The 111,842-nt window shown below is 66.9% G+C and carries 108 protein-coding genes and 1 tRNA gene (2 of these 109 only partly in view); 44 read left to right on the top strand and 65 right to left on the bottom strand.

What is annotated here, in order from left to right; genetic code table 11:
- Positions 1-216 carry the 5' portion of an STAS domain-containing protein gene (locus K2W61_RS04665; protein WP_175134479.1) on the bottom strand. 120 nt of this gene lie to the left of the window's left edge, so 216 of the gene's 336 nt are visible here — the first part of the coding sequence; it begins with the start codon at positions 214-216; the stop codon falls past the left edge of the window.
- Positions 217-413: 197 nt separating this feature from the next.
- Between K2W61_RS04665 and K2W61_RS04670 the strand changes: the two genes are divergently transcribed.
- Entirely contained in the window at positions 414-845 is a 432-nt protein-coding gene (locus tag K2W61_RS04670) for an ATP-binding protein (RefSeq protein ID WP_175141627.1), read from the top strand.
- A 131-nt stretch (positions 846-976) separates the two neighbouring features.
- Positions 977-2,119 (top strand): alanine racemase, encoded by a 1,143-nt coding sequence (gene alr, locus K2W61_RS04675; protein ID WP_236755117.1) that lies wholly within the window; start codon positions 977-979, stop codon positions 2,117-2,119.
- Positions 2,120-2,185: 66 nt separating this feature from the next.
- Here the strand turns inward: alr and K2W61_RS04680 are convergent, their stop codons facing one another.
- Entirely contained in the window at positions 2,186-4,654 is a 2,469-nt protein-coding gene (locus K2W61_RS04680; RefSeq protein WP_236755118.1) for an MFS transporter, read from the bottom strand.
- Positions 4,655-4,763: 109 nt separating this feature from the next.
- Between K2W61_RS04680 and K2W61_RS04685 the strand changes: the two genes are divergently transcribed.
- The 4 genes from K2W61_RS04685 (at position 4,764) to K2W61_RS04700 (ending at position 9,484) form a co-directional block, all read left to right on the top strand.
- Positions 4,764-6,767: a SpoIIE family protein phosphatase gene (locus tag K2W61_RS04685; RefSeq protein WP_175141629.1), complete on the top strand. Its 2,004-nt coding sequence runs from the start codon at positions 4,764-4,766 to the stop codon at positions 6,765-6,767.
- The gene (locus K2W61_RS04690) at positions 6,764-7,939 is read left to right on the top strand and encodes an ABC transporter substrate-binding protein (RefSeq protein WP_236755119.1); all 1,176 of its coding nucleotides are present in this window, start codon (positions 6,764-6,766) and stop codon (positions 7,937-7,939) included. Before K2W61_RS04685 ends, K2W61_RS04690 begins: the two co-directional genes overlap by 4 nt.
- 159 nt (positions 7,940-8,098) lie before the next feature.
- Complete coding sequence (locus tag K2W61_RS04695; protein ID WP_236755120.1) at positions 8,099-8,671, top strand: BspR family type III secretion system anti-sigma factor; 573 nt, start codon at positions 8,099-8,101, stop codon at positions 8,669-8,671.
- A 288-nt stretch (positions 8,672-8,959) separates the two neighbouring features.
- The gene (locus K2W61_RS04700) at positions 8,960-9,484 is read left to right on the top strand and encodes an RNA polymerase sigma factor (protein ID WP_236755121.1); all 525 of its coding nucleotides are present in this window, start codon (positions 8,960-8,962) and stop codon (positions 9,482-9,484) included.
- A gap of 55 nt (positions 9,485-9,539) precedes the next feature.
- Here K2W61_RS04700 and sctC read toward each other — a convergent pair whose 3' ends face one another.
- The 23 genes from sctC to K2W61_RS04815 all read right to left on the bottom strand — a co-directional run bounded on the left by sctC (position 9,540) and on the right by K2W61_RS04815 (position 26,911).
- The gene (sctC, locus tag K2W61_RS04705; RefSeq protein ID WP_175134545.1) at positions 9,540-11,426 is read right to left on the bottom strand and encodes a type III secretion system outer membrane ring subunit SctC; all 1,887 of its coding nucleotides are present in this window, start codon (positions 11,424-11,426) and stop codon (positions 9,540-9,542) included.
- A gap of 47 nt (positions 11,427-11,473) precedes the next feature.
- On the bottom strand, positions 11,474-11,872 hold the full coding sequence (locus K2W61_RS04710; protein ID WP_175134472.1) for a CesT family type III secretion system chaperone: 399 nt from the start codon (positions 11,870-11,872) through the stop codon (positions 11,474-11,476).
- The gene (gene sctU / locus K2W61_RS04715; RefSeq protein WP_175134471.1) at positions 11,869-12,927 is read right to left on the bottom strand and encodes a type III secretion system export apparatus subunit SctU; all 1,059 of its coding nucleotides are present in this window, start codon (positions 12,925-12,927) and stop codon (positions 11,869-11,871) included. The genes K2W61_RS04710 and sctU overlap by 4 nt, the downstream gene beginning before the upstream one ends.
- Positions 12,924-13,724 carry a type III secretion system export apparatus subunit SctT gene (gene sctT / locus K2W61_RS04720; RefSeq protein WP_175134470.1) on the bottom strand — a complete coding sequence of 267 codons (801 nt, stop codon included), beginning with the start codon at positions 13,722-13,724 and terminating at the stop codon, positions 12,924-12,926. The genes sctU and sctT overlap by 4 nt, the downstream gene beginning before the upstream one ends.
- A gap of 15 nt (positions 13,725-13,739) precedes the next feature.
- On the bottom strand, positions 13,740-14,006 hold the full coding sequence (gene sctS / locus K2W61_RS04725) for a type III secretion system export apparatus subunit SctS (protein ID WP_175134469.1): 267 nt from the start codon (positions 14,004-14,006) through the stop codon (positions 13,740-13,742).
- Positions 14,007-14,013: 7 nt separating this feature from the next.
- Positions 14,014-14,682 carry a type III secretion system export apparatus subunit SctR gene (sctR, locus tag K2W61_RS04730; RefSeq protein ID WP_175134468.1) on the bottom strand — a complete coding sequence of 223 codons (669 nt, stop codon included), beginning with the start codon at positions 14,680-14,682 and terminating at the stop codon, positions 14,014-14,016.
- Positions 14,679-15,758, bottom strand: a complete 1,080-nt coding sequence (gene sctQ / locus K2W61_RS04735) for a type III secretion system cytoplasmic ring protein SctQ (protein WP_175134467.1) — start codon at positions 15,756-15,758, stop codon at positions 14,679-14,681. The genes sctR and sctQ overlap by 4 nt, the downstream gene beginning before the upstream one ends.
- Before the next feature lie 12 nt (positions 15,759-15,770).
- Positions 15,771-16,331: a hypothetical protein gene (locus tag K2W61_RS04740; RefSeq protein WP_236755122.1), complete on the bottom strand. Its 561-nt coding sequence runs from the start codon at positions 16,329-16,331 to the stop codon at positions 15,771-15,773.
- Positions 16,328-16,834 (bottom strand): type III secretion protein, encoded by a 507-nt coding sequence (locus K2W61_RS04745; RefSeq protein WP_175134465.1) that lies wholly within the window; start codon positions 16,832-16,834, stop codon positions 16,328-16,330. The genes K2W61_RS04740 and K2W61_RS04745 overlap by 4 nt, the downstream gene beginning before the upstream one ends.
- Positions 16,831-18,162: a type III secretion system ATPase SctN gene (sctN, locus tag K2W61_RS04750; protein ID WP_175134464.1), complete on the bottom strand. Its 1,332-nt coding sequence runs from the start codon at positions 18,160-18,162 to the stop codon at positions 16,831-16,833. The genes K2W61_RS04745 and sctN overlap by 4 nt, the downstream gene beginning before the upstream one ends.
- A gap of 2 nt (positions 18,163-18,164) precedes the next feature.
- Entirely contained in the window at positions 18,165-18,815 is a 651-nt protein-coding gene (locus tag K2W61_RS04755) for an HrpE/YscL family type III secretion apparatus protein (protein WP_175134463.1), read from the bottom strand.
- Positions 18,785-19,441: a SctK family type III secretion system sorting platform protein gene (locus K2W61_RS04760; protein ID WP_236755123.1), complete on the bottom strand. Its 657-nt coding sequence runs from the start codon at positions 19,439-19,441 to the stop codon at positions 18,785-18,787. Before K2W61_RS04760 ends, K2W61_RS04755 begins: the two co-directional genes overlap by 31 nt.
- Positions 19,442-19,443: 2 nt before the next feature.
- Entirely contained in the window at positions 19,444-20,247 is an 804-nt protein-coding gene (gene sctJ / locus K2W61_RS04765) for a type III secretion system inner membrane ring lipoprotein SctJ (RefSeq protein ID WP_419761631.1), read from the bottom strand.
- A 17-nt stretch (positions 20,248-20,264) separates the two neighbouring features.
- Positions 20,265-20,681 (bottom strand): type III secretion system inner rod subunit SctI, encoded by a 417-nt coding sequence (gene sctI / locus K2W61_RS04770; protein WP_175134460.1) that lies wholly within the window; start codon positions 20,679-20,681, stop codon positions 20,265-20,267.
- Between the two features lie 7 nt (positions 20,682-20,688).
- Positions 20,689-21,096, bottom strand: coding sequence for a tetratricopeptide repeat protein (locus K2W61_RS04775; RefSeq protein WP_236755124.1), 408 nt, complete (start codon positions 21,094-21,096; stop codon positions 20,689-20,691).
- Between the two features lie 69 nt (positions 21,097-21,165).
- Positions 21,166-21,645, bottom strand: a complete 480-nt coding sequence (locus tag K2W61_RS04780) for a SycD/LcrH family type III secretion system chaperone (protein WP_336885384.1) — start codon at positions 21,643-21,645, stop codon at positions 21,166-21,168.
- 26 nt (positions 21,646-21,671) lie between these two features.
- Positions 21,672-22,955 (bottom strand): type III secretion system translocon subunit SseC family protein, encoded by a 1,284-nt coding sequence (gene sctE / locus K2W61_RS04785; RefSeq protein WP_175134459.1) that lies wholly within the window; start codon positions 22,953-22,955, stop codon positions 21,672-21,674.
- Positions 22,956-22,977: 22 nt separating this feature from the next.
- A complete protein-coding gene (gene sctB, locus K2W61_RS04790; protein WP_175134458.1) occupies positions 22,978-23,799 on the bottom strand; it encodes a type III secretion system translocon subunit SctB in 822 nt (273 codons plus the stop codon).
- Between the two features lies 1 nt (position 23,800).
- Positions 23,801-24,304 carry a SycD/LcrH family type III secretion system chaperone gene (locus K2W61_RS04795; protein ID WP_175134457.1) on the bottom strand — a complete coding sequence of 168 codons (504 nt, stop codon included), beginning with the start codon at positions 24,302-24,304 and terminating at the stop codon, positions 23,801-23,803.
- Positions 24,305-24,326: 22 nt separating this feature from the next.
- The gene (locus K2W61_RS04800; protein ID WP_175134456.1) at positions 24,327-24,638 is read right to left on the bottom strand and encodes a hypothetical protein; all 312 of its coding nucleotides are present in this window, start codon (positions 24,636-24,638) and stop codon (positions 24,327-24,329) included.
- Positions 24,639-24,679: 41 nt separating this feature from the next.
- A complete protein-coding gene (locus K2W61_RS04805; RefSeq protein WP_236755125.1) occupies positions 24,680-25,276 on the bottom strand; it encodes a hypothetical protein in 597 nt (198 codons plus the stop codon).
- 84 nt (positions 25,277-25,360) lie between these two features.
- Positions 25,361-26,152, bottom strand: a complete 792-nt coding sequence (locus K2W61_RS04810; RefSeq protein WP_175141638.1) for a hypothetical protein — start codon at positions 26,150-26,152, stop codon at positions 25,361-25,363.
- Between the two features lie 33 nt (positions 26,153-26,185).
- Complete coding sequence (locus K2W61_RS04815; RefSeq protein ID WP_236755126.1) at positions 26,186-26,911, bottom strand: hypothetical protein; 726 nt, start codon at positions 26,909-26,911, stop codon at positions 26,186-26,188.
- 227 nt (positions 26,912-27,138) lie between these two features.
- On the opposite strand from K2W61_RS04815, the gene sctW reads away from it, so the two are divergent.
- Genes sctW through K2W61_RS04855 form a run of 8 tightly spaced genes read left to right on the top strand, consistent with a single transcriptional unit; the run spans position 27,139 to position 33,424 of the window.
- On the top strand, positions 27,139-28,239 hold the full coding sequence (gene sctW / locus K2W61_RS04820; RefSeq protein WP_175134454.1) for a type III secretion system gatekeeper subunit SctW: 1,101 nt from the start codon (positions 27,139-27,141) through the stop codon (positions 28,237-28,239).
- A complete protein-coding gene (locus tag K2W61_RS04825; protein WP_175134453.1) occupies positions 28,236-28,616 on the top strand; it encodes a hypothetical protein in 381 nt (126 codons plus the stop codon). Before sctW ends, K2W61_RS04825 begins: the two co-directional genes overlap by 4 nt.
- A gap of 25 nt (positions 28,617-28,641) precedes the next feature.
- Positions 28,642-29,049 (top strand): type III secretion apparatus assembly protein SctX, encoded by a 408-nt coding sequence (gene sctX / locus K2W61_RS04830; protein ID WP_175134452.1) that lies wholly within the window; start codon positions 28,642-28,644, stop codon positions 29,047-29,049.
- A gap of 8 nt (positions 29,050-29,057) precedes the next feature.
- Entirely contained in the window at positions 29,058-29,417 is a 360-nt protein-coding gene (gene sctY / locus K2W61_RS04835) for a type III secretion apparatus assembly chaperone SctY (protein WP_175134451.1), read from the top strand.
- Positions 29,418-29,425: 8 nt separating this feature from the next.
- Positions 29,426-31,519 carry a type III secretion system export apparatus subunit SctV gene (gene sctV / locus K2W61_RS04840; RefSeq protein ID WP_175134450.1) on the top strand — a complete coding sequence of 698 codons (2,094 nt, stop codon included), beginning with the start codon at positions 29,426-29,428 and terminating at the stop codon, positions 31,517-31,519.
- A 25-nt stretch (positions 31,520-31,544) separates the two neighbouring features.
- Positions 31,545-32,867 (top strand): type III secretion system inner membrane ring subunit SctD, encoded by a 1,323-nt coding sequence (sctD, locus tag K2W61_RS04845; protein ID WP_175141640.1) that lies wholly within the window; start codon positions 31,545-31,547, stop codon positions 32,865-32,867.
- A 22-nt stretch (positions 32,868-32,889) separates the two neighbouring features.
- Positions 32,890-33,147, top strand: coding sequence for an EscE/YscE/SsaE family type III secretion system needle protein co-chaperone (locus K2W61_RS04850; protein ID WP_175134755.1), 258 nt, complete (start codon positions 32,890-32,892; stop codon positions 33,145-33,147).
- Between the two features lie 10 nt (positions 33,148-33,157).
- Complete coding sequence (locus tag K2W61_RS04855; protein ID WP_025137564.1) at positions 33,158-33,424, top strand: EscF/YscF/HrpA family type III secretion system needle major subunit; 267 nt, start codon at positions 33,158-33,160, stop codon at positions 33,422-33,424.
- A 32-nt stretch (positions 33,425-33,456) separates the two neighbouring features.
- Here K2W61_RS04855 and K2W61_RS04860 read toward each other — a convergent pair whose 3' ends face one another.
- The gene (locus K2W61_RS04860; RefSeq protein WP_236755127.1) at positions 33,457-33,900 is read right to left on the bottom strand and encodes a CesT family type III secretion system chaperone; all 444 of its coding nucleotides are present in this window, start codon (positions 33,898-33,900) and stop codon (positions 33,457-33,459) included.
- Positions 33,901-34,064: 164 nt separating this feature from the next.
- On the opposite strand from K2W61_RS04860, the gene K2W61_RS04865 reads away from it, so the two are divergent.
- Both K2W61_RS04865 and K2W61_RS04870 read left to right on the top strand, forming a co-directional pair.
- Positions 34,065-34,982, top strand: coding sequence for a hypothetical protein (locus K2W61_RS04865; protein ID WP_236755128.1), 918 nt, complete (start codon positions 34,065-34,067; stop codon positions 34,980-34,982).
- Positions 34,979-36,769: a patatin-like phospholipase family protein gene (locus K2W61_RS04870; protein WP_236755129.1), complete on the top strand. Its 1,791-nt coding sequence runs from the start codon at positions 34,979-34,981 to the stop codon at positions 36,767-36,769. The genes K2W61_RS04865 and K2W61_RS04870 overlap by 4 nt, the downstream gene beginning before the upstream one ends.
- Before the next feature lie 17 nt (positions 36,770-36,786).
- Here K2W61_RS04870 and K2W61_RS04875 read toward each other — a convergent pair whose 3' ends face one another.
- The 4 genes from K2W61_RS04875 to K2W61_RS04890 form a co-directional block, all read right to left on the bottom strand.
- Positions 36,787-38,265 (bottom strand): glutamate-cysteine ligase family protein, encoded by a 1,479-nt coding sequence (locus K2W61_RS04875; RefSeq protein ID WP_175141644.1) that lies wholly within the window; start codon positions 38,263-38,265, stop codon positions 36,787-36,789.
- Between the two features lie 151 nt (positions 38,266-38,416).
- Positions 38,417-39,322, bottom strand: coding sequence for a LysR substrate-binding domain-containing protein (locus K2W61_RS04880; protein WP_236755130.1), 906 nt, complete (start codon positions 39,320-39,322; stop codon positions 38,417-38,419).
- Positions 39,323-39,399: 77 nt separating this feature from the next.
- Positions 39,400-40,050, bottom strand: a complete 651-nt coding sequence (locus K2W61_RS04885; RefSeq protein ID WP_175134750.1) for a DsbA family oxidoreductase — start codon at positions 40,048-40,050, stop codon at positions 39,400-39,402.
- Between the two features lie 122 nt (positions 40,051-40,172).
- The gene (locus tag K2W61_RS04890) at positions 40,173-41,066 is read right to left on the bottom strand and encodes a LysR family transcriptional regulator (RefSeq protein WP_175134749.1); all 894 of its coding nucleotides are present in this window, start codon (positions 41,064-41,066) and stop codon (positions 40,173-40,175) included.
- A 145-nt stretch (positions 41,067-41,211) separates the two neighbouring features.
- On the opposite strand from K2W61_RS04890, the gene K2W61_RS04895 reads away from it, so the two are divergent.
- The 6 genes from K2W61_RS04895 to K2W61_RS04920 all read left to right on the top strand — a co-directional run bounded on the left by K2W61_RS04895 (position 41,212) and on the right by K2W61_RS04920 (position 47,004).
- Complete coding sequence (locus tag K2W61_RS04895) at positions 41,212-42,147, top strand: 3-hydroxyacyl-CoA dehydrogenase family protein (RefSeq protein ID WP_175134748.1); 936 nt, start codon at positions 41,212-41,214, stop codon at positions 42,145-42,147.
- 109 nt (positions 42,148-42,256) lie between these two features.
- Positions 42,257-42,847, top strand: a complete 591-nt coding sequence (locus tag K2W61_RS04900) for a TRAP transporter small permease (protein WP_175134747.1) — start codon at positions 42,257-42,259, stop codon at positions 42,845-42,847.
- The gene (locus K2W61_RS04905; RefSeq protein ID WP_175134746.1) at positions 42,844-44,115 is read left to right on the top strand and encodes a TRAP transporter large permease; all 1,272 of its coding nucleotides are present in this window, start codon (positions 42,844-42,846) and stop codon (positions 44,113-44,115) included. Before K2W61_RS04900 ends, K2W61_RS04905 begins: the two co-directional genes overlap by 4 nt.
- A 71-nt stretch (positions 44,116-44,186) precedes the next feature.
- The gene (locus tag K2W61_RS04910) at positions 44,187-45,185 is read left to right on the top strand and encodes a TRAP transporter substrate-binding protein (protein ID WP_175134745.1); all 999 of its coding nucleotides are present in this window, start codon (positions 44,187-44,189) and stop codon (positions 45,183-45,185) included.
- A gap of 29 nt (positions 45,186-45,214) precedes the next feature.
- Positions 45,215-46,048 (top strand): NAD-dependent epimerase/dehydratase family protein, encoded by an 834-nt coding sequence (locus tag K2W61_RS04915; RefSeq protein ID WP_236755131.1) that lies wholly within the window; start codon positions 45,215-45,217, stop codon positions 46,046-46,048.
- A gap of 41 nt (positions 46,049-46,089) precedes the next feature.
- Positions 46,090-47,004 carry an SMP-30/gluconolactonase/LRE family protein gene (locus K2W61_RS04920; protein ID WP_236755132.1) on the top strand — a complete coding sequence of 305 codons (915 nt, stop codon included), beginning with the start codon at positions 46,090-46,092 and terminating at the stop codon, positions 47,002-47,004.
- Between the two features lie 10 nt (positions 47,005-47,014).
- On the opposite strand, the gene K2W61_RS04925 is transcribed toward K2W61_RS04920, so the two are convergent.
- Together K2W61_RS04925 and K2W61_RS04930 are read right to left on the bottom strand one after the other, a co-directional pair.
- On the bottom strand, positions 47,015-47,776 hold the full coding sequence (locus K2W61_RS04925) for a putative nucleotide-diphospho-sugar transferase (RefSeq protein ID WP_236755133.1): 762 nt from the start codon (positions 47,774-47,776) through the stop codon (positions 47,015-47,017).
- 347 nt (positions 47,777-48,123) lie between these two features.
- The gene (locus tag K2W61_RS04930) at positions 48,124-48,504 is read right to left on the bottom strand and encodes a tautomerase family protein (protein WP_236755134.1); all 381 of its coding nucleotides are present in this window, start codon (positions 48,502-48,504) and stop codon (positions 48,124-48,126) included.
- Between the two features lie 84 nt (positions 48,505-48,588).
- On the opposite strand from K2W61_RS04930, the gene K2W61_RS04935 reads away from it, so the two are divergent.
- Complete coding sequence (locus tag K2W61_RS04935; RefSeq protein ID WP_236755135.1) at positions 48,589-49,446, top strand: LysR family transcriptional regulator; 858 nt, start codon at positions 48,589-48,591, stop codon at positions 49,444-49,446.
- Between the two features lie 162 nt (positions 49,447-49,608).
- Here the strand turns inward: K2W61_RS04935 and K2W61_RS04940 are convergent.
- The 4 genes from K2W61_RS04940 to K2W61_RS04955 all read right to left on the bottom strand — a co-directional run bounded on the left by K2W61_RS04940 (position 49,609) and on the right by K2W61_RS04955 (position 54,618).
- A tRNA-Ser gene (locus K2W61_RS04940) sits at positions 49,609-49,699 on the bottom strand.
- A gap of 183 nt (positions 49,700-49,882) precedes the next feature.
- Complete coding sequence (locus K2W61_RS04945; RefSeq protein ID WP_175141649.1) at positions 49,883-51,433, bottom strand: SpoVR family protein; 1,551 nt, start codon at positions 51,431-51,433, stop codon at positions 49,883-49,885.
- Positions 51,430-52,689, bottom strand: coding sequence for a YeaH/YhbH family protein (locus K2W61_RS04950; protein ID WP_175134739.1), 1,260 nt, complete (start codon positions 52,687-52,689; stop codon positions 51,430-51,432). The genes K2W61_RS04945 and K2W61_RS04950 overlap by 4 nt, the downstream gene beginning before the upstream one ends.
- Positions 52,690-52,701: 12 nt before the next feature.
- A complete protein-coding gene (locus K2W61_RS04955) occupies positions 52,702-54,618 on the bottom strand; it encodes a PrkA family serine protein kinase (RefSeq protein ID WP_419761632.1) in 1,917 nt (638 codons plus the stop codon).
- 847 nt (positions 54,619-55,465) lie between these two features.
- On the opposite strand from K2W61_RS04955, the gene K2W61_RS04960 reads away from it, so the two are divergent.
- Together K2W61_RS04960 and K2W61_RS04965 are read left to right on the top strand one after the other, a co-directional pair.
- Entirely contained in the window at positions 55,466-56,704 is a 1,239-nt protein-coding gene (locus K2W61_RS04960; RefSeq protein WP_236755136.1) for a DUF3142 domain-containing protein, read from the top strand.
- Positions 56,691-59,147, top strand: coding sequence for a hypothetical protein (locus K2W61_RS04965; protein ID WP_236755137.1), 2,457 nt, complete (start codon positions 56,691-56,693; stop codon positions 59,145-59,147). The genes K2W61_RS04960 and K2W61_RS04965 overlap by 14 nt, the downstream gene beginning before the upstream one ends.
- Here the strand turns inward: K2W61_RS04965 and ribD are convergent.
- Entirely contained in the window at positions 59,144-60,265 is a 1,122-nt protein-coding gene (ribD, locus tag K2W61_RS04970) for a bifunctional diaminohydroxyphosphoribosylaminopyrimidine deaminase/5-amino-6-(5-phosphoribosylamino)uracil reductase RibD (protein WP_175134757.1), read from the bottom strand. The two genes, K2W61_RS04965 and ribD, sit on opposite strands and share 4 nt — an antisense overlap.
- A gap of 240 nt (positions 60,266-60,505) precedes the next feature.
- On the opposite strand from ribD, the gene K2W61_RS04975 reads away from it, so the two are divergent.
- Both K2W61_RS04975 and K2W61_RS04980 read left to right on the top strand, forming a co-directional pair.
- A complete protein-coding gene (locus K2W61_RS04975; RefSeq protein ID WP_175141652.1) occupies positions 60,506-61,075 on the top strand; it encodes a cysteine hydrolase family protein in 570 nt (189 codons plus the stop codon).
- Between the two features lie 12 nt (positions 61,076-61,087).
- Entirely contained in the window at positions 61,088-62,047 is a 960-nt protein-coding gene (locus tag K2W61_RS04980) for a GlxA family transcriptional regulator (protein ID WP_175134735.1), read from the top strand.
- Between the two features lie 66 nt (positions 62,048-62,113).
- Here K2W61_RS04980 and nrdR read toward each other — a convergent pair whose 3' ends face one another.
- Both nrdR and glyA read right to left on the bottom strand, forming a co-directional pair.
- The gene (gene nrdR, locus K2W61_RS04985) at positions 62,114-62,593 is read right to left on the bottom strand and encodes a transcriptional regulator NrdR (RefSeq protein ID WP_006392798.1); all 480 of its coding nucleotides are present in this window, start codon (positions 62,591-62,593) and stop codon (positions 62,114-62,116) included.
- Positions 62,594-62,805: 212 nt separating this feature from the next.
- Entirely contained in the window at positions 62,806-64,056 is a 1,251-nt protein-coding gene (gene glyA / locus K2W61_RS04990; protein WP_175134734.1) for a serine hydroxymethyltransferase, read from the bottom strand.
- A 205-nt stretch (positions 64,057-64,261) separates the two neighbouring features.
- Here glyA and K2W61_RS04995 point away from each other — a divergent pair, with 205 nt between their 5' ends.
- Entirely contained in the window at positions 64,262-64,897 is a 636-nt protein-coding gene (locus K2W61_RS04995; RefSeq protein ID WP_175134733.1) for a LysE family translocator, read from the top strand.
- 78 nt (positions 64,898-64,975) lie between these two features.
- Here K2W61_RS04995 and K2W61_RS05000 read toward each other — a convergent pair whose 3' ends face one another.
- Positions 64,976-65,632 carry a YbhB/YbcL family Raf kinase inhibitor-like protein gene (locus tag K2W61_RS05000; protein WP_175134732.1) on the bottom strand — a complete coding sequence of 219 codons (657 nt, stop codon included), beginning with the start codon at positions 65,630-65,632 and terminating at the stop codon, positions 64,976-64,978.
- A 72-nt stretch (positions 65,633-65,704) separates the two neighbouring features.
- Positions 65,705-66,934 carry a tyrosine--tRNA ligase gene (gene tyrS / locus K2W61_RS05005; RefSeq protein WP_175134731.1) on the bottom strand — a complete coding sequence of 410 codons (1,230 nt, stop codon included), beginning with the start codon at positions 66,932-66,934 and terminating at the stop codon, positions 65,705-65,707.
- A 257-nt stretch (positions 66,935-67,191) separates the two neighbouring features.
- On the opposite strand from tyrS, the gene K2W61_RS05010 reads away from it, so the two are divergent.
- On the top strand, positions 67,192-68,601 hold the full coding sequence (locus K2W61_RS05010; RefSeq protein WP_175134730.1) for a M23 family metallopeptidase: 1,410 nt from the start codon (positions 67,192-67,194) through the stop codon (positions 68,599-68,601).
- A gap of 77 nt (positions 68,602-68,678) precedes the next feature.
- Positions 68,679-69,788, top strand: coding sequence for an anhydro-N-acetylmuramic acid kinase (locus tag K2W61_RS05015; RefSeq protein ID WP_336885385.1), 1,110 nt, complete (start codon positions 68,679-68,681; stop codon positions 69,786-69,788).
- 84 nt (positions 69,789-69,872) lie between these two features.
- Here the strand turns inward: K2W61_RS05015 and erpA are convergent, their stop codons facing one another.
- The 12 genes from erpA to pmbA form a co-directional block, all read right to left on the bottom strand.
- Positions 69,873-70,244: an iron-sulfur cluster insertion protein ErpA gene (gene erpA / locus K2W61_RS05020; RefSeq protein ID WP_175134728.1), complete on the bottom strand. Its 372-nt coding sequence runs from the start codon at positions 70,242-70,244 to the stop codon at positions 69,873-69,875.
- A gap of 85 nt (positions 70,245-70,329) precedes the next feature.
- A complete protein-coding gene (locus K2W61_RS05025; RefSeq protein WP_236755138.1) occupies positions 70,330-71,076 on the bottom strand; it encodes a DUF6776 family protein in 747 nt (248 codons plus the stop codon).
- 40 nt (positions 71,077-71,116) lie between these two features.
- Positions 71,117-72,181 (bottom strand): N-acetyl-gamma-glutamyl-phosphate reductase, encoded by a 1,065-nt coding sequence (gene argC, locus K2W61_RS05030; protein ID WP_175141654.1) that lies wholly within the window; start codon positions 72,179-72,181, stop codon positions 71,117-71,119.
- Positions 72,182-72,370: 189 nt separating this feature from the next.
- Positions 72,371-72,763: a 30S ribosomal protein S9 gene (gene rpsI, locus K2W61_RS05035; RefSeq protein ID WP_006388641.1), complete on the bottom strand. Its 393-nt coding sequence runs from the start codon at positions 72,761-72,763 to the stop codon at positions 72,371-72,373.
- Between the two features lie 9 nt (positions 72,764-72,772).
- The gene (gene rplM, locus K2W61_RS05040; RefSeq protein WP_006217309.1) at positions 72,773-73,201 is read right to left on the bottom strand and encodes a 50S ribosomal protein L13; all 429 of its coding nucleotides are present in this window, start codon (positions 73,199-73,201) and stop codon (positions 72,773-72,775) included.
- 336 nt (positions 73,202-73,537) lie between these two features.
- Entirely contained in the window at positions 73,538-74,248 is a 711-nt protein-coding gene (locus K2W61_RS05045; protein ID WP_175134725.1) for an ABC transporter ATP-binding protein, read from the bottom strand.
- A complete protein-coding gene (locus K2W61_RS05050; RefSeq protein WP_175134724.1) occupies positions 74,245-75,033 on the bottom strand; it encodes an ABC transporter ATP-binding protein in 789 nt (262 codons plus the stop codon). Before K2W61_RS05050 ends, K2W61_RS05045 begins: the two co-directional genes overlap by 4 nt.
- Positions 75,026-75,892 (bottom strand): branched-chain amino acid ABC transporter permease, encoded by an 867-nt coding sequence (locus tag K2W61_RS05055; RefSeq protein WP_175134723.1) that lies wholly within the window; start codon positions 75,890-75,892, stop codon positions 75,026-75,028. Before K2W61_RS05055 ends, K2W61_RS05050 begins: the two co-directional genes overlap by 8 nt.
- Positions 75,893-75,894: 2 nt before the next feature.
- Positions 75,895-76,776, bottom strand: coding sequence for a branched-chain amino acid ABC transporter permease (locus tag K2W61_RS05060; protein ID WP_175134722.1), 882 nt, complete (start codon positions 76,774-76,776; stop codon positions 75,895-75,897).
- Between the two features lie 249 nt (positions 76,777-77,025).
- Positions 77,026-78,180, bottom strand: coding sequence for an ABC transporter substrate-binding protein (locus tag K2W61_RS05065; RefSeq protein ID WP_175134721.1), 1,155 nt, complete (start codon positions 78,178-78,180; stop codon positions 77,026-77,028).
- A gap of 255 nt (positions 78,181-78,435) precedes the next feature.
- Positions 78,436-79,587, bottom strand: coding sequence for a TRAP transporter substrate-binding protein (locus K2W61_RS05070; protein WP_236755139.1), 1,152 nt, complete (start codon positions 79,585-79,587; stop codon positions 78,436-78,438).
- Positions 79,588-79,820: 233 nt separating this feature from the next.
- Entirely contained in the window at positions 79,821-81,185 is a 1,365-nt protein-coding gene (gene pmbA / locus K2W61_RS05075) for a metalloprotease PmbA (protein ID WP_175134719.1), read from the bottom strand.
- Between the two features lie 58 nt (positions 81,186-81,243).
- Between pmbA and yjgA the strand changes: the two genes are divergently transcribed.
- The 6 genes from yjgA to K2W61_RS05105 all read left to right on the top strand — a co-directional run bounded on the left by yjgA (position 81,244) and on the right by K2W61_RS05105 (position 86,153).
- On the top strand, positions 81,244-81,792 hold the full coding sequence (gene yjgA, locus K2W61_RS05080) for a ribosome biogenesis factor YjgA (protein ID WP_236755140.1): 549 nt from the start codon (positions 81,244-81,246) through the stop codon (positions 81,790-81,792).
- 11 nt (positions 81,793-81,803) lie between these two features.
- Positions 81,804-82,481: an alpha/beta hydrolase gene (locus K2W61_RS05085; protein ID WP_175134717.1), complete on the top strand. Its 678-nt coding sequence runs from the start codon at positions 81,804-81,806 to the stop codon at positions 82,479-82,481.
- 301 nt (positions 82,482-82,782) lie between these two features.
- Positions 82,783-83,802, top strand: a complete 1,020-nt coding sequence (locus K2W61_RS05090) for an ABC transporter substrate-binding protein (RefSeq protein WP_175134716.1) — start codon at positions 82,783-82,785, stop codon at positions 83,800-83,802.
- A complete protein-coding gene (locus K2W61_RS05095; protein WP_175134715.1) occupies positions 83,799-84,611 on the top strand; it encodes an ABC transporter ATP-binding protein in 813 nt (270 codons plus the stop codon). The genes K2W61_RS05090 and K2W61_RS05095 overlap by 4 nt, the downstream gene beginning before the upstream one ends.
- A 3-nt stretch (positions 84,612-84,614) precedes the next feature.
- On the top strand, positions 84,615-85,451 hold the full coding sequence (locus tag K2W61_RS05100; protein WP_175134714.1) for an ABC transporter permease: 837 nt from the start codon (positions 84,615-84,617) through the stop codon (positions 85,449-85,451).
- A gap of 9 nt (positions 85,452-85,460) precedes the next feature.
- On the top strand, positions 85,461-86,153 hold the full coding sequence (locus K2W61_RS05105) for a cysteine hydrolase family protein (RefSeq protein ID WP_175134713.1): 693 nt from the start codon (positions 85,461-85,463) through the stop codon (positions 86,151-86,153).
- A gap of 21 nt (positions 86,154-86,174) precedes the next feature.
- Here K2W61_RS05105 and K2W61_RS05110 read toward each other — a convergent pair whose 3' ends face one another.
- Entirely contained in the window at positions 86,175-88,616 is a 2,442-nt protein-coding gene (locus K2W61_RS05110; protein ID WP_236755141.1) for a bifunctional acetate--CoA ligase family protein/GNAT family N-acetyltransferase, read from the bottom strand.
- Positions 88,617-88,736: 120 nt separating this feature from the next.
- Here K2W61_RS05110 and gltX point away from each other — a divergent pair, with 120 nt between their 5' ends.
- Entirely contained in the window at positions 88,737-90,143 is a 1,407-nt protein-coding gene (gene gltX / locus K2W61_RS05115; protein ID WP_175134711.1) for a glutamate--tRNA ligase, read from the top strand.
- A gap of 101 nt (positions 90,144-90,244) precedes the next feature.
- On the opposite strand, the gene K2W61_RS05120 is transcribed toward gltX, so the two are convergent.
- From K2W61_RS05120 to K2W61_RS05130, 3 genes are all read right to left on the bottom strand, one after another.
- Positions 90,245-91,438, bottom strand: a complete 1,194-nt coding sequence (locus K2W61_RS05120) for an MFS transporter (RefSeq protein ID WP_175134710.1) — start codon at positions 91,436-91,438, stop codon at positions 90,245-90,247.
- 130 nt (positions 91,439-91,568) lie between these two features.
- A complete protein-coding gene (locus K2W61_RS05125) occupies positions 91,569-92,075 on the bottom strand; it encodes a hypothetical protein (RefSeq protein ID WP_175134709.1) in 507 nt (168 codons plus the stop codon).
- A 189-nt stretch (positions 92,076-92,264) separates the two neighbouring features.
- The gene (locus K2W61_RS05130) at positions 92,265-93,164 is read right to left on the bottom strand and encodes a LysR family transcriptional regulator (protein ID WP_236755142.1); all 900 of its coding nucleotides are present in this window, start codon (positions 93,162-93,164) and stop codon (positions 92,265-92,267) included.
- Positions 93,165-93,238: 74 nt separating this feature from the next.
- Here K2W61_RS05130 and K2W61_RS05135 point away from each other — a divergent pair, with 74 nt between their 5' ends.
- Positions 93,239-94,090, top strand: coding sequence for an alpha/beta hydrolase (locus K2W61_RS05135; RefSeq protein ID WP_175141660.1), 852 nt, complete (start codon positions 93,239-93,241; stop codon positions 94,088-94,090).
- A gap of 65 nt (positions 94,091-94,155) precedes the next feature.
- On the top strand, positions 94,156-95,136 hold the full coding sequence (locus K2W61_RS05140) for a Bug family tripartite tricarboxylate transporter substrate binding protein (protein WP_175134706.1): 981 nt from the start codon (positions 94,156-94,158) through the stop codon (positions 95,134-95,136).
- Between the two features lie 359 nt (positions 95,137-95,495).
- Here the strand turns inward: K2W61_RS05140 and K2W61_RS05145 are convergent, their stop codons facing one another.
- Positions 95,496-95,945, bottom strand: a complete 450-nt coding sequence (locus K2W61_RS05145) for an Lrp/AsnC family transcriptional regulator (protein WP_049071146.1) — start codon at positions 95,943-95,945, stop codon at positions 95,496-95,498.
- Positions 95,946-96,083: 138 nt separating this feature from the next.
- Here K2W61_RS05145 and K2W61_RS05150 point away from each other — a divergent pair, with 138 nt between their 5' ends.
- From K2W61_RS05150 to K2W61_RS05170, 5 genes are all read left to right on the top strand, one after another.
- Positions 96,084-99,590: an indolepyruvate ferredoxin oxidoreductase family protein gene (locus tag K2W61_RS05150; RefSeq protein WP_236755143.1), complete on the top strand. Its 3,507-nt coding sequence runs from the start codon at positions 96,084-96,086 to the stop codon at positions 99,588-99,590.
- A gap of 304 nt (positions 99,591-99,894) precedes the next feature.
- Positions 99,895-102,825, top strand: a complete 2,931-nt coding sequence (locus K2W61_RS05155) for a ribonucleoside-diphosphate reductase subunit alpha (protein ID WP_175141662.1) — start codon at positions 99,895-99,897, stop codon at positions 102,823-102,825.
- A 20-nt stretch (positions 102,826-102,845) separates the two neighbouring features.
- Positions 102,846-104,045, top strand: a complete 1,200-nt coding sequence (locus K2W61_RS05160) for a ribonucleotide-diphosphate reductase subunit beta (RefSeq protein WP_175134703.1) — start codon at positions 102,846-102,848, stop codon at positions 104,043-104,045.
- A 345-nt stretch (positions 104,046-104,390) separates the two neighbouring features.
- Positions 104,391-105,068: a histone H1-like DNA-binding protein gene (locus K2W61_RS05165; protein WP_236755144.1), complete on the top strand. Its 678-nt coding sequence runs from the start codon at positions 104,391-104,393 to the stop codon at positions 105,066-105,068.
- A gap of 168 nt (positions 105,069-105,236) precedes the next feature.
- On the top strand, positions 105,237-105,797 hold the full coding sequence (locus tag K2W61_RS05170) for a YggT family protein (protein ID WP_175134701.1): 561 nt from the start codon (positions 105,237-105,239) through the stop codon (positions 105,795-105,797).
- 70 nt (positions 105,798-105,867) lie between these two features.
- On the opposite strand, the gene K2W61_RS05175 is transcribed toward K2W61_RS05170, so the two are convergent.
- The 7 genes from K2W61_RS05175 to K2W61_RS05205 all read right to left on the bottom strand — a co-directional run.
- Positions 105,868-107,313, bottom strand: a complete 1,446-nt coding sequence (locus tag K2W61_RS05175; protein ID WP_236755145.1) for a D-alanine--poly(phosphoribitol) ligase — start codon at positions 107,311-107,313, stop codon at positions 105,868-105,870.
- A gap of 16 nt (positions 107,314-107,329) precedes the next feature.
- Positions 107,330-108,457: an MBOAT family O-acyltransferase gene (locus K2W61_RS05180; RefSeq protein ID WP_175134699.1), complete on the bottom strand. Its 1,128-nt coding sequence runs from the start codon at positions 108,455-108,457 to the stop codon at positions 107,330-107,332.
- Positions 108,458-108,464: 7 nt separating this feature from the next.
- Positions 108,465-108,674 carry a hypothetical protein gene (locus tag K2W61_RS05185; protein ID WP_175134694.1) on the bottom strand — a complete coding sequence of 70 codons (210 nt, stop codon included), beginning with the start codon at positions 108,672-108,674 and terminating at the stop codon, positions 108,465-108,467.
- A complete protein-coding gene (locus tag K2W61_RS05190) occupies positions 108,671-109,849 on the bottom strand; it encodes a D-alanyl-lipoteichoic acid biosynthesis protein DltD (protein WP_175134698.1) in 1,179 nt (392 codons plus the stop codon). Before K2W61_RS05190 ends, K2W61_RS05185 begins: the two co-directional genes overlap by 4 nt.
- Positions 109,827-110,066, bottom strand: coding sequence for an acyl carrier protein (locus K2W61_RS05195; protein WP_175134697.1), 240 nt, complete (start codon positions 110,064-110,066; stop codon positions 109,827-109,829). Before K2W61_RS05195 ends, K2W61_RS05190 begins: the two co-directional genes overlap by 23 nt.
- A gap of 419 nt (positions 110,067-110,485) precedes the next feature.
- Positions 110,486-110,989, bottom strand: coding sequence for an outer membrane lipoprotein (locus K2W61_RS05200; protein WP_175134696.1), 504 nt, complete (start codon positions 110,987-110,989; stop codon positions 110,486-110,488).
- Between the two features lie 207 nt (positions 110,990-111,196).
- Positions 111,197-111,842, bottom strand: partial view of a carbohydrate kinase family protein gene (locus tag K2W61_RS05205; RefSeq protein ID WP_175134695.1) — the 3' portion only. The gene runs 296 nt beyond the window's last position; the window shows 646 of its 942 coding nt (coding positions 297-942); its start codon lies beyond the right edge, outside the window; its stop codon occupies positions 111,197-111,199.

Here is a 111,842-nt window from a genome sequence, read left to right on the forward strand (position 1 = left end):
CGAGGCCTGCTTGAGCCGCTTGGCCAATACCAGCACCACGCGCAGGCCGGCGCTGGAAATGTAGTTCAGGTTCGACATGTCGAGGACAAAGCGGCGCTCGCCCTTTTCCACGTGCGACAGCAAGTCCGCCTCGATGCCCGCGGCGTTGCCGCTGTTGATCTGACCTTCGGGCGCGACAACCAGCACTTCCCCGACTTTCTCGACTGCGAGATTCATAGTGGTTCCCGGAAATTGACCAGCGCCCCGATCCCTGCAATTCGGCCGCGGCGCAATGCCGAGATGATACGCGAGGCGCCCGCGCGGCCAAGCGCGAAATTGTGCCAGGACAAGCACGATGCGCGCCCCCCATACGCCAGCCGGCCGCAATCGGGCATACTTCCACCTGCACGTGTACCCCTGAACGCAAGGCGACCATGCCCCCTCAGTCCGATACGCTTGACCTCGTCCCCGACTCCCGCGCCGTCGCTTGCGCCATTGAATGGCTTGAAGCCATCGCCGAGCGCGAGGCCTGGTCGCCCAAGCTGAGTTTCGGTCTGTCCTTGAGCCTGGACGAAGCGCTGACGAACATCGTTTCATACGCCTTCGACGATCCCCTGCAGGCCCCCGAACCGGCCCGCGTCCACCTGGCCTGCCGCCAGGACGCCGAGTGGATCTCGCTGGAGATCATCGACAATGGCCGGCCGTACGATCCCACCCTGACCCCGCCTCCCCCATTGGCCGCCTCGCTCGATGATGCCGAAATCGGCGGCCACGGCGTGCGGCTGATGCAGCACTATCTGCATGACCTGCGCTACGCGCGCGCCGGCAACGAGAACCACCTGACGCTGGTGATGCGCGCCGCATGACTTCACCGGCGCGCCATATCAAGACGCGCTATCGAGTTTGAGCAACACATAGACAGAAAGTACCGAACCAGAGCCGGTCATCTGTCACTCATGCATAGACTGCGCGCCGGTTGCGCGCAGCCCACGTCCAGATGCCGCCCGTGAACGCTCCCTATCGTCCAGAAGGATTGCTTGCCCGCCCCCTGTATGCCCGCGTCGACGCGGGCGCCGTGGCCCATAACCTGGCGCGCTTGCGTGCCGCCCTGCCCGCCGCGGGCGCGCCGCGGCTGTGGGCCACTGTCAAGGCCGATGCCTACGGCCATGGCCTGGCGCGCGTGCTGCCCGCGCTGCGTGAGGCTGACGGCCTGGCGGTGCTGCACCTGGATGAAGCGCGCGCCTGCCGCCGGCTGGGCTGGGACGGCCCGGTACTGGTCTATGGCGGGCTGTATTCGCAAGCCGACACGCTATTGCTGGACTCGCCGCACCTGCACCTGGTGATCACGCACGCCGCGCAATTGCAGTGGCTGGCGCAGGCGCCCGCCGCCGAGCGGCCGGCGGTCTGGCTGCGCTTTGCCGGCGACATCCACCACACCGGTTTCTGCGCCGATGACTACCGCGCCGCATTCGCGCTGGCGCGCGAGCTGTCCGGACGCGGACTGATCGGCGAAGTCGGCCACCTGAACCACTATGCGCGCGCCGATGAAGCCGACGGCGTGGCGCAGGCCGACGCGCGCTTTCGCGACGTGATCGCGGGCCTGCCCGGCCCGGTCTCCACCAGCAATTCCGCGGCGATGCTGGGCCATGCCGCGCGGGCCGCCGCCACCCAATGGGTCCGCCCGGGCCTGGCGCTGTACGGCGCCAGCCCCTTCGCCGAATGCAGCGCGGCCGCGCTCGGCCTGCTGCCGGCCATGTCCCTGCACTCGCAGGTCGTGGGCATCCAGCGCGTGCGGGCGGGTGCCGGGGTCGGCTACAGCGCCGCCTTCATCGCGCCCACGGCAATGGACGTGGGCATCGTCACCTGCGGTTATGCCGATGGCTATCCGCGCCATGCGCCCACCGGCACGCCGGTGGTGGTGGCCGGCGCGCGCACGCGCCTGCTGGGGCGCGTGTCGATGGACATGATGGCGGTGGATCTCGGTCCCGTGCCCCAGGCCGCGATCGGCGCGCCCGTGACGTTATGGGGCGCCGATGGCCTGCCGGTCGAGGAAGTGGCGCTGGCGGCGGGCACCATTGCCGCGCAATTGCTCACGGGACTGAGTGCGCGCGTGCCGGTGGCACTGGCCGGCGCGCGTTGAATGGCAGCGCCCCGGCACCGCAGCGACCGTCGAACCGCCGCGGCGGCGCGCGCCGGGGCCGCAGGTTCAGGCCGTGTCCTGGCGCGGCCGGGCCGGCGCGAACAACAGGAACAGCACGGTGGCGGCCAGATAGATCACACCGGTCGCGGCCAGCCCCGCGCCCATGCCGGCGGCGCCGAACATCGCGCCGACCACCAGCGGCCCGGCCATCTGGCCAAGCTTGTCGGCGGCGCGCATGACGCTGGTGGCGCCGGCCGCGCCGTAGCGCTGCACCTGGGGCAAGGCCAGCATGTAGGGCGATTGCGAAGCGCCGGCAAAGCAACTGGCCAGCGCCAGCAACAGCACCGCGGCGGCGGCGGCCAGCAGGCCGCTGTTGAAGTACAGGCCCAGCATGCCGAGGCTGCCCACCAGGCCGCCCAACACGATCCAGCTTTTCTTGATGCTGCTGCGGTCCACCACGCGGCCCATCAATGGTCCGACGTAGATGACACACAGGCCGTAGATCATCAGCACGCGGCCAATGCTGGAAGCCGCCACGCCTTCGGCCTCCAGGTACAGCGGCAGGGCAAACGACAGCAGCCCGACCTGCGCGATCGAGAATGGAATCACGCTGCCCAGCAGCAACAGGCCGAAATCGCGCGTGAACAACAGCTTGAGCGTCTGCGAGAGATGCGCGTGGGCGCGGACCGCGGCCTGCGTGGCCGACTTGCGGCCGCGCTCCATGTAGGGGCGCATCAGGATGAGCACGCCGGCCAGCGGCATGACCAGCATCACGGCGCCGACCGCGAACACCGCGCGAAAGCCCACCTGCTCCATCAACATGGCGCCCACCGCCGCGCCCGACAGGTGCCCGGCGAACAGGCCGGCGATCACGCCGGTCATGTTGCGGCCGCGGTACAGCGGCGGACTGCGCGTCACGATAAAGCCTTGCAGGCCCATCCAGGTCAGGCCGTAGCCCAACCCCACCAGGCCGCGCGCGGCGCTGAACATCCACAGATTGGCGGCCGCCGCGCACGCCAGCATGCCAGCAGCGGACACGCCCAGGCCGGCCAGCACCGGCACCTGCCAGCCCTTGCGGTCGGTGAGGCGGCCGGCCAGCAGCGAGGTCAGCAGCCCGCAGCCCATCTCCACCGAGATCGGCAGGGCCAGCAACAGATTGGCCGGCAGGTCCAGCCCGCCCGCGGGCAGGCTGCGCGCATAGAGCGGCAGGAAGCCCAGCGGCAGCGCCCAGGCGAACAGGAAGCCGAACATCACCGGCCGCGCGATACGGCCCACCTCGGACTCATCGTCCGGGCCGACGCGGCTGCCGTCCGGCAACGTGGCGCGCGCGGCAAAGGCGCGGTTCATCAACAACGCCAGCAGCAGCAACATTTCGATCGCGGCCACCAACGCCACCGCCACAACCGTCACGGCGTCCAGCGCGCGGCTGCGCACGCCGGCGGCGATGACGTCGCCGGACAGGCGCAGCACCAGATCGCCATGCGCCTTCGGATCGGCCAGCGCCGAGCCCACCGGCAGCACCAGCGTCAGGTCGTCGGCCTGCGGGCGGACCGGCGGCAGACCCGCCACGTCGATCGCGCCGCGCGCGTCGGCGCCATACAGGACGCGGCCGTCGCGATCGGTCAGTTCGATCTGCGCCACCGCCGGAAACGTCGCGGCCAGGCGCGTGAACGGCGCCTCGACGCCGCGCAGCCGGTCCACTTCCAGACCGTAGCCAAGCACCCGGTTCAGGTCGCGCTGCAGGCCTTCGGCCAGCAGGCCGACGTTGTTGCGCGTGACCTCGAGCCAGCCGCTGCGGAAAGTGGAGATGGTGTAGGCGGCGTACACGCCCTGCGCCAGCATCAGAGCCAGCAGCGGCACGACGAAACGCGCTCGGCCGCCAGCGGCCAGCGAGGTCAGCGGCACGATGTATTTGAAGACGGCGGCCAGACCCAGCCCCACCAGCGCGGTAACGGCCAGCAGCACCTGCAGGTTGTCGAGGAGCAAGCGGCGGCTGGCCTCGCCGTCCTGGCTGGCCGACAGCACCACGGCCCCCAGCGCCTTGCCGCCCGCGGCGCTCAGCGGCACGGCGACGGTCACGCGATCGCCGGCCACCGCGACCAGGGCGCCGGAACCGCGCCGCGCCACGCCGGCGGCGGTCGCGCGCCCCGCGTCCAGGGTGCGCGCCAGGTGTGCCGCGTCCTCGGGCAACTCGCCCTGCGTCGCCAGCGCCTGGCCATCGGCCAGCAGCACCGCGGCGCCTTGCACCCCGCGCGAACCGGCCAGGCCATCGCGCAAGGTGTCGCGCAGGCCGAAATACTGTTCCAGCGGCTTGCCCAGGCGCAGGCCATTCTCGATATTGCCGGCCACGCGCCGCGCCACCACTTCGACGCGATCGGCGGTGGTGTCGACCACCAGGCGGTTCAGGGCCGACAGGCTGAGCGCGCCGATCAGCGCCTGCGCCAGCAGCAGCACGGCCAGACAGGCCAGCGTGACTTCCAGGACCGGGCGGCGGCGCAACCCATCGAGCACTATTTGTATTGGTTCGCTACGCATGAGGCCACGCCGTCGCAAAGTATTTACACACGGGCACCAATGGTATTTACAATTAATGCAAATTGCATCTTATTTCACGCCTTCACCTCATCCGCCTCCCCTTGCCCCCATGTCGTTGCGCTCGCTCCGTAGCAAGATTTTTCTACTGGTCGTAGCGCTGCTTCTGGCGGTGGCGGCATTCGTGATGCTGACCTCGCAGCGCAACGTCACGCGCACGGTGATGAACAGCGAACGCCATGCCGTCAGCAACGTGATGGAACTGGTGCTGCGCGATGCCGAGGCCCGCTGGGGCGCGCTGCTGGCGGACAAGATCTCCACCGTGCGCAGCGGCCGGCGCCAGCTGATGCAAAGCGGCACGGTGGTCGCGGCGGCGCTCGGCACCTACGCCGACCTGGCCGACCGCGGCCTGGTGACGCCGGGCGCGGCCAAGGGCATGGCGCGCGCCTGGATCAACCGCCTCAAGCTCAACGACCGCCGCTACGCCTTTGTCTACGATGCCGATTTCCGGGTGCTGGCCAGCGGCGACCCCGACATGATCGACCGCGATCTGTCGACGCTGTCCGACTTCAAGAACCGGCCGCTGGCACAAGCGTTGCTCGAGGAAAGCCGTACCTCGGGCTATGGCTTCGCCATCTATCGCTGGCCGCCGTCGGCCCAGCGCGGCGACGGCGAAACGCGCTATGCCTATTTCGGCTATTTCCGTCCCTGGAACTGGGTATTCGCCATTTCCGACAGCGCCCAGGATGTCATCGAGCAGGTCGACAACCGCCGCGCCCAGTTGGAAAACTCGGTGCGCGACACGCTGACGAAGCTGACCCTGGCACAGTCCGGCTTCATCTTCATTGTGGCCGACGACGGCCGCATGATCGTGCCCCCGCCCGAGGCCCGCGCCGGTCTGATGGAGGTCCGCGACCAGGGCGGCACGCCCCTGCGCACGCTGCTGGCGCGCCAGGACGCCAATGGCAAGCTGCAAAGCCTGCGGTTCGATGGCGGCAACGGCACCTGGCGGATCGACAGCGCGCGCTTCGCGCCGTTGGGCTGGACCGTGGTGGCGGCCGTGCCCGAAAGCGACCTGACGGCGCCGGCGCGCGAACTGCTGAACCGGCAGGCGCTGATCTTCGTGGGCATGATGCTGGTGGCGCTGGTGTGTGCCTGGCTGGTGGCGGCGCGCATTGTCAGGCCGCTGGAAACGCTGACCCACTATGCCCGCCAGTTGCCCGAGCAGGACCTGACCGCGGCCGCCAGCGTGCCGGCCCATATCGCCGCGCTGCCGGACAAGCACAAGGACGAGGTCGGACGCCTGGCGTCGTCGTTCCTGTTCATGGACCGCAAGCTGCGCGAGAACGTGGCCCGCTTGATGCGCGAGACCACCGCGCGCGAACGCTTCGAGAGCGAACTGAACATCGCCCGCGCGATCCAGCTCGGCCTGCTGCCGGTGCCGCTGTCGCCGCTCACGCGCGAACAGGTCGACCTGAACGCGGTGATGCTGCCGGCCAAGGAAGTCGGCGGCGATCTGTACGACTACTTCACCCTGCCCGACGGCCGGTTGTGCCTGGCCATTGGCGACGTGTCGGACAAGGGCGTGCCGGCGGCGCTGTTCATGGCCGTCACCCGCACGCTGATCCGCGCCACCGCCGAGGACGAGACCGATCCGGCGCTGATCATGCAGAAGATCAACAACCGCCTGTCCGAGAACAACCCCAACATGATGTTCGTCACGCTGCTGGTCGGCGTGCTCGACCTGACCACGGGCGAACTCAAATGGGCCAATGCCGGCCATCTGCCGCCGGCGATCGTGGGCGCCGATGGCGTGGTGCGGCTGCTGGAAGGCCGCAGCGGCCCGGCCTGTGGCGTGCAGGAAGACCTGCAATACCGCTGCCTGTCGACGGTGCTGGCGCCGGGCGAGATGCTGGTGGGCTACACCGACGGCATCACCGAGGCCGTCAATCCGCACAATGCGCAGTATGGCGATCCGCGCCTGCTGGCCGTGCTGTCCAACCCTCCCGTGCCGGCGGCCAGCCTGGCCAAGCGTCTGCTGGAAGACGTGCAGGCGTTCGCCGACGGCGCGGAACAATCCGATGACATCACCCTGATCGTGATCCGCCGCCCATGAAGACTTCGCTGTCCACCCTCTTGTTGAGCCTGGCCCTGCTGGCGCCCGCCGCGAGCCACGCCCAGGCCGGGGCGGCGCCGTCCCCGGCCGCCACTGCCCCCTCCCAGGTGTTCCCGACCCACCCCGTGACGCGACCGGACGGCAAGAAATGGCGCATCGGCTATTTCGAGAGCGGCGACTACAGCGAGTATCCCCGCACCCTGCGCGTCACGGTCGAGGGCCTGCAGAAGCTGGGCTGGATCACCGTGCCGGCCATTCCCGATGGCCTGAACGGCAGGCAGATGTGGAACTACCTGGCCGACAACGCCCACAGCGACACGCTGGAATTCGTGCGCGACGCCTGGTGGCAGCCCGGCAACTTCGACGCCGCCCAGCGGCCCGCGGTGCGCGAGGCCATCAAGCAGCGGCTGGAGAGCAGGAAGGATATCGACCTGATCATCGCCATGGGCACCTGGGCCGGCCAGGACATGGCCGCGATGGGCGCGCCGGTGCCCACCATCGTCGCTTCGACCAGCGACGCGATCGGCGCCCGCATCACCCGTTCGGCGCAGGACAGCGGCCTGGACAACCTGCATGCCCGCGTGCAGCCCGAGCGCTATCAGCGCCAGGTGCGCCTGTTCCACGAAATCGTGCCGTTCAAGCGTCTCGGCCTGGTGTACGAAGACAGCCCCGAAGGCCGTACCTACAGCGCGGTCGACGCGGTCGAGCAGGTGGCGCGCGAGCAGGGCTTCAAGGTGGTGACCTGCAATGCGCCATCCAATGGCATCCCGCAGGAAGCCGCGACCCGCAATGCGCTCGAATGCTATGCCAAGCTGGCGCCGCAGATCGATGCCGCCTACGTCACGGTGCACCGGGGCGTGACCCCGGCTTCGATCGACACGGTGGCCGAGATCCTGCGCCAGGCGCGCGTGCCGAGCTTCTCGATGCTGGGCTCCGAAGAGGTCAAGCACGGGCTGCTGCTGAGCCTGGCCCAGGCCGACTATTCCTATGTCGGCCTGTTCTACGCCGAGACCATGGCGCGGATCTTCAACGGCGCCAAGGCGCGCGAATTGAGCCAGGTCTGGATCGATCCGGCCAAGATCGCCCTGAACCTGCAGACCGCGCGTGTCATCGGCTTCGATCCGCCGGTGGATATTCTGCTGGCGGCCGACGAAGTCTACGAGGCGCGGTAACGCTCCGTTGCCAGACCTCGGCGGGAAAACCGCGCGATAGCATAAAATCCGCGTACGTGTCGCGGCGATGGAACCAAAGCGCCAGCCGGGTTACTCAACCACAGGGGCTGTTGAATCTCCTACGGGCCCGACCTTGGACACGCCGGATTTATTGGCTGCATGACAATTTCATCGGTTACCCCTTCCTCGCCGTTCGTCTCTCTCGAAGCCTTCGCCAAGGCGGCGCAGAGCGGCCAGGACGTTTATGTCGACATCGCCGGCGAAAAGCTGCAGGTCCTGGGCATGGGGACCACGCCCGGCGGCCGCAGCGTGGCGTGGGTGGCGCCGAATGTCGACACCACCAGCCTGTTCGCGCAGGCGCTGGCCCACAGCTATGGCCAGGGCATCGCCAGCGCGGTGTCGCGCGAGCTCGGGCTGGAACCCAACCCCGGCAAGCCGCTGGCGGCCCGCACCGTCGCGCAGGCGCTGGACATGGCGCAGACCTCGCGCGATGCCCTCTCGGGCGTCGACTTCCTGACCCGCCTGGCGGTCTCGGCCAGCGCCGATACCCCCGCCTTCCAGCAAGCCTGTCGCGACACAGGCGTGGCTGCCGCCAGCCTGGACGCCAGCCGCCGCGATGCGCTCGACCAAGCCATGCAGGCACGCTTCGAGCAGGCGGCCCTGTCGGGGCAGAGCCCGGTTTCGCTGGCCACCGCCGCCGCCTGGTTGCGCGACCAACTCAAATCCGGCTGACACCGGTCCCCTCGCCGATCGAGATTCCGCTCTCCGGAATATCGCCACCATCGATTACTTGTTTTTACATATCTGACGCAAAAAATCTTACTTTTGCCTCAATATTTCGATTTTCGAAATATTGTGACACCGGTAAGCTGCGATAATTCGCCGCAGACCGGTAGTAACTTGTAGCTGAATACACGTTTCTTTTCCCAATCCATGACCCATCCCAGCGACTGCACAGCCGCTTCCGCCGAGACGGATTTGCCGCCCGTTCGCGCTGACGGCGAGGGGCGGGGTTGGGACATGGATGAACAATATCTGCTGCGCGACCTGGTGCGGGAGCACTCCACCCGGCTCCAGCGCTTCATCATCAAGCACATCGGCAACACCACCGAGGCCGAAGACCTGGCCCAACAGGCTTTTGTCGAAGCGGCCCGCTCATACCGCAGCTTCCGCGGCGAATCGCAACTCTCCTCCTGGCTCTACGGCATCGCGCTGAACCTGGTGCGCAACTATCTGTCGCGCGCCCCCGAGCGCCGCCATGATTTCGTCAGCGACAGCCTGCTGGCCGAGCATGCCACCAGCGACCTGTCCCCCGATCGCGTGCTGGAACAGAACCAGACCCTGGCCTTGCTGCAGGAATCGCTGGACGAACTGCCGGAAAACATGCGCGACATCCTTCTCATGGTCGGCATCGACGAGATTTCGTACGAAGACGCCGCCGCGCTGCTGACAGTGCCGGTCGGCACCGTGCGCAGCCGCCTGTCGCGCGCCCGTGCGGCCCTGCGCGAGAAGCTGGCCCAGAAAGGGCTGCGGCTCGACGACTGAGCCGCCCCCTCCGCGGCCATCCGAAGGCATCCCCCCGCATGGCCATGCGCCCCGGCTAGGGCGCCCTGCCCGTCCCCGGCGCCGCCACCGGCTCGACCTGGATCACCGGACCTTGCTGCGCGCTGGACTTGCCTTCCAGCAGCGGCGCCGCCGAGGGCGTGCCATCCAGCCATTCGGAGGCGCGCACCGGCCCGTTGCTGCGGCGCAATTGCACGTTCGGCCCGAACACGATGCGGGTACGCTGGCTTTGCGCCAGGTCGAGATACTGCCCCGCCGTCATGCGGCCTTCGCCGCCCCAGGTGGCGTTGAGCATGGGGCCGGTGCCGGACACGCCGGGCGTGGCCACCACTTCGCCATTGATCGCCACCACCTTGGGCCGGATCAGGAACAGGCGCTCGCGCCGCTGCACGGTCTTCGACTTGTTCGAGAACAGCAGTCCCAGGCCCGGGATGTCGCCCAGAATCGGCACCTTGTCGACCTGCTCGGAATTCTGGCTGCTGTTGTAGCCGCCGATCAGCAGGGTCTGGTCGTTGCCAACGATGGCCAGGGTGCTGATATTGCTCTTGCGCACGGTCGGCAGGTTGTCGATCTGGCGTTCTTCCTGGATGCGGCCGTCCTCGATATCGACCGTCAATTCGACGCGCGCGCCGTCCTTCGACTCGATGTAGCGGGGCGTCACGCGCAGCGACGTGCCCACGGTCACCGGCGTCACCGTCGCCACGCGTTCGCCGCGGGTCTGGATGTAGAAGGTGTCGGACAGGTCGATCATGGCACCGAGGTTGTCCGCGGTCAGGATCGACGGTTGCGACAGGATGTTGGCCTGGCCCTTGGTCTGCAGGGCGCGCAAGCGCGCCGCCAGCGTGTTGCCGACGCTCACGCCGATGGTGCCGGGCGACAGCGCCGCGCCGCTTTCCAGCGGCAGCCCGCCGCTGGTGCCCAGGCCCAGGTTGCCATAGCCGAACGTGGTCGAACCGGCGCGCGCGCCCCAGGTCACGCCCAGTTCGCTGACCAGGTCCGAATTCACATCCACGATCATGGCTTCGATCTCGACCAGCGTGCTGGGCAGGTCGAGCTGCTCGATCAGGCTGCGGTAGATGGGGATTCGGTCGGGAATGTCCTGCACGATGATGGCGTTCAGGCGCGCATCGGCCTGTACCGTGGGTTCGCGCAGGCGCAGCCCGGATTTGCCGGTGGCCGCGGGCGCGGCCGGCTGGGCCCCGGCCTGGCCGGCGGCCCCATCGCTGCCATTGACCTGCGGAAAGGCCGGCGGATTGTCGCGCAAGGGCGCCGCGATGGCGGCCAGGGTTTCATTGTTGGCGCCACCGCCGCCGCCCGTGATCAGGTTGCGCAGCACGGTCGACAGGCCCGGCGTCACCACCTTCTGGTCGCGGTAGCTGATGGTGCGGTCATTGACCGAGGCGTGCTTGAGCCGGAACACCGCCACCTGCTGGCCGCCCGCCCCCATCGGCAAGGCGGCCACGGTGCGTTCGACCAGGTCGACGTAACCGGGCGGGCCGGACACCAGCGCGATGCCTTGATCGGGCAGCTCGCCCCAGCCGAAGCGCGGGTCCAGCACGCCGAGCTGCTGCAGCGCCTGGCGCAACGCGCTGATGGAGCTGCCCATGGCGCTGACCGAGCGCGTCTTCATGTCGTTGGTACGGCTGACGAACAACGTGCCGGCGTAGACGAACCAGTTGAAGCCGTACACCCCGCCCAGCCGGTCCATGAACTCGGTCGGCGAATTGGCGTTGAACTTGCCGTTGACCGTGCCATTGACGTTGGGCCCGAGTTGCAGCGACAGGCTGAAGCCGCCGGCGAATTCGCGCAGCAGCGTCTGCAGGTTCTCGTCGCGGGCATAGTAGCTGTAGGGCACGTTCGGCCAGTTGGGCGCGGACTGCGCGCCGGCCGCCAGGCCCAGCGACAGCGCGGTCGCCAGAATCATCCGCTTCAACACTCTTTCTCCTCGGGCCGCATGCCCGTAACGCGTATTCATGCCAGCCGCCGCACGGCGCCGGCCCAAAAAGACAGTGCATTGGCAAAAGCCCCCACGGCCTCGTCCAGCGCCAGATCGCCGCTGGCCGGCTGCAGCGTCTGTTGCAGCCACAGGGCCCGGTCCTGCGGGTCGACCACGCAGCAGGCCGCATGGCGCGACAGCATGCCGGCGGCCAGCTTGCCAAGCTCGATCACCAGGGCATCGCGCTCGGCCTGCCCGGCCGGCAGCGGGCACAGGCGCGCGCTCAGGGCCAGCCACCCATCGCGCGCCGGCTGCAGATGCACGCGATAGGCCTGGTCGATCACCACGGTGAGGCGGCCATCGGCGCGGGTCGAAGGCGGCAGGCCGTGGCGCGCCGCATAGGCCGAAATCAGGGGGTGCTGGGATGCATTCATGTCGGGTCTTCCGGATTGCCGGCCAGCTTCCTGACCAGCCGCAGGACTTCGGCGACCGGCTCGATCAGCTCGCTGGGAATGTATTGATCGGGTTGCGCGGACGCCATCAGCGCCCGCGCCAGGGGAATGTTCTGCATCACCGGCACGCCAGCCTCGCGCGCCGCTTGCATCATCTGCTCGGCCAGCGCGCCCTCACCCTTGGCCAGCACCACCGGCAGCGGCGTTTCGTCGGGTTCGTAGTAGATCGCCACCGCCAGGTGGGTGGGATTGGTCACCAGCACCGACGCCTTGCGCGTGCTGGCGACGGCGCCATGCATCACCATTTCCTGGTGCAGGTGCTTGCGCTTGTGCTTGATGTGGGGGTCGCCCTCCATCTCCTTGAATTCCTGCTTGATGTCTTCCTTGCTCATCATCAGCCCCTTGCGGTACTGCATGCGCTGCCAGACGAAATCGGCCAGGGAAATCACCACATATGCCACCGCGATGTTCACGATCAGCGTGCGCATCATGCCGCCCACGCCCGCCTCCAGCCCGGCCAGGCCGCTGTGCGGCACCGCCATCAGCTCGGGCAACGCATCACGCACCACCAGCGTCACCAGCACCGACAGGAACGCGATCTTGATGATGGATTTCAGCAACTCCACCAGGTTTTTCTTGGAGAAGATGTTCTTCAGGTTGCTCATCACATTGAGCTTCTTGGCTGAAGGCTTGAGCTTCTCGAACGCCAGCACCACCCCCACCTGCAGGAACTCGGCGAACATGCCGATCACCAGCACGATCAGCACGAACGGCAGCACCAGGTAGACGGCCTCGCGCAGGGCCGCCTCCAGCGCCACCGGCAGCGCCTGCTCGAACGGCTGCCCCACCAGCGTCGACGGAATCAGGACCAGCCGGCCCAGGGCCTCGATGATGCCGTGGGCATTGCCCAGCATGTAGCCGAACAACGCCAACACCAGCAGCGTCTGGGTGAAGTCCTTGCTGTGCGCGACGTCGCCTTTCTGGCGCGCTTCGCGCAGCTTCTTCTGGGTTGGCTGTTCGGTTTTTTCGCCGCTCATGGCGCCCGCCATTGGTTGTCCAGGAACGGCAAGGCCACGCCGATCTGGCCGGTGGCCTCGGCGGCATACTCGAACAGCGTGCTCATGTACAGCACCATCACCAGCAATGCCAGCGCGCTCTTGATCGGCATGGCCAGGAAGAACACCTGCAATTGCGGCGCGAAGCGGCTGACCAGCGCCAGCCCGACCTCGGCCAGGAACATCGAGATGATGGCGGGCGCGGCGAACAGCAGCGTCAGCCGCAGGAAACGGCCCAACTGGTCCAGCATCAGCGGCACGCTTTCGCGCCGCAGGGTCGGCGCCCAGTCCCACAGGTCCCAAAGACGGAAGCTGTCGTACAGCATGGTCAGCATCAGCATGAAGCCGCCGCCCACCAGGAAGAACACCATGAACGCCTGGTTGAACAGGATGCCCAGGGGCGACGAGTCGTTGCCGGTGGCCGGGTTGATGGTGGCGCCCAGACTGGCGCCGCGCTGGTTGTCGACCACGAAGCCCACCGCCTCGAAGATCCAGAACGGAATCGCCACCAGGAAGCCCATCACCAGGCCGATGAAGACTTCCTTGGCCACCAGCAGCACCAGATCGACCGCGCTCAGCTCGATCACGGCGTAGCGCGGCGCCAGCGCCGGCACCAGCACCAGGCCGATGGCGGCGCACAGGGCGTAGCGCAGCATGCCGGGCAGCAGCTGGCGGTTGAACAGCGGCAGCATCGCGCACAGCGCCAGAATGCGCGGCTGCGTCAGCGCCAGCGTCCCCAGGAAGACTTTGGCTTCGGCGTAAGTGATGCCCGAGATCATGATGGCCGGCCGCTCCTAATGGATCTTGTAGAAGAGGTCGAACACGGAAATCGTGAAGTTGTACAGCTCGGCGCTGAGCCAGCGCGCCGTCAGCATGATGGTGGCGAACACCGCGATCAGCTTGATGGCGAACGACAGCGTCTGTTCCTGGATCTGCGTCAGGGCCTGGAACAGCGAAAACAGGGTACCCACGATCGCCGCCACGGCGATCGGCGGCAGCGACAGCCACAGCACCAGGTAAAGCGCCTGGGTCATGTACGAGACAAGATCGACGGTTCCCATGGCGGCCTCAGGTGTAGGACAGCACCAGGCCCTGGATCAGCCGCGTCCAGCCGTCGACCATGACGAACAGGAACAGCTTCAGGGGCATGGAGATCGTGACCGGCGACACCATCATCATGCCCATCGCCAGCAGGATGTTGGACACGATCAAGTCGATGATGACGAACGGCAGGTACAGCAGGAAGCCGATCTGGAAAGCCGCGGTCAGCTCCGACAACAGGAACGACGGAATCAGCACCAGCAGGTCGTCTTCCTTCAGGTTGCGGGCCTGCTGCTCGCCCCACAGGCCGCGGGCAGTGCGCAGGAAGAAATCGCGCTGCTCGGCGCGGCTATTCTTCAGCATGAATGCGCGCATCGGTTCGGCGCCGCGCGTCACCGCGTCGAGGATGCCTTCGAGCCGGTCCGGCTCGGGCGCGCCCGGCGCCACCGCCGCCGGCGGCGCGCGCAGTTCGTCGCCGATCTGCATCACCACCGGCCCCATGACGTAGGCCGACAGGATCAGCGCCAGCCCGTACAAGGCCATGTTGGGCGGCACCTGCTGTACCCCCAGGGCATTGCGCACCAGCGTCAGCACCACCGCGATCTTCAGGAACGACGTGGTCATGACCGCGGCCAGCGGCACCAGCGCCAGCAGCGCCAGGACCACCGCCAGACTGATCGGATCCGCGCCGTTCATGCGCCTGCCTTGCCGAGGCGGTGCAGCGTCACGCCGATGCGGCCATCGATCTCGACCAACTCGCCGCTGCCCACCAGCGCGCCGTTGGCGCGCACCAGCACCGGCCCGTCCGCCAGCGGCCGCGCCAGGTCGAAGGTCTCGCCAGGCTGCAACTGGCGCAGCTCGCCCAGGGTGATCTGGCGTTCGCCCAGTTCGAAAGTCAGTCGGACGGGGATGGCGTCGATATCGAGCGGCGTCTGATCGCCCGCGTCGGCGTCCAGCGGCGGTTGCGGCGTCTCGGTCATGAGGGAGGTCCAGCCTTGGGTAACGAGGTATGAGGAATCCTGGCGGCGCACGCGCAGCCCTTGGCCGCCAGCGCCAAGCCACAGCTCGCCGTCGGGCGAGATCAGGCAATGGTCGAGGAACACGGTGTCGCGCGGCGCCAGGCTGCGCAACTCGGCCGCGCCCAGGTGGGTCCATCCCAGGCAGGCGGCAAGGCGCACCGGCACGGCGTCGGCGTCGATATCGTTGGCCGCGGGCGCGGCACGGCCGATCAGGCCGGCCAACAGCATCAGGCCCAGGCCATCGGCCGCCAGCGTGGCGTAGACCGTATCGCCGCTGGCGGGATGGCGCGCGGCGAGCGTCCAGTCATGCGGCAGCGCCGGCGCCGGGGTGTCGCGGCCGACCACCCGCAGCGGGCCGCCGGGCGATGCCTGGCCCAGACCCGCGACCACTTCGGCCAGCAAGGTCTCGATGGCAGCCAGCGCCAGGGCCGGCGGCAGCTCGCCGGCATCCAGGTCCGGCAGACGCGCCGCCAGCCAGGCCTCGGCTGCGCCTGCCGGCAGGCCCAGGCGCAGCCGCGCGCCGGCCCATTCCAGATCGGCCGACAGCGTGGCCGACTGCCGCACGGCGTCGGGCACGCCAGGCGTGAAGCCCAGGCGCCAGCGCGCGGGTTCGGCATCGCTGCCGGCCAGCGGCGCCAGCATGACCGTCAGGTCGGCGCCATGGCGGGCGATCAGCGAGCGCGCGCGGGCCTCGTTGCCGGACAGGCGCGGCAACGGCAGCGGAGAAGGGGAAAATGAAGTACTTGCGGTCATGGGTTCCAGGGATCAACGGAGCGGCGCGTCGGCGTCGGTCTCCGCCAGGCAGGGGTCTTCCGGGTCATCGGTGCCGACGCGCACGCGCGTCGGCCGGCCCAGGCTCTCGGCCAGTTGCTCGGCCAGCGGCCGCGCCAGACTGGCCAGGCGTTCACGCGAGGTCTCGCTGGCGCAGCTGAAATCGGCGACGACGCGGCCCTCGGCCTCGTAGACCGACACGCTGACGCCGGGCAGCACCTCATCCTTCAATTCCACTCGCACCTGGCGCCGGCCCTGGCTGCCATCGGCCACCAGCAGTTGCTCGGCGCTGCCGAGCAGCGCCTGCGTCAATGCCTGCGGCGGCGCGGCGGCAGGCTGGGCGGTCTCGGCGCGGCCGGCGCCGAACAGCGAAAACGGCGAAGGTGTGGCCGGCGCATCGGCCGGCGCGGCCTCGCCGCCCTGCGCCATGGCCTGCTCGAACGCGCGCCGGTCGGCATCGCTGGCCTGGCGGCCAGGCGCCTGGCCGTCCGATTGGGTCAACCCCGACCCCTGGGCGATGGCGGTGTCCAGTCCGATGCGTCGGTCTATGCTCATGCCGGTTCGAACTCCTCGTGCTGTTCCCAGTCCTCGCGATCGCGCGACAGCGAGGCGGCCTCTTCCATTTCCTGGTCTTCCTTGTGCTCCAGCGCCTTGAGATGCTCGGCCAGGTGAATGCTGGCCAGTTCCACGAACTTGCCGGTCAGGCGCACCGCCTGCTGGTGCTGTTCGCGGCGCTCGGCCAGCGCCCGGGCTTCGTCGCGCAGGCGCTGCGCCGCCTGCTCCAATGCCTGTTCGCAGCGGCGCTCGCCGTCGCGCAGGCCGGCCACGCCCTGCAGCACATTCTCGATCTCGCGCACCCGCACCACGCGGCTGCACAGGTCGCGGTACATAGCGCGCTCGCGCCGCGCGGATTCGTCGCGGAAATCCGCCAGCGCCTGCTCGGACGCCTGGCGCGCGGCCTCGGCCTCGGCGTGGCGCTGACGCTGGCGCGACACCGCGATTTCGGCCTGGCCTTCGCGAAAGCGCTTGATAGCGAGCAGCTCGTCGAACACGCTCATGCCGTCCCCACGATGCCGCTCATCTGCGCCAGCGCCTCGGCCAGCGTGGCGCGTTCATCGGTGCGCTGGCGCAGGAACTGGTTGATGGCGCCGATTTTGTCGATGGCCTCGTCGGTCACCGCATCGCCGCCGCGCTTGTATTCGCCGATCTTCACCAGCAGCTCGACTTCCTGGTACTTGGCCATCAGTTCGCGCAGGCGGCCGGCGGCGCGCTTGTGCTCGGGCGTGATGACCGCATTCATGACGCGGCTGGCCGACGCCAGCACATCGATGGCGGGGTAATGATTGGCCGCGCCCAGCTTGCGCGACAGCACGATGTGGCCGTCCAGAATGGAACGGGTCTCGTCGGCGATGGGCTCGGTCATGTCGTCGCCCTCCACCAGCACCGTGTACAGGGCGGTGATGGAGCCGTGCTCGTTCATGCCGGCGCGCTCCATCAACTTGGGCAGCGTGGCGAACACCGAAGGCGGATAGCCGCGGCGGGTGGGCGGCTCGCCCGCCGCCAGGCCGATCTCGCGCTGGGCGCGGGCAAAGCGCGTCACCGAATCCATCAGGAACAGCACCCGCTTGCCCTGGTCGCGGAAGTACTCGGCGATGGCGGTGGCCACATAGGCGGCCTTGGCCCGTTCCATCGACGACTTGTCGCTGGTGGCGCAGACGATCACGCTTTTGCGCCGGCCTTCGCGACCCAGCTCATGTTCCAGGAATTCGCGCACTTCGCGGCCGCGTTCGCCGATCAGCGCGACCACCGTCACGTCGACCGCCGCGCCCTTGACCAACATGCCCATCAGCGTCGATTTGCCGCCGCCGGCGGCCGCGAAGATCCCCATGCGCTGGCCCTCGCCGCAGGTCAGCACGCTGTCCAGCGCGCGCACGCCGAGTTCCAGCGGCTGCGAGATGATGCGGCGCTTGAGCGGGTCGGGCGCCTCGGCGAACACGGGGTAGAACTTGCTGGCCTCCAGCGGCCCCAGCTCGGCCTCGTCCAGCGGCCGGCCCAACCCGTCCAGCACCCGGCCCAGCAGGCCGGGCCCGACCGGCACCATGTGGGCGCGGCCGGTGGGGATGACCTCGGTGGCGGTGGAGATGCCATACATGTCGCCAATCGGCGTCAGCAATGCGGCATCGCGGGCAAAACCCACGACCTCGCCCTTCATCTCGAAGTTCTCGCCGGGGTTGCGCAGGATGCAGACCTCGCCCACCTTCACCGACGGCACCACCGCCTTGATGATGGTGCCGATCACCTGCGTGACGCGGCCCTTGATGCGCAGCGTCGGCGTGTCCTGCAGCGCCAGCGCCATCATCTCGGAGATGTAGTCGAACTGGCGCATCGCTAGACCCGGCTGCCCAGGGTGCGCTGGAATGCCTGGCGCAAGGCCTGGATCTGCCCTTCCAGGCTGGCTTCGACCATGCCGATCTCGCTTTCCAGGATGCAGGCGCCGCGCGCCAGCCGGCCGTCGGCCAGGATGTCCAGGTAGCCGACGCCGGGATAGGCCGCCAGCAGGTCATTGATCTGCTCGCGCACGGTATCGACTTCCGCCGGATTCAGGCGCAGCGTCATCTGCTTCTGGTTGCGCACCACCGCCAGGGCGTTGCGCACCACCACCATGACCTTCTCGCGGTCATCAAAGCCATCGACCACCTTGCGCACGGCCGACATCACCAGCTCGACCATTTCGTTCTCGACGCCGGCGAAATACTCCACCGTGCGGCCGACCGTCTCGATCATCTTCTCGGCCTGGTCGAGCAGCGCTGCTTCGTGGCCTTCGTCATAGCCGCGCTGGCGCTCGGCCTCGAACGCCGCCTGAGCGCCGGCGACGATGGCGTCGGCCTGCGCCTGCGCCCGCGCCAGCAATTGGCCGGCATCGGCCCAGGCCGCCCTTTCGGCGGCCCGCAATATGCGCGCGGCGGGGTCGATGCGCCCGGCGCCGCCGGTGTCCGCGGCGCGCGGCGTCAGCGGATCGCGGGGAATGAGGAAAGCCATGTGGGATCCGTTTGCTTGAGCAGGGACAAGCCTAGCGACAGCGCCTGCGCTGCCGGTAGCGGCGCGGGCGCCGCGGGCAGGTCGGGCAGTTTCAGTTCGGCCCGCTGCGCCAGCTCGGGACCGCCGTCGCTCAGGGCCGCGCGCAGCGCGCCCAGGCCCAGCGTGTCGACCGCGGCCGCAGTGTCGTCCAATGACCAGGCGGCCGTCTCGGCCAGGCCTGCATGCAGGCCGCCGGCGGTGCGGCGGGTGAAATCCAGCAGGTCGGCGCCGAAGCGGCCGATCAGCGTGCGCACGTCGTCGCCGGCGATGACGCGGCGCAGCCGTGGGCCGCACAGCACCGCGCCCAGCTGGCGCGCGCAGCGTGCCAGCGCATCCGGCGCCAGCAGCGCCAACGCCAGTTCGGGGCGGGTGGCATCGATGACCGGGCGCTGCCACAGGCCCAGCGTCTCCAGGATGTCGCGCGACCAGTGCCGATGCCAGGCCGGCGCCAGCGCAGGCGCCGCGGCGATCACGGCGAACGCGGCCGGCGGCGCATGGCGTTCATGGCGGCTCGGGTGCAGGGTGTGGCTGGGCAGCTGGTTGAATGCAACCAGCCTGCGATCCAGCACGGCCGACGCGTAAGCCATCGTCAACGGGCCTCGGCCGCGGGCTCGCGGCGCGCGGGCTGGGCGCGGCCAGGCATGCCATAGCGCCACAGCAGGTAGCCCAGGGCGGCGGCCAGGATCAGCACCAGCAGAATCAGCCCCACCAGCCAGACCAGCAACGTCGCCGACGAATCCGCGCCGACCTCGATGCCCAGCACCTGCCGCGTGGCCATGCCGGCGGCCGGCGCCGAGGCCGCCGGTTGCGCCGACACCAGGGCGATCGAGACCCGGTCTTCCGTCAATCCTGGAATCGCGTGCGTCACCAGCTTGCGGATCTGCGGTTGCAGCGCGTCCAGGTTGTAGCCCGTCTGGTGCTTGATGAAGACCGCGGCGGTCGAGGGCGTGGTGTTTTCACCCACGCCGCCGCGCTCGGGCAACACCACGTGGACTCTCGCGGCCAGCACGCCGTCCATCTGCGACAGCGTGTTGGTCAGCTCCTGCGACAGCGCGTAGATATAGCGGGCGCGCTCTTCCAGCGGCGAGGACACCAGCCCTTCCTTGCGGAAGATCTGCCCCATGCCGTCGAAGCGTTCGCGCGGCAGGCCGCGCGCCCGCAGGATGTCGAGTGCGCGCGCCACCTGCGCGCCGTCCACCGACACCGCCACGCCGGCCTTGGTGGCGGCCTTCTGCGCGGCGATGCCGGCATCGAGCAGCACCGACAGCACCTCGTTGGCCTCGCTTTCGTTGGCGGCCGAGAACAGCTCCACGCGCGAGCCGCAAGCGGCCAGCAACAGCGCCAGGCCCAGCAGCAGCCAGCGCAGGCGCGACAGCGCCGCGGGAAAAGACAGGGTTGAAACAGCGTGCATTAGGACATCCTGACAAGCGAATCGACGTTCTGCGTGGTGCGCGAGACCGCCTTGCCGACCAGTTCGTACTGCACCGACACCTGCACCAGGTCGGCCTGCAGCCGCAGCATGTCGGCAATGGCCGGCGCGGACGACATGGCATCGAGACGGCCGGCGATGTTTTGCCACTTCTCCGAATACTCGGTGGTGGTACTACGCAGACTGGCCAGAATCTGGTTGCCGAGCGTGGCAGGCGCGGCGTCGATCGCGGGCGTGAAGGCCGATTGCAAAGCAGCCTGCAGGCCGGTGAGCGCGGGCGCGCCCGCTTCGGGCGCGGCCATCAATTGGGCGAAGCGTTCCGTGACCAGCTCGGACGGCGCGGTCTTGACCGTGTCCAGCACGGGCGCCATTGCGGCGGAAAGCGCGGTGATCTCCATATTTATCCTAGGACTTGTTCACACGGGAAGGGTCGTCGTTCATTTCGGCCGGCAAGCCCAGCAGCGAACGGGCCAGTGCGATGCCCTCCGCGCCCTCGCCGCCTTGCGCGCAGGCTTGCAGCAGGCGCGTGCTTTCGGCAGTGCGGCCAGCCAGTTGCAGCGCCAGCCCGCGCCAGGCCGCCAGCAGCCCGCGTTCAGCCGCCGCGCTGGCCTCGCCCTGCTCCAGCAGCCGCACCGCCTCGTCCGCCCGGCCCGCGTTCAGGCGCGCCACCGCCAGTCCCAGCCAGGGATAGGCGCGGCCCGGCCGCAAGGCGCGCAGCGCCTGGAAGATGACATCGGCGCGCGCCACGTCGCCACGGCCGGCGGCCAGGAATCCCACTTCGGTCAAGACGCGCGCGTCATCGGCATCAAGCACAAAAGCCGTCTCATCCGAGACGGCTGCTGCCGAGCCTGCTTCGACCCTATCGTTCATATCGTTTCTGGTTCACGGCAGGGCGCCTTTGTCGAGCAGCGCCAACAGGCTGGCCGCGCGCGCCCCCAATGACGCATGGCTACTGTCAGCCTGGGCGGCCTGCGCCACCAGTTGCAACGATTCGCGCGCCGCCCCGGTCTGCGCCAACGCCAGCTGGCATTCGGCCACGCGCAGCGTGGCCTCCGGCGCCAGCGGGTACAACACGCCGATCAGCGAATAAATCCGGATCGCCTCGTCAAAGCGGGCCTGCATCTGCAGGCACAGCGCCAGCCCGGTCAGGTAATGCTTGCGGGTCGGACCGTACTGCGACAGGAAGGCAAACAGCGGCAGCGCCTGGGCGTACTGGGCCTGCGCCACGTGGGCGTAGGCCATGGCGTAGATCACCTCGAGCTGGTCGGCGGTGAGCCGCTGGCTGCCGGGCAAGGCGGCCAGGCCGTCATACAGTTGCTGCCCGAAGGCGCTGCGCGAGGTCGCGGGTGAGGATAGGGACACTTGGTTCGCTCCGATATTGATGCCATTCAGACCATGGCGCGCTTGCCGATATTGGCGGTGACCTGGCTCATGCTGTCGGCCGCCGCATTGATCATCTTGCTGACCATCTGCATCGACTCGTCCATGGCCTGCATCACGCTCTTGATCCGGTCACGGTCTTCTTCCATCGAGGCCTGCAGCTTGACCAGCAAGGCCTCCAGCGCCTTCTTGTCGGCCAGCACCTTGTCGGCCGCCTCCTGCGCCTGCGCCGACTTGATGGTCTCGGCGCCGGTGATGACCTGCCCCGTCCCCTTGGCCACGGCGGCCGCGCCCGATGCCACCTGGCCAGCGGTCTTGACGGTATCGGCCACGCTGCGCGCGGTCTGCGAGCCGACGTTGGCGGCCGCGTTGGCCCCGGCCGACACGGCGCCGGCGCCGAACGAGGCAACCGCCATCACCACCCCGACCGTGATCGTCGCGGCCAGGCCGACCGCCATGGCGATATAGCCCGCGGTCTGCGGGTCGGCCCCGGCCACCACCGCGATGGCGCCGGCCATCTTGCCCAGCGCGCCGGGCTCGATCAGGACCGCGCCCGTCATCAGCATGGACGCGCCGGCCACAATGTTGCCGATCTTCTCGGCCAGCTCGGGCTCGACGCCGAAGGCCTGCAGCAGCTTGCTCACGGCCTGGGTGATCAGATTGCTGATGCTGATCTCGGGGCCGCCGCATTCGGCCGATATCTGGTTCGCCAACAGGCTGACCGCGCCCGCCACCGCGATCGCCGCCAGCGTCACCATGACCGGACCGGCGGCGCCGCCCGTGACGGCCGTGGCCGCCACCGCCGCCACCACCATCAGCGCCGCCGCGATCGCGGCCACGATGGCGCCGATCCAGCCGAATATCTTGCCCAGGATGCCGCCTTTCTCGGCTTCCTTGCTCTTCTGGATCCATTCATCGACCTTGCGGGCCTGCTCTTCGTTGTTCTTGGCCTGCTCGATGCGGTTGTTCTCGATGTTCTCCTTGGCCGAGCGCAATTGCGCATCCTGCGTCTTGCCCTGCAGGGCGCGCAGCAGGTCCACCATTTCGGCGGCCGAAAACTCGCGGCTCGGCGGAGCGATGGCGGGCTTGCCATTGGCGTTGGTGACGCCGTCGCCGCCGCCGCTGCGCGCCTGCGCCACGCTCGATGCCCACTGCGAGGCCAGGGCGGCCAGGTCCAGGCCGCTGGCGGCGCGCAGGGCGGCTTCGGCCGCCGCGCCCGTGGCGGCGCCCGCGCCGGACGGGTCCAGTGCCGGCGTCAGCCCGGCATTGCCGGTGGAAGGGCGGATATCCATGATCTTGGCTCCCCTGGCAGGCTCAGAGATTGCGGGCGATGCCGCGATTGGTTTCGCTGCGGCTCTGTTCGATCGCGCCGAGCTTGTCGCGGATATCGCGGATGACGTCCATCATCTGCTGCATCACGTCGTTGGCGTGTTGCGCCCCCGATTCGGCGACCTTGGCATCGGCTTCCAGCCGCGATCGCTCCGCGTCGGCCAGGCCCGCCTTCTGGTCATAGGCCGCCTGGACAATGCCGCCCACGCCGCCGGTCATGCCACTCAAGCCCTGGCCGATGCCGGCGGAATTGGTGGCAAAGCCATCCAGCCTGGCCTGCGTCACGGTCTGCTGCGCGGTCAACGGGCTGGACGTGGTGGTCATGCGGGCCGAGGCCCCCGTGGCCGCCACGCCCGCGGCGCCGATGCCGGCCTGCATGGCCCCGCCTACGATCTGGCTGATGCCCTGTGCCAGCGCCCCCTTGAAGCGTTCTTCGGCCGCTTCCTTGATCTTGTCGGCCGCGGCCAGCAGCGACTGCGTCTGCGCATCCAGCGAGGCGGCGCGGTCGGCCCGGGCCGCGTTGCGCTGTTCCTGCGAGATCTTCTGCAGCAGGGCCATCACCGCGTACATGTCGGTATCGGCATTGGCCATCAGCTTGTTCAGCGCATCGGCCGCGCCCGCGATGTCCCCCTGACCAGGCGGCGGCAGGCCCAGGGACGCCAGTTTGTCGGCGGCGCCGCCCTTGCCGACGAACTGGGTGGCATCCAGCGAGGTATAGCCGGGGGTTGCCGCCTGCGCGGCTTCCGCGCCGGCCAGCGGATCGAGCAGCGCCGGATTGATGGCGCCCGGGTTGTTGACGTTGATCATCTCAATTCTCCTTGGCCCCACGCGCCGCCAGCAGATCGCGCAGGCCGCGCGCGCGCTCGGCCAGCGCGGCATGGCGATCCGGTTTGCACATGGCCAGCGCCAGGTCGCACGACTGCAGGGCGGCGGCGGGTTGTCCCATTTCGAGCAGGCATTGGGCCGCATGGAACACGGGCGCCGGCTCCAGCGGGTCAAGCAGCGTGGCGGCCATGTACTGCTGCAGCGCATCGGCGTGCTTGCCCATGGCCTGGGCCGTGGCGCCCAGCGCCACCAGGTAGCGATGCTCGGTGTGGTCCAGCGTCACCAGGTAGGCCAGCACCTTGAGCGCATCGGCATAGCGCCCCTTTTCATACAGGCCATAGCCCAGGGCGTAGAGCGCCTCGCACTCGTCGGCGGTCATGCCCTTGAGCTGGCCCAGGCTGCCGCCCCGGGCCATCTGGTCAACGATCTGGTCATGCAGCGCTGCGTATTCCGCGCCGGTCATCGGCGCCTGGGCGGCGGTATTCATGGCGGGCTCCCGGGCGGCTGGGTCAGACCATCGTGCGCGGACGCTTGACCGGGGCGCCCGGCGCCCGCGGCGTGCTGCGCTGGCGCGCATAAGCGGCTTCCTGCTCGACCTCGCGGTCGACCGCCTCCATGTCCTGGCGGAACAGCGCCTCGGCTTCCTCGCGCTGGCGCTCGTCCATCGGCTGCGCCTGGAGCGTGGCGCGGACCTTGTCCGGATCCAGCCCCAGTTTGCGCAGGTTGTCGTCGGATGCCTCGATGGACCGCTGGGCTTCGCGCACGGCGGCGTCGGCGCGTTCGATAAGGTCCTGGATGTTCTGGTCTTGGGTGTCGGCCATTGCCGTTCTCCGGATTGCGGGCAGGTGGAAAGGAAGGAGGATCAGCGCATGTTGCCGATGATCGACGAACGGCTGTCCTGCATCTTCTTGATGAAATTGGTCATGGTGTCGAAGGCCTCGTTGCGCTTGTTCGACAGGCTTTGCAGGCGCAGCATGTCCATCTGCTGGCTGTTGCTGGCGGAATCGAGCTTGCTCTTGAGGTCGGGAATGGCCTTTTCCAGCCCTTCACGGGTCGGCATGCCGGTCACGGTGGCGCCGACGACATTGCCGGCGGCATCCTTGATCGGCGTCGCCGTCACCGGCGCCGGATCCATGCCCAGCTTGAACGCCTGGGTCGCGTATTCGGTGGCCAGCGTCTTGTTGGTGGGCGTGCCGGCGCCTTCGCTGACTCTGTCGCCCGGTTTGGCGTCCTTGGAGTCCAGCGTGCCCTTCATGCCGTTGAGCTTGGCCTGCATGTCGTTGAGCGCGCCGGTCAGTTCGTTGCGCTTCTGCACTTCCTCGATCTGGCTCTTGAGCTGGCTGTCCAGCAGTTTGGTGCGCTCGGTCTGCACCATCATCAGGGCGGTCTCGATGTCCATGCCCGAAAGATCGGTCATGTTGATGGCGCCGACGCCGGCGGGGTTCATGTTCACGCTCATGGAAGAAGCTCCTGGTCCGGCCCTATCGTCCGGGTTCGATGTTGCGGTTGACCGACTATGCAGCGTAAGTAACGGAACCCGGCTTCAGGTTCCACGAATCTTCTCGGAAATCGCCATCCGGCTGTCCTGCATCTTCCTGACGTAATTGCTCAGCATGTCGGCCGACTCGTTGCGGCGGTTCATCAGTGCCTGCAGCCGCAGCATCTGGTCCTGCTGCAGGCTCGAAGCCTCGTCGATGGCGCCCTGGACCCGGGTCACGGCCTGGCGCAGCTCGCCATATTCCGAGTCGTAGCGGATGCCGCCCGGGCAGCGATTAAGGGTTTGCCCGGGGTAGTCGGGGGTCATGAAGCCATCGTGGCCCGCCATCTGGTCGACCAGCTCCGCGGCCAGCAGATAGCCGCCCAGGTCGCCCTCGTCGCGCCAATGCGCCAACTGATCGGCCTGATCGGCAGGCAGGTAGGCGCGGGCAAAGTCCTTCATGTCGCCCATGTGGCCGAACAGGCGCCAGGAGTTGCTGTCGGCGGCGAACCCCAGGTTGAGGCCAGCCTCGGCCGCCGCCCGATTGATGCGATCGGCCAGCGCGAAGCTCCAGCCACCGCTGGCGTCGTCCCATTCCTTGTCGTACTTGGCGCCCGCGTTGAACTGTGCCTGCACCGCCTTCAGGCCGGCCTGCACCGTGTTGAGCAGCTCAAGGCGGCGGTTGAGCGCGCGCAATTCCTGGATCTGCGTCTCGACCTGCTTGTCGAGCAGGCGCCCACGCTCGCCCTGCACACTGAGCATGGCGGTCTCCTGGTCGGCGCCCACCAGGTCGGCGCCACGCACACCGCTGGAACTCTCCAGCCCCACGCCCCCCAGGTTGGGTTGGCTGCCGCTCACAGGTCCGGTCATCATCCGCCCCCGTTCACGCCATCAACGCATGTTGCCAATGATGGACGACCGGCTTTCCTGCATCTTCTTGATGAAGTTGGTCATCACATCGAAGGCTTCATTGCGCTTGCCGGTCAGCCCCTGCAGCCGCAGCATCTCCATCTGCTGGGTGTTGCTCAGGTTGTCGAGCGAACTCTTGATTTCGGTGACCGCCTGCTTGTTGGCCTCGATGGTCTTGCCATTGCTGGCGATCTGGGCCTCGAGCGCCGAAATCTTGGCGCCCAGCTGGTCGACGAAGCCCTGCACCACCCGCCCCTTCGCGTCCATGGTGCCGTTGCGATCGACATCGCGGGGCGCGTCGTCGCCGGTCGGGATCGTCAGCCCCGCCGCCTTGATCTGGTCAAGCGTGGCGTGCGAAAGCGCCTTGTCGTCGCCCTGCCCCCAGGACAAACCGTACCAGCCCTCGGGGTTCGGACACTTGCTCGCCGACAGGCGCCCCTGCAGATCCTTGAGCTGGTCGATCTGCCCCTGCAGCGCCACGCTGGACGACTCCAGCTTCAGGTTCTCGGCGTTCTTCGCATTCATCGACTCGTTCAGGCCCGCCATCTGCGCATTGCGGCCGTTGACCGAATCCAGCTGCTGGCGCAGGGCGTCCTCCAGCAACTGCGAACGCTGGGTCTGCACCGCCATCAGCGCGGTCTCCAGATCCATGCTCGACAGGTCCATGCCCGCGACACTCCCGACTCCCACTCCGGAAACCGTAGCCATTCCTTTCTCCTTGATTCGGCCGCTGGCGCCGCTGCACGGCGCCTGGACGGCACGGGTTAACCCTGAAATTCGGTGCGGCGCGTCCGGGTTCCGGGGAATCCGCGGCCTGCCGGTGTACGTAACCGGCGGCCGGCCTTGGTTCCATGCAAACAGGATGGAACTTTCCTCGCCCAGCCGTTACTACCCCAGACCATGCGCGGCTGTCAGCCGCCCTTTCCCGCGCCCTCATGAACCGTATCGACGCCGGCCTGCCCGCCTCCGCCTTCTCGTCCACGACCTCGCATGCCGACTCCCAGCACGGCCAGCAGCAGGTCGGCACGATGCTGGGTCAGGCCGCCATGGCGGTCGAAGGCGAAGTCTCGCTGGCCGATGCCGCCGAGGAACTCAGCCTGCACATGGCCGAGAAAACCGAGGACAAACACCACGCCGAGCGCAAGATCGGCCGCGAAGCGCCGCTGCAACTGCTCAGCACCGAAGCCATCGTGGCCTATCTGGCCGAATCGCACGACGCCGATGCCCAGGAAAAGCTGATCGAGCTGGCGCGCCATCTGCTGGCCGGCCGCGCCGATCCGCGCCAGGCCGCGGCCCAGGCATTCGGCGATCCGGCCCGGCAATACCTCGGCCTGCAATACGCGCTGCGCCAGGGCGAGCGCGAGGGCGCGCCCGAAGCGGTGCTCGACGGGCTGCGCGAGGCGCTGGCCGACCTGGAACTGGAAAGCGGTCCGCAGATCCGCGCCAGCCTGAACACCGTCGGCGCGGCCGCCGGCTACGCCGACGACGCCCAAGGGGTAGCAGATTTCCAGCGCACCTACCAGGACGTGGTGCTGGGCGAAAACTCGCTGGCCAAGACCCTCTCGCTGGCGCTGGAACGTTTCGGCGGACAGGACGTGACGCGCGGCCTGCAACAACTGATCCAGGCGCTGGGCCTGGACCTGGCCGCGGCGCGCCCCTCCACCAGCCCCGACCGGTTGCAGGCCCTGATGCAGGACCTGTATCAACTGGGCGTGGCCGTCACCGTGCTGGACGGCTGCGGCGAACTCGGCGAAAAGATGGCGCGCGAACACGGCAAGCCGTTGGCGGCCGAGCGGCTGATGCAGGACCTGGTCAACATCAGCAACGAAAAGTGGCTGTCGGAATCGCGCTTCACCGCCCTGGCGGCCTCGCATGGCGCCGATTCGGTCGCCGCGCGCATCGCTTTCCTGGGCGGCGTGCGGGCGGTGCTCAAGGACCTGCCGCTGCCGATGTTCCCCGACATGGATGCCCGCCAGTCGGCCTTGGGCGCGGCGCAACTGGCCCTGGACGCGGCCATCGACGAGGAATACGAATGAACAGCCTGGATCGCGCCCTCGGCGCCTTCGGCGAAAGCATCGGCCTGGAACGGCTGGCCCTGGGTCCGCGCGGCAACCTGGCGCTGCAACTGGACTCGGGCCGCCGGGTCGCCATCGAGGCGGCCGCGACCGAGGTGCTGGTCTATGTGTCGGACCCGGTGCCCTACGACGCCGCACCGCGCCTGCTGCGGGCCTGGCGGCGCGCGCACCATGCGCACCTGGACGGCGCCCCGGTGCAGGCCGCCCTGCGCGAACAGGACGGCATTCCCCGCCTGCTGGCCCTGACCCGCCTGCCCATCGACCACAGCGACGCGCCCGCGCTGCGGCAGGCGGTGGAGCGGCTGGCGCGCTGGCTCGACGACACCCGCACCGACTGACCCTGGCGACGGAGACCCCCACACCATGTCCGATATGCGCATCAGTGGTTTCGCCTTCGACCGCGGGCTGGACGGCATTTCCTATGCCGGCCGCGAAGCCGCCGGCCAACACCTGCCGGAACGCCAGGAGCTGGCGCCGCCCACCGACGGCGTCAAGGCGCAACTGGCTCAGTTGCTCGACACGCCCAATACCGGCCGCTACCTCGACCAGCAATTGCGCCCCGCCATCGCCAACCGCGACCTGCTGCTGCCCGGCAAGTTCGCGCAGACCCTGCAAGCGACGCTGGACAGCCTGGCCGCCGCGGCCGAGCAGCGCCAGGACGCCAGTCCGGACGAGGCGCGCGCGCTGAACCGCGCGGTGCGGCTGCTCAAGGACGAAGCCGGACTGCGCGATCTGGTCACCATGTATCGCAGCGCGCTGTACCAGGGATGAACGCGTCCATGCTCCTGCCGCCCGATGCCCGCGAGCTGCTCAGCCTGCTGGCCTACGTCTATCTCGAAAACAACCGGCCCGAAAAGACCGCGGTGTTGCTGAATGCCCTGCGCACGCTGGGGTTGGCCGACGGCCGCCAGCTGGCCACGCTGGCACTGGCGCAGTTGCGCGCCGGCAAGCCGGACGCGGCCCTGTCGACCCTGGACCAGCTGGCCATGCAGGGCGGCGTCGACGCGCCCTTCCACCTGATCCGCTCGCAGGCGCTGCTGGCCCTGGAACGCCGCGACGAGGCCGCCGCGGCCATGCGTGCCTATGTTGCCCTGCGGCCCGTCCCGGCGGCCGCCTCTACCGAAGCAGAAACGACTTGAGCCGTCCCATGCAAGCCCTGAACCGCGCCGTCGCCGTCGCCACCAGCCGCAACGATATCGTCCTGGCGGTGCTGATCGTCTCGATCATCTTCATGATGATCCTGCCGCTGCCGACGGCCCTGGTCGATGTGCTGATCGGCACCAACATGACGCTGTCGGCGATTCTACTGATGGTGGCGATGTACCTGCCGTCGCCGCTGGCCTTTTCCTCCTTTCCCTCGGTGCTGCTGGTCACCACCCTGTTCCGCCTGGGCATTTCGATTGCCACCACCCGCCTGATCCTGCTGCAGGGCGATGCCGGCCACATCATCGAGACCTTCGGCAACTTCGTGGTGGGGGGCAACCTGATCGTCGGCCTGGTGGTGTTCCTGATCCTCACCATCGTGCAGTTCGTGGTCATCACCAAGGGCGCCGAACGCGTGGCCGAGGTGGCGGCGCGCTTCTCGCTGGACGCCATGCCCGGCAAGCAGATGTCGATCGACGCCGACCTGCGCGCCGGCACCATCGACATGGACGAGGCGCGCAAGCGCCGCTCGCTGGTGGAAAAGGAAAGCCAGCTCTATGGCGCCATGGACGGCGCCATGAAATTCGTCAAGGGCGACGCCATTGCCGGGCTCATCATCGTCTCGGTCAACCTGCTCGGGGGCATTCTCATCGGCACCATGCAGCGCGGCCTGTCCGCCGGCGAAGCGGTGCAGGTGTATTCGATCCTGACCATCGGCGACGGCCTGATCGCGCAGATCCCGGCCCTGTTCATCGCCATCTGCGCCGGCATCATCGTGACCCGGGTGCAGACCGGCGACGGCCCTTCCAACGTCGGCAAGGACATCGGCGCCCAGGTGCTGGCCCAGCCGCGCGCGCTGCTGATCGCGGCCGCCATCGCCATCGGCATGGGCCTGATCCCCGGCATGCCCACCCTGACCTTCCTGGCGCTGGCCGCGGTGGTCGGCACCGTCGGCTTCGTACTGCTGCGCGGCACCCGCAAGGTGGTGGACGAGAAGACCGGCGAAATCACCGAGATTCCGGCGCTGGCCGCCGACGGCCAGAAACCGCAGGCCAAGCCGCGCACCGATGGCAGCGCCGAATTCGCGCCCACCTTGCCGTTGATGATCGACGTGGCCGCCGCGCTGCAGCGCAGCTTCGATGCCGATGAGCTCAACGACGAACTGCTCAAGATCCGCCGCGCCCTGTATTTCGACCTGGGCGTGCCATTCCCCGGCATCCAACTGCGCTTCAACGACGCCCTGCCGCCGGACAGCTACAACATTCTGCTGTCCGAGGTGCCGGTATCCCAGGGCAAGCTGCGCCCGGGGTCGGTGCTGGTGCGCGATACCGAGCAGAACCTGCAGGCGCTGCAGGTGCCGTATGAAACCGACAAGCGCTTCCTGCCGAACATCCCCACGCTGTGGGTCGAGGCCGGCCTGGCCCCGACCCTGTCGGCCGCCGGCATTCCCTTCCTGGACCCGCACCAGGTGCTGACCTGGCACCTGGCCTTCGTACTGAAAAAATACTCGTCGGATTTCATCGGCATCCAGGAAACCCGCTTCCTGCTGACCGCCATGGAAGACCGCTTCCCCGACCTGGTCAAGGAAGCGCTGCGCGTGATGCCGGTGCAGAAAATCGCCGAAATCCTGCAGCGGCTGGTGTCCGAGGACATCTCGGTGCGCAACCTGCGCGCGGTGCTGGAAGCCCTGATCGAATGGGGCCAGAAGGAAAAGGATTCGGTGCTGCTGACCGAATACGTGCGCGTCTCGCTCAAGCGCCATATCAGCTACAAATACTCCAGCGGCCAGAATATCCTGCCGGCCTACCTGCTCGCGCCCAATGTCGAGGAAACCGTGCGCGGCGCCATCCGCCAGACCTCCGCCGGCAGCTACCTGGCGCTCGACCCCAATGCCTCCAAGAAGCTGGTGGACAACATCAAGCGCGTCACCGGCGACCTGGCGGCGGCAGCGCAAAAGCCGGTGCTGCTGACCTCGATGGACATTCGCCGCTACCTGCGCAAGATGATCGAACAGGACCTGTACGAACTGCCGGTTCTGTCCTACCAGGAGCTGACCCAGGAAATCAACGTGCAGCCGCTGGCCAGGGTGGACCTGTGAATCCGCCCGCAACCGGAGCCCTGTCATGAGCGAAGCGCTGGAACTCCGCGTGCTGTCCGGCCTGCACCGCGACGCCCGCTGCCTGGTGGCCGATGGCTCGGTGCTGGGCGCCGATCCGGCCTGCGACATCGTGCTGGCCGACGACGGCATGGGGCCGCGCGCCGCGCGCGTGCGCATCGGCGAGGGCGGCTGGGACCTGGCGCTGGACGACGCCGCGCCGGCCCAAACGCCCGCCACCCCGTTCAACCGCCCGGTGCCGCTGGGCCCGGTCTGGATCACGGTGGCCCGCCGCGGCGACCCCTGGACCAACGCGCCCGACGCCGCCAACGATGCCGTCGCCCCGGCCGTGACCGCGCCCGAGGCGGCGCCGCCGCCCGAGACTGCCGCGCCGGCCGCCGGCGCGGCGCGCCCGCAGGAACGCCGTCCGCCTCCCCCGGCCCCGGTGCGCCGCAAGCGCGACTCGTGGCCGATGCTGCTGGGCCTGGGCGCGGTGGCACTGACCATCATCGTGGCCATCTTCCTGGCCCTGATGCCGCCATCGACCGCCAGCCGCGCGCCGCAGGTCGACCCGCGCCTGGCCGCCGCCGAGAAGTCCGTGGGGCAGATTTCCGCCATCTTCGAACGCATGGGCCTGGCCTCGCGGCTGCACGTTTCGATGTCGCGCAATGGCACAGTGACGGTGTCGGGCTGGGTCCGCAATGCGGCCGAGCAGGATGCCGTGGCGGCAGCGCTGTCGCAGGTCTGGCCGATGCCGGCGATGCGCATCAGCAATGAAGACGAAGTCGTGCGCACGGCCCGCGGCGCGCTGCGCGCCTTCAATGTGCGCTACGAACCGCGCTACGAAGGCGACGGCCGGCTGGTGGTGGCCGGCATCGCCAGCAGCGCGCGCGAACGCGCCTCGGCGCTGGACGCGCTGCGGGCGCAGTTGCCCGGCATGACGGTGCTGGGCAACGACATTGCCTTGACGCAGCAGCTCAGCGATACGCTGTCGAGCCAGTTGGTGGACGCCGGCCTGTCCGGCATCACCCTGGCCTGGAAGCCGGACCATCTGGAAATCGCGGCCGGCGCGCTCGATGACGACCAGCAGGCGCGCCTGCGCGAGGTGCTGGACGACTTCAACCAGCGCCACCTGGGCGTGGCGCGGCTGGCCGCCGCCAGCGCCGCGCCGACCGCCGACAGCGTGCCCTTCGTGATCCGCAGCGTCGTCGGCGGACCGCAACCCTTTGTCGTTTTGGAAGACGGCAGTAAGCTGCTGGTCGGCGGCGTCTACCGCAAGTACCGCCTGGTCGCCGTGGAAAACACCCGCATCATCTTCGAAGGCCCGCGCACCGCCATCGTGACGCGCTGACTCCCTAACCGCTCCCGCCCGCATGAACGCTGCCACCGCCCTCACCGAACTGGAACAACGCCTCGCCGGCCCCGACGGCGCGGCGCTGCGCGCCACGCTGGCGCAACGGCTCGCCGCCCTGGAACAACGCGCCTGCCGGCAACTGGACTCGGGCCTGGTGCCCGTCGCGTTCCAGCAATGCCAGGCGGTGGCGCAGGCCGCCGCCGCCGCGCGCGACGTGCTGGCCGAACTTGCGCCGGCCGCCGAGCCCGGCGCCTCCCCTTTTCCCCTGACCCGCTAGGAGACACAACATGGCCCTGAACGGACTGACCGGCTCGTCCGGCCTGAATTTCAACAGTGTCAACAACACCATCTACGACAGCATCCGCTCGCAAGAAAGCAATCTGCAGACGACCTTGTCGAACATGCGCACCAACGCCGACGGCAGCGTATCGCAGGCCGACATGCTGAAGATGCAGCAGCAGGTGCAGCAGTGGACCATGCTGATCGAGATCCAGAGCACCATCACCAAGCAGATCGCGGATTCGCTCAAGGGCGTCATCCAGAAGGCCAGTTGAACCGGCAGCGGCGCGGCGCGCGCGCCGGCGCCCTAGACCGACTGCATCATGAAGGCGGGATTGCGCCGCGGCGCGTCGTCCTGGGGCGCCGCGCGCGCGATGCGTTTTTCCCAGGCCTCGACCTGATCGAGCAGCGCCTCGATGGCGGCCAGCAGCGCTTGCGCCCCGCATTGTTCGCGCGCGATGCCCAGTTGCAGATGCATGCGGCCGTCGGGCGCGGCGCAGGCCACCACGCCGCCTGCGGCCTGCAGGAAATTGCCCTGCGCCGCCAGCAAGGCCTGGGCGCCGTCCATCCTGCCCCCGCCCACCGCACACGACAGCAGGATCTGGCCGCGCGCGCCATGCTCCATCAGCTGCACCAGATGACGGCCATCGAACGCCAGTTGGCACAGCCCGCCCTCGGCGGGCGCCAGGGCGGGGATGCCGAGCGCCTGGCCAAGCTCGGATAGCACCTGGGCGAAGTGGGAATCTGACACGGTAGCGGTATGGCGCCGCTGGCCGCTATCAGGCGCGACATCCGGGCGCGAAATTGAAGAGTCGACATTATCGCATCCGTAATGCGCGAATCCCAAGCGTCGGCAGGGAACCCGCGGGCGGCCTGCTGTTACTCAAGGCGTGATTCCCACTTCGCGAGTTCATCATGGCGCTCAACTCCCTCTTCGACATCGCGCAGGCCGCCGCGCAGTACACGGACGCGCATTTCCACGCGGGCGACACGCAATCGCCGGCGCAATGGGCGGTGCCGCTGGACGAACACCACCAGATCGGCATGACGCGCAATGCGCAGGACGGCAGCGTCGTGCTCAGCGCCTGGCGCCATGCCTTCGGCGATGCCCCCGGCTTCGACGACCCGCAGGGCGAGGCGCTGTTGCGCCGCAGCTTCGATACGCGCCTGGCCGCCGGCCTGATCGGCGGCATCTCTCCGGAATTGGGACCCAGCCTCAGCCTGCCGCTGTTTACGCCCTGCGATGCGCAGGCGCTGCACGACATCGCCGAGCACCTGCTGCGAACGCTGGACAGCCTGCACCACGATGCGCCGCAGACCGCGCCGTCCATCCCGCCTTTGCCGCGCGGCCCGCAGGGCGACGCCCGCCAGGCCGAGCGCGACCTGGCCCGCCTGGCCCGGGCCTGCGGGCTGGAAACGCTGCCGGCCGGCGCGCGCCAGTTCGACCTGCTGTTTGACGACCTGCCCGGCCGCGTCACGCTGCATCCCTCCAACCGGCTGCTGGTGACGGACTTCTTCCTGCACGATGCCGCCGCCCTGCAAGGCTCGCTGCGCCGCGCCGTCATCAAAAGCGCCTTGCTGATCAACCAGAACGCGTTACGCGGCCATGCCTACGCGGTCGGCCTGGACAGCCGCCAGTTCATCACCGCCACCGGTCGCATCGGGCTCGAACGGCTCGATGAGGAAACCTGGCCACGCTGGTTGCAGTACCAGGTCACGCAAGCGCTCGACACCCGCGCGCTGGTGCGTGGCCTGGCGCTCGAAGGCGCGCAGATCTCGTATGGCGCCCCCGCCGCCGCCAGCGGCGCCCCGCTTCCGGGAGCCCTGGCATGAACAATATCTCCAGCGCCATCCAGAACAGTGCCGCCGCCACCGTCTGGCAGCCGCCCGCGCAGCCCCCCACTTCATTGCTGGGCCAGCTCAAGGGGCTGTTCGTCACGCCCGACCGCGACGGCGCGCACCTGGACGCGGCCCGGCAATCGTTCCAGCAGTATTTCGAGCAGGAGACCAGCGCCCTCGCCAACATGATGGGCCCCAAGGGCATCGAGCATTTCGCCAGTGACGTGCAGACCCGGTTCGACGCCATCGTCCAGCGCACCTTCGACGCCTTGCCGCGCAAGGAAGACGGCTCGGTCGACGGCAAGGACTTCGCCAGCGCCATGAAGTCCGCCGGCAAGCAGGCGGCGATGGCGCTGGATCGCCTCAAGGTCGACGCGGCCCGCTCCGAACTGCTGTCCAACCTGGCTCCGGTGGACACGCGGCCGCAGATCATTCCGCGCGGCAACAAGTTCGTCGTCATCCGCCCCGCGCCGCAGCTTGAGAACATGGTGCTGCGCGGCGGCGGCGCCAAGGGCATCGGTTACAGCGCGGGACTGGACCAGATGGAAAAGGCCGGCATGCTGGCCGGCGTCAAGCACCTGGCCGGCTCGTCGGCGGGCGCGCTTACCGCAACCTGCCTGGCCGCCGGCCTGAGCGCGGCCCAATTCGAAAAAGGCCCGGCCGAAACGCTGTTCCGGCCGGGCGTGCTGGATGCGCTGCGCGGCGGCGGCGACCTGGCGCGCGTCTACCCGGATCTGCAGCTGGAGGGCGGCCTGGCGCCGGCCGTCAACTCGCTCAAAGCGGTGGACCAGGCCACCATGCATAGCGTGCAAAGCTATCTGTCGGCGCACTGGAATACCGAGGCCTTCCAGGACAAGCTGGTGGCGCTGGCCGACCGCGGGCAGCTGGACGGGCGGCAGCTCGAGCGCCTGACCACCCTGCAGCAGTTGCCCGACCTGGACCAGGCCCACAAAGACAACATGATCACGTTCGGCGACCTCAAGCTGCTGAACCAGCTGGCGCCGGAGAAATTCAAGCAGCTCACCCTTACCGGCTGGAACAAGACCGACCAACGCGAAGAGTACTTCAGCGCCGAGACCACGCCAGACATGCCGGTGGCATATGCCGCGCGCATTTCCATGGCCTTTCCAGTCGCCTTCAAGGCGGTGGCGATGGAAAGTCCCGATCAAGGCAGGAAGGTCTACGCCGACGGCGGCATCGGCAGCAACATGCCCTCCGAAGTCTTCACCCACCCGGCCAATGCCCAGGGCGTGCCGACCGCGCTGACCGGCGAGGCGCTGGCGCAGACGCAGGCCCGCACCCTGCTGCTGACCTTCGACCAGAACGGCAAGGCCTACCAGATCATGCACGGCGGTCCGCCGCAGCGGCCCGAGCCCGGCGTGCTGGGCAAGATCAAGTCATTCTTCGTCAATCTGATCACCAGCCATCCCGATCAGGCCGCCACCGGCGTGGCGGACCGGGTCAAGATCCGCGACGCCGGGCCCAATGCGCTGCCCGTGTTCCATGGCAGCATCGGCACGCTGACCTCGAGCATCAGCGACGAGACCCAGCACCAGGCCCATATGCTGTCGGCCTGGAAGTCGCTGGAACAGATCGATGCCCGGACCCAGCAGGCCTACGCCATGGAATGCGACAACCTGGAGGAGCTGGCCGGTCTGCTGACCGACGACGAAAAGCAGGCGCTGCGCAGCGGCCCGGCGCTGGATGGTCCGCAACAGCAACTGCTGGCCCTGCTGGATGCGGATCAGGCGCCCGGACCGAATCCGATGCTGCGCGTCTGAGCGCGCCCGCCTGACGCTCAGAGCGGCAGCACGGCCCTGGCGCGGCACACCCGCGCCAGCCGGTCGGAAGCGCCCGCGTGTTCGCGCCACAAGCGCAGCAGGCGGTCCGCGCCGGTGCTGCGCGCCTCCACGGCATAGTTCGCATAGGCCAGCCAATGGCGCTCATGCGGCGCCAGCCCGGCCTCGGCCACCGCCAGCACCTCGGTGGCCAGGTCGAGCACGGCGGCATCGTGCAGCGCATCGCGGATCGCATCGGCGCGCATGGCGCGCAACCGCAGCCACCCCCATGACCGCAGCAGATCCTCGGCCTGCGACAGGTTGCGCATCAGCCCCAACTGCACGGCGGACGGCGCCATCACCCGCGTGGCCGCCACCTGCGCGCCGGCCTCGTCCAACAGCTGCGCGTCGGCGAACCCCGCCCCCGGCGCGCGGCCCTCGATATAGCCGCTGGCGCCCAGGCGTTCATATAGGTCCTCGATGCCGCCCGGCTGACGCCAGGCCTCGCGCAGCGCCTCCAGCGGCAGCGGCGCCGCCAGCCGGTAGCGCCAGCGCGCATCGAGAAAATGCGCGAACTGCGAATACTCGAAATGCCCGCCCTGCGGCGCGACCGTCACCCATTCGCCGGTATCCGAACGCCGCCCGCGCCAGCCATCGGAGGCCAGGAATGCCGCCAGCGACGGCGCCCCGCTCAGGTATACGCCGGTGGCGGACTTGTAGCCTTCGTCCGCCGCCAGCGGCAGGCAGCGGCTGGCCGTGCCCGGCGCGAACATCCAGCGGAAATAGTCGCCCAGGTCCACGAACGGACGTTCAGGCAAGCGCTGCAGATAGTGATCGCCGGCATAGCGCGAATGGCGGAACATGCGGTCCCATACCGTCAGTCGGTTTTCCTTCAACCCGGTGACGCGGCCGTTCTCCAGCGGGCTGTTGGCAAACAGCGCAATGCTGGCGGGGGCCAGTGCCAGCACCACGTTCAACGCCCGCGCGGCCTGCCCGACCGCCACCGATGTGCAGGGACTGTTCTGGGCCTTGGCGTCGATGCCGACGCGATGCAGCCATTCCCGGTGGCCAACCAGCTCGCGGTAGATCGGACGCGGCACGTGCGCCGCCGCATACCAGCGCGGATCCAGGGTGCAATCCGGGTGTTCCGAGGCGTTCAGCAATAGCGCGTCCTCGCCGGCCAGCGCATCGCAGGCATCGCGCAATTCGCGGCTGGCGCGCCGCGCCAGTTCCGCCAGGCCGCCCTGCGTCTCGGACACCGGCGCGAACGCGGTTTCCAGCAGGTTGAAACCATTGTCCAGCCCGCTCTCGCCGGCCGCGACCGACACACTGACGGCGCGCTCGCCAATGCGCGCCACTTGGGGGGCTTCCCCGCGCGCGGCCTTGATGGCGGCGAGCGACTCGAAATAGCCTCCCACCAGGTGGCTGGCGCCGCTGTCGCGCCGCGCCACCGCCATTTCCATCTCCAGTCCCAGCGTCTGCCCGGCGCGCGGCGTCATCGCGCCGCTCCCGCGGGGTGCGCGGCGGCATGGCGCTTACGGACTCGGACAAAGACGGCGGACATGGCGGGTAGAACTCCTGGAGCAATCTGCACAATGAGGGATTAGTAACACGGCACGGGTCCGCGTTCCGCGCGGGCGCGGCGCCGGCTCAGACAAGGTTCGCCATGCCCTGGAAACGCCGCGTCAGGATTTCCACAAAGGTCTCGGTCACAACCGACGGCGCCGTCTGCGCCGGATAGGCCATGCAGACCCGCACCGGCAGCCTGGGAGAGAACGGCCGGATCGCCAGTTGCTGCGCGAAGACCTCGGCAATGTAAGGATTGACGATCCCCAGGCCCGTGCCCGCCGCGGCCAGCGCGCAGATCGTCGAGGAATAGGTGGTCTCGATCTCGGACGCCGGCTGCACATGATGCGCCAGCATCTCGCCGCGCAACTGCAGATAGACATCGTCGTCGGCGTTCAACACCAGCAGGCGGCGCTCGTTCAGGTCGGAAATACCGATGGCCGGCAGGGTGGCAAGCGGATGATCCGGCCGCATCACGCAGACCGCCGCGCTCTCGTGCAGGCTCTGCAGCGCCAGGTGCGCGCCGTCCAGCGGCACCGTCGTCACCACGACGTCATAGGTGCCGTGCAGCAGGCCCTCGCGCAGATATTGGCTGCCCACCGTCTGCATGTTGATGTGCACGTCGGGATAACGTTGCGCGAATTCCTCGACCGCGCCCGGCAGCATGCCCAGGCCCAGCGCCGGCGTGCAGGCCAGCCGCAATACGCCGCTGCCGCTGCGGCGCATGGCGGCGACGCGATCCTCGATGCGTTCCAGGCCGACGAAGTGCCGCTTGACCGTGTCGAACAGGTCCTTGGCTTCGCGGGTCGGCCGCAGGCGGCCGCGCTCCATATCGAACAGTTTCAGGCCGCTGGCCTGCTGCGCCTGCGCCAGCAGGCGGCTGATCGACGGTTGCGTGGTGCGCAGCATCTGCGCCGCGCCGGTAGTGGTGCCGGCCAGCATTACCGCATGGAAGGCTTCGATCTGACGGAAATTCAGCGGTCGGCTCATGGTTGCGCAGTGTATGGCAAATCTGCATAGCCTATACCGAAAAATATGTCTTCCGGCCGCCACGCGGCGCGGGCGTCTCAGCCCTCGCGCGCCACCTGGCGCAGCGCCTGCTCGAACACGTCGGGCGGTTGACCGCCCGAGACCAGGTACTTGCCGTTAAGGATCACCGACGGCACCGAAGTGATGCCCCGGTCGCGCCACACGGCCTCTTCCTTGCGCACCGCTTCGGCATAGCGGCCCGACGCCAGCACCGCGCGCGCCTCGGCCGCGTCCAGGCCGGCATCGGCCGCCGCCTGCACCAGCACCTCGACATCGCTGGTGTCCTGGTTGTCGTAATGATAGGTCTCCAGCAGGCGCTTTTTCAGCGCCGTCTGGCTGCCCTGGCCTTCCAGGCCGGCCCAATGCAGCAGGCGATGCGCGTCAAAGGTATTGAACGACCGGTTGTCGTCCGCCATGCGCATGCGCATGCCGACGGCCGCCGCCCGCTCGCTGATCACTTTGCGGTTGGCCTGCACCTGCTCGCGACTGTAACCATACTTCGCCATCAACCGCTCGATGGTGTTCTGTCCGCCGCCGGGCATATCGGGGTTCAGTTCGAACGGCTGGAAATGCAGCTCGACCTCGGCCTCATCGCGCACGCGGTCGATGGCGGCCAGCAGGCCGCCCAGGCCAACCGCGCACCAGGGACAGGCAACGTCGGAAACGAAATCGATGGTGATCTTGGACATGACAATCTCCGGGGACAGAGGGTTAGCGTAGAACATGGCGGCACGCGGCCATGCAAAAGCCCTGGGCCCGCCAGGGATTCAGGAAGCCGGCAGCGAACGCCCCCCACGCCGGCCACAGCGGCTCAATCCCCGCCGGCAACCGTCCGCAAGGCATCAATCAGTAACTCCGCCGGCCGCGACAACGAACGGCCCGCCCGCCGCAGGATACCGATGAACCGGTACAGCGGCGGGTCCTCGATCGAAATGCGGCGCAGGCGGTTGGCATCGCCGCTGCGCACCACCAGTTCGGAAAGCACGGCTACCCCCAGCCCCTGGGCCGCCATCGCCATGATGGTCGAGTTGTAGACGGCCTCGTAGGCCGCCGGCAGCGAGATCCGGTGCTTGTCGGCCGCGGCTTCGATATGCATGCGGATGCTGCTTTCCCTGACCGGCAGAATCAGCGGCGGCCCGGCCAGTTCCCTGAGCGTCACGCTGTCGCGCGTGGTCCACGGATAGTCGGGCGCGACGAAGGCGCAGAAGCGGTCGGTCATCAACTTTTCCCACACCAGTTCCTGGTCGCGCTTGACCGGGCTGCCCACGCCGAAATCCACCTCGCCATTGCGGATCAGGTAGGTCAGGCGGGCCGCGACGGTGTCGCGTATGCGCACGGTGATACGCGGGTATTCACGGTTCAGCCGGTGAATCGCGCGAGGCAACAGGCCAGCGGCTACCGACGGCAAGGCCGCGACGGTCACCGTGCCGCGATCCGGATCGTTCGCATCCCGGGCGTAAGTGACCAGGTCTTCGATTTCCACGACCAGGCGTTCGATGCGGGAGAAAAGCTCCTGGCCCTGAGGCGTGAGATTGACGCTTCTGCGGTTGCGATCAAACAACTGCGTCCGCAAGTGTGTCTCGAGCTGCTGGATCTGGATCGTCAGCGCCGACTGGGAAATGTTCAGTTCGTATGCGGCGCGCGTGAAATTGCCAAGGCGCGCAATGGCAAGAAATGCACGCAACTGCTTGAGATCGCCGAGCATTAACGAAATCTCCCCATTGAATTCAGTGGCCGGCGAGTTATTTGTTTTTTTGAAAACTCTATTCGTTTATTTGAATTTTACCAATCACAAGCACCTCGGTAAATTGTGCCCCAGCACTTGACCAAGCCTTAATACGGGGAAAGAGATGTCCAACATCAGCAAGGTGGTTGTGGTGGGCGGTGGCACCATGGGATGCGCGATCGCCGCCATGTTCGACGTGGCGGGGTGGCGTGTCCATGTGGCCGAATCGGCAACGGCGGCCCGCCGTGCCGTACCCGCGAAAGTGCGGGCGGCCCGACAGGCGCTAGGCGCCGAAGGCGACGCAGAGTCGCTTGTCGTGCACGGCACGCTGGCCGATATCGACTGGAACGGCGTCGACATCGTCATTGAATGCGTGTTCGAGGATCTGGCGCTCAAGCAGGCCGTCTTCGCCGAACTCGAAGCCCTGTGTCCGGCCCCGACGCCGCTGACCAGCAACTCCTCCAGTTTCCCCATCAGCCGGATCGGCGCGGACCTCTCCACGCAGCGCCGGATGCTGGGGCTGCACTTCTTCATGCCCGCGCATCTGGTGCCGGCGGTCGAAGTGGTAAGCAGCGCCGTTTCCGACCCCGGAATCGCCCGGCAGGTCAGCGACATCATGCGCGGCGTCGGCAAGAAGCCCATCCGCGTCAAGCGCGATATTCCCGGCTTTCTCGCCAACCGGATCCAGCATGCCTTGATGCGCGAAGCCATCGCCCTGGTCGAAGAAGATTTCGCCTCGGCCGAGGACGTCGACGCCGCGGTTCGCTACGGCTTTGGATTCCGCTACATCGCCGCCGGCCCGTTGCTGCAAAAGGACCTGGCAGGCATCGACATCCATTGCGCCGCCGCCACCACGATGTACCCGTACCTGCGCACCGACCAGGCGCCCAGCGCCTACATGCGCAAGCTGGTGGACGACGGTGACATCGGCGTCAAATCGGCCAGCCTGCGCGGGTTCTACCAATGGACGCCCGAGCAGGTCGCCATCGAGCAGCAGCGCTACGAAACCGCGCTGCGCAAGGCCGCCCGCATCCTTGCCGATGAGGAGAACCATCGCTGACGCCGCGCGCAAGACCGATGCGCCAACCTAAAAAAAACAACCGTTGGCAATACCGACCACCACCAAGGGGAGACTTGATGACACCACACCACCAGACCGGGGAGGCCTTATGAGCGAACGCTGCGCCTCCCACGAGAAATTCCTGGCACTGCAACGCACCATGCTCGCCATCAACAACCTGGCGGAAAAGTGCGCCGGCCTGTTCCTTCTGGGCATGCTCATTGCCATTTCGGTATCCGTTTTCGCGCGGCTGCTCTACACCTACACCGGCATCCCGCTGACGACACCATGGGCCGAAGAGCTTGCGCGCTATCTGATGGTCGGCAGCGTCTTCATCGGCGGCGCGGCCGCCGCCTACCACCTGCGGCTCATCGGCGTCGACATCTTCGTCAGCCTGGTTCCCAGGCGGCTGGCCCGCTGGCTGCGGCTGGTGTCCCACCTGCTGACCCTGGCGCTGGCCATGCTGCTGGTCTGGAAATCCGTTCGGCTGATCGAACTCGGGCTGAAGCAATGGTCTCCCGCAATGGAAATGCCCATGGCGTATGTCTATGCGTTGATGGCGATCGGCTGCCTGCTCATGTGCGCCAACACGCTTACGAATGCCGCGAGGGAACTGCTGGACGCGCCGTCGCCGCTGCGCGAGTCGGCGGAAATGGAAGAGGCGATGGAAATCAAGAGCAGTGTCGAGGGGGCATTATGATCCTGGTACTAGGCGTCTCCTTTTTCGCGATCATGCTGATCGGTGCGCCCATCATGACGGCCTTGGGGCTGTCGGCGGCCATGGCCTTGCAGTCGGGCGACAAGTCGCTGTTGATCGTGGCGCAGATGGCGTTCCAGTCGCTGGATTCGTTCAGCCTGATGGCGGTGCCGTTCTTCATCCTCGCGGGCCATCTGATGCAGTCCGGCGGCGTCGCGCGCCGGCTGGTGCAGCTGGCCAACGCCTTCGTCGGCTGGATCCGGGGCGGCCTGGGCGCCGTTGCGGTGCTGACGTCCCTGTTGTTCGCCACGGTATCCGGGTCGTCGTCGGCCACCACCGCCGCGATCGGCTCCGTGCTGATCCCGGAAATGGAAAAAAAGGGCTATCCCCGCTCGTTCGCGGCCTCCATCGCCGCGTCGTCGGGCGAACTTGGCGCCATCATTCCGCCCTCGATTCCGATGGTGGTCTATGCACTGACGGCCAATGTCTCGGTCGGCGCGCTGTTCATCGCGGGGATCCTTCCCGGCTTGCTGATTGCGTTGTCACTGATCCTGACGGTCTGCGTCATTGCCAGCATCAAGGGCTGCGACGAGGTGCGCACGGTCAGCCTGAAAAACTGGACCCGGGGCGTTGTGGCGGCCCTGCGGGACGCAACCCTGGCGCTGATGATGCCCGTCATCATCCTGGGCGGCATCTACGGCGGGCTGTTCACGCCGACCGAAGCTTCTTGCGTGGCGGTGCTGTACGGCCTGGTGCTGGGAATGTTCGTCTACAAGGAAATCACGCCCAGGAACCTGCTGGGCATCTTCGGCCGGGCCGCCGTGATGTCCGCGATCATCCTGCTGATCGTCGCCTTTGCCGCGGTTTTCGCCTATCTGCTGACGATCAACCAGGTGCCGCAACGCGTGGCCGCCATGCTCGGATCGGTCACCACCAGCCCCATCGCCTTCCTGCTGCTGGTGAACGGCATGCTGTTCATCGTCGGCATGTTCATCGAGGCACTGGCCGCGATCCTGATCATCGTTCCGATCCTTGCCCCCATCAGCGTGAGCTTTGGCATCGACCCCTTCCACTTCGGCATGATCGTCATCACCAACCTCGCCGTGGGCATGGTGACGCCCCCGGTGGGCGTGAACCTGTTCGTGGTGTGCGAAGTCGCTCAACTGAAGATGCATGAACTGGCCCGCTACCTGCTCTTGTTCCTCGCGGTCCTGATCATCGACATCCTCATCATCTCTTACATTCCCGCCATCAGTACGGCGTTTCTGTAGGTCGCAACGCCGGGCGCCCGCGCCCGGCCTGAATCGAAATAACAAAACCAGAATCATCCAGGAGACAAAACATGCGCCTGATCAAGACCATTCTCGGCATTGGTGCCGCGAGCCTGCTGCTGCTGTCCACCGCGTCGCACGCCCTGAACATGGACGTGGGCCACACGCTCACCACGGACAGCCCGTTCCACGTCGGCACGCAGAAATTCGCCGACATCCTGAAAGAGAAGTCCAACGGCAAGATCACCGTCACGGTGTTCCCGCATTCGCAGCTGGGCGGCGAAATCACCATGATCCAGGGCGCGGTGGCCGGCGCCACCGACCTGTTCGTGACCGGCCAGCCGGCGCTGAACAACGTGGTGAAGGAATTCCTGGTCTTCGACGTGCCCTTCCTGTTCGACAACGTCCAGCAAGCCAACGAAATCCTGGCAGGACCGGTCGGTGACAAGTTCATGGACATCCTGCCCAAGTATGGCCTGGTCGGCCTGGGCTGGTTCTCGGCCATCGAGCGCAACGTCTTCGGCGACCGCGCCATCAACACCGCGGCCGATCTGAAGGGCATGAAGATCCGCGTCATCCAGTCGCCCGGCTATGTCGAGAGCTACAAGACGCTGGGCGCGCAAGCCACCCCGATGGCCTACTCCGAGCTGTACCTGGCCCTGCAGCAGAAGGTCATCGATGGCGGTGAAACGACACCCGACCAGTTCGTGTCCGACAAGTTCATCGAGGTGTCCAAGTACTTCAACATGACGCATATCAACATCCATCCTGCCCTGCTGGTCATGTCCAAGACGCGCTGGGACGCGCTTTCCGCTGACGAACAGAAAATGGTCAAGGCCGCCGCCGACGAAGCCATGGCCTACGCCCGCGACTACTACAAGAAGGTCTATGACGAAGGCATGAAGACCATGGCGGAAAAAGGCGTGACCGTGGTCTACCCGAGCGATCTCGATTCGCTGGTGCTGGCGACCCGCCCGGTGGTACAAAAACTCGTCGGGCAGGCCCCGAACGGCCAGGCGCTCTATGACGCCGTGATGGCTGCCAAGGCCAAAGCCAAGGCCAACCCGTGAACCTTCCCGGAACCGACACAGGAATGAAGATGACCAGCTTCGCCGAACCAGAGAACCTGCGGGTACTAATCACCGGCGCGGCCGGCAACATCGGCAAATGCCTGCGCACCCAGCTGCGCGGTCGCTATGCCTTGCTGCGCCTGGCCGACATTGCCGAACAGGAGCCCGCCCAGGCGGGCGAGGAAATCTGCACGCTCGACGTGCGCGACATGGCATCCGTCGAGCGCTGCATGGAAGGCATCGACTGCGTCATCCACCTCGCCGGCATCCCGGGCGTGGACACCTGGGACAAGATCCTGCCGATGAACATCGACGGGTGCTACAACGTGTTCGAAGCCGCCCGCCGGCAGCATGTGCCCCGCGTCATCTTCGCCAGCTCGAACCATGCCGTCGGCTACCATCGACGCGAACGCTTTCTCGACAATACCGTGGAGCCCCGGCCCGACTCCCTCTATGGCGTGTCGAAGGTCTTCGGCGAGGCGCTGGGCAGAATGTATGCCGACAAGTACGGCATGTCGGTCGCCTGCCTGCGCATCGGCACGTTCCGCACGCCCGACCACCCGAGCGAGGCCCGGCAACTGCTGACCTGGCTGAGCCACCGCGACATGGCCCAACTGGCGCAACGCTGCATCGAACACGCGTCGTACCACTTCGTGGTGATCTATGGCGTGTCGAACAACCTGCGCAACCGCTGGGACAACAGCCATGTGAAATTCCTGGGCTACCAGCCGCAGGACGACTCCGAGGTATTCGCCGCGGAGATCCTGGCCAGGGACATCCCCGAGGACCCGATCGCCGCCCAGTTCCATGGCGGCTTCTACTGCCCGCTGGAGTTCGTCGGCACCACCGAACGGATCTCCTGAAACCTCGCCCAGCCCCCTTCATCCGTTGCCACAGGGAAGCCATGTACGCCGCACCGCCAGCCATTGAAGCCGAAGTCTTTGCCCGCCTGCCCGACGTCTTCCGCAAACCGGAAGGCACCTCGGAATGGCATCGCTATCAACCCGGCAACCAACCGCCGCACTCGTTGCTGGAGGGCCCCTCCTTCGATGCCCAGGGCCGCCTATATTGCGTGGACGTGCCCTGGGGCCGCGTGTTCCGGGTCGACCCGCAAGGCCGGTTCGAGCTGATCGCCGAATACGATGGCGAGCCCAACGGCCTGAAGATCCATCAGGACGGCCGCATCTTCATCGCGGACTATGCCCGGGGCATCATGTTGCTCGATCCGCAGACCGGCTCGGTCAAGCCGGTGCTCGAGCGGATCCACCTCGAACGCCTCAAGGCGGTCAACGACCTGGTATTCGCCTCCAATGGCGACCTGTACTTCACCGATCAGGGCCTGACCGGGTGGCATGACCAGACAGGCCGGGTCTTCCGGCGTCGCGCCGACGGGCAGATCGACTGCCTGCTGGACAATATCCCCAGCCCCAATGGCCTGGTGCTGGATCCCGGCGAATCGACCCTGTATGTCGCGGTCACGCGCGCCAATGCCATCTGGCGCGTGCCGCTGACCCGGGAGGGCAAGGTGACCAAGGTCGGCACCTTCATCCAGATGTCCGGCGGAGGCGGCCCCGACGGCCTGGCCATCGACGAGGCAGGCAACCTGGCGGTGGCGCACGTGGGGTTGGGCGCGGTCTGGTTGTTCAGCCACCGTGGCGAACCCATGCTGCGCATCAATTCGCCCTTGGGCGCATTGACGACCAACGTCGCCTTCGGCGGCCCGGACCGCAAGACGCTATACATCACTGAATCCGAATCGGGCTCGATCCTGCGGGCGCCGATGCCGATTGCGGGACGTGTCATGTATTCCGGCGTCTGACCGCGCCCTTTCATTCAAACAGGATCCGCTCGATCGCGCGCACCCGGTCGCGGCGCCGCCGCACCGCGCGCACCGGCCGGCCGAAAATGCGCTTGCGCTGCTTGGCTTCCCGGCTGGCCTGCAGGTGCTCGATGAAAACCTCATCGCACGGCGCGTTGTCGGTCTTGTCGAAGATCCAGCAATAGGCAACCGGCAACCGCGCCTGCCGATAGCGTGGCGCGGCGGACGCGGCATCGCTGGCAAGCAGGCGCTCCAGCACCACCTGATCCCATTCGTCGGGATTGTCCGCGCAGGCCTGCGCCCACGCCTGCAGCAGCTCGGCGGCGGCCGGCGTATGGTTGATGAACAGCGTGCCGCTCAGCAAGTGCCCCTCGGGTTCATGATAGGCGGCGATATCGCAATCCAGCGCGGCCAGCGCCGGCCACGGATCGCGATGGAATACCGCGTCCACGTCGACATACAGTAGCGGCCCGATGTGCTTCCTGCGCATGGCGACCAGCACCGACGGCTTCATGGACGCGTTGCGCACCCAGGACCCGGTGGATTCGATCGGCTCGGCGTCGACCGCAAGCCCCAGCCTCTGCGCCGAGCGCAGCAGGCGGTTCTTTTCCGTCTCGTAAATGCTGTCGCGGGTGAAAAACGCCACCACCATGCCGGTGGCGCTGCCTCGCCGTCCGCCCGGCTCCACCTGGTCGGGCCCGGGAAAGCTCGGCACCATCCGCGTCTGCTCCGCGGACCAGCCGAACCACTTGCGTCGAAACCAATCGAACATGATGCGCCACGCTTCTCAAGATCAGGTAAAGCGGGCGTACCGGCAATGTCATATCGACAGCGCGGCGGCAGGCTCGCACAACGCTCCTCCCGCCGTAACGCGACGCTCGATGGTCGGGCGATACGGGCGCGGGATCGAAGCGCAGGCGGAGTTTATGAATCGACGCGATCAGCGTCGATGCTATTGCAATCAGTCGAAATCCAAATCGCCACGCTGAAACATTCTTCGCGCGGCTTCCCTCTGAAACGCCTTTCCAGGCCCAACAGAACTTTCAACTGGCTTTCCGGGCAAGGCTCGCGTCACGGGTCAGGAAAGCCCCGGCGATGCGGGCCCCGCCGCCGGCCAGATCAGGCGTATTGCGCGAGACCGCCACCCAGCGACCAGTTTTCCTTCAGGACTTCGACCAGATTCACGAACACGTCCTCGGGCCGCAGGCCAGGATTTTCACTGAGCAACTGCGCAATCCGCCGGAACAGCGCCTTCTTCTGCTCCAACGTACGCGTGTTGTTCGCGGTGATCTGGATGAACACCAGATCGTCGCTTCGAGCGATATCGAGATAGGTCGCCCCGTAGCGGAAGTTGGCGGCCTCATGCTCGGTCATGACCATGAACTGGTCATCTTCGGGCACGTCGAACGTCTCGCGCAACGCGCGGTAGACGCCGTCGAAGATGGCCTGCCTGCAGGCCTCCGTCTTTCCGGAGCGCAATGAGATATGAGCGAACGGCATAGGGAATTTCCTCCTTTGTGGTCCCGGCATCTATTATCTATTCTGATAACTTATGCATTCTTATTTCAACGATAAAGATTTGAAATGACCAAGCGCGCCCTCGACCTGGAAGCGGTCAGAGCCTTCATCCGCATCGCGGAACTGGGCAGCTTCACCCGCGCCGCCGAAGCATCGCGGACCACGCAGGCCGCGGTCAGCCTGAAGCTGAAACGGCTTGAAGACCGGCTGGGCTTCCGGCTGGTCGAACGAACCCCGCGCTACGTGGAGCTTTCGGCCCAGGGCGCGACCTTTCTCGAACATGCGCGCAAGCTGATCGAGGCGCACGACCGGGCGGTCTCGGTCGCCGCAGGCACGCGGCAACGCCTTGCCATCGGCATCAGCGACCATGTGGCGGGTCCGGAACTGCCCGCGCTGATCGCGCGCATGAACGCGCAGGACCCGCAACTGCTGATCGAAATCCGGATCGGAACCTCGGGCGAGCTGCTGCAAAGTTTCGACCGCCGGGAACTCGATACGGTGATCGTTCGCTTCCACGCGGGGCGCGGCGACGGGGAAGTGCTCGCCGAAGAGAAATTCGGCTGGTTCGCCATGCCTGGCTGGCAGCATCGCGCGGACGAGCCGCTGCCGCTGGCCACGATGGCCGAGCCCTGTGGCGTGCGCGCCATGGCCGGACAACTGCTCGATGAGGCAGGCATACCCTGGACCGAAGTGTTCGTCGGCGGCGGCGTGATGACGGTCGCCGCGGCTGTCATTGCCGGGCTCGGGGTGGCCGCGCTTGCCGCGCGCATGGTGCCGTTCGGCGCGGTCGACGTCGGCCCCAGGCTGGGGCTGCCGGATCTGCCGCGGCTGCCCATCCTGCTGCATACCCGGGTCAGGGACAGCCGCGCGCGCGATGCGCTGGCCGCGCTCTCGGCGGCCTTTCGCGGCGTGGTGCGAAACTAGATCGTTCGAGCGGCGCCACACAGCGCCTGGCTGCCCGAGCAAGGCGCACGCCGCTTCCCGTGGCGCCCGCGCGGCAACAAAAAAACCCGCAGAACCAATGTTCATGCGGGTTTTGAGGCTAGGGGGCTGAGGAGCAACCCCGGGCCATTCCTGAGGAAATCTTGGCGGACAGAGGGGGATTCGAACCCCCGATACGCTTTTGACGTATACACGCTTTCCAGGCGTGCGCCTTCAACCACTCGGCCACCTGTCCTGATCCGGTACGCATTGCTGAAAATGCGAATCCGCGATTCTAGCAGATCGGCAAGAAAGCTGCATTGGCGGCGCAGGCAAAGAAAAAGGGGACGTTATTGCGTCCCCTTTTTGTCGCAGGCGCCCGTGCCCGCCCCGCGGCGACCCTCCCGGACGCCCGCGTCCGGACCACAGCCAGACTCGTTCAGGCGTTCGGCGGATCCTGCTCGCGGTAGGCGCTGACCGTGCCATCCGGCTCGGTTTCCTCCAGCCGCACCCGGAACCCCCACAACCGCGCCAGATGCTTCATCACCTGCTCGGCGTCCTCGGCCGCCAGCGGCCGGCCGCGACTCTTCAAGTGGCGCAGCACCAGCGAACGGTCGGTGTCGCGATTGAAACGGATCACCTGGATGTCCGGCACCTGGTTGTCGCGGTTGTGCTGCGCGGCCAACAGGCGGCGGATGTCACGGTAGCCTTCGTCGTCGTGGATGGCGGCCACTTCCAGCTTGGGATTGGCCTGGTGATCGGAGATCGCGAAGAAGCGGAACTCGCGGATCAGGCGCGGCGACAAGTACTGCGAGATGAACGACTCGTCCTTGAAGTTGCGCATGGCGAAGTCCAGCGTCTTGAGCCAGTCGCCGCCGGCGATGTCGGGGAACCAGCGGCGGTCCTCATCGGTGGGCTTTTCGCAGATGCGGCGGATATCCGACATCATCGCGAAGCCCAGCGCGTACGGATTGATGCCGCCGTAGCCGCGCTCGTCGAAGCCGCGCTGGCTGACGACATTGGTGTGGCTCTGCAGGAACTCCATCATGAAGCCGTCGTTGACCAGGCCCTTCTCGTGCAGCCGGTTCAGAATGGTGTAGTGCCAGAACGTGGCCCAGCCTTCGTTCATCACCTTGGTCTGGGTCTGCGGATAGAAGTACTGGGCGACCTTGCGCACGATGCGCACCAGCTCCTTCTGCCACGGCGCCAGCTTGGGCGAGTACTTCTCGATGAAATACAGCAGGTTCTCTTCCGGCTCCGGTGGGAACACGGGCGCGGCGATGCGCTCGTCCCGGTCGGATTCCAGCCGCGGCAGCGTGCGCCACAGGTCGTTGTACTGCAGGCGGGCGTGCTCCTGGCGCTCGGCCTGGCGCGCGGCCTCTTCCTTGTACGAGATCGGCGTCGGCCGCTTGTAGCGGTCCACCCCATGGTGCGACAGCGCGTGACAGGAATCCAGCAGCGCTTCCACCGCGTCGATGCCGTAGCGATCCTCGCAATCCATCACGTACTTGCGGGCGAACACCAGGTAGTCCAGCACGCCATCGGCGTCGGTCCATTGGCGGAACAGGTAGTTGCCCTTGAAGAACGAGTTGTGGCCGTAGCACGCATGCGCGATCACCAGCGCCTGCATCGTCATGGAATTCTCTTCCATCAGATACGCGATGCAGGGGTTGGAGTTGATCACGATCTCGTAGGCCAGGCCCTGCATGCCGCGTCGGTAGTACTGCTCGTTGCGGATGAACTCCTTGCCGTACGACCAGTGCGGATAACCGATGGGCAGGCCCGCCGACGCGTACGCGTCCAGCATCTGCTCCGAGGTGATGACCTCGATCTGGTTCGGATAGGTGTCCAGCCCGTACTCGCGCGCGACCTGCGAGATCGCGTCGTCATAGGACTGGATCAGTTCGAACGTCCATTCGGAACCTTGCGACAACGGCCGCGGGCTGTCGGCCGATTCCGGCTCCACGAGTGCGCCCAGGATGGCATTCATGCGGTTTCCTTCTTGAACAGGTCATGGAACACGGGATAGATTTCCCCGCGCTCGCAAATGCGCCGCATCACGAAATGCGGCTCCAGCTTCTGTTCATACTCGGCCCACAGGCTGCTCTTGCGCGCCTCCTGCGAGTCGGGGATTTCGATATAGGCGAAGTAGCGCGAGGCCGGCAGCAGGTGCTCGGCCAGGAAGCGCGCGCTCTTGCCGGCGTCGGCGCCGAACGAGTCGCCGTCGCTGGCCTGCGCCGCATACACGTTCCAGGCCGTGGGCGGATAGCGCTTCTCGACGATCTCGCGCATCAACTCCAGCGCCGACAGCACGATCGTGCCGCCGCTCTTGGGATCGTAGAAGAAAGTCTGCTCGTCCACTTCCTCGGCATTGTCGGTGTGGCGGATGAAGACCAGGTCGACGTGCTCGTATTTGCGCGACAGGAACAGGTACAGCAGCGTGAAGAAGCGCTTGGCCAGGTCCTTCTTGCCCTCGTCCATCGAGCCGGACACGTCCATCAGGCAGAACATGACCGCGCGCGCCATCGGGATCGAGACCGACACGCGGTTGCGGTAGCGCAGGTCCAGGTCGTCCAGGAACGGCACGCGCGCCAGGCGCTCGCGGCAGTCCTCGACGTCCTGCTCCAGGGCCTTGATCTGATCGGCGGGCGCGCCCGCCGCCCTGGCCTTGGCCAGGCGTTCTTCCGCGTCTTCCAGGTCGGCGCGCGCCTTCACGCTCAGCGCCACCCGCCGCGCCAGCGACGACTTCAGCGTGCGGCTGATGCTGAGCATGCTGGGCGAACCGGTGGTGGTGTAGCCGGCGCGCTGCCATTTCTTCTGGCTGACCTCGCCCAGCTGGGTGCGCGCCAGGTGAGGCAGTTCCAGGTCTTCGAAGAACAGGTTGAGGAATTCGGCCCGCGACAGGCTGAAGGTGAACTGATCGACCGCCTCGCCCTCGCCGGGTTCGGACCCGCCCTGGCCTTCTCCCCCCTGAGGCCGGTCGAACGTGTCGCCCTTGGCGAACTCGCGGTTGCCCGGATGCACCATTTCCCGGTCGCCGCCCGCGCCGTGCCGGAAGGTCGGCTCGGAAATATCGCGGGCGGGCAGGTTGATCTCGCCGCCCTGATCCATGTCCTGGATCGAGCGGTCGCGGATCATCCCGTGGACCGCCTTGCGGATCTGGTCCTTGTAGCGCCGCAGAAAGCGCTCCCGATTGACGGCGCTCTTGTTACGCCCGTTAAGACGGCGATCGATCAGTGAATTCATGATTCACCTCACTCAGGAAGACTTCCTCACACGGAGATACCACTCGCACAGCAGCCTGACCTGCTTTTCCGTGTAGCCCTTCTCCACCATCCGGTCGACGAAGCTCTGATGCTTGCTCTTGTCCTCGGCCGATGCCTTGGCGTTGAACGAGATCACCGGCAGCAGGTCTTCCGTGTTCGAGAACATCTTCTTCTCGATCACTTCGCGCAGCTTTTCATAGCTGGTCCAGGTCGGGTTGCGGCCATTGTTGTTGGCGCGCGCCCGCAGCACGAAGTTCACGATCTCGTTGCGGAAGTCCTTGGGGTTGGCAATGCCGGCGGGCTTCTCGATCTTCTCCAGTTCATCGTTCAAGGCGCTGCGGTCGAAGCTCTCGCCGGTTTCCGGGTCGCGGAATTCCTCGTCCTGGATCCAGCAGTCGGCGAACGTGACGTAGCGGTCGAAGATGTTCTGGCCATACTCCGAGTACGACTCCAGGTAGGCCGTCTGGATTTCCTTGCCGATGAACTCGGCATAGCGCGGCGCCAGGAAGCCCTTGATGAACTCCAGGTAGCGCCGGCGGATTTCCTCCGGATAGTCCTCGCGCCCGATACGCTGTTCGAGCACGTACATCAGGTGCACCGGATTGGCCGCCACTTCCGTCTGGTCATAGTTGAAGACGCTGGACAGGATCTTGTAGGCGAAGCGCGTCGAAACGCCGTTCATGCCTTCATCGGTGCCCGCGTAGTCCTTGTACTCCTGCAGCGCCTTAGCCTTGGGGTCGACGTCCTTGAGGCTTTCACCGTCATAGACGCGCAGCTTCGAGTAGATACTGGAGTTCTCCGGCTCCTTCAGCCGGGTCAGCACCGAGAACTGCGCCATCATGTCCAGCGTTCCCGGCGCGCATGGCGCCGTCGACAGCGAGCTGTGATGCAGCAGCTTTTCGTAGATGCGGACTTCTTCCGACACCTGCAGGCAGTAAGGCACCTTGACGATATAGATACGGTCGAGGAACGCCTCGTTGTGCTTGTTGTTGCGGAAGGTCTGCCACTCCGACTCGTTCGAGTGCGCCAGGATGCAGCCGTTGAACGGAATCGCCGAGAAGCCCTCGGTGCCCTTGAAGTTGCCTTCCTGGGTCGCCGTCAGCAGCGGGTGCAGCATCTTGATCGGCGCCTTGAACATTTCAACGAACTCGAGCAGGCCCTGGTTGGCCAGGCACAAGCCGCCGGAATAGCTGTAGGCGTCCGGGTCATCCTGCGAGTGGCGGTCGAGCTTGCGGATGTCGACCTTGCCGACCAGCGACGAAATGTCCTGGTTGTTTTCGTCGCCCGGCTCGGTCTTGGCGATCGCCACCTGGCGCAGCACCGACGGGTTCAGGCGCACCACGCGGAATTGCGAGATATCGCCGTCGAACTCCTTCAGGCGCTTGACCGCCCACGGCGACATGATGCCGCTGAGGTAGCGGCGCGGAATGCCGTATTCCTTTTCGAGCGTGTCGCCGAACCGTTCCGGATGGAACAGGCCAAGCGGCGACTCGTTCACGGGCGAGCCCTTGAGCGCGTAGATGGGATAGCGCTCCATCAGCACCTTGAGGCGTTCGGCGATGGACGACTTGCCGCCGCCCACCGGTCCCAGCAGATAGAGGATTTGCTTGCGCTCTTCCAGTCCCTGCGCGGCATGCTTGAAGAACGCCACGATCTGCCCGATCACGTCCTCCATGCCGTAGAACTCCTGGAACGCCGGATAGCGCCGGATGGTCCGGTTGGAAAACAAACGGGAAAGACGTGGGTCGTTGCGCGTATCCACGATCTCAGGTTCGCCAATCGCCGCCAGCATGCGTTCAGCAGGGCTGGCGTATGCCATCGGATCACGTTTGGCGAGGTTCAGATATTCCTCGAGGGAAAGCTCTGACTCCTGCTCTCTTGCATACTGCGACTTGAAGCCTTCGACGATGTTTTGCACGGAAACCTCCTACAACACGCGAAAAAGCCATTACGTCCCTACGTGTCCCCATTGTGTGCCTCAGTGCTTGAGCGTGACTAGTCAATCTCGCCTTCAGCAATCTCGGCACGGTTGTATGTTGCTTTCGCCACACATCAACCAAGAGCACGATCGGGCCCTTTCCGTTTAGGCTGCGCACTTGAGACACAAGTTCCATCAAGGATTGCAACCAACGTGAATAAGTTCAGCCCTTCGCCTTCAGCATATCGCTGTAGCACGGGCGCACGATGCGGCCACGCATGAAATGGTCAGCAATTATTTGAAGGGATGAGCGATATCCCGGTGGATTCTTATGATCCGGACACAAGTCCGGTGCGTTCGCTATGCGATGGCAGCGAACGGTCTGAACGGCGCAAAGCGACTGCGTTCAGCAAGCGCCGGTCCGGGTATATGAAAGCGCCGGTACACGACACTGGAATCCGTGGTGACGAGGGCGCGTGGCGGGTCGTGGAGCAAGCCATGCGCGCGTAGCGCCAAGTCATGGGCTTATGCTAAGCCGATTTGACGGCTTTGTGGCAATTCATTTGAGGCAATGCGGTAAAAAAACACCCATCGACAACCCTTATATGAGGCGCGAAAATCGTTCTCAAACTTGCTGCGATCAGGCCGCAAGCCGCGCCGGCAAACGCTGTCCCGGCGCTTGTCATAGGCTGTCGCGGCATCGATTGGCAGCCGGGGCGGCAGAGTGCTAATACCCCTTGCGCCGTCAAGGATAGAATCTCGCATTGGCCGACCTGGCGCCTCGCGCCGCCATTCAAACGCTGTCCCGTACACCATGCCGTCACGCCTGCGTCCCGTCATGCATGGGTCTCGCATCAGCCGCGCGTCGATGCGCGGCCGGCGTCTCGCGGCGCTTTGCCTCCTGCCGTTCTGCGCCGTGCTGCTGGCGGCCTGCGAACGCGCCCTGCCTCCTTTGCCCAACGATGCCTATGTCTGGCAGCGGCGCTGGACGCCCGCGCTGGTCCAGGCGCTGAATGAAAGCGCCGATGTGCTGCGATCGTGGCGCGTGCTGGCGGCCGAACTGCGCGCCGACGGCGTCTGGTTCGAAGCGGCGCCCGACCTGGCCGCGCTGGCGGCGACCGGCCGTCCGGTGGTGCTGGTGCTGCGGCTGGATGGCCGCGTCGGCGCGTTGCGCGAGGCCGAGATTGCCGCGCGCGCCACCGCCACGCTCGCCGTCTGGCGCAACGCCGGCATCGCGCTGGCCGGCCTGGAAATCGACTACGACTGCGCCACCGCGCGGCTGCCGGCCTATACCGCGCTGCTGACCACGTTGAAGACCCGGCTACCGCCCGACCTGCCGTTGTCGATCACCGCGCTGCCCACCTGGCTGGACAGCCCCGCGCTGGCCGGCCTGCTGGCGGTACCGGACGAAACGGTGTTGCAAGTGCATGCCGTATCGAACCCGGCGCAGGGGCTGCTGTTCGACGCCGCGCACGCGCGTGCCTGGCTCGACGCTTACGCCCAGCGCACCGGCAAACCTTGGCGGGTGGCGCTGCCGGCCTACGGCAGCCGGGTCGCATGGGACGAACAAGGCCAGATCGTTGCGGTCGAAAGCGAACGGCCGGCGTTGATGCCGGGCGGCCGTTCGGCCGAACTGCTGGCCGCGCCAGGCACCGTCGCGGCCTTTGTCGGTGCGCTCGATCGCGCGCGCCCGGCGCGCCTGGCCGGCATCGTCTGGTTCCGCCTGCCGACCCAGGCCGACACGCGCGCCTGGAGCCTGCGGACCTGGCGCGCGGTGCTGGCGCGCCAGCCCCTGGCGCCGGCGCTGGCAGTCGCGATCAATCCGCCGGACTCCGGCGGCGCGCGCGACGTGCTGCTGGCCAACCGCGGCAACGCCGACATGCCGCTGCCCTTCATGGTCAGACTGGACGCCCGCTGCGCCGCCGCCGACGGCATCAACGGCTATACCCTTGAGTACGATCGCAAGGGCAGGTATCTTCGGCGCGCGCAGGATGGCCTGCTGCGCGCCGGCGCTGAACGCGCCATAGGATGGATCCGCTGTGACTCCCCAACGCCGAGCTTGCATGTACAACCGTAAAACGCTGGCCGTCGCCCTGCTGCTGGCCGGCACCGGCCTCGTCATCGCCTGTGGTCCCGACTTCCCGCCGCAATTGCTGGATGATCGCGCGAGCACCCTGCAAGGCACGCCCGCCAATTCATTCGCCTATGAGGCGGCGCGGCTGGTGCCCGCCGCGGATGCGCTGCGGGCCAATGAGTCGCCGCTGCTGCCGGACGGCAGCTACCGCTCCGACGCCATCCCGGAATCCTACGACGCCACGCTCACACCAACGCAATACGAACAGGTGCGAACGATGCGCGCGCGCGCCGATGGCGACCAGGCCTACGCCGCAGGCGCGGGCCTGCCCGAAGCCGTCCGCCTCTATGCCGCGGCCGCGGTCGACTACCGCACGGCGCCGCAAGCGCCGGACGAGGACCGTTGGGAACGGGCGCGTCAGCGCCTGCGGGCAATTCTGGCGCTGCCCGCCGAACAGGCCGCGACACGCAGCGTCTGGGCCACTTACATGTTGGCCGAGATCACGGATGCGGCAGCATCGGCGCAGGGCTATGCCCGCGTGCGCGACCTGGCGCGGCATGGGGCTCCCGATCCCCTCGGCCTGGCCGTCGCCAGCTACGGCCAGCAGGCGCGACTGTCGTTGCGCGGCAATCTGGGGCAATGCGCCTACGCAGACGTCGTCAACGCGACGCCCTGTCTGGACGCCGTGGCGCCCCCCGATCTGCAACAGGCGGTGCGCCTGTACGCCGCCCAGGCCGCGCGCGACTCGGTCAGTGGGCGCGAATCGCTGCGCCTGATCGCCGACTGGGCGCTGACCTCGCCAGCCCGCGCCGGCCGGCTGATCGACGATCCGGTCGGTCAGCGCCTGCTGGTGGCGTATGGCCTGGCCCGGATCGGCGACATTGTCGACGGCAAGCCCGACAGCGCGCGCGACCCGTTCGCCAACTTCGAACGCAGCGGCCGCCTGAGCCTGGCCGATGCCGCCGACGGCGCTCCCAACGTGGCGCCGAACCCGGCCCTGCAATCGCTGGCGGCCGCGTTGCAGACCCAGGAACCGCAGCGCATCGCCAACGCTGACCGGGTCGCGGCGCTGGCCTACCGCGTCGGCCGCTACGATCTGGCCCAGGCCCTGGCCAACCGGCTCGACACGGCATTGGCGTGGTGGGTACGGGCCAAGCTGGCCATCCGCCGCGGCGACAACGAACTCGCCGCCCAGGCCTATGCGCGCGCCGTCGGGGCGTTTCCGCGCGCCGATGGCAGCGTCGAACCGGAATCGGGCGCGCGGCTCAAGGCCGAGCAAGGCGTGCTGTCGCTGTCGCGTGGCCAATACGTGGAAGCGCTGGACCAGCTGTATCGCGCGGCCGCGGCCGGCGACGGCGCCAACCGGCCCGCTGAAGGCTGGACCCAGTCGCCTTACTGGAACGACGCCGCCTACGTGGCCGAACGCGTGCTCACCACCGAGGAACTCAAGGCCTATGTCGACCGCCTGCCTGCCGCCACGCCGGCGCCTGCGCGCCCGGCCGGCTTTGGCAGCTATACCCCCGACCAGTTCTATGCATGGCGCCGCCTGAATCCCCCGCCCGCGCACGACCGCCTGCGCCAGCTGCTGGCCCGGCGCCTGGTGCGCGAAGGCCGCGCAGCCGAGGCCCTGCCTTATTTTCCGGCCGATGACGACCCGCGCTTTGCCCGCGTCGACGATGACGACGGCAACTGGACGATCCGGGAGTCCGACGTGCGCCTGCGCGCCGCCCAGTATGCAACCGCGCTGCAGACGGCGGGCAGCGCCTGGGGCCGCACCCGCCGCGCCAGGGCCTGGTATGACGCCGCGGCGCTGGCGCGCCGTGACGGCATCCGCATCATGGGCTACGAGCAGGGGCCTGACTACGCCGTCTACGATGGCAACTACTCGGCGGGCGCCGGCCGCGATGCCAACCCCTGGTGGCGCGAGGCGCGCGCAGACGCCGGGCAGCCAATGGATACTCCCCGGCAACGGGCCGAGGCGGACCTGCCCGGCCCTTACGTGACCCCGGAGGAACGCGCCCGCTACGCGGCCAGCGAGGCGCGCCCCAACGTGCGCTACCACTACCGCCAGATCGCCGCCGGCTACGCACTGAAAGCGGCCGACGAACTGCCCTCCCGCTCGCAGGCCTTCGCGGCCGTGCTGTGCCACGGCGCAAGCTACGTGATCGATGACACGCCGGCGCGCGCCACCGCCATCTACCTGCGGTATGTGGATCAGGGCGCGCGGGTGCCCTTCGGCGACACCTTCGGCCGCGAATGCCCGGAGCCGGATTTCCAGTCGGCCGCGCGCTTTCACTACATCCAGGCATGGAAGGCCTGGGAACACGCACGCCAGCAGCATGCCGGCCTGTTGCTAGCCAGCGGGTTGCTGGCCCTGGCGGCGCTTGGCGCCGGCCTGTGGGCCTGGCGCGATGGCGGCCCGGCCGCCGCCGGCAGGAGACGCTAGGGCTCCTCTGCGGCGGGCAACGCGACCCGCCGCAGCAGTCCGCGCCAATGCTCCGGCACCCGCGCACGCACGCGCAGGTCGGCGGCAACCCGCTCGGCCTCGATGAATTCGTAACGCGGCGCGCCATCCAGGCGCTCAAGCAGCGGCAGCTTGACCACGCCGGCGGCGTCGCCCAACAGCATCGGCGCCATATAGATCAGCAGTTCATCGATGCAGCCTGCCGCCACCAGCGCGCCGCTCAGGCCCGCGCCGGCCTCGACGTGGACTTCGTTGCACTGCTGCGCGGCCAGCCAGTGCATCATCGCCGGCAGATCGACCCGATCGGGCGTCTCGGCCGGCATCGGCACCACGCGCACATTCCGGGCTTCCAGCCGCGCCTGCTTGGCGGCATCGGCGCGGGCCGTGAACACGATGACCTCGCCGCCATCGAACAGGCGCGCGTCCTCGGGAATCTCGAAGCGGCCGTCGACTACCGCCCGGCGCGGCTGGCGCGGCGTCGCCACGCTACGCACGGTCAGTTGCGGGTCGTCCTTGAGTATCGTGCCGATGCCGGTCAGCACCACGCAGCTGCGCGCGCGCCAGCGATGCCCGTCGGCGCGCGCCTCGGGGCCGGTGATCCATTGCGACAGGCCGTTCTGCAGCGCGCTGCGTCCGTCCAGCGACGTCGCCATCTTGAGCCAGGTCCAAGGCCGCCCGCGGCTCATGCGCGCAATGAAACCGGCATTCAGCGCCAGCGCCTCTTCGCGGCAGATGCCCGTGGTGACGGCAATGCCGGCCTCGCGCAGCCGCGCCAGGCCCTTGCCGTTGACCAGCGGATTGGGATCGCCGATCGCCACCACCACGCGCGCCGGCGCAGCCGCCAGCAGCGCCTCGACGCAGGGCGGCGTACGGCCGAAATGGCTGCACGGCTCCAGCGTGACGTAAACGGTGGCGCCCGCCACCGATTCGCCGCGCGCCTGGGCATCGCGCAGGGCGCAGACTTCGGCGTGCGGCCCTCCAGGCGGCTGGGTCGCGCCTTCGCCCAGGACCCGGCCATCGCGCACGATGACGCAGCCGACCCGGGGATTGGGCGCGGTCGAGTACATGACGGTCTGCGCCAGCGCCAGGGCGCGCCGCATCCAGGACAGGTCTTCGGGTTCGCTGGGGTTCACGCTGGGGTTCATCATCATGCTGGGATTGTATGTCCGCGGCGCGCCGCCGGGGCGTGTCGCCGCGGGGCGCGCTATGATGCTTCCCGGGCCTGCCGCTCAATGTCCGTTTCAGGCCGATGCTGGTCTGGAGCCGGCCTCGCCCGGCGCTGCCGGCGGCATCACAATATGCCACCCCCCCTGAAATACCTCGGCAAGGAGCCCGCAGCCATGAAACAGGCATTGATTGTCATCGACGTCCAGGATTCTTTTCGTCAACGTCCGTTTTGGGATGAATCGGAATATCCGGCATTCATCTCGCAACTGCAGGGCCTGATCGACGCCGCCCGCGCCCGCGGCGTCCCGGTGCTGCAGGTATTCCACACCAGCGCCGCCAATGATCCGGCCAACCCGTTCTCGCTGGCCTCCGGCCACGTCAAGACCCTGAAGGAACTGCACATCGAACCCGACGCGGTGTTCCACAAGACCGTGCACTCCTCGCTCTACGCCAGGGATGCCGACGGCGCCACCTTGCAGGACTGGCTGCGCACGCACGGTGTCGAGGGCGTCATCGTCAGCGGCATCCGCACCGAACAATGCTGCGAGACCACCACCCGCCACGCCAGCGACGACGGCTTCAAGGTGGTGTTCCCGACCGACGCCACGCTGACCTTCGCGATGCAGAGCCCGTCCGGCAAGCACTACACCCCGGCCGAGATCCGCGATGCCACCGAACTGGTGCTGCAGGGCCGTTTTGCCCGCATTGCCCGCGCCGCCGACGTCTTCGCCGACGCGCACTGAGGACGAGCCGCCATGATTCCCGTGCACTTCATCCTGCCCCGGGGAATCGTGCTGCTCGACGTGGCCGGACCGGCCGAGGCGTTCCGGGTCGCCAACAAGCTGTGTCCCGGCGCCTTTGAGCAGCATTTCTGCGGCCCCTCGACCGAAATCGAAAGCGGCATTCCCGGCCTGCACCTGGCGCGGATCCAGCCCTTGCCCGAGCAGTTGCCGCCCGAGGCCCTGGTGATCATCTCGGGCGTGGTCGGCAAACCCACCCGGCTGGACGAACCCGAGGCCCGCCGGATCATCGACTGGCTGGCGCGGCGCCACCCGGTCGACGGCTTCACCTTGATGACCGTCTGCGCCGGCGCGCTGTTCGCCGCCGCGGCCGGCCTGACGCGCCAGCGCGAGTGCACCACGCACCACAGCTGCCTGGCGCAGCTCGCCGACATGGATCCGAGCGCCCGATTGCACGACAACCGCATCTTCGTCGAGGATGGCAACCTGGTCAGCAGCGCCGGCATCACCGCCGGCATCGATCTGGCGTTGCACATGGTGTCGCGTCACTGCGGCCCGCGGGTGGCCAGCGAAGTGGCGCGCGACATGGTGGTGTACCAGCGGCGCGCCGGCAGCGACTCGGCCTTGTCCCCCTGGCTGGAGCACCGCAACCATATGCATCCCGGCGTGCACCGGGTGCAGGACGCGGTCGTGCGCAACCCGGCGGCGCCCTGGTCGGCGCAGTCGCTGGCCGAACAAGCCCACACCAGCCCGCGCCACCTGACGCGCCTGTTCCATGAACATGCCGGCTGCACGCCGATGGATTACCTGTATCAGATACGCGTGGCGCTGGCGCGCGACATGCTGCGCGAAACCCGCTTGAATCTGGAAGCCGTGGCGGAAAAATCGGGCTTCGGCTCGGCCCAGCACCTGCGCCGCGTGTGGCGCAGATTTCAGCCGCAGACGCCCAGCATGGCGCGCGCGCCGGCGCCGTAGCCGCCTAGTGCCAGCAGCCGGCCGGCCGGGGCGGCGCGCGCCGCGCCGCTGAAGCGGACGGGCGGCTCACTCCTTGCGCAGCTTGCCCGGCAGCACCGGCCCCTGCATTTCGCGGATCGCCTCGACGAATTCGCCGATGTCCTCGAAGCTCTTGTAGACCGAGGCGAAACGTACGTAGGCCACTTTGTCGAGTTTGCGCAACTCGTTCATGACCAGTTCGCCGATATGGCCGGAAGCCACTTCGCGCAGGCCGCTGGCCAGCAGTTGTTCCTCGATGCGGGCCACGGCGGCGTCCACGTCCTCGGTGCTGACCGGACGCTTGCGCAGCGCCAGGCTCAGGCTGGCGCGCAGCTTGGCGGGATCGTAGTCGCTGCGGCTGCCGTTGCGCTTGACCACGGACGGCAATGCCAGCTCCACCCGTTCATACGTGGTGAAGCGCTTGTCACAGGACTGGCAGCGGCGCCGACGACGAATGGCGTCGCCCTCTTCCGAGACACGGCTGTCAACGACCTGCGTTTCGGAGTTGCCGCAAAATGGACACCGCATGTGTGATCCCTGAAAACACGGAAAGCAATAATTCGCCCATATTGTAACGATGCGACGGCTTGCCCGTGTCGATCATGACAAATTCGTCCCTAATATTTTTGCCCTGGAGGCCGCCGACACGCAAGCGCCATTGGCCCTAAAACAAAAGGACGGCCCCTTGCGGAGCCGTCCCCTCTAGGCGCGGGCGGCGCGGAGCCACCGCCGTGGCGGCATTACTTGCGGCCGTACACCGGCAGGCGCGAGGTCAGTTCGTTGACCTTGGCGCGCACGGCGGCGATATTGGCCTCGTCGCGCGGGTTGTCCAGCACGTCGGCGATCAGGTTGGCGGTCAGCTCGGCCTCGGCTTCGGTGAAGCCGCGGGTGGTCATGGCCGGCGTGCCCAGGCGGATGCCGCTGGTCACGAAGGGCTTTTCCGGATCGTTCGGGATGGCGTTCTTGTTGACCGTGATGTGGGCCTGGCCCAGCACCGCTTCGGCTTCCTTGCCGGTGATGCCCTTGGAACGCAGGTCCACCAGCATGACGTGGCTTTCGGTGCGGCCCGAGACGATGCGCAGGCCACGCTTGACCAGCGTGTCGGCCAGCACCTTGGCGTTCTTGACCACTTGCTGCGCGTAGGTCTTGAATTCGGGTTCCAGCGCTTCCTTGAAAGCCACCGCCTTGCCGGCGATGACATGCATCAGCGGGCCGCCCTGGATGCCGGGGAAGATGGCCGAATTGACGACCTTTTCGAATTCCGCCTTCATCATGATGACGCCGCCGCGCGGGCCGCGCAGCGACTTGTGCGTGGTCGAGGTGACGAAATCGGCGTGCGGCACCGGGTTCGGGTAGGCGCCACCGGCCACCAGGCCGGCATAGTGGGCGATGTCGACCATGAACAGCGCGCCGTTGTCATGGGCGATACGGGCCATGCGCTCGAAGTCGATGTGCAGGGCATAGGCCGAGGCGCCGGCGACGATCAGCTTGGGCTTGTGTTCCTTGGCCAGTTGCTCGACCTGGGCGTAGTTCAGGACTTCGTTTTCGTCCAGGCCGTACGAGATGAAGTTGTACAGTTTGCCCGAGGCGTTGACCGACGCGCCGTGGGTCAGGTGGCCGCCTTCGGCCAGGCTCATGCCCAGCACGGTGTCGCCCGGCTTCAGGACGGCCATGTACACGCCCTGGTTGGCCTGCGAGCCCGAGTTGGGCTGCACGTTGGCGGCTTCGGCGCCGAAGATCTGCTTCAGGCGATCGATGGCCAGTTGCTCGACCACGTCGACGTATTCGCAACCGCCGTAGTAACGCTTGCCCGGGTAGCCCTCGGCGTACTTGTTCGTGAGCTGCGTGCCCTGGGCTTCCATGACGGCCGGGCTGGCGTAGTTCTCCGAAGCGATCAGCTCGATGTGCTGCTCCTGGCGAACGTCTTCCTTCTGGATGGCGGCCCAGACTTCCGGGTCAGCCTTGGAGAGGGTGAGGTTGCGGTCAAACATGACGGGGGGTTCCTGAGGCGGTAAGAGAGGAGGAAACTGCGCCCGGGCGGGTAAACCCGGATAATGACGGATAGTTTACCGCGTCACGCCACTTTGCCTGTCGTCAAAATGCCCCGAATGGAGGCAAAATTCCCCTCAAGGACGCGAAATTTCCGCCATCCCCGCGCGGCCGGAAACCCCTCTCAACCCGACTTGAGAAACTTTCATGCAAACGCAGACTCTGCTTGCCTACACCCTGGTCGCCGCCGTCAGCGTCATCACGCCCGGCCCCGCCAGCATCCTGGCCATGCGCAATGGCGCCGCCGGCGGCCTGCGCGCGGTGTTGCCGTCATCACTGGGCAATGTCACGGGGCTGTTCCTGCTGTCCGCCGCCGCCATGCTGGGCCTGGGCGTGGTGCTGCAGTCGTCGGCCCTGCTGTTCGCCGCCCTCAAGATCGCCGGCGCCGCGTACCTGATCTACCTGGGCCTGCGCCACCTGCTGGGCCGCAGCAGCGTGGCCGCGCCGCCGCCGGGCAGCGCCGGCGCGCCGCGCGGGGCGCTGGCGCTCTATCTGGAAGCGGCCTTCGTGGCCGGCCTGAACCCCAAGCCGATCCTGTTTTTCACCGCGCTTTTTCCGCAGTTCCTGAACGCGGCCGAGCCCCTGCTGCCGCAGTTCTTCATCCTGACCGGCATCTTCATGGGCCTGTCGCTGCCCTCGCTGCTGGCCTACGGACTGCTGGCGCGCCGCGCCCGCCGCCTGTTCCAGCAGCCGCGAGCGGTGCGCTGGATCAACCGGGCGGTGGGGTCGGTGTTCGTGGCCTTCGGCGTGGCGCTGCTGCGGCTGAAACGCGCCAGCGCCTGAAAGCGGCGCGCGGGCGGCAACGGTTCCACAAATGAAAATGGGCCGCAGGGATTGCGGCCCATTTTGACGCCCCGGCGCTCAGGATGCCGAGGTTGCCCCGATCAGCTTGGGCGCCAGCCTCGGGTTGAGCGTGTAGGTGCCGGTCAGCGACGCCTGCGCCAGCACGTGCTTCTGGATGGCGCGCAAGGCATCTTCACCGTTGAACGAGCCTTGCAGGTTCAGCGAATGGACGTCCAGCGCGTACAGCGTGAACACATAGCGGTGCACCAGCGAGTCGTTCCAGGGTGGGCACGGGCCGTCGTAGCCGAAGTAGTCGCCGCTCATGTCGTGGTCGTTGGCGAACCAGGACGAGTACGAGTTGATGCCCTGGCGGGCATCCAGCGGCGCCAGCGGCCCGCCCTTGCCACGCGGCGTGATGCCACTGGAGAAGGCGCCTTCCTCGATTTCGCGCATGTCGGCGGCCAGGTCCACCAGCACCCAATGGAAGAAATCCACCCGCGGCAGGTCGGCCGGCACCTCGCGGCCTTCCTGGTTGACGTCGTCGGGCTTGGAGGGGACGTCCGGATCGTGGCAGATCAAGGCGAACGACTGGGTGCCCGCCGGGACGTCGTCCCAGGAAAACTGCGGGTTGTAGTTGTCTGCCAGCGCGACGTGCGATTGCGCATCGATCTTGCCGAAGGCGTAGCGCTCCGGAATCGACTCGTTATCGGAAAAAGACAAACTCGAAAGTTTCATGTCGTGCTCCTTGAAGTGCTGCGAAGGCATCCCAGCCTTGAACGTCCCTCCAGCGTAGCAAAATCTTCGCGATTATGGGTTCAACTTAACACGCGCGAACTTGCGCTTGCCCACCTGGACGACGTAAGTCCCTGCGGGCAGTTGCAACGATTTGTCTTCGACCCGGTCGCCATTGACGCGCACCCCGCCTTGCTCGACGTTGCGCTGCCCCTCCGAACCCGATGCCACCAGCCCCGCCTCGCGCAGCAGCTTGAGGATACCGACCGGCGCGCCGCCGATGCTGACCTCGGGCATGTCTTGCGGGATCGCGCCGTCGCGGAAACGCGCCTCGAACGCGGCCAACGCGTCGTCGGCCGCCTTGGCCGAGTGGAACCGGGTGATGATCTCCTGCGCCAGCATGACCTTGGCATCGCGCGGATTGCGGCCGCCATCGATCTCCTGACGCAACGCCGCGATGTCTTCCAGCGAGCGGAACGAGAGCAGCTCGAAGTAGCGCCACATCAGCGTGTCGGAAATCGACATCAGCTTGCCGAACATCGAATCGGGCGACTCCGAAATACCGATGTAATTGCCCTTGGACTTGGACATCTTCTCGACGCCGTCGGTGCCGACCAGCAGCGGCATCGTCAGGATGCACTGCGGCTCTTGCCCATATTCCTTTTGCAGCTCGCGGCCGACCAGCAGGTTGAACTTCTGATCGGTGCCCCCCAGCTCCAGATCGGACTTCAGCGCCACCGAGTCGTAACCCTGCATCAGCGGATACAGGAATTCATGCACCGAGATCGGAATGCCGCCTTTGAAGCGCTTGGTGAAATCCTCGCGTTCCATCATGCGCGCCACGGTGTAGCGCGACGCCAGCTGGATCATGCCGCGCGCGCCCAGCGGATCGCACCACTCGGAGTTGTAGCGGATCTCGGTGCGGGCCGGATCCAGCACCAGGCTGGCCTGCGCATAGTAGGTCTTGGCGTTGGCCTCGATCTGTTCGCGCGTCAGCGGCGGACGGGTGCTGTTGCGGCCGCTGGGATCGCCAATGGTCGAAGTGAAGTCGCCGATCAGGAAGATGACCGTATGGCCCAGGTCCTGGAGCTGGCGCATCTTGTTGAGCACCACCGTGTGGCCCAGGTGGATGTCGGGCGCGGTCGGGTCCAGCCCCAGCTTGATGCGCAGCGGCACGCCGGTGGCGCGGCTGCGGGCCAGCTTGCGGGCGAATTCGGATTCGACCAGCAGCTCATCGCATCCGCGCTTGGCAATACGCAGATCGGCTTCGACTTCGGGGGTGATGGGGGCTTCTGAGGGTGACATGTAAGGGGGGCCAGGACGGCTTTAGCCGATAAAAGGTGTAAAAAGTGACGAAAACTATCGAAAATTCTAGCCGAATCAGCTAGGATACCGCCCTAATCATACGCAACTGTCATATGTACGCAGTTGCGCTTCCGGTTACCACCCGTTGTTCACAAGATGCGCCCCGCGCCAGCCCTTGCCCCGAAAAACGTGGCGCGCGGGGGCCGTTCGTGTCACGCACCCTGCGAGCTCATGCCACCTGAGAGGGTATCTTCACGATGAATCGTGGCCTCCACGACCTGGCGAGTAGCATCAAGCGCAAAGTTGCCGCCGTATTTGCGCCCGTCGAACCCAAGTCCCATCGCTCGGGGCTTTTCCGCCGCACGCTTCTGGTCACCGCCGTGGGTCTGTTTGCCGGCGCCGCCGCCTTGGGCATGGTGCAGCAACCCGACCGCAGCGAACTCCCCCCCACCCGCGTCATCCAGAGCATTCTGCCGCTCACCACCGAGCAGGTCGAAGTCAGCACGCCCAGCGCCGCACCCTACATCAGCGAAACCCGCATCCGTCCGGGCGACACGCTGGCCGCCGTGCTGCAGCGCCTGGAACTGGATTCGCCGGGCCTGCAAGCCTTCCTGACCCACGACGCCAGCGCCCGCAGCATCTACAAGCTGTACCCGGGCCGCTCGGTGCAGGCCGCCACCGACGCCGAAGGCAAGCTGATCTGGCTGCGCTATATCCACACCCCGGGCAACGAGGCCGAAGGCCAGGTCGTCACCCGCATGCTGCACGTCGCGCGCACCGACGATGGCTACAAGGCCGAGGAAGTCACCGAGAACACCGAGCGCCAGACGCGCGTGGCGGTCGGCACGATCCGCTCCTCGCTGTTCGGCGCCACCGATGCCGCCGGCATCCCCGATTCGGTCACCATGCAGATGGCCGACATCCTCAGCGCCAAGATCGACTTCTTGCGCGACCTGCGCCAGGGCGACCAATTCCGCGTGGTCTACGAAGTGCGTTCGCACGACGGCCGCTACGCCGGCGCCGGCCGGGTGCTGGCCCTGGAATTCATCAACAACGGCAAGACCTACAACGCCGTCTGGTTCAGCCCCGACGACAAGACCGGCTCGTACTACGATTTCGACGGCACCAGCCTGCGCGGCGCGTTCCTGCGCACCGCCCTGAAGTTCAGCCGCATCAGCTCGACGTTCGGCATGCGCATGCACCCGATCCACAAGACCTGGACCGGCCACAAAGGCGTGGACTACGCCGCGCCCTCGGGCACGCCAATCCACACCACGGCCGACGGCACGGTGGAATTCGCCGGATGGCAGAACGGCTACGGCAACGTCGTGATCATCAAGCACCACGGCAAGTACTCGACCCTGTATGCCCACCAGAGCCGCATCGCCGCGGGAATCACCAAGGGCACCAAGGTCTCCCAGGGCCAGCTGATCGGCTACGTGGGCGCCACTGGCTGGGCGACCGGGCCGCATCTGCATTATGAGTTCCGCGTCGACAACCAGCCCATCGACCCGCTTTCGGTGGACCTGCCCGTGGCCCGCACCCTGGAGCCCGCGGAAGTCCGCGCCTTCAATCAGGCCGTGACGCCGTACAAGCAGCAGATCCAACTGCTGACCCAGTTCCAGCAGACCCTGCCCGACACCCTGACCAACGTGGCCAGCCGCTAGGCTGGCCGGCATGATGCACCCGCAAGGCGGCCCGCGCACCTCGATGCCGGGCCGCTTTTTTTCAGGCAGCCATCGCCATGACCGTACCCCAGCATTTCATCGGCCTCATGTCCGGCACCAGCGTGGACGGCGTGGATGGCGTCCTGGCGCAACTGCGCCCCGGCCAGCCGCCGCGGTTGCTGGCCAGCGCCAGCCTGCCCATGCCGGCCGCATTGCGCGCCGAGTTCCTGGCGCTGAACCTTGCCGGCGAAGACGAACTGGCCCGCTCCGCCCTGGCCGCCAATGAACTGGCGCGCCTGTATGCGCGCGTGGTGGCCGACCTGCAGGCCCGCGCCAGCCTGCCGGCGCGGGACATCGCCGCCATCGGCGCCCACGGCCAGACGGTGCGCCACCGCCCCGATCTCGGCTACACCGCGCAATTGAACGCACCCGCGCTGCTCGCGGAGCTGACCGGTATCGACGTGGTGGCGGACTTCCGCAGCCGCGACGTGGCCGCCGGCGGCCAGGGCGCGCCGCTGGTGCCGCCCTTCCACGCCGCGGTGTTTGGCGCGCGGCAGGGCCGCGCGGTGCTGAATCTGGGGGGTATCGCCAATGTCACTCTGTTGGTGCCGGGCCAGCCGCCGCGCGGCTTCGATACAGGCCCGGCCAATGTCTTGCTGGACGGTTGGTGCCAGCGGCACCTGGGGCGGGCTTACGACACCGATGGCCGCTGGGCCGCCAGCGGCCAGGTGCTGGCGCCGTTGCTGGAGCAACTGATCGCCAGCGAACCCTGGTTCGCGTTGCCGCCTCCCAAATCGACCGGCCGCGACTTGTTCAACCTGCGCTGGCTGGACGACCGGCTGGCCGCCTTCGACGGCCCCACCCCCGCTGCGCAGGACGTGCAGGCGACCTTGCTGCGCCTGACGGCCCGCACCGTCGCCAACGCCATCGACGCCGCGGGCGCCGATGTGCGCGAACTCTATGTGTGTGGCGGCGGCGCCCATAACCCGGGCCTGATGCGCGAATTGGCGTATTGCCTGCAACGCCCGGTCCACCCCACTGACGCGCTGGGCGTGCCGGCGCAGCAGGTCGAAGCGCTGGCTTTCGCCTGGCTGGCCCAGGCCTTCCTGGCGCGGCGGCCCGCCGGCCTGCCCAGCGTCACCGGCGCGCGCGGCCCACGCATCCTGGGCGCCCTCTACCCGGCCTGAGCCCGCCAGGCGCCCAATGAAAAAGCCCTTCGGCTTGCCGAAGGGCTTTTTTTTGACTGGCGGACGATCCGCCGCCAGCGCGGTTTACACCGAGAACGACGAGCCGCAGCCGCAGGTGGTAGTGGCGTTGGGATTGCGGATGACGAACTGCGCGCCCTCCAGGTCTTCCTTGTAGTCGATCTCGGCGCCGACCAGGTATTGGAAGCTCATGGGATCGACCAGCAGTTGCACGCCAGCCTTGTCGAGCACGGTATCGTCTTCGTTGACGACTTCGTCGAACGTGAAACCGTACTGGAAACCCGAACAGCCACCGCCCTGCACGAACACGCGCAGCTTCAACTCGGGGTTGCCTTCCTCGGCCAGCAGGTCCTTGACCTTGGCGGCTGCCGAGTCGGTGAACACCAGGGGAGCAGGCGGGGCGGCCTGCAGGTCGACGGTTTCGGTCACTGCATTCATGATTCACTCCTGGCCGCTGGGGCCATATTCCGATGAGCGGCTGCGCCACTCGCATGTAGTCACTATAGCGCAGCGCCGCCCGGACTCAAAGTTCGAGCTTGACGCTGCGGGAGGCACGGACCACATCGCCCTCCAGCACGCTGATGGTCACGTTTTCAGGGACGAATCCCTCGGGCAGCGCCAGGATGCCCTGGCTGCGCTGGTACTGGTCGAACTGCAAGGCAAGCGATGCAGTCGCGGCGTTCTCGGCCGTGGCCGGCTCGGAGCCGTTCTCGGCCTTGACCTGCATCGGCGCCAGGTCCACGGTAACGATTTCGCCCTTGAGCATGCCGGTGGCCTGGAACCGCAGCGTGCCGGCAAACGGCGCCGCGCCGCCGCGGCCGCTGCGCATCAGCAGCACCTTGTAGCGCAGGCCGGCGCCATCGCGGTCGATCTGGGCGCCGCGGATGCCCACGGTGCCTTCCGGACCAGGCGGCAGCAACTGTTCGTAAAAGGCCAACTGGTCACGCACGCGGCCGAGTTCGGCCTGCGCGCCATGCAATTGGGTTTCGAGTTCCTGACGCGCCGAGCGCTCGATCACCAGCTCGCCATCGGCGGTATCGAGCTGGCCACGCACGTAACGCAATTGGACCGCCTGCTGACGCATGGCCTCGTCGCGCGCCTCGACCTGCGCGACGCTGAGCACCACCGCGTCCACTGGCCGGTAGACCGCGCGCGCATAGTAGTAACCCGCCGCCGCGCCCGCCAGCGCCCCCGCCAGCACGCCGGCAGTGACCCGCAAGGCAACACCGGGGCGGGAAGCGCGAGGGAGGCCGGGAGAATCGTCGGACATGGTGAACGGGCCGGCGGCGGACCGCCAGCCCAACCGCAACTCAGGGCAGGATCGCGACCTGATCCAGGCCGAGGGTTTCGGTGAAGCCGAACATCAGGTTCATGTTCTGCACCGCCTGGCCGGCCGCGCCCTTCACCAGGTTGTCCTGCACCACCATGATGATGAGCTGGTCGCCGCCGCCCGGACGCGACAGCGCGATACGCAGGTTGTTCGAGGCGCGCACCGAGCGCGTCTCGGGCAGGCTGCCGGCGGGCATGACGTCGACGAACGGCTCGTCGGCATAGCGCTGCTCGAACAGAGCCTGGAAGTCGGTGTCGCGCGCCTCGGGCTGGATGCGGGCGTAGAGGGTCGAGTACATGCCGCGGATCATCGGCACCAGATGCGGCACGAAAGTCAGGCCGACCTTGCCGCCAGCGATCTTCTCGAGCTGGGCGACGATTTCCGGATGATGGCGGTGGCCAGCCACGCCGTAGGCCTTGAAGTTGTCCGACGCTTCGGAGAACAGCGAGCCGACCTCGGCCTTGCGGCCGGCGCCGGACACGCCCGACTTGCAGTCCGCGATCAGGGTCTGTGCGTCGACCAGCTGTTTGCCGCCTTCGAGCAGCGGAGCCAGGCCCAGCAGCACCGTGGTCGGATAGCAACCCGGGTTGCCGATGACGCGCGCCTTGGCGATGGCTTCGCGGTTCAGCTCGACCAGGCCATACTGCGATTCAGCCAGGATGTCCGGGCAGGTATGGGGAATCTTGTACCAGCGTTCGAAGGTAGGCACGTCCTGTAGGCGGAAGTCCGCGGCCAGGTCGATGACCTTGGTGCCGGCGGCGATCAGTTCCTGGGCCTGGGCCATGGCCACGCCATGGGGCGTGGCGAAGAACACCACATCGCAGTCGGTCAGCGTGGCCTTTTCCGGCGCGGAAAAGGCGATCCGCACGCGGCCGCGCAGGTTCGGGTACATGTCGGCCACCGGCAGCCCGTCTTCCTTGCGGGACGTGATGGCGGTCAATTCCACATGGGGATGCTGCGACAGCAAGCGCAGCAGTTCGACGCCGGTATAACCGGTGCCGCCGACGATACCAACCTTGATACGGGAGTTCGATGCTTGGGCCATGATGTGTGCTCTTCGTAGAACGAGGCTCGATTGTATCGCTCGGACAACCGGCCTTGCCGCCATACGGGAAACCGCGCGGCGACCGGAGTCCGACCGGACGAAGCCCGCGGAGTTCCGCGGGCCTGGATCGGGGCCGGGGCCCCGGGATGTAAAAAAAAGCCCGCACGAGGCGGGCTTTTTTCGCAGCGATTAACGCTTGCTGAACTGCTTGCGACGGCGCGCCTTGCGGAAGCCGACCTTCTTGCGTTCGACTTCGCGGGCATCGCGGGTCACAAAGCCAGCTTGCGACAGCGCGGGCTTCAGGGTCGCGTCGTAGTCGATCAGGGCACGCGTGATGCCGTGACGGACTGCGCCGGCCTGGCCGGTTTCACCGCCGCCGTGCACGTTGACCTTGATGTCGAACGATTCCAGGTGGCCGGTCAGTTCCAGCGGCTGGCGCACGACCATGCGGCCGGTTTCACGAGCGAAGAACTCGTCGACGGGCTTGCCGTTGACGACGATCTTGCCGGTGCCTTTCTTGATGAAAACGCGAGCCACCGAAGTTTTGCGACGGCCGGTTCCGTAGTTCCAGTTACCGATCATGGCGTTTCCTTAGATATCCAGCGTCTTGGGCTGCTGGGCGGTGTGCGGGTGCTCGGCACCGGCATAGACCTTCAGCTTCTTGATCATGGCGTAGCCCAGAGGACCCTTGGGCAGCATGCCCTTGACGGCCTTCTGAATGGCGCGACCGGGAAAACGCTCTTGCATCTTCTCGAAGTTCGTTTCGCGGATACCGCCCGGGTACGTGGTGTGGCGGAAGTACTTCTTGTCCTTCGCCTTGGTACCGGTGACGACGATATCGGAAGCGTTGATGATGACGATGTAATCGCCGGTATCAACGTGCGGCGTGAATTCAGGTTTGTGCTTGCCACGCAGACGACGTGCGACTTCGCTGGCCACACGACCGAGGACTTTGCCCTTGGCGTCGATCACAAACCAGTCACGTTGGACTTCATGCGGCTTGGCCACAAAGGTCTTCATGATGGTTCCTAGAAATGAAAATGGTCTCCGGCTGGACGATCCAGCCAGGTTTTTCCCTCAACTAGACGGCGGAACCCGCGTCTTCCCAGAAACTGGGTTTCAGCCGACTCCGTCATCCCTATCGACGTCCCGCCTAAGCGTTATTACCCGCCCGTGCAATGGTCAAAATGAGGGAAAGCCCGAAATTCTACCACGGATGCTCAAAAATTGGGCAAGCATAGGGAGATCCAGGCAAACCGACCGCCGTACCCTGGCGGGCGGCTGTCGCATTCTTAAAAAGGGACGCAAGCATGACCTCTCGGCCATGCCTGGGCCCCCGTATCCGCCGGGCGCGAATCAAGCGCCCAGGTAGGCTTCCAGCACCCGCGGGTGGCCCAGCAGCCCGCGACCGGTACCCGACAGCGCCATGGCGCCATTCTCCAGCACATAGCCGTGTTGCGCGATCTTGAGCGCCTGACGCACATTCTGCTCCACCAGGAACAGCGTCAGGCCGTCGGCATTGATCGCCCGCAGCGAGCGGAAAATTTCCTGCACCACGATCGGCGCCAGGCCCATCGACGGCTCGTCCAGCAGCAGCAGACGCGGCTTGGCCATCAGGGCGCGGCCGATCGCCAGCATCTGCTGCTCGCCGCCGGAGAGGTTGCCGGCGATGCCGGTGATCCGCTCTTTCAGGCGCGGGAACAGGTTGAAGACATATTCCAGGTCCGAGTCGACATTCTTCAGGCCGCGGCGGTAGGCGCCCAGCTCGAGGTTCTCCAGCACGGTCATGGTGGTGAGGATGGCCCGGCCTTCCGGCACCTGCACGATGCCGCGCGCCACCAGTTGGTGCGGCGCCAGGTTGGTGACGTCCTCGCCTTCGAACAGGATCTTGCCGCGCGCCTTGGGCAGCAGGCCCGACAGCGCCAGCAGCGTGGTCGATTTGCCGGCGCCGTTGGCGCCGACCAGGGCTGTGATTTCCTTGGCTTGCAGGTCCAGGTCGATGCCGCGGACGGCTTCGATGTGGCCGTAGTTGACCTCGAGTCCGCGGACTTCCAGCATCGTGCTCATTGTGCGGCCTCCGCGTTTTCGGTGTCGTCGTCGTCTTCGCGGCCCAGGTAGGCCTCGATGACCTGCTCGTTGTTGCGGATCTCTTCGGGCCCGCCGCAAGCGATGATCTTGCCGAAGTTCAGCACCGCGATGCGCTCGCACAGCCCCATCACGAAGCGCATGTCGTGCTCGATCATGAGGATGGTGTAGCCGCGGTCGCGGATCGCCAGAATCTCGCGCATCAGCTCGGCGCGCTCGCCGGTGTTCATGCCGGCGACCGGCTCGTCCAGCAACAGCAGCTTGGGCTCGGTGGCCAGCGCGCGCGCCAGCTCCAGGCGGCGCTGTTCGCCGTAGGACAGGTTGTCGGCCAGGTCATTGGCCTTGTGGTCCAGCCGCATCCAGGTCAGCAGCTCGTGGGCGCGCTCGCGGGCGCGCTTTTCGTGCTCGCGGTAACCCGGCAGACCCAGCAGCAGGCTGGGAAAGCCGTAATTCATGTGGCGGTAGGCGCCCACCACCACGTTTTCCAGCAGCGTCATCTCCTTGAAGAGACGGATGTTCTGGAAGGTGCGGGCGATGCCCATGCGGGTGATGGCATGCGGCTTCCTGCGCAGCAGGCTTTCACCATTAAAGGTGATGCTGCCGCCGCTGGGCGGCAGCAGGCCGGTGATCAGGTTGAACACCGTGGTCTTGCCGGCGCCGTTGGGGCCGATCAGGCCGAAGATCGCGCCTTCGGGCACCGACAGGCTGACGTCATGCAGCACGTGCAGGCCGCCAAAGCTCTTGGAAACGGAGGTCAGCTCAAGCATGGCGCTTGCCTCCTTGACGCATCCAGCGCTTGAAGCGCGCCGGATCCCAGATGCCTTGCGGCAGGAACAGCACAATCACCACCAGGATCACTCCGTTGATGACCAGGCGGAAATCCGCGAAACCGCGCAGCAGTTCGGGCAGCACGGTAATGATGAAGCTGCCCAGCACGGGACCGGCCAGACCGCCGATGCCGCCCAGGATGGCCATGGTCAGGATTTCCACGCCCCGGTCAAAGCCGTATTCGTTGGGGCCGATGAAGAACGTCAGGTGGGCATTCAGCGCGCCGGCCAGGCCGGCGATCATCGCGCCCGCCACGAAGGCCAGCATCTTGTTGGCGCGCACGTCGATGCCCATCAGGCCGGCCGCGGTTTCGTCGCCGCGGATGGCCTCGAAGGCTCGGCCGATCTTGGACGCGCGCACGCGCCACAGCACCACCAGGACGATGACCAAGGCCAGGATGACATGCCACCACTGGGTCAGTTGCGGGATGCCGTTGAGGCCGAGCGCGCCGCCGGTGAGCGACTCGGTGTTCAGCACCGTCACGCGCACCACCTCGCCAAAGCCCAGCGTGGCCATGGCCAGGTAGACCCCGGACAGGCGTAAGGTCGGCAAGCCGATCAGCGCCGCCACCAGGGCCGGCGCCGCCATGCCGCCGGCCAGCGCGACCGGAAACGAGACGTCGTAGTTCATGGTGAGCAACGCCGCGGCGTACGCGCCGATGCCCATGAAGGCCGCATTGGCCATGGCCAGCATGCCGCAGGCAAGCGTCAGCCAGATGGAGAGGGCCAGCAGGGCGTTGGTGCCGAGGGTCAGCACCAGGTTGCCATAGATGGCCCAGAAATTTTCGAATCCGCTCATACTCAAGCCTTGCGTTGAACCACTTTGCCGAACAGACCCTGCGGACGCACCAGCAGAATCAGGAACAGCAGGCCGAATGCCACCGCGTCGCGCATGGTGGAGCCGATATAGGCCACCGACAGCACTTCGGCGAAGCCCAGGAACAGCCCGCCCAGCATGGCGCCGCGAATGTCGCCCATGCCGCCCAGGATGATGACCGCGATGCCCTTGTGCAGCATCGGCTGGCCCATCAGCGGGAACAGCGCGTTCGAGTACAGGCCGATCAGCACGCCCGCGACCCCGCCCAGGGCGGCCGCGGCGAACGAGGTGGTGATGAAGAGCTTTTCGACGTTGATGCCCAGCAGCCAGGCGGCCTTGGGCGATTCGGCGATGGCGCGCAGGGCGCGGCCGAATTGGGTGCGCCGCATGACGAACATCAGCAGCGCCATGAGCGCGAACGACAGGAAGATGATGCCCAGTTCGATCACGGTCAGGTGCAGGCCGGCGATCTCGATCACATCCTCGGGGACGGTGCCGTGCGGGAACCGCATGTTGCCCGCGCCGAAAATGCCTTGCGCGCCGTTGTTCAGGATGATGCCGACGCCGATCGTGGCGATCATGGGGATCAGGTGCGGCGCATTGCGCTTGCGCAGCGGCTTGAGCACCAGGTAGTCGATGATGACCCCGGTGAAACCGGCGACGAAAAATGCCACCATCAGGGCCGCCCACAGGGGCAGGCCGAAATGCTGCACCACGGAGAGCGCCGCGTAGGCTCCCACCATGAAGACGGCGCCATGCGCGAGGTTGATGACCCCGAGCACGCCGAATACCAGCGTGAAGCCCAGCGCGAACAGTGCGTACACACAGCCCAGCGACAAGGCGTTAACGAATTGTTGTTCCAACATGATGGGACATATTCCAAATCAAAAAAGAGCCTCCACGCCGCGCCCCCCGCGTGGACTTGCCGCTCGCCAGGCTCGGCTTCGGGACCCGGGGCAGGCCTGTGTAAGGCCTTCCACGCCGCGCATTGCGTGGACCTGCCGCCCTGAGAGAGCCGTTCTATTCCTGGGGAGTCCTACGATAAAAAGCGCCTTGCGGACCGCGGCCAGCCGCCGTCCGCAAGGCGCATCCCCCCGCGCGGGGATGCCGACTGCTTACTTCTCGATGACGTACTTGCCGTCCTTGGTCACACTGACGATCGGCGCCTGGTCGGCGTCATAGCCAGCGGGCTTGCCGGCGCGGTCCTTGGCCTGGCGGAACTTGAACGGGCCGGTGGCGCCGCTCCATTGCACCGAGGGCAGCGCATCGCGCAGGGCGGCGCGGTCCTTGGCCAGTTCACCGGTCAGCTTGGTGTTCTTCAGGGCCTGGGCCACGATATGCATGGCGTCGTACGACTGGGCCGCGAACTGGTCGGGCGCGCCGTTGAACTTGGCCTTGTAGGCGTCGATGAACTTGACGTTCGCGGGGGCCTTGTTCTCGATCGACCACGGGCTGCCGATCCACAGGTTGTTCGACGCGCCGCCGGGGGCCAGGTCGAAGATCTTGACCGAGTTCATGCCGTTGCCGCCGATGACGGGCACGTTCAGGCCCAGTTGGCGGGCCTGCACCATGATCGGGGCGCCTTCGGCCAGCAGCGCCGACAGCACGATGGCGTCGGGGTTGGTGCCCTTGATCTTGGTGAGCTGGGCCTTGAAGTCGACGTCGCCCTTGGCAAAGGTTTCGGTCGTGGTGACCGGAATCTTCTGGTCTTCCAGGGCCTTCTTGAAGTTGTCGTAGCCGCTCTTGGTGAAGACGTCGTCGTTGCCGTAGAGCACCGCCACGTTCTTCAGGCCGGTCTTGGCCTTGACGGTGGCAATGGTGGCCGGCAGCACGTCGGCTTCGGTGACCGAATTGCGGAACACGTAGTTGCCGATGGAGGTGATGCCGTCGGCGGTGTTGGAGGTGCCGAAGGCGACCGTCTTGGCAGCCTGGGCGATCGGGTCGGCGGCCTGGGCCGAGTTCGACAGCGTCGGACCGAAGACCATCAGGACGTTGTCCTTGAAGATCAGCTTCTTGAAGACGTTGATCGCTTCTTCTTTCTTGCCCTGCTCGTCTTCGACCACCAGCACAATCTTGTTGCCGTTGATTCCGCCGGCGGCATTGATTTCGTCGGCCGCCAGTTGGAAACCATTGCGGATCGACACACCGTATTGCGCGGCGCCGCCGGACAGGGCTTCGGCCACGCCCAACTTGATGTCAGCCGCATGGGCGGCCGGGACGATACCGGCAGCGATCAGCGCGGCCAGCAGCTTCTTGGTCTTGGATTGCATGGTTGATACCACCTTAAAGTCTGTCTCGGAATGTTGGTTATCCAGGCCGGGATGTACCCGCCGGATTGACGTCCAATGGCGCGTGAAGGCGTCACGTTTGCGCGTCAAGACCCGGGATATTACTCCTTTGTATCAGGCCGAAACTCGAATGCCGTTCAACAAAAGGAGCAAAACCGCCCATTTTTTTGTAAAAAATACGGGGTTGTCAGCGAAAACCCCACCTCCTACCGAATGCCATTCGGCACCCGGGCCTGCTCACCCCCGCGCCGACAACGCCACGCCCAGATACTGGTCGTAGGCGCCTTGCGTCAGGCGGAACCAGGGCATCGCGTGGTCGCGCCAGCCCATGTAGTTGTCGTGGATTTCCTTGAACTTCGGATCTTTCTCGCCCAGCGCCGCGTAGACCTGCTCGGCGGCCTCGAAGGCGGCGTCCATGACCGAGCGCGGCAGGGCGCGCACCTGGGCGCCGGCGGCGACCAACTGGGCCAGCGCCGCCGGATTGCGGGCGGCATAGGCCGCAGTGGTGCGGGTATGCGCGGCCAGGGCGGCGGCCTCGAGCGCCGCCTGGTAGTGCTTGGGCAACTTGGCCCAGGCCTCTTCATTGATATAGAGCGACAGCTGTTCACTGGGGGCCCACCAGCTCGGGCCGTAATAGAACTTCGCGGTCTTGTTCAGGCCCAGTTTGGCGTCGTCGTAGGCGCCCGCCCCGGCCACGGCGTCCGGGCCGGCGGGCGCGGCGCCCGCTTCCGGCTTGCCGTCCTGGGATGCCCGGGCGGCCCCGGCCTGCTTGGCGGCCTCTGCCTGCGCCGCCGATTCGGCCCCCTGCGGCACCACGCCCAGACGCGCCAGCACCTGCGCCGCCAGGCCGTCGACGCGCATCTTCAGGTCTTTCAGGTCGGTGGCGCGCTTGATTTCGCGGTTGGACCACAGGCCCATCTGCGGCCCGGTGTTGCCCAGGGGGAAGTTGAGGATCTTGTGCGCCTTGAACAGCTCGCGCGTCAGGCGCAGGCCGTCGCCCTCGAGCATCCAGGCGTCCATCGAACCGGTGTCGAGCCCGAATGGCACGGCGGAATCGAAGCAGAAGGCGGGATTCTTGGCGAAACAGGCGGCCGAGGAGACGTGGGCGCATTCCACCTTGGCGGCGCCGACGGCATCCAGCAGTTCGGCCGCGGACGCGATTGCGCCATCAGCCTGCGGGCGGATGCTGAATTTGCCGCCGGTGGCATCGGCGACGAACTTGCAGAACATCTCGCCGGCGCCGGTACGCAGATCCAGCGCGGCGGGAAAGCCGGACGCCAGGCGCCAACTGATGGAGGGCGAGTCCTGGGCCAGGGCGGGCGCGCTGACCGCCGCCCCCGCCGCCATGGTCCCCAGGCCCGCCTGCTTCAGGAATGAACGTCGTTGCATCTCTTTGCTCCTCTACACCGATACGCGTTCGAGCAATACCCGCCGGATATTACACGTTGCAAATGGGCCTGACGGCTAGAGGAATTCCCAAGCGATAAAGGATTGCAAAGACGGGCTGGGTGCCGTGGCCGGCGCGAAGCGCCGCGACCGGCCCCGGCCGCGCCAATGAAAACGCCCGCCCCGTGGGCCGAAGGCCCCGCGTGGGCGGGCGACATGGCGCGGGCGCGGAGCAATCAGGTGCCGGCGATCGCCATCTGCTCGATCAGGATCGAGCCGGTGGTCTTGGTGCCGCGCGAGATGGTATCGGCGCCCACCGCGACGATCTGGCGGAACATGTCCGACAGGTTGCCTGCAATGGTGACTTCCTGCACCGCGTGCTGGATCTGGCCGTTTTCGACCCAGTAGCCGAAAGCGCCGCGCGAGTAGTCGCCGGTGACGTAGTTCACGCCCTGGCCGATCAGTTCGGTGACCAGGAAGCCCGTGCCCATCTTCTTGAGCATGGCTTCGAAATCGTCGCCGCGGCGCGTCAGCGTGGAACTGAAGACCAGGTTGTGCGAGCCGCCGGCGTTGCCGGTGGTCTGCATGCCGAGCTTGCGCGCGGTGTAGGAGGACAGGAAATAGCCTTCCAGCACGCCGGCCGACACCACGTTGCGCTTGCGCGTGCGCACGCCTTCGTCGTCGAACGGCGAGCTGCCCATGGCGCCGCGGATGTGCGGGTCCTCGGTCAGGTTGATGTGTTCGGGGAAGATCGGCTTGCCCAGCGCATCGAGCAGGAAGCTGGCCTTGCGGTACAGCGCGCCGCCGTTGGCGGCCTGCGTCAGGGCGCCGACCAGGCCGAGCGCCAGCGGCGCCTCGAACAGCACCGGGAACTTGCCGGTGCGGATGCGGCGCGCCGACAGGCGCGACAGGGTGCGTTCGGCGGCGTAGCGGCCGACGGCCTCGGGCGTGGCCAGCTTGGCCGGGTCGCGCTCGGAGGTATACCAGTAGTCGCGCTGCATGCCGTTGCCGCGGCCGGCGATGGGCGCCACCGACAGGCTGTGGCGCGAATACGGGTAGCCGCCCAGGAAGCCACGGGTGTTGCCCATGACGAACTGGCCTTCATAGGTGCCGACCGTGGCGCCGTCGGTATTGGTGATGCGGGCATCGACCTCGCGCGCGGCGCGTTCGGCGCGCAGCGCCAGCTCGGCGGCTTCCTCGGTGGAGACCGCCCAGGCGCGGTGCAGATCGAGGTCGGGGAATTCGGTGGCCAACTGGTCGGCGTCGGGCAGGCCGGCGGCCGGATCGGCGGCGGTGTGGCGGGCGATGTGCCAGGCGGCTTCGACCGTCTGGCGCAGCGCGGCTTCGGAGAAGTCGGAGGTCGAGGCGGAGCCGCGGCTCTGGCCGGCGTAGACCGTCAGGTCGAGCGAGCGGTCGCGGGTCTGTTCGACGGTTTCGATGTCGTTCTTGCGCACCGATACCGACAGGCCCAGGCTTTCGGAAACTTCGGCCGCGGCGTCCGAGGCGCCGATCTGGCGCGCGTAGGCCAGGGTTTGCTCGACGAGTTCGGAAAAACGCGCGTGATTGGCCGCCAGCGGCAAGGAGGAGGAGGATTTGACCATTGCTGTCCAATTTGCAGAGACGGTTATCATAGCCAAGTCTGTCATTGCGCAGTTTTCCATGAATTCCCACATCGAAGAAGAACCCACCGACGGCTACGACGAGAACGGCTACGATCGTCCCAGCAAGTCGCAGATCAAGCGCGAAATGCATGCGCTGCTGGATCTCGGCAAGCAACTGATCGAACTGTCCCCCGAACGCCTCAAGCAACTGCCCCTGGCCGAGCGTCTCTACGAGGCGATCCGCGAGGCGCAGCGCACCACCAGCCGCGAAGGCCGGCGCCGTCAGACCCATTTCGTGGGCAAGCTGATGCGCGACGCCCCCGCCGACGAGATCCGCGCCCAGCTCGACGTCTGGGAAAACGGCTCGCGCGAGGAAACTGCGGCCATGCATCGCCTGGAAACCCTGCGTGACCGCCTGCTCGACGATGGCGAGGCGCTGACCAAGCTGCTGAACGACAATCCGCAGGCGGACGTGCAGCAATTGCGCTCGGTGATCCGCGCCGCGCGCAAGGAAAAGCTGGCCAATGCCGCCCTGCTGCAAGGGCAGGAGCCGCAGAAGAAGCATTACCGCGCCCTGTTCCAGGCGCTCAAGACCCTCAACCACTGATGCCGCCGTCCATGAACGCCCCGACCGACCTGCTCGATTGCATCGAGATCGAAACCGCCTCGAATCCCACGCACGCCGTGATCTGGCTGCACGGCCTGGGCGCCGACGGCAACGACTTCGCGCCGATCGTGCCGGAACTGGACCTGCCGGCCGACCTCGGCGTGCGTTTCGTGTTTCCCAACGCCCCGGTGCAGCCCGTCACCATCAACAATGGCATGGCGATGCGTTCCTGGTACGACATCCTGGTGATGGACCTGGTGCGGGTGGAAGACGCCAAGGGCATCCGCGCCTCGGAAGCGGCGATCCACAAGTTGATCGCGCGCGAGAATGCGCGCGGCATCCCGACCGCGAACATCGTGCTGGCGGGCTTCTCGCAAGGCTGCGCCATGACGCTGCACACGGGCTTGCGCCTGCAGGACAAGCTGGCCGGCATGATGGGCCTGTCGGGCTACCTGCCGCTGCTGGACAGCGCCGAGGCCGAGCGCGCGCCAGCCAACCAGCGCACGCCGATCTTTCTGGCTCACGGCCTGTACGACCCAGTGGTAGCGCTGCCGCGCGCCGAGGCCTCGCGGGCCGAACTGGAACGCCTGGGCTATGACGTGCGCTGGCACACCTACCCCATGCCGCACTCGGTCTGCGCCGAGGAAGTGGCCGATATCTCGCGCTTCCTGCAGCAGGTACTGGCCTGAAACCGGCAGCGCCCTCCGCCCTGCCCGCCCGTCACGCCGCTTGACGGGCTGATTCCCCCTTTTTGTATACCAAGTGGTATCCCAGCTTCGGGTTCTCCGAGGCAGGACGGCGCTCGCTCATAGAGAAAACACCAATCCCCAAAAGTCTTGTGGCCTGTTTGTATTGAATATAGTATTCGATCCAAGCCGTATCGGCCCGGGCCACCCAAGTTCGGGCTTCCCTGTTGTTGCAGTCGCTCCATCCCCATTTGGCCGTGTCGCGCCGGGTCCGGCGAGGCATATAGACGCAGGAGAAAGTCCCGTGAAATCCTTGTCATCGCCCCGCCGGGCAGCCGTTGCGCTGCTCGCTACGCTCAGCGCCGCGTTCGCCCCTCTCGCCAGCCATGGCCAGGCCCTGAATCCCCCCGTCAAAGTGCGCTACGAAGAAGTGGTGCGCTCCATCCTCTATGTGCCCAAGTATGTCGCCCTGTCGCAGGGCTACTTCAAGGACGCCGGGCTGGACGTATCCATGAAAACCTCGCAAGGCACGGACAAGGGCATGACCGCCCTGCTCTCGGGCAGCGCCGACATCGTGCTGATCGGCCCCGAGGCCTCGATCTACGTGCAGAACAGCGAATCGCCGGTCAAGCCGAAGATCTTCGCCGGCCTGACCGCCACGGACGGCTTTTTCCTGCTGGCGCGCAAGCCGGTCGAGAAATTCGACTGGAACATGCTCAAGGGCAAGGCAGTGATCGGCTTTCGCCCCGGCTCGAACCCGGTCGTGTTCTTGGAAACGGCGCTGCGCAAGCACGGCCTGGACCCGCAAAAGGACGTCAAGCTGCTCAACAATATCGGCATCCCGGCGCGCGCCGGCGCCTGGATGGCCGGCCAGGGCGACTACGGCATATTCCTGGAGCCCGAGGCCGGCGAGCTGGTGCGCAACGGCAAGGGATATATCGTGGCCTCGGTCGGCCACGAAGTCGGCCAGGTGGACTACACAGTATTCACCGCCACCGACAAATACATCCACGACAATCCCAAGGTCATCCAGGCCTGGACCAACGTGGTGGCACGCGCCGAAAAGTACGTGCAGGACACGCCGGCGGCCACGCTGGCGCCGCAGATCATGGCCTATTTCCCCGGCATGGACGCGGCCGCGGTGACCGAGGCCATCGAGCGCTACAAGCGGTACCGGATCTGGAAGACGTCGCCGCTGGTGACGGCCGACGCCATGAACCGGCTGCAGGACATGCTGGTGGCCAGCGCGGTCATGAAGGACAGCGCCCGCGTCAAGTACGAGGACGTGGTGGTGGCGGACTTCGCCAGGAAGGTGCCGCAATGAACGCCGTCGTCCATAACCTGAAGCCGGACGCGGCCACCGCCAAGATCGAGCTGCGCGATGTCTGCCTGAGCTATTTCACGCCGGAAGGCGAGACCGAAGCCCTGTCCAAGGTGTCGTTCACGCTGGCGCCAGGCGAATTCGTCAGCCTGATCGGCCAGAGCGGCTGTGGCAAGAGCACATTGCTGTCGCTGATCGCGGGGCTGATCACCCCCACGTCAGGCGCCGTGATGATCGATGGCCAGGCGGTCACCGAACCGAATCCGCGTATCGGCTACATGCTGCAGCAGGACTATCTGTTCGAGTGGCGCAGCATTCTGGAAAACGTCATGCTGGGCGCCGAGATCCAGGGCCGGCGCGACGCGCGCAGCGAGGCGCGCGCGGTGCACCTGCTGGAAAAATGCGGGCTGGGCGCATTCCTGTCGCACACGCCGCGCCAGCTGTCGGGCGGTATGCGCCAGCGCGCGGCGCTGGCGCGCACGCTGGTCACCGAGCCCGATGTGATCCTGCTGGACGAGCCGTTCTCGGCGCTCGATTCGCAGACCCGGCTGGCGATCTCCGACGAGGTGGTCGATATCCTGCGGCGCGAGGGCAAGACCGTGGTGCTGGTAACGCACGACATCGGCGAAGCCATCGCCATGACCGACCGCGTCATCGTGCTGTCGCGCCGGCCCGGCCGCCTGAAAAGCCAGTATCGCATCCACTACGGGGAAGGCGCGCGGCCGACCCCGTTCCAGGCCCGCTCCCGGCCGGAATTCAATGCCTATTTCAAACAGCTCTGGGACGAGCTGGATGTCCATGTGGAGGGTTGAGCCGTGAACGCACCTGTCGCCAATACCGTGCCGCTGCGCGCCGTGCCCGCGCCCAGCCAGAAGTACCTGGACTATCTGCGGCGCGACCGCGCCCGCCGCCGCCACATCCGCGTCGCCCAGGCGCTGCTGCTGGTGGTGTTCCTGTGCGCCTGGGAAATCCTGCCGCGCATGCACATCCTCAATCCGCTGCTGACCAGCTATCCGAGCGCGCTGTGGCCGACCTTCCTGGAACTGTGGAACCAGGGCAACCTGGCGCATCACATCGCCACCACGCTGTGGGCCACGCTGGTGGGCTTCACCCTGAGCATGGTGATCGGCATCATCGTCGCCGCCGCGCTGTGGTGGTCGGACTTCCTCTACAAGGTGCTGGACCCATTCCTGGTGGTGGCCAACGCGATGCCCAAGATCGCCTTCGTGCCGATTTTCTACCTGTGGCTGGGGTCGGATTACGCGGTCTACGGCATGGCCGTGGCGATCGCGGTGTTCGTGACCATCATGGTGGTGTATGCCGGCTTTCGCGCCATTGACCTGAACAAGGTCAAGCTGGCGCGCACCTTCGGCGCCAGCCGCTGGCAGGTGCTGACCAAGGTGGTGCTGCCGGGCAGCGTGCCGACGCTGATTGCCGCCGTGAAGATGAACATCGGCCTGGCGCTGGTGGGGGTCATCGTCGGTGAATTCCAGTCGGCCGACTCGGGCCTGGGCTTTCTCATCATGAACGGCAGCCAGGTCTTCAAGCTGAACATCGTCATGACCGCCATCACCATGCTGGCGCTGATCTCCAGCGCGATGTATCTGGTGGTGTATCGCATCGAAGCCGCCGTGGCGCGGCGCTACGGATAAGGAACCGCTATGCAGATTCCGCAATGGGTCCAGGACCGCGTCATCGCCCGCCAGGGCTGCCTGCATCCCTATGACACCCTGCCCGGCGCCCGCACCGCGGTGGTGGTCATCGACATGCAGCAGTACTTCACGCTTCCCGGCTACCAAGGCGAATGCGCCGCGGCGCGCGGCATCATCGCGCCAGTCAACCGCCTGTGCGAGGCGGTGCGCGCGGCCGGCGGCACGGTGGTGTGGGTGCAGACCGCCTCCGACAACGCCGACGCCTTCTGGTCGCACCACCATGGCGTGATGCTGACACCCGAGCGCAGCGCGCGGCGCCTGGAAACACTGCGCCGCGACTCGCCGGGCTTCGCCCTGCATCCCGAACTGCGGCCGGCCGACAGCGATCTGCGCGTGGTCAAGCGCTTCTACAGCGCCATGGCGACGGGCTCGTCGGAACTGGAGCCGCTGCTGCGCGGACGGGGCGTGGATACGCTGCTGATCGCCGGCACGGTCACCAACGTCTGCTGCGAATCGACCGCGCGCGACGCCATGATGCGCGACTTCCGCACCATCATGGTGGACGATGCGCTGGCCGCAGTGACACCGGCCGAACATGAGCACGCGCTGCACGGCTGGCTGCTGTTCTTCGGCGACGTGCTGTCGGTGGACGAAGTGGCGACGCGCCTGCGGCCGGCGCAGGCCGCCCGCAGGACGGCCTGACACATCCGCCGCGGCGCCGGCTCAGGCCAGGTTGAGCCAGACCCGGCGCATGGTCGGGTCTTCCGGGTCCGGATCGTTGGTGAAGCCCAGGCTGGTCATCAGCGCCAGCATCGGCCGGTTGGTCGACAGCACCAGGCCGTCGATGTATTCCAGCCCCTGCTCGCGCGCCGCGTCGATCAGCGCCGTCATCAGCTGGCGGCCCAGGCCGCGCCGCTGCCAGTCGTCGCCGATCACCAGCGCGTATTCGGCGCCACGCCCATCCGGGTTGCGCAGGTAGTGGGCGAAGCCCACCAGCACCTCGTGCGGATGGCCGCGATTGGCGGGATTGGGCACCTGGGTGGCGGCCACCAGCGCCAGTTCGCGGTGATAGTCCACCTGGGTATAGCGCGACACCATGCGCGGGGTCAGCTCGCGCATCATCGATACGAAGCGCATGTAGCGCGAACGCTCCGACAGGCCGCGGATGAAATCCTGCAGCGGCTGGCCGTCCTCGGGACGGATCGGCCGCAGCACCCAGGGGATGCCATCGGCGAAACGGCGCACCTGCACCAGGCGCGCCGGGTACGGATGGATCGCCATGTGCGGATAGCCGGCGGTCTGCGGCGCTTCGCAGCCCGGCTTTTCGGCCAGTGTCAGGCGCAGGCCGCCGGCGCGCAGATGGGTCTCGCCGGCGTAGAGCGGGTCGATATCCAGGGTCTCGATGTCGGGCAGTTCGGACACCATTTCCGACACCAGCACCAGCGCCTGCTGCAGCGCCTCGGCGGCCAGGTGGCCGACGCGCGGCGCCAGCACCCGGCGCCACAGCCGGCTGCGCTCGATCATCTGGCGCGCCAGGAAGCCGTTGAGCGGCGGCAGATCGATTCCCCGATCGGATGGCGACAGCTCCGCGTCCGGCCCGCCGGCGCCGAAACGGATGACCGGCCCGAACTGCGGGTCGCGCCGTACCCGGATCGCCATGGGCCGGGATTCCGGCTCGGCCGCGGCCACGTCCAGCGGCATATCGCGCAGCGGCACATAGAACAGCGACAGCAGCGAGCGGATTTCGGAGGTGGTCAGTTCGCGCCGGCAATCGGCCCGCACCCGCGCCAGGATGTCGCGCGCGGCGGCCAGGTCGGGCACATGGGTGGCGGGTTCGGGAGGCTGGGTCTGCAGCAGCAGTTGCTGGTTGTAGTGGTGCGTCGCCAGCACGCCGAAGGCGTCGGCCGCCGACTCCGGCGTGCGAAAGGCCGACGTGCCGGCATCGTCCAGCATGCGCCGCAGCGGCCGCATGCCGGCATCGCCCATGAAGCAGGTGACCACGGGCTTGCGAGCCTTGGGCGCGATCAGCGCCAGCTCGCGCGCCACTGCGGGCAAGTCGGCCAGGGCGTCGGGCGCCAGCAGCACCAATACGCCGTCCACGCCGGCGTCGTCCAGCACCACGTCGAGCATGGCGCGGATCCGTTCCGGCGTCAGCGGCACATAGGTGATGACCGGATTGGCGCTGGCCGCGTCCCGCTCCAGCATCGCCGCCAGGGCGCGCTGCGTGGCCGGCGCCAGTTCGGCGCGCAGCACGGCCGCTTCGGGGCCGATCAGGTCCATGGCCAACTGGGGCGGCCCGCTGCCGTTGGAGATCAGCGCCACGCGCCGGCCCTTGGGACGGCGCGTGTAGCCCAGCACCTTGACCGCCGAGAACAATTGCACGAAGTAGCGCACCCGCACCGCGCCCGCGCGCCGCAGCGCGGCATCGAAAATGGCGTCGCCGCTGTCGCTGTCGGCGCGCCCGGCCTTGAGCACGATGACCGGCTTGACGCTGGCCGCGGCCCGCAGCGCGCTCATGAATTCGCGCGCCGGGCCGACGTCTTCCAGATACAGCACGATGCTGTCGGTGCGCGGGTCGCTGGCCAGGTAGTCCAGCACCTTGGACAGGCCCACTACCGCCTCGTCGCCCAGCGACACAGCGGTGGAAAAGCCGATGTGCACGTCTTCGGCCCAGTCCATCACGGCGGCCATGATGGAGCGCGACTGCGCCAGCAGCGCCACCCGGCCGGCGCGCGCCAGCACCGGGTGCTGGCTCAGGTTCAGGCCGGCATGCGGGCGTTGCGCGCCGAACGAGCGCGGCCCGAGCAGTTCGCAGCGGTTTTCCTCGGCCCAGGCGCGGCACAGCGCCAGGGTGCCGCGCGGGTAGGGATCGGGCAGCTCGTGCGGCAGCAGAATGACCGCGCGTGGCGCCAGCGGCGACAGCCGGCGCAGGGTCTCGGGCAGCACCGCCGGCGAAACGCAAACCAGGGCCAGATCGGGCCGCTCGCCCGCGGCCAGGCCCTGCAGCGTATCCGGCAGGTCGGGCGCGGCGCCGCTTGCGCAGGCCACCAGGGTGGTTTTGGCCTTGAGCGCGGGCGACAGCGAATTCGCCGCCGGCAGCGGCCGATCGGAGACGATCACCAGCGAACCGGGTTCGAACATCGGGGCAAGAGCGTGTCGCAGCATGGCGGGAACAGGCACTAATCTAAAATAGCGTTCATCGTAACAAGACAACCCCGCCATCCGCTTGATCCGGGCCAGCCCGGCGCCATATCCGTGGCGCCGCAGCCGCTATCATTGCCACCTATGACCTCCAACGCCACCTCCCCCATCCGTACCCGCTTCGCGCCTTCGCCCACGGGCTTCCTGCACCTGGGCGGCGCCCGCACCGCGCTGTTCTCCTGGGCCTTCGCGCGCCATCACAAGGGCACGTTCGTGCTGCGCATCGAAGACACCGACGTCGAACGCTCCACGCCGGAAGCGGTGCAGGCCATCCTGGACAGCATGGAATGGCTCGGCATGCAGCCGGACGAGGGCCCGTTCTATCAGATGCAGCGCATGGACCGCTACCGTGAAGTGGTGGCGCAGATGCTGGCCGCCGGCACGGCGTACCACTGCTATAGCTCGCCCGAGGAAGTCGAGGCCATGCGCGAGGCCGCCCGCGCCCGCGGCGACAAGCCGCGTTACGACGGCACCTGGCGCCCCGAACCGGGCAAGACCCTGCCGCCGGTACCGGAGGGCCGCAAGCCGGTGGTGCGCTTCAAGAACCCCCAGGACGGCGCCACCGCCTGGAACGACATGGTCAAGGGCCCCATCAGCTTCGACAACACCGAGCTGGACGACCTGATCATCGCGCGCCCGGACGGCACCCCCACCTACAACTTCTGCGTGGTGGTGGACGACTGGGACATGGGCATCACCCACGTGCTGCGCGGCGATGACCACGTCAACAACACCCCGCGCCAGATCAACATCCTGCGCGCGCTGGGCGCCACCCTGCCCGAATACGGCCACGTGCCCATGATCCTCGGCCCGGACGGCGAAAAGCTGTCCAAGCGCCATGGTGCGGTCAATGTCATGGAATATGACAACGAGGGCTACCTGCCCGAGGCCATGATCAACTACCTGGCGCGCCTGGGCTGGAGCCACGGCGACGACGAACTCTTCAGCCGCGACCAGCTGGTGCAATGGTTCGACACCCGCCACCTGTCCAAGTCGGCTTCGCAATGGGACCCGAAGAAGCTGAACTGGGTCAACGCCCACTACATCAAGCAGATGGACAACGCCGAACTGGCCGAGCGCGTGGCCCCGCGAGTCGCCCAGCGCGGCGGCCATCCGGAAAAGATCGACCTGCCGGGCGTGATGGGCCTGCTCAAGGACCGCGCCGAGACCCTCGAACAACTGGCCGACGGCGCCATGCTGTTTTGCGGTGAATTCAAACCGGCCGCGCCGGAACTGGTCGAACAGCACCTGACCGCCGCCGCGCGCGAAGCGCTGGCCGATTTCGCCCAGCGCGCCCAGGGCGCCGACTGGACCCGCGAGGCCATCTCGGCCCTGATCAAGGCCGTGCTGGCCGACCGTGGCCTGAAGATGCCGCAGCTGGCGATCCCGCTGCGCGTGGCCGTGACCGGCCAGCCCCAGACGCCCGCGGTCGACGCGGTGCTGGCCCTGCTGGGCAAGGATGTCGTGATCAAGCGCCTGGCCGCGATCTGACCCTGGCGTCGCCCGCGAAGCCCCGTCCGGCCAGGCCGTTCGGGGCTTTTTTGCGGCCGCCCGGCCGGCGCCGGGCGCTCGCGCCGCGCCGCCGGAGGTTCTTAAGCCGCCTTGGGCCGCGCCTTCAGGGCCCGCGAGAAAAACGCGCCCAGCAGCGGCAAGAGTACCGCCGCGCCGCCGAACAGCACCGCCGCGCCAGCCTCGTCCACCACCGAGCCGGCCAGCGCCACCCCCGCCGCCTGTCCCATGAAGAGGCAGGACGCGAACCAGGCCACCGCCGTACCGCGCGCCGACGGCACCATCTGGGTGGCGTTGGTCTGCAGCGTGGCGTGCAGCAGGTAGTAACCGAAGCCCGCCAGCACGCTGGCCAGCAGGCTCCACGCCCAGACCGGCCCCAGCAGGTAGGACAGGAATGCCACGCCCAGCACCAGCCCGCCCGCCACCGCCAGGCCGCGTTCGCCCAGGCGCTTGAGGATGCGGCCGGCCACCACCGTGTAGAGCAGCCCGCCCACCGCGTACACCGCCACCAACGCGCCGGCCGCGGTCAGCGAAATATCGAAGCGTTCGTGCAGGTAGGAAGGCGCGAACGCCAGGGCGCCGAACACCAGCAGGCCCTCGATGAATACCGTGGCCAGCACCACGCGCGCCCACGGCACGCCCAGCACCAGCCGCGCCTGCGCCACGAAGCCCTGCCGTGGCGCGTTCGGATCGACCACGCCCAGCCCCAGCGCACGCTGGCGCCGCACTTCCCGCAGCAGCAGCATGCCGACCACCAGGTAGCCGCACACCAGCGCCGCGAAGGCCCAGCGCCAGCCCAGGGTGTCGGCGAACAGGCCGCCGGCCAACTGACCGGTCGCCATGCCCAGGATGGTACCGGTCAGGAACCGCGCCAGCGTCGCCTGGCGGCGCTCGTAAGGCACGGTGTCGCCGATCCAGGCCATCGACAGCGGCACGATGCCGGCCCCCGCCGCCCCCGACAGCGCCCGGCACACCACCAGCATGTCCAGCGTCTCGGCCAGGAACGCGCCGGCGCTGCCCAGCGCGCAGGCGAACGTCGCCACGCTGACGACACGGTACTTGCCGTAGCGGTCGCCGACCGGGCCGAAGAACATCTGCAACACACCATAGGCCACCGCGAACGCGGTCACGGCGCGCGCGGCCTGGCCGGTGGTGGCGCCGAATTCGGCGGCCAGCTGCGGCAGCATGGGATCACAGATACGGAAAGCGCTGGCGCTGACGAAAGCGGCCAGGGCAAGCAGCGCAATGGCGCGCGCTTCGGAAGAGAGGGCGGGCATGACGGGCCGGCGGCGGAATGGAGGACGAAGTCCGCACCTTACCGCAGCCCGGTCCGCTTGGCGACGCCGGACGCCGGGTTCCGTCCGTGCGGCGCAACGCGGCGCGTGGACCCAAGCCCCCCCGGGTCGGTCAATATGGCAGGCGGTAGCCCTGCGGCATGCGGCGTGCGGTGACCACCTGGCCGCCGCTCTTGAGCTCGCGCAGCGTCAGCCTGGCCTGCTCGACCCTCTCGACGCGATAGCGATTGATATAGATCGGATCGGTGGCGTCGACGATTTCGCCGTTCGATTGGGTGGTCTGCATCGTATAGATGCCGTCCACCACGCTCCAGCAGCCCGTCTCGCGTAGTGCCGGGCGCGTCTTGCGGCCGATCTTCAGTTGGGTCTCGTAGGCCATGCGGCCGTCGGCATACAGCACTGTGAGCGTTTGGAAGTCACCGCTGACGCCCTTCGGCCTGGAATTCGAATACCAGGTGCCGATCATGGGATCGCCGCCCTTGGCGGGTGTGCAAGCGACCGGCTTGGGTGGCGCTTCCGGCTGGGCCTCGGTGATGGCGGCGGGTTTCCTGGTGGCGCAGCCGGCCACGACCAGAAGGGCGCAGGCCACGCCCGCCGAACGCAAATACACACTGCTCATGACTTCCTCAACACGTCTGCCGACGCGCCGCGCCGTACGAACCGGCACGCTCTTCGCGCAACAAACATCACGCACTCTAAAGAGCCGCGCATGAAGAATCAACGACGATCCGCGCCGTGTGCAATTGCGCAACAGTCCTTGCCGGAAAGCCCCTGTTTTAAGGCCTCAACACGCAAAAATGCGTTGGTTTCAAGCGACATCGCGCGTGCCGCGCGCCCCTTTGGCACGCAGCATTTCCTCCATGCGCGCGGCGGCCGGCGACAGGCTGCGGCCAGCCAGGCGCGTGATACCCAGCTCGCGCTCGATGCGCGGCCGCGCCAGTGGCACGAAAACCAGACCGGGCGAATCCGGCGGCACCCCCAGCCGCGCCAGCACCGTCACCCCCACCCCGCGTTCGAGCATAGCCAGCAGCGACATCATGTTGGACACGAACACCTGGCGTTCCATCATGAACGCGGCCTGCGGATAATCCGCCAGTTGGCGGTGCGCCACCGTGCCCACCAGCGGCAGCCCGGCGATCTCGCGCCAAGTCACGGACTTGCGGCCCGCCAGCGGATGGCCGCGATGGCAGACCAGGCCGAAAGCATCACGCAACAGCGGCTCGAACGCCAGCCGCCGGTCGCGCAGCACCGGGCTGCAGACGCCCAGTTCGACCTCGCCGGCCAGCACCATCCGTTCCACGCCCTCCGAGTTGTCGTCGAACAGGCGCAGCGCCACCGCCGGAAAGCGCTCGCGGTAGGCCGCCACCAATTCGGGCAGCCAATGCGTCGCCACGGTCGCCACCGAGGCCATGGTCAAGGTGCCGGCCTCGTTGCTGGCCAGCCCCGCCAGCGTTCCCGCCACCCGGTCATGGTGTTCCACCAGTTCGCGCGCCAGCGGCAGGCAGTCCTGGCCGAAGCGCGTCAGCGCATTGCCGTTGCCGCGCTCGAACAGCGGCTGGCCCAGGCGCTGTTCCATTTCGCGGATCGACAGCGACAGCGCCGGCTGCGAACGGAATGCGCGCGCGGCGGCGGCGCGGAAGCTGCGCAATTCGGCCACCAGCAGGAAGTGCCGGTAATGGGAAATGGACAGCTCGGGCAAGGCGGGCATCGCGGTATCCTATTTGAAGAACTTATCAAATCATAGGAAAAATAAAGTTTTCTCATCATAGGGCGGCCCTTAACATGGCCGCAATGACTACCGCCGCCGTTTCCCCCGCCGCCGCCCACGCCGTCGATCCGCTGGACTTCAGCCTGGCCGACCGGCTGCCCGCCCGTCCCGCCGGCCAGGGACGGTTGCTCACCGCCGCCGCGCCGAATGGCCGGCCCGGCCTGTTGTTCGTGCCGGGCGCCTATCACGGCGCCTGGTGCTATGCGCATTACCTGGATTACTTCGCCCGCGCCGGCCTGGCCTGCGCCGCCGTCGATCCGCGCGGCCACGGCCCTTTGCCGCAGGACGCCGGCTTTGTCGACGCCGGCATCGCCGATCTGGCCGCCGACGTGGTCAGCGCGCTCGACCTGCTGGACGCGCCCACGGTGGTGGCGGGCCACAGCATGGGCGCCCTGCCCGCGCTGCTGGCCGCCAGCCAGCGCGACGTGGCCGGCGTGGTGCTGATGGCGCCGTCGCCGCCGGCCAACCTGCCCGGCGCGCTCGGCCTGCCGCCCGTGCCCGCCGGCATCGCGCGCGCCGCGCCGGCCGCCAGCGAAATCCGCGCCCGTTTCCTGGCCACCTCGCCAACCCGCGACGTCGGCCGCGTGATGCAACGCCTCAATCCCGAAAGCCCGCGCGTGCTCAACGACCGCTACCTGCTGCGCGTCCCGGTCGATCCGGCCGCCATTACCGCGCCCGGCCTGTGCCTGGAGGCCGGCCTGGACACCCACGACCGCCATCCGCCGGGCCAGGACCACGCCATTGCGCGCTTGTACGGTTTTTCCCATGCCGTCCTCGCCGGACAGCCGCATTGCATGATGTACGGCGACCAATGGCAGGTCGGCGCGAACGCCATCCTCGACTGGTATCGCCGGCAGTTCGGCTGAACCGCGATGCCTTCTTCCAGACACCACAAAACATGACGGCGCCACCGCCGCTCCAGGAGACAACCATGACCCGCACCGCCTTCGCGCCCCGCTCGATCCTGCGCCACGCGCTCGCCGCCGCCAGCCTGCTGCTGGCTGGCGCGTCCCACGCTGCCGGCTGGCCCGAGAAACCCATCACGCTGATCGTGCCGTCCGCCTCCGGCGGCGCCGCCGACCTGACCGCGCGCACCTTCGCCCAATTCCTGGGCCAGCAGACCGGCCAGACCGTGATCGTCGAAGACCGGCCTGGCGCCGGCGGCATCGTCGGCACCAACGCCGCCAAGAACGCGCCCGCCGACGGCTACACCTTCCTGCTGTCCACCAACTCCACCCATGCCGCCAACCAGTTCCTCTACAAGCGCCTGCCTTACGATGCGCAAAAGGACTTCGTGCAGGTCGGCATGCTCGGCACCTTCGGTACGGTCGGCATCGTTTCTCCCGACAGCCCCTATCGCACCGTGCCCGAACTGGTCGAGTACGCCAAGAAGCATCCGGGCGAGGTCTTCTTCGGCTACTACAGTTCGTCCTCGCAAGTGCCGTCCGAACTCTTCAAGCAACGCGCCGGCATCAATATCAGCGGCGCCGGCTACAAGAACATCACCCAGATCATCACCGACCTGCGCGGCAAGCAGATCAGCTTCGCCTTCGTCGACTACCTGACCGCCATGGGCCAGATCGACGGCAAGGGCCTCACCCCGCTCGCCGTCACGGCCGCCAAGCGCCACCCCGCCTGGCCCGACGTCCCCACCATGTCGACCTACTACCCTGATTTCGTCGTCGCCGGCTGGCTCGGCCTGTCCGCCCCCGCCGGCACCCCGCCCGACATCGTCGCCAAAATGAACGCCGCCACCCAGGCCGCCGTCAACGACCCCGCCACCGCCGCCAAGCTGCGCGCCCTCGGTCTCACCCCCGAAGCCATGGACGTCACCCGCTTCGACACCTTCGTCAAGGAAGACACCGCCCGCTGGAAGGAATGGATCAAGATCTCCGGCATCCAGCCCCAGTAACCCCCCACCGCAAATAAAGAAACGCCCTCTATATATAGAGGGCGTCGCGATACAGAGACCATCACAAGCCGAGCACATCGAACCAAAGCGATGATGCGCAGGTCGCCGACTCAAGACACCCAAATGCCACAAGGCGGCCGTTAAGCCTCATCGCGAGCGGGTGACGGGGCAGGCGGGGGATGGCGGGGCGTGTAGATGCGCCCAAGGGAAACCGAAGGGAGCCGCAGGCGGACGAGGTTGACGCAGGGGCAGTCCGGAGCGAACGCTCCGGGCCGCAATCGTAGCCCCGCCATCCCCCGCCTGCCCCGTCACCCGCGCCTTAAGAACCCCCCCCCCGCAAGCAACCAAAGAAGCCCCCCCTACAAAGGCAACTTCAACTCATGCTTGATCTCCCGCAACGCCACAATCGTGCGCGTCTGCCGGATCCCTGGCATATTGAACAAGAACCGATGCAAGAACCGGTCATAAGCCTCCGGGCTCTCCACCAGAATCTTCAGCAGAAAATCCGAATCCCCGGTGACCGCGTAGCATTCGAGAATCTCCGGCGCGTCCCGCACCGAGCGCTCGAAGTTCTCCACCGTGTTCGCCGAATGCCGCTCCAGGCTGATCTGCGCGAACATGCACCCCAGCCCCACCTTGCTGCGGTCCACCTGTGCGCTGTAGCCCTGAATCACCCCACTGGCCTCCAGCGCCTTCACCCGGCGCCACACCGGCGCCGCCGATAAGCCCACCTTTTCTGACAACTGCTGCGCCGAGGCCCGGCCGTCCTCCTGCAGGGCCTTGAGGATGCCGATATCGGTCTTGTCCATCGTTTTGTCTCCTGTTTGGGTCGAAATTCCGAGAATACGAAATATTCATTGCGAATTATAGGGATTGCACGATCCAAAAACGCAATAAACCTGCGGTCACGCGAACCTATCATGGTGCCGACTACAGGAGCATTCATCATGGACGGCACCCCCGCCCCCGAGCCCACGCTGGACCTCGATTACCAGCTCGCCGATAACCTCACCCGCGAGACCGGCCGCATTTTCCTGACCGGCACCCAGGCCCTGGTCCGCATCATGCTGACCCAGCGCCGGGTCGACCGCGAGCGCGGCCTGAACACCGCCGGCTTCGTCTCCGGCTACCGCGGCTCGCCCCTGGGCGGCGTGGACATGGCGATGTGGAAGGCGCAAAAGGCGCTCGACGCCAACCAGATCTCGTTCCTGCCCGGCATCAATGAAGACATGGCCGCCACCGCCGTCATGGGCACGCAGCAGGCCGGCGTGCGCGCCGACCGCAAGGTCGATGGCGTCTTCGCCATGTGGTACGGCAAGGGCCCCGGCGTGGACCGCGCCGGCGATGCCCTGCACCATGGCAATGCCGCCGGCGCCTCGCGCCACGGCGGCGTGCTGGTGGTGGTGGGCGACGACCACACTGCCGTCTCCTCCTCGATTCCGCACGCCAGCGAGGCCTCGCTGATTGGCTGGCAGATGCCCATCGTGCACCCGGCCTCGATCGACGAATACGAGACCTTCGCCCTGTGGGGCTGGGCCCTGTCGCGCCATTCCGGCGCCTGGGTCGCCTTCAAGGCCGTGTCCGAAACCATCGAGAGCGGCCACTCGTTCACGCCCGCGCCGGTGCGCAACTACGACATGCCGGCCGACCCGGACCTGCCGCCGGAAGCGCTGGAATACTCCGCCCGCGACTTCCTGTCGCTGGCGGTCGAAACCCGCATGAACCTGCGCATGAAGGCGGTTGCCGCCTTCGCCCGCCGCCACAGCATCGACCGCCTGACCTGTCCGGCGCCCAAGGCCACGGTCGGCATCGTCACGGTCGGCAAGGCCCACCTGGACACCATGGAAGCGCTGTCGCGCCTGGGCGTGGACACCGTCACCGCCAATGCACCGGTGCGCATCTACAAGCCCGGCCTGACCTGGCCGCTGGATGCCGAACGCATGCTCGATTTCGCGCGCGGCCTGTCGCATATCCTCGTGGTCGAGGAAAAAGGCGCCGTGGTCGAGACGCAGCTCAAGGATCTGCTGTTCAACCTGCCCGAGCGCGCCACCGTGGTCGGCAAAAAGGGCTTCGACGGCGAGGTGCTGGTGCCGTCCGCCGGCCAGTTGCGCCCGTCGCTGCTGGCGCGCCCGCTGGCCATGTGGCTGTCGCGCAGCGCCGGCCTGCAACCCGGCGTCGACCTGGCGACCTTCGATTGCCAGGACATGCTATCCAACGACGCCGACGGCATGCGCCGCCGTCCCTACTTCTGTTCCGGCTGTCCGCACAGCACCTCGACCAAGGTGCCCGAAGGCAGCCAGGCGCTGTCGGGCGTGGGCTGCCATTACATGGCCGCCTGGATGGACCGCGACACCGGCGGCCTGACCCAGATGGGCGGCGAAGGGGTCGACTGGATCGGCCTGTCGCGCTATACCAAGATGCCGCACATCTTCCAGAACATGGGGGAAGGCACCTACTACCACTCCGGCTATCTGGCGATCCGCCAGGCCGTGGCCGCCAAGGCCAACATTACCTACAAGATCCTGTTCAACGACGCCGTCGCCATGACCGGCGGCCAGCCGGTGGACGGCCCGATCTCGGTGCCGCAGATCTGCCAGCAGTTGCGCGGCGAGAACGTGGCCCGCATCGTCGTCACCAGTGACGAACCGGAAAAATACCGCGGCGTCGATCTGGGCGCCGGCATCAAGGTGCACCACCGCCGCGAACTGGACGCGCTGCAGCGCGAGCTGCGCGAGATTCCCGGCGTCACCGTGCTGATCCACGACCAGACCTGCGCCGCCGAAAAGCGCCGCCGCCGCAAGAAGAACCAGTTCCCCGACCCGGCCCGCCGCATGCTGATCAACAGCGCGGTGTGCGAGGGCTGTGGCGACTGCGGCGTGCAATCGAACTGCCTGTCGGTGGTGCCGCTGGAAACGCCGTATGGCCGCAAGCGCGCCATCGACCAGTCAAGCTGCAACAAGGACTACTCCTGCGCCGAAGGCTTCTGCCCCAGCTTCGTCTCGGTGATGGGCGGCAAACCCAGAAAGAGCGCCGCGCCCAAGGCCGACCAGGAACGTCTGCAGCAACTGATTCGGCAACTGCCGCTGCCGCAGCCGCCGGCGCTGGAGCGTCCCTACCGCCTGCTGGTGGCGGGCATGGGCGGCACCGGCGTCATCACCATCGGCGCCATTGTCTCGATGGCGGCCCACCTGGAAGGCCTGTCGGCCGCGGTGCTGGACCTGACCGGCCTGGCGCAAAAGGGCGGCACCGTGGTCAGCCACATCCGCCTGGCGCCCGCCGGCGCCGCCGCCGGTCCGGTGCGCCTGGACTGGCAGCAGGCCGACGCCGCCATCCTGTGCGACCCGGTCGCGGCCGTGGCGCCCGACTCGCTGGGCGCGCTGCGCCGCGGCCACACCCAGGTCACCGTCAACACCTACGTCGCGCCGGTGTCCGATTTCACCCGCAATCCGGACGCCGCCATGCGGCCGGCAGCGCTGCTGGCCAAGATCCGCCACGCCGCCGGCGAGGACCACACCGCCGCCATCGACGCGCACGAAGCCGCGCTGGCGCTGTTCGGCGACAGCATCCTGTCGAACATGTTCATGCTGGGCTACGCCTGGCAGCGCGGCGGCGTGCCGCTGTCGCAGGCCGCCATCAACCGCGCCATCGAACTGAACGGCGTCGCCGTGGCCGCCAACCGCGCCGCGTTCGACAGCGGCCGCCTGGCCGCGCACCAGCCCGAGGCGCTGGAAGGCGCGCTGCGTCCGCGCGCCCAGGTGGTGCAACTGCATGTGCCGGAATCGTTCGAACGCGCCGTGGCGCGCCGCGTCGACGACCTGACCGCCTACCAGGACGCCGCCTACGCCCAGTCCTACCGCGAGCTGGTCGAGCGCGTGGCCGCGCGCGAGCGCGAACTGGCGCCCGACGCCAAAACCCCGCGCCTGGCCATGGCGGTGGCGCGCAGCCTGTTCAAGCTGATGGCCTACAAGGACGAATACGAAGTCGCCCGCCTGTACACCGGCGACGCCTTCCAGGCGCAGCTCAAGGGTCAGTTCGAAGGCGACTACAGCCTGCGCTTTCACATGGCGCCGCCGATCTTCGCGCGCAAGGACCCGCGCACCGGCGTGCCGCGCAAGATGACGCTGGGCCCGCGCACCATGACCGCGCTCAAGCTGCTGACCCGCTTCAAGCGCCTGCGCGGCACCTGGTTCGATCCCTTCGGCCACACGGCCGAACGCAAGATGGAACGGGCCCTGGTGAGCGAGTACCGCCAGACCATAGACCAGTTGCTGGCAGGGTTGAATCGCGACAATCTGGCGCAAGCGGCTACAATCGCCGCCCTTGCAGAAACCATCCGCGGCTTTGGCCACGTGAAGGCTGCCAACGTCGACAAGTACAGGACGGAGCTGGCGCGCTTGATGCAAAGCTATACGGCGCCTGCCCCGCGCGATGTGCCCCTGCGGAAAACCGCATAAACACTCGCGTTGAGCCGCAATATCCTGGGCGCGCCTTGCTAGGCGCGCCCAGTGCATTTAGTAACAATGTTTTGGGAACCCGATCCTATCTTCTTCTTGTAGCCACCGGACTCGATCACTAGAATTAGTGTCCAACGAGGGGTGCTACACTACATGTTGTGGTCGCCTAACTGCTGATTCTCGTCGGCCACGCCACACGGATTCGTCCGTCCAAGCGTTGCGACCCCCTCAATAAGATCCAGATTTCGTACCTGACATGACGTCGTCATGTCGCTATCTACGCGCTTTTCGCACAGGAGCTTCCATGCAGACTACGATCGCCTCTGTGACCCGGCCCTCGGCCGTGCCGCCCTCTCAAACCGATTCCCCGGCCGACGCCAACGGCGGGCAATGGGCCAGCTACAACATCATCCGCCGCAATGGCTCGGTGGTCGGGTTCGAACCCGGCAAGATCGCCATCGCCATGACCAAGGCCTTCCTGGCCGTCAACGGCGGCCAGGGCGCGGCCTCGGCGCGCGTGCGCGAGCTGGTCGAACAGCTGACCACCCAGGCCGTCAACGCGCTGGTGCGCAACCGTCCGGGCGGCGGCACCTTCCATATCGAAGACGTGCAGGACCAGGTCGAACTGGCCCTGATGCGTTCGGGCCAGCATGACGTCGCCCGCGCCTATGTGCTCTATCGCGAAAAGCGCACCCAGGAACGCGCCGCCGCCGCGGCCGCCGAAGGCCAGCAAAAGGCCGACGCCGCGCCGCAGGAAAACGTGCTGCACGTCACGGACGCGGGTGTCCGCCGTCCGCTGGACATCGCCGGCCTGCGCGCCACCATCGTCGCCGCCGGTGAAGGCCTGGCCGAGTTCATCGACTCCGAAACCATCCTGAAGGAAACGGTCAAGAACCTGTACGACGGCATCCCCGTCGACGAAGTGTTCAAGTCCGCCATCCTGTCGGCGCGCGCGCTGGTCGAAAAGGACCCGGCCTACAGCCAGGTCACCGCCCGTCTGCTGCTGCACACGATCCGCAAGGAAGTGCTGGGCGAGGAAGTCTCGCAGGACGGCATGGTCGCGCGCTACGCCGAATACTTCCCCACCTTCATCGCCCGCGGCATCGAAGGCGGCCTGCTGTCGCCCGAGCTGGCCAGCTATGACCTGACCAAGCTGGGCCACGCCCTGAACGCCAAGCGCGACCTGCAATTCGGCTACCTCGGCCTGCAGACCCTGTACGACCGCTACTTCCTGCACATCCGCGGCACCCGCATCGAACTGCCGCAGGTGTTCTTCATGCGCGTGGCCATGGGCCTGGCGCTGCGCGAGACCGATCGCGAAGCCCGCGCCATCGAGTTCTACGAAATCCTGTCGTCGTTCGACTTCATGAGCTCGACCCCGACGCTGTTCAACTCGGGCACCCTGCACTCGCAGCTGTCGTCGTGCTACCTGACCACTGTCTCCGACGATCTGGAAGGCATCTACGACGCCATCAAGGAAAACGCGCTGCTGGCCAAGTATGCCGGCGGCCTGGGCAACGACTGGACCCCGGTGCGCGCGCTGCGCAGCCACATCAAGGGCACCAACGGCGAAAGCCAGGGCGTGGTCCCGTTCCTGAAGGTCGTCAACGACACCGCCGTGGCGGTGAACCAGGGCGGCAAGCGCAAGGGCGCGGTCTGCACCTACCTGGAATCGTGGCACCTGGACATCGAGGAATTCCTCGAACTGCGCAAGAACACCGGCGACGAGCGCCGCCGCACCCACGACATGAACACGGCGAACTGGATTCCCGACCTGTTCATGAAGCGCGTCATGGAAGGCGGCGAATGGACGCTGTTCTCGCCGTCCGACTGCCCCGACCTGCACGACAAGTACGGCAAGGCTTTCGAGGAAGCCTATGTCGGCTATGAAGCGCGCGTGGCCAGCGGCGAACTGAAGCTGTTCAAAAAGATGCCGGCGCTGACCCTGTGGCGCAAGATGCTGTCGATGCTGTTCGAAACCGGCCACCCGTGGATCACCTTCAAGGATCCTTGCAACATCCGTTCGCCGCAGCAGCACGTCGGTGTGGTCCACAGCTCGAACCTGTGCACCGAGATCACGCTGAACACCAACGAATCGGAAATCGCGGTTTGCAACCTGGGTTCGGTGAACCTGGTGGCGCACATGAAGCCGGCCGCCGGCGGCGGTTTCGAACTCGACCACGACAAGATCAAGCGCACGGTCAGCATCGCCATGCGCATGCTCGACAACGTCATCGACATCAACTATTACGCCGTCGACAAGGCCCGCAACTCCAACGCGCGCCATCGTCCGGTGGGCATGGGCATCATGGGTTTCCAGGACTGCCTGCAAATGATGCGCGTGCCGTACGCGTCGCAAGCCGCCGTCGAATTCGCCGATCGCTCGATGGAAGCGGTGTGCTATCACGCCTACTGGGCTTCGAGCCTGCTGGCCGAAGAACGTGGCCGCTATCAATCGTATGAAGGCTCGCTGTGGTCGCGTGGCATTCTGCCGCAAGACACGTTGAAGATGCTGCGCGATGAACGCGGCGGTCATGTCGAGGTCGATGAATCGAGCACGCTCGATTGGGATACGTTGCGCGCGCGCATCAAACAACATGGCATGCGCAACTCCAATTGCATCGCAATCGCCCCAACCGCGACTATTTCCAATATCATTGGTGTATCTGCGTGCATCGAACCCACTTTCCAGAACTTGTACGTCAAATCGAATCTCTCCGGCGAGTTCACGGTCGTTAACGATTACCTCGTGCGTGACCTGAAGAAACTCGGTCTCTGGGACGAAGTCATGGTCGCCGACCTCAAGTACTTCGACGGCAGCCTGTCCCGCATCGATCGCGTACCTTCCGAACTCCGCGAACTCTACGCCACCGCGTTCGAAGTCGAACCGAGCTGGCTGGTGGAATGCGCGTCGCGTCGCCAGAAGTGGATCGATCAAGCCCAGTCGCTGAACATCTACATGGCCGGCGCCTCCGGCAAGAAGCTGGACGACACCTACAAGCTGGCCTGGAAGCGTGGCCTGAAGACGACCTACTACCTGCGTACCCTTGGCGCCACCAGCGCCGAGAAGTCGACGGGACGCGGCGGCGAACTGAACGCCGTCAGCGCCGGTGGCCAGTCCACCTCCGCGCCCGTGTCCGCTGCACCTGTTTTGCCGGAACCCGAAGTTCTCGGGGCGGTTTGCACCATGCGGCCGGGCGACCCCGGCTTCGAAGAGTGCGAAGCCTGCCAATAACCGCCTCCGGAGAATGAATCATGATTAATTGGGAAGACGACACCCTCGCCACGCAACCTGCACAAGCCCCCGCGCCCGCGGCGGGCGGGCAGGCTGCGCCCGAAGTCCGGGCGGCGACCGGCGTGTTCGGTGACGCCGCCATGCCGACCCCGGCCGCGCCGCAACACGCGGCCGGCCTGGCCGCCAGCGGCAGCGCCGCCTCGCAACGCGTGAAGGTGGCCGACAAGCGCATCATCAACGGCCAGACCGACGTCAACCAGCTGGTGCCGTTCAAGTACAAGTGGGCATGGGAGAAATACCTGGCCACTTGCGCGAACCACTGGATGCCGCAGGAAATCAACATGTCGCGCGACATCGCCCTCTGGAAGAACCCGAACGGGCTCACCGAGGACGAGCGCCGCATCGTCAAGCGCAACCTGGGTTTCTTCGTCACGGCCGACTCGCTGGCCGCGAACAACATCGTGCTGGGCACCTACCGCCACATCACGGCGCCCGAATGCCGCCAGTTCCTGCTGCGCCAGGCCTTCGAAGAAGCCATCCACACGCACGCCTATCAATACATCGTCGAAAGCCTGGACCTGGACGAAGCGGAGATCTTCAACGCTTACAACGAAGTGCCGTCCATCCGCGCCAAGGACGAGTTCCTGATTCCGTTCATCGACGCGATCGCGGACCCCAACTTCAAGACGGGCACGCCCGAAGCCGACCAGACGCTGCTGAAGTCGCTGATCGTCTTCGCTTGCCTGATGGAAGGCCTGTTCTTCTACGTTGGCTTCACGCAGATCCTGGCGCTGGGCCGCCAGAACAAGATGACCGGCGCGGCCGAGCAGTACATGTACATCCTGCGCGATGAATCCATGCACTGCAATTTCGGCATCGACCTGATCAACACCGTCAAACTGGAAAATCCGCATCTGTGGACGCCGGAATTCCGCGAAGAAATCCGCGAACTCTTCCGCAAAGCGGTCGAACTCGAATACGCTTACGCCGAAGACACGATGCCGCGCGGTGTGCTGGGCTTGAACGCCCCCATGTTCAAATCCTACCTGCGCTTCATCGCCAACCGTCGTTGCCAGCAAATCGGTATCGAACCGCTGTACCCGCAGGAAGAAAATCCCTTCCCGTGGATGGCGGAAATGATCGACCTTAAGAAGGAACGCAACTTTTTTGAAACTCGCGTGATCGAATACCAAACCGGTGGCACGCTGAGCTGGGAGTAACGTAGTTCGCCTTCGGGCCAGGCGCGGGCACGCTCTACCAAAGAGCGTTGCGTTCGCGCCAGGCTCGAAGACGATCTCCCAGGTCAGGGTGTTTTCGAACACGTAGAACAAGCGGTAGGCGGTCTGTGATCAGACTGCCCACCGGCGCCATTTGAAATGGCTCGCGCCAAAGGAGCGGGGGCCATATCAAATGGCTGTGCCGAATTCATTAGCGCAAACCGTAGTAGCTGTTGCTCGCACAGGACAGCGGCATGCGCCGATGAATAGCCCGGGCACGGTTCGCCTTGTTGGCGGATCGGGGCACGGGTTTAAGTTCTGGGACCCCTGAACCTAAGGAGCATGACCATGGCAACAGCCAAGAAAGCCGTAAAGAAAGCGGTGAAGAAGCCCGCCGCCAAGAAGGCAGTAGCGAAGAAGGCCGCCCCGGCCAAGAAAGCTGCCGTCAAGAAGGTAGCAGTCAAGAAGGTCGCCGCCAAGAAGCCGGCGGTGAAGAAGGTTGCCGCCAAGAAGCCGGCCGCCAAGAAGGTCGCCAAGAAAGCGGTAGCCAAGAAGGCCGTCGCCAAGAAAGTCGCGGCCAAGAAGCCGGTAGCCAAGAAGGCCGCTGCCAAGAAGGTCGTCGCCAAGAAAGCGGTAGCCAAGAAGGCCGTTGCCAAGAAAGCCGTCGCCAAGAAGGCCGTCGCCAAGAAAGCGGTTGCCAAAAAGGCCCCCGCCAAGAAAGCGGTAGCCAAGAAGGCGGTTGCCAAGAAAGCCGTCGCCAAGAAGGCCGTCGCCAAGAAAGCGGTTGCCAAAAAGGCCCCCGCCAAGAAAGCGGTAGCCAAGAAGGTCGTCGCCAAGAAGGCTCCGGCCGCCAAGAAGCCCGCTGCCAAGCCGGCAGCCAAGCCCGCCGCCGCCAAGAAGCCCGCCGCGAAGAAAGCCGCTCCGAAGAAGCCCGCCACGCCGCCGTCCACGGCTGCCGCCCCGGGCGCGAAGACCGCGCTGAATCCCGCCGCGTCGTGGCCGTTCCCGACGGGTGGCCGCCCGTAATCGGACGAGTCTCCGCGGTCGCGGTACCTCAAGCCGCCTGGCCCTGGCCAGGCGGTTTTTGTTTGCCGCCAGCACGCGCCGGGGGGCTCCCCGCCGGCACCTCGGGTATCACCATTGCCGCATTGGCGTGAGACAATAATTGCTGTCTTCATTAGGTAGATCGCGCCCATGCTCGGTGAAATTCTCCGCTTCCTGCTCGAAATTGCGTTCACGCTGTTCGGCGCCGCCCTGATCGCGCGCGCCTGGATGCACGCGATACGGATGCATCCGTTCAATCCGCTGGCCCGCGCCGTCTACCAGGCCACGAATTGGCTGGTGATGCCGCTGCGCAAGATCATCCCCGCCGGCAACAAGATCGACTGGACCAGCCTGGTCGCTACCTGGCTGGCCGCGCTGGTCTATATGGTGCTGTCCTGGCTGGTCGCGCTCGGCGCGCTGATTCCCGCCGTGCTGCTGCCCTCGGCCATGCTGTCGGCGCTGCTGATGGCGCTCAAGTGGGCGCTCAACCTGGTGGTGTGGCTGACGCTGATCCAGGCGGTGCTGTCGTGGGTCAACCCGATGGCGCCCATGATGCCGCTGTTGCAGACGCTGACTGCGCCCATGCTGGACCCCATCCGCCGCTTGCTGCCGCGCAGCTCGATCGACTTCTCGCCGCTGGTGCTGCTGATCATCGCCCAAGTGCTGCTGATGGTCCTGGCGCGCCTGAGCTACGGCCTGATGGGCATTTGAAAACGAAAACGGCCCGGCAAGCCGCGCGGGCCGTTTTGCTGGCGCGCCGCTGGCCGCGCGCGCTGGCGCCTCACGCCGGGATCGTGGCGTAGATGTCGAGCAGTTTCTTGCGGTCGATCTTATGGTTGTTCGACATCGGCAACGCCGCGCACGACACCAGCTCGGACGGCACCATATAGGGCGGCAGACGCCGGGCCAGCCGTTCCTTCCAACCCGATAGCGCATCCTGGTCAAGCAGCTGGTTGGCCTGCGCTTGCGTCAGTCCGGCGACAAAGCCGATCAGGCGCACCGCCGTGCCATCCGGCCGGCGCAATACCGCGCAGGCCCCGCCCTGCACCCCCGGCAACCCATGCAAGGCCTCGTCGATCTCCGCCAGCTCGATGCGATAGCCGTTGAGCTTGATCTGGTCGTCCATGCGGCCGCGGCAGAACAGCAACCCGTCCGCCTCCAGTTGCCCCAGGTCGCCGGTGCGAAAGCCGCGGCGGCCATCCTCGGCCACGAACAGCTTGGCCGCGTTCAGATCCTGGCGATTGAGGTAGCCGCGCATGACGTGATCACCGATGATGCAGATCTCGCCGTCCAGGATCCGCAGCTCGCATGCGGGCTTGGCGTGGCCGACCGGCAGCGGGTCGTGCGCCGCCAGGACCGCATCGGTGATAGCGATCCAGGTGGTGGCGACGGTGGCCTCGGTGGGGCCATAGGTGTTCAGGATCACCGCATCCGGGAAACGCTGGCGCAGCTTTTTCGCCAGCGCCGCCGGCAGGGGCTCGCCGCAGAACAGGAAGGTGCGCAGGGTCGGCAGCGTGGCCGGCGCGAAATCTCGGTTGGCCAATTGCTGGTGCGCGAATGACGGCGTCGACACCCACACGGTCACATCGTGCTGCGCCAGGTGGTTCATCCAAGTGGCAGCCGCGCCAATCTGCTCGCGCGCGTTGAGCACACAGGTGCCGCCGGCGGCCAGCGTGGCGAACACCTCATACATCGACAGGTCGAAGCTGAACGGCGCCTGGTTCATGAACACCGGCGCCTCGCCCAGACCGAAACTGCCCAGCATCCAGTCGCCCAGCAGGCCCACGCTTTCGCGGCCGATCTGCACGCCCTTCGGATCGCCGGTGCTGCCGGAGGTGAACATGACGTAGGCCAGGCCGCGCTCGGCCAACTCGGCGCCCTCGCCCGGCTCGAATACCTGGGTGGCGGCATCGTAGATGGCGGCGGCGCGCACGATCTCGACGATGCGGCCCAGCCGTTGCGGCGGATAGATCGTGTCGACCGGCACGAATGGTGCGCCAATCAACAGCGCGCCGACCATGGCAACGAAGAATGCCGCCTGTTTGTGGCCATAAATGGCCACCGGCACGTCCGGCGCCACCCCATACTGGCGCGCCTGCTCGGCCCAGGCCTCGGCCTCGGCGCGCAGTTGCGCCCAGCTCAGACTGCGGTCGGCGCCAATCACCGCCGGCGCGTCGGGCGCGCGCGCGGAGTCAACGAACTGGAAGGTCTTCAGGTCGAAACGCATGCCGAAACTCCCGGCTTCAGATGGGGCTGCGGCCGCTGAACACGTAGAGCGCCAGCGCAGCCAGGATCAGCGTGAGCACACGCCCGAGAAAACGCATGGTGGGCCGGGCCAGGACGGCCTGCAGCGCGGGCCGGGTCCGGGCGGCGTTGACCAGCAGGTTGTGGCCCACGGAGTAAGTGCCGAACATCAGGCCGCTGACGATGTAGTGCAGCGACAGCCCGTTCCACACGCCCATCGCCAGCAGCGTGGCGAAAATACCGATGTTCTGCGCCGCCATGCGGTGGCGCGAGAAGAATGCGTTCTTGCTCAAGGCCTTGTAGATCGGCATGAACACGACATCGCGCAGCCACTCGGACAGGCTGATGTGCCAGCGGCGCCAGAAGTCCTGCGGATTGAGCGTGGCCAGCGGGTTGCGGAAATTGATCGGCAACGAGAAGCCGAACAGCATGCCGATACCAATGGCCATGGTGGAATAGCCGGCGAAATCGAAGAACAGATAGGCGCTATACAGCGACGCGTTGAGCGCCACGCCGCTGAATGAGTAGTCATGCGCGTCCAGCGTTGCCAGGCCATAGCGCCAGATCAGCTCGGCCAGGCCGAACTTCTGGATCACGCCCAGCATGATCAACTCCAGGCCGGTCAGCCAGGTGTTCAGGTTGACGCCTTCGTAGCCGCGCTTGAGGTCGGCCTGGAAATTGCGCCAGCGATACATCGGCCCGGCCAGCAGCGTCAGCGGGAAGAACAGATAGATGAAGTAGTCCAGCGGCGACAGGCGCTCGTTGCGCGGCGCGAACAGCAGTACGTCGATGGCGCGGAAGGTGGCAAACGACAGGCCCAGCATCGCGCCCAGGTGCGATACGCCGGTCTTGACCAGCAGCAGCGGCGTCATGGTGATGATGACTGCCAGCCAGGTCGGGATGTAGCGGCGGCGCATGGCCCACAACGCCCCGCCCGAGATCGCCAGCAGCGCGATGGGCTGGTACGGGCGCGCCCAGAACACCGCCATCCACACGCCCAGGCAGATCACGCCGATGATGTGGCGATAGCCGATGCGCAGCGGCATGCCGAACGAACGGTAGGCCAGCAGCCCCAGACCACCGCACAGGGCGCCGCCGAAAAAACTCAAGCTTGCGAACAATTCCATGCTGCGGTCAGAACTGTTGGTATTGGAATTCGACCTTGATCGGTCCGCCGCCGCCCGTGGTGGGCTGCGCCTGCAGCACGAACACCAGGATCACCCCGACATACAGGCAGAGATGCCAGAGAAAGCGACGGCCCCAGGCCCGGGCAGCCGCCTTGCGGGCCATCCGGCCTTCGCCGGCGTCGCCCTGCGCCGCGTCGGCTTCGTGAGAGAGTTTCATCGGGAAAAGTACTCCGCAATGCCTTGGTCCGCCAGCGCCCAGCCGAGCTCGGCCAGGTGCATGTCGTCGCGCACCATGCCTGGCTCGAAGGGAATGCTGTACAAGTCCAGGCACCCCATCTGATAGCGTTGGCACATGCCGGTGATGGCGGCCACCACCGGGTCGAAACGCTCGACGTCCAGGATGAGCTTGGGATTGAACGGCTGGATCACGAAGTAGGCCTTGACCTTGCGCCGTTGCAGCAGGGCCATGACACGCGACAAGTCACCCAGCTCGGTGCGGGTGAGCGGATCGACGTTGGCAAACTCGTTGCGGGCCGGGGAATACAGCGGCGCCAGGTATTGCTTGTAGTAGTCGTCGCGCACGTCGTAGGGGTTGTTGCCGCCGAGCTGGTGTTCCACCACGCGCGCCTCGTGCGTCAGCCGCGACCACTGGCCGGGGTTGAGCCGCGCCGACGACGGCCACGTCACGAAACGGTGCGCGGGCACCGACAGCTTGCTGCGCGGGCGATCGGGCGCGGGTTCCTTGCGCGCGTTCCACCATAGCGACAGCTTGTCCTTGAGCTCGGCGACCTGGCCGTTGGCGATCAACCACAACAGGCCCCAATTGGCGTTGTCGCTGATCCAGTTCTGCATCTGCTCGCGCGTGCTGGGCTTGTCCCACAGCCGGTCCCAGACCGGCCCGGTGACGTGCTCGGCAAACGCGCTGCGCGGCAGTTGGCCGCCGGAGGCGAACCAGGCCGGCGACACCATGATCACCAGGCGAGTATTGGGGGTCAGCGAGTCCGCCACCGATTCCAGCACGCTGACGATGCCATAAGACTGGAACATCGCGTGCCCATAGGCCAGCGTCGGCACCTTCAACTCCTCGGGAAAGAAGCGATAGGGCACAAAGCGCAGGTCGTGGCTGGACAGTTCGGACGAACCCAGCACTACCAGGGTGCCGTCGCTGAGCGCATTGCCCAGGCGGTTGAGGTTGACGTGCTGGGTGCCCCAGTCCGGCCCCAGATTCGGCAGATAATTGCTGCTGGACGCCGGCGCCGTCGAAACCGGGCGGACGACGCGCGACAGCAGGTCGTCCGCGCCGCAAAATGCCCCATATGCCAGCGCCACCGCGGTGGTCGCGGCCGCGACATGGGACAGCAGGCGGGGGTTACGAAAGATTGGCAGCGACATAGCCGGCGAGCGCGCGTACCGACTGCAGGTGCTCCGCGATCTCGGGAGCCGGGATGCTGCAGCCGTACTCCGCCTCGACCGCCAGCGTGATATCCACCGCGGCGAGCGAATCGACCAGGCCGGAGGCAATCAGTTGCGTATCGGGAGTGACTTTCTTCATGACGATCGACTCGACGATCGCGCCGATCTTGGTGTGGAGTTCTTGCTCGGTGTGCATAGATGGTACGACGTTACATTGCCTCGTCGGCAAAATCCTCCCCGCCCCGAGTTCAGGACGGCGAGTATACGGAAAACAGCTGAAAATCGACTGACGGCTACGGCACCAGAGATTACCAAGACGATGCACTTGGTTACATCAAAATCACGCTGCGGCGCCGGGCACGGGTGCAATCATGGCATTGCAAACGTCGAATCGCCATGAAACTTGCGCGCCAAATCGCCATAAAAGGCTGGGAAACGTAACGCTTGCGGGTAAACACCCGGAGCCGCGTTGCGGCCGAGCGACAGATTCCGGCCAGGCCAGGCCACCCCGCCCTGCGTCTTGCCCCAGGGGGGCAAGCCCCGCACGCGGGCAAAAAAAAAAGCCCGCGCGAGGCGGGCTTTTCGGTGCTGGCCGCAGCCAGGGAGACGGCAGGGTCACATCGGCGTGACGCGGGTCGGGCCGGCGCCGCTGATGACCTGCACACGCTGGCCCACGCTGATGGGCACATCCGCTTCCTGCGCGACGACGCGGGTTTCACCGTTATCCAGCCGCACCGTGATTTCGTAGCCGGAATTCTTGCCAACCTGATTTTCCACGGCATTGCCGGCCAGGGCGCCGAGAATGGCGCCGCCCACCGTGGCGATGGTGCGGCCCGTGCCGCCGCCGATGGCGTTACCTGCCACGCCACCCAAGGCCCCTCCGGCCAGCAGGCCGGCGCCGCTGGACTTGTCGTTCTGGATGACGATGGGACGCACGCCCGTCACGGTACCCGTGCGGACGATCTGTTCGCGTTGCGCCTGGTCGTAGCTATACACGCCGCTGGAGGCACTGCGATTGGCACAACCGCCCAGGACAGCCATCGAGGTCACGACGGCCGCCACGGCCAGCCATCGGCCGGTACGCGGCGTCAACAAGGAAAAGGTTTTGCTTTGGTTCATTTGGACTCCTCGATCGGGCATTGCCGACGCTCTGATCATACTCCGCCCTGGCAGGGCGACAGCCTAACGTGCAACACACTGAAACGCCCCGCCACGGGCAGAAAAGCGGCTGACAACGCGGCCACGATGGAAAAATCGTAGCCGGTTGCGCGACGGCATTTCGACCATGCCGGCATGCCCGGGTTCCCGAGAAACCTGGATGAGGAATCAGGCAGGCAGGCGGATGCCATAGGTGGCGTGCAGCACGGCGTCGATCTCGGCGCGCGAAGGCGCATGGTTCTGCGGGCCGCGCGAGGCAATCTTGATGGCGCCCATGACATTGCCCAGGCGGCAGCTGTCTTCCCAGCTCCAGCCGCTGGTCAGGCCGTAGAGCAGGCCGCCGCGCTGGGCATCGCCGCAGCCAGTGGGGTCGACTACCTGCGCGGCGCGCACGGGTTCGATCTGGATGGTCTTGCCTTCCGTGAGCAACGTGGCGCCTTCGGCGCCGCGCGTGACGACCACGGCCTGCAGCCGGGTCGCGATCTCGGCCACGCTGCGGCCGGTGCGCTGCTCGACCACGCCGGCTTCGTAATCGTTGACGGTCAGGACCTGTGCCAGGCCCAGCATGCGTTCCAGGTCGGCGCCGTCGAACAGCGGCATGGCCTGGCCCAGGTCGAAGATGAAGGGAATGCCGCGCTGGTGCAGGCGCTCGGCGTGGGCGAACATGCCTTCCTTGGCGTCCGGGGCGACGATGCCCCAGGCGGCCTTGGCATCGCTCAGGTCGTTGCTGGCCGAGAATGACATGGCGCCCGGGTGGAAGGCGGCGATCTGACTGTCGTCCAGGTCGGTGGTGATGAAGCACTGCGCGGTGAAG

The organism is Achromobacter pulmonis (assembly GCF_021733725.1).
Taxonomy (GTDB): Bacteria; Pseudomonadota; Gammaproteobacteria; order Burkholderiales; family Burkholderiaceae_B; genus Achromobacter; species Achromobacter pulmonis.

Bases quoted from the DNA above. Each gene is read 5' to 3' on its own strand.
- K2W61_RS04670 (WP_175141627.1), top strand. From the start codon at position 414: ATGCCCCCTCAGTCCGATACGCTTGACCTCGTCCCCGACTCCCGCGCC.
- alr (WP_236755117.1), top strand. From the start codon at position 977: ATGCCGCCCGTGAACGCTCCCTATCGTCCAGAAGGATTGCTTGCCCGC.
- K2W61_RS04680 (WP_236755118.1), bottom strand. From the start codon at position 4,654: ATGCGTAGCGAACCAATACAAATAGTGCTCGATGGGTTGCGCCGCCGC.
- K2W61_RS04685 (WP_175141629.1), top strand. From the start codon at position 4,764: ATGTCGTTGCGCTCGCTCCGTAGCAAGATTTTTCTACTGGTCGTAGCG.
- K2W61_RS04690 (WP_236755119.1), top strand. From the start codon at position 6,764: ATGAAGACTTCGCTGTCCACCCTCTTGTTGAGCCTGGCCCTGCTGGCG.
- K2W61_RS04695 (WP_236755120.1), top strand. From the start codon at position 8,099: ATGACAATTTCATCGGTTACCCCTTCCTCGCCGTTCGTCTCTCTCGAA.
- K2W61_RS04700 (WP_236755121.1), top strand. From the start codon at position 8,960: ATGGATGAACAATATCTGCTGCGCGACCTGGTGCGGGAGCACTCCACC.
- sctC (WP_175134545.1), bottom strand. From the start codon at position 11,426: ATGATTCTGGCGACCGCGCTGTCGCTGGGCCTGGCGGCCGGCGCGCAG.
- K2W61_RS04710 (WP_175134472.1), bottom strand. From the start codon at position 11,872: ATGAATGCATCCCAGCACCCCCTGATTTCGGCCTATGCGGCGCGCCAC.
- sctU (WP_175134471.1), bottom strand. From the start codon at position 12,927: ATGAGCGGCGAAAAAACCGAACAGCCAACCCAGAAGAAGCTGCGCGAA.
- sctT (WP_175134470.1), bottom strand. From the start codon at position 13,724: ATGATCTCGGGCATCACTTACGCCGAAGCCAAAGTCTTCCTGGGGACG.
- sctS (WP_175134469.1), bottom strand. From the start codon at position 14,006: ATGGGAACCGTCGATCTTGTCTCGTACATGACCCAGGCGCTTTACCTG.
- sctR (WP_175134468.1), bottom strand. From the start codon at position 14,682: ATGAACGGCGCGGATCCGATCAGTCTGGCGGTGGTCCTGGCGCTGCTG.
- sctQ (WP_175134467.1), bottom strand. From the start codon at position 15,758: ATGACCGCAAGTACTTCATTTTCCCCTTCTCCGCTGCCGTTGCCGCGC.
- K2W61_RS04740 (WP_236755122.1), bottom strand. From the start codon at position 16,331: ATGAGCATAGACCGACGCATCGGACTGGACACCGCCATCGCCCAGGGG.
- K2W61_RS04745 (WP_175134465.1), bottom strand. From the start codon at position 16,834: ATGAGCGTGTTCGACGAGCTGCTCGCTATCAAGCGCTTTCGCGAAGGC.
- sctN (WP_175134464.1), bottom strand. From the start codon at position 18,162: ATGCGCCAGTTCGACTACATCTCCGAGATGATGGCGCTGGCGCTGCAG.
- K2W61_RS04755 (WP_175134463.1), bottom strand. From the start codon at position 18,815: ATGGCTTTCCTCATTCCCCGCGATCCGCTGACGCCGCGCGCCGCGGAC.
- K2W61_RS04760 (WP_236755123.1), bottom strand. From the start codon at position 19,441: ATGGCTTACGCGTCGGCCGTGCTGGATCGCAGGCTGGTTGCATTCAAC.
- sctI (WP_175134460.1), bottom strand. From the start codon at position 20,681: ATGGAGATCACCGCGCTTTCCGCCGCAATGGCGCCCGTGCTGGACACG.
- sctE (WP_175134459.1), bottom strand. From the start codon at position 22,955: ATGGATATCCGCCCTTCCACCGGCAATGCCGGGCTGACGCCGGCACTG.
- sctB (WP_175134458.1), bottom strand. From the start codon at position 23,799: ATGATCAACGTCAACAACCCGGGCGCCATCAATCCGGCGCTGCTCGAT.
- K2W61_RS04795 (WP_175134457.1), bottom strand. From the start codon at position 24,304: ATGAATACCGCCGCCCAGGCGCCGATGACCGGCGCGGAATACGCAGCG.
- K2W61_RS04800 (WP_175134456.1), bottom strand. From the start codon at position 24,638: ATGGCCGACACCCAAGACCAGAACATCCAGGACCTTATCGAACGCGCC.
- K2W61_RS04805 (WP_236755125.1), bottom strand. From the start codon at position 25,276: ATGAGCGTGAACATGAACCCCGCCGGCGTCGGCGCCATCAACATGACC.
- K2W61_RS04815 (WP_236755126.1), bottom strand. From the start codon at position 26,911: ATGGCTACGGTTTCCGGAGTGGGAGTCGGGAGTGTCGCGGGCATGGAC.
- sctW (WP_175134454.1), top strand. From the start codon at position 27,139: ATGAACCGTATCGACGCCGGCCTGCCCGCCTCCGCCTTCTCGTCCACG.
- K2W61_RS04825 (WP_175134453.1), top strand. From the start codon at position 28,236: ATGAACAGCCTGGATCGCGCCCTCGGCGCCTTCGGCGAAAGCATCGGC.
- sctX (WP_175134452.1), top strand. From the start codon at position 28,642: ATGTCCGATATGCGCATCAGTGGTTTCGCCTTCGACCGCGGGCTGGAC.
- sctY (WP_175134451.1), top strand. From the start codon at position 29,058: ATGCTCCTGCCGCCCGATGCCCGCGAGCTGCTCAGCCTGCTGGCCTAC.
- sctV (WP_175134450.1), top strand. From the start codon at position 29,426: ATGCAAGCCCTGAACCGCGCCGTCGCCGTCGCCACCAGCCGCAACGAT.
- sctD (WP_175141640.1), top strand. From the start codon at position 31,545: ATGAGCGAAGCGCTGGAACTCCGCGTGCTGTCCGGCCTGCACCGCGAC.
- K2W61_RS04850 (WP_175134755.1), top strand. From the start codon at position 32,890: ATGAACGCTGCCACCGCCCTCACCGAACTGGAACAACGCCTCGCCGGC.
- K2W61_RS04855 (WP_025137564.1), top strand. From the start codon at position 33,158: ATGGCCCTGAACGGACTGACCGGCTCGTCCGGCCTGAATTTCAACAGT.
- K2W61_RS04865 (WP_236755128.1), top strand. From the start codon at position 34,065: ATGGCGCTCAACTCCCTCTTCGACATCGCGCAGGCCGCCGCGCAGTAC.
- K2W61_RS04870 (WP_236755129.1), top strand. From the start codon at position 34,979: ATGAACAATATCTCCAGCGCCATCCAGAACAGTGCCGCCGCCACCGTC.
- K2W61_RS04875 (WP_175141644.1), bottom strand. From the start codon at position 38,265: ATGACGCCGCGCGCCGGGCAGACGCTGGGACTGGAGATGGAAATGGCG.
- K2W61_RS04880 (WP_236755130.1), bottom strand. From the start codon at position 39,322: ATGAGCCGACCGCTGAATTTCCGTCAGATCGAAGCCTTCCATGCGGTA.
- K2W61_RS04885 (WP_175134750.1), bottom strand. From the start codon at position 40,050: ATGTCCAAGATCACCATCGATTTCGTTTCCGACGTTGCCTGTCCCTGG.
- K2W61_RS04890 (WP_175134749.1), bottom strand. From the start codon at position 41,066: ATGCTCGGCGATCTCAAGCAGTTGCGTGCATTTCTTGCCATTGCGCGC.
- K2W61_RS04895 (WP_175134748.1), top strand. From the start codon at position 41,212: ATGTCCAACATCAGCAAGGTGGTTGTGGTGGGCGGTGGCACCATGGGA.
- K2W61_RS04900 (WP_175134747.1), top strand. From the start codon at position 42,257: ATGAGCGAACGCTGCGCCTCCCACGAGAAATTCCTGGCACTGCAACGC.
- K2W61_RS04905 (WP_175134746.1), top strand. From the start codon at position 42,844: ATGATCCTGGTACTAGGCGTCTCCTTTTTCGCGATCATGCTGATCGGT.
- K2W61_RS04910 (WP_175134745.1), top strand. From the start codon at position 44,187: ATGCGCCTGATCAAGACCATTCTCGGCATTGGTGCCGCGAGCCTGCTG.
- K2W61_RS04915 (WP_236755131.1), top strand. From the start codon at position 45,215: ATGACCAGCTTCGCCGAACCAGAGAACCTGCGGGTACTAATCACCGGC.
- K2W61_RS04920 (WP_236755132.1), top strand. From the start codon at position 46,090: ATGTACGCCGCACCGCCAGCCATTGAAGCCGAAGTCTTTGCCCGCCTG.
- K2W61_RS04925 (WP_236755133.1), bottom strand. From the start codon at position 47,776: ATGTTCGATTGGTTTCGACGCAAGTGGTTCGGCTGGTCCGCGGAGCAG.
- K2W61_RS04930 (WP_236755134.1), bottom strand. From the start codon at position 48,504: ATGCCGTTCGCTCATATCTCATTGCGCTCCGGAAAGACGGAGGCCTGC.
- K2W61_RS04935 (WP_236755135.1), top strand. From the start codon at position 48,589: ATGACCAAGCGCGCCCTCGACCTGGAAGCGGTCAGAGCCTTCATCCGC.
- K2W61_RS04945 (WP_175141649.1), bottom strand. From the start codon at position 51,433: ATGAATGCCATCCTGGGCGCACTCGTGGAGCCGGAATCGGCCGACAGC.
- K2W61_RS04950 (WP_175134739.1), bottom strand. From the start codon at position 52,689: ATGAATTCACTGATCGATCGCCGTCTTAACGGGCGTAACAAGAGCGCC.
- K2W61_RS04960 (WP_236755136.1), top strand. From the start codon at position 55,466: ATGCATGGGTCTCGCATCAGCCGCGCGTCGATGCGCGGCCGGCGTCTC.
- K2W61_RS04965 (WP_236755137.1), top strand. From the start codon at position 56,691: ATGTACAACCGTAAAACGCTGGCCGTCGCCCTGCTGCTGGCCGGCACC.
- ribD (WP_175134757.1), bottom strand. From the start codon at position 60,265: ATGCGGCGCGCCCTGGCGCTGGCGCAGACCGTCATGTACTCGACCGCG.
- K2W61_RS04975 (WP_175141652.1), top strand. From the start codon at position 60,506: ATGAAACAGGCATTGATTGTCATCGACGTCCAGGATTCTTTTCGTCAA.
- K2W61_RS04980 (WP_175134735.1), top strand. From the start codon at position 61,088: ATGATTCCCGTGCACTTCATCCTGCCCCGGGGAATCGTGCTGCTCGAC.
- nrdR (WP_006392798.1), bottom strand. From the start codon at position 62,593: ATGCGGTGTCCATTTTGCGGCAACTCCGAAACGCAGGTCGTTGACAGC.
- glyA (WP_175134734.1), bottom strand. From the start codon at position 64,056: ATGTTTGACCGCAACCTCACCCTCTCCAAGGCTGACCCGGAAGTCTGG.
- K2W61_RS04995 (WP_175134733.1), top strand. From the start codon at position 64,262: ATGCAAACGCAGACTCTGCTTGCCTACACCCTGGTCGCCGCCGTCAGC.
- K2W61_RS05000 (WP_175134732.1), bottom strand. From the start codon at position 65,632: ATGAAACTTTCGAGTTTGTCTTTTTCCGATAACGAGTCGATTCCGGAG.
- tyrS (WP_175134731.1), bottom strand. From the start codon at position 66,934: ATGTCACCCTCAGAAGCCCCCATCACCCCCGAAGTCGAAGCCGATCTG.
- K2W61_RS05010 (WP_175134730.1), top strand. From the start codon at position 67,192: ATGAATCGTGGCCTCCACGACCTGGCGAGTAGCATCAAGCGCAAAGTT.
- K2W61_RS05015 (WP_336885385.1), top strand. From the start codon at position 68,679: ATGACCGTACCCCAGCATTTCATCGGCCTCATGTCCGGCACCAGCGTG.
- erpA (WP_175134728.1), bottom strand. From the start codon at position 70,244: ATGAATGCAGTGACCGAAACCGTCGACCTGCAGGCCGCCCCGCCTGCT.
- K2W61_RS05025 (WP_236755138.1), bottom strand. From the start codon at position 71,076: ATGTCCGACGATTCTCCCGGCCTCCCTCGCGCTTCCCGCCCCGGTGTT.
- argC (WP_175141654.1), bottom strand. From the start codon at position 72,181: ATGGCCCAAGCATCGAACTCCCGTATCAAGGTTGGTATCGTCGGCGGC.
- rpsI (WP_006388641.1), bottom strand. From the start codon at position 72,763: ATGATCGGTAACTGGAACTACGGAACCGGCCGTCGCAAAACTTCGGTG.
- rplM (WP_006217309.1), bottom strand. From the start codon at position 73,201: ATGAAGACCTTTGTGGCCAAGCCGCATGAAGTCCAACGTGACTGGTTT.
- K2W61_RS05045 (WP_175134725.1), bottom strand. From the start codon at position 74,248: ATGAGCACGATGCTGGAAGTCCGCGGACTCGAGGTCAACTACGGCCAC.
- K2W61_RS05050 (WP_175134724.1), bottom strand. From the start codon at position 75,033: ATGCTTGAGCTGACCTCCGTTTCCAAGAGCTTTGGCGGCCTGCACGTG.
- K2W61_RS05055 (WP_175134723.1), bottom strand. From the start codon at position 75,892: ATGAGCGGATTCGAAAATTTCTGGGCCATCTATGGCAACCTGGTGCTG.
- K2W61_RS05060 (WP_175134722.1), bottom strand. From the start codon at position 76,776: ATGTTGGAACAACAATTCGTTAACGCCTTGTCGCTGGGCTGTGTGTAC.
- K2W61_RS05065 (WP_175134721.1), bottom strand. From the start codon at position 78,180: ATGCAATCCAAGACCAAGAAGCTGCTGGCCGCGCTGATCGCTGCCGGT.
- K2W61_RS05070 (WP_236755139.1), bottom strand. From the start codon at position 79,587: ATGCAACGACGTTCATTCCTGAAGCAGGCGGGCCTGGGGACCATGGCG.
- pmbA (WP_175134719.1), bottom strand. From the start codon at position 81,185: ATGGTCAAATCCTCCTCCTCCTTGCCGCTGGCGGCCAATCACGCGCGT.
- yjgA (WP_236755140.1), top strand. From the start codon at position 81,244: ATGAATTCCCACATCGAAGAAGAACCCACCGACGGCTACGACGAGAAC.
- K2W61_RS05085 (WP_175134717.1), top strand. From the start codon at position 81,804: ATGAACGCCCCGACCGACCTGCTCGATTGCATCGAGATCGAAACCGCC.
- K2W61_RS05095 (WP_175134715.1), top strand. From the start codon at position 83,799: ATGAACGCCGTCGTCCATAACCTGAAGCCGGACGCGGCCACCGCCAAG.
- K2W61_RS05105 (WP_175134713.1), top strand. From the start codon at position 85,461: ATGCAGATTCCGCAATGGGTCCAGGACCGCGTCATCGCCCGCCAGGGC.
- K2W61_RS05110 (WP_236755141.1), bottom strand. From the start codon at position 88,616: ATGCTGCGACACGCTCTTGCCCCGATGTTCGAACCCGGTTCGCTGGTG.
- gltX (WP_175134711.1), top strand. From the start codon at position 88,737: ATGACCTCCAACGCCACCTCCCCCATCCGTACCCGCTTCGCGCCTTCG.
- K2W61_RS05120 (WP_175134710.1), bottom strand. From the start codon at position 91,438: ATGCCCGCCCTCTCTTCCGAAGCGCGCGCCATTGCGCTGCTTGCCCTG.
- K2W61_RS05125 (WP_175134709.1), bottom strand. From the start codon at position 92,075: ATGAGCAGTGTGTATTTGCGTTCGGCGGGCGTGGCCTGCGCCCTTCTG.
- K2W61_RS05130 (WP_236755142.1), bottom strand. From the start codon at position 93,164: ATGCCCGCCTTGCCCGAGCTGTCCATTTCCCATTACCGGCACTTCCTG.
- K2W61_RS05135 (WP_175141660.1), top strand. From the start codon at position 93,239: ATGGCCGCAATGACTACCGCCGCCGTTTCCCCCGCCGCCGCCCACGCC.
- K2W61_RS05140 (WP_175134706.1), top strand. From the start codon at position 94,156: ATGACCCGCACCGCCTTCGCGCCCCGCTCGATCCTGCGCCACGCGCTC.
- K2W61_RS05145 (WP_049071146.1), bottom strand. From the start codon at position 95,945: ATGGACAAGACCGATATCGGCATCCTCAAGGCCCTGCAGGAGGACGGC.
- K2W61_RS05150 (WP_236755143.1), top strand. From the start codon at position 96,084: ATGGACGGCACCCCCGCCCCCGAGCCCACGCTGGACCTCGATTACCAG.
- K2W61_RS05155 (WP_175141662.1), top strand. From the start codon at position 99,895: ATGCAGACTACGATCGCCTCTGTGACCCGGCCCTCGGCCGTGCCGCCC.
- K2W61_RS05160 (WP_175134703.1), top strand. From the start codon at position 102,846: ATGATTAATTGGGAAGACGACACCCTCGCCACGCAACCTGCACAAGCC.
- K2W61_RS05165 (WP_236755144.1), top strand. From the start codon at position 104,391: ATGGCAACAGCCAAGAAAGCCGTAAAGAAAGCGGTGAAGAAGCCCGCC.
- K2W61_RS05170 (WP_175134701.1), top strand. From the start codon at position 105,237: ATGCTCGGTGAAATTCTCCGCTTCCTGCTCGAAATTGCGTTCACGCTG.
- K2W61_RS05175 (WP_236755145.1), bottom strand. From the start codon at position 107,313: ATGCGTTTCGACCTGAAGACCTTCCAGTTCGTTGACTCCGCGCGCGCG.
- K2W61_RS05180 (WP_175134699.1), bottom strand. From the start codon at position 108,457: ATGGAATTGTTCGCAAGCTTGAGTTTTTTCGGCGGCGCCCTGTGCGGT.
- K2W61_RS05185 (WP_175134694.1), bottom strand. From the start codon at position 108,674: ATGAAACTCTCTCACGAAGCCGACGCGGCGCAGGGCGACGCCGGCGAA.
- K2W61_RS05190 (WP_175134698.1), bottom strand. From the start codon at position 109,849: ATGTCGCTGCCAATCTTTCGTAACCCCCGCCTGCTGTCCCATGTCGCG.
- K2W61_RS05195 (WP_175134697.1), bottom strand. From the start codon at position 110,066: ATGCACACCGAGCAAGAACTCCACACCAAGATCGGCGCGATCGTCGAG.
- K2W61_RS05200 (WP_175134696.1), bottom strand. From the start codon at position 110,989: ATGAACCAAAGCAAAACCTTTTCCTTGTTGACGCCGCGTACCGGCCGA.